Below are 112,497 nucleotides of genomic sequence, written 5' to 3' on the forward strand. Positions count from 1 at the left end.
ACAGGCCGTCCTGAGACCGGCGTTCCCGCGGCGTCCCCTGCGGAGGCAGGTACCGGCAAAGACACCGTCGATGAGGCCCTGAACACCGTGGAACACCAAATCAGTCTCTTTTGGCGGCGGGCCCGGTCGGTGTCCCATCAGCTCTCGCGGCAGGTGCACCCGGACATGGAACCGGCGGCCTACGGCCTGCTTTCGGTCATCCGGCGCGAGGGGCCCATCCGGTTGACAGACCTCGCCCTGAACATCGGCGTGGGCAAGCCGTCCGTCAGCCGCCAGATCGCCTTCCTGGAAAGCATCGGGCTGGTGTTCAAGGAAGCTGACCCCCTGGACGGAAGGGCGCAGTCGATCCGCCTCACCGAAAAGGGCGAGGAAAGGATGCATCAGGTCCAGGATGCGCGCCGCCAGGATTTCCGTGAGCGGCTGGGTGAGTGGCCTGTCGGGGAACTGCAAACCCTCGCCGAATACATGGCAAAGCTCAACTCCATCTTTGAACTCGACGGCTTCGCGAAGGACCCGTCCGCCGGCGACACTGCAAAATAGCCACCACACGCGACAAAGCCTCCGGCCATTGGCCGGAGGCTTTGTCGCACTTCCTGTCTGGCTCCTGCGGACGGCTTACCGTGCGCCGGAAAGCAGGCCCTTGGACAGTTCGTTGTTGAGTTCAGCGTTCAGATCGCGATCAAGGTCGCGGCCGTAGCGCTGTGAGAATTCCTGGGGAACGGTGTCCGGAACGGCAACGCCCTCGGCGACGGCGACACGGTCGCTGACTTCCCTGAGCATGCTGGAAAGCGGCACGTCCAGGGCTGAGCAGATTGAGGAGAGGAGCTCTGATGAAGCTTCCTTCTGGCCGCGCTCTACTTCGCTGAGGTAGCCCAAGGAAACACGGGCACTGTGCGAAACTTCGCGGAGCGTGCGTCCCTGGCGCTGGCGTACATCGCGCAGGACATCACCGATTTCGTGACGAAGTACAACCATCTTGCGCTCCTTCTGTTCGCTCTTGGCCTGATCGGCGAGGCCCACATCCTTCCAGCGGACAACGCCGTTTATGGATACGGGCTGCTTTACCATCTGTATCGCCTTGCTCCCTCATAAGTTCGGTCCGCCGTGGAGCGAACCGTGGTGGTTTATTCATCCTAGGCGCCTCCGCTCTCCGGAAGCGACACAATGTAATAACTAATGGACACCGGGATTTGTTCCCGGCAACTTTACGCCCGGTAGCTTCAGGAAGATAGGGCCGCGATCAGACTTTCGAGTGCAGCGCCACAAGCCTGTCCGCGGATCTCTGCGCGGTTCCCGGTGAAGGCGTATTCGAGATATGACGCACCGTCCGCTGTGGCAACCCCGATAAAGACCGCCCCCACTGCTTTGCCGTCATGTTCCTCCGGGCCGGCTACTCCTGTGGTGGCAACGCCGATGTCAGCATGCAGCGCAGTCCTGGCCCCGGCCGCCATGGCCGCCGCGACAGCACCGTCTACTGATCCGGCGGCGTCCAGCAGCTCTGCCGGAACGCCCAGGACATCCACTTTGACGGAGTGCTGGTAGGCCACCACACCGCCTTGGAGCATGCCTGAGGCACCGTCTGTGTCGGCGAGCACGGCGCTGACCATTCCCGCGGTCAGCGACTCTGCGGTCGCGACGGTGCGGCCCATTTCCAGGGCCTTTTTGACTGTCTGTTCCGCCAGGTGGTGAAGGTTAGTCACGTCGGCTCCCTAGTTGCCAGCTGTAGTTTTTCCGGCCCGTTTGCCCTGGGACCGGATGCGCAGGGCTTCAACGACGTATTCGACGCCGGTCCACACCGTGATCAGTACGGCCGCCATCATGACGGCGAAAGCCACCCAGACAAGCCACGGCGCCAGCGCGCCGAGTGGCAGAAGGTACAGGAAGATCGCGGCTGTCTGAACGACGGTCTTGAGCTTGCCTCCCCGCGAGGCCGGGATGACTCCGTACCGGATGACAAAGAAACGAAGGGCGGTGATGCCCCATTCCCTGACGAGGATGACGATGGTGACCCACCACGGCAGTTCATTCAGGATGGAGAGCATCACCAGGGCTGAGCCGATGAGGAGCTTGTCGGCGATGGGGTCTGCAATTTTGCCGAAATTGGTGACGAGGCCGCGGCTCCTGGCGATGTCGCCGTCGAGCTTGTCTGTGTAGATGGCGACGGCGAAAGCCACTACCGCGGCCCAGCGCCACGGCCCTGACTCGCTGCTCAGCCCGGGGGCATCGGCGAGGAGGAACCAGACGAAGAACGGCACCAGGGCGATGCGCAGCATGGTCAGGATGTTGGGAAGATTCCAGATTCCTGGGCTGCTGGAGCCGGCGGCAGTTGCTTCGGTGCTAGTCACACTCCTAGGCTACCGTCCGGTGAGTGACCACGCGTCTTCGGAGCCGTCCTCGTCGTCGCCGGAGGTGCCGTCGGCGCCGTCGAAGTACTCAACCTTCTGGCTGCGCTGGTCCAGGTCCGCCTGCACAAGGTCCTCCGCATAACCGCCCTGGGCGATGTTCGCGTTGGCGTTGTCGCTGAGCGCCGCCGTCTGCGAGTCAGCAACCGCCGGCACGTCCTGGCCCTTCATGGCTGCCAGCACCGACGCGAGATCGTCCGGCTTCACCAGGACGTCGCGTGCTTTGGACCCTTCGGAGGGGCCAACCACTCCCCTGGACTCGAGGAGGTCCATAAGCCGTCCGGCCTTGGCGAAGCCCACCCGGAGCTTGCGCTGGAGCATCGACGTCGAACCGAACTGTGTGGTGACCACCAGTTCGGTGGCCTGCAGCAGCACTTCGAGGTCGTCCCCGATGTCGTCGTCGATCTGCTTTTTTGGCGCCTCGGGGGCGACATCGTGGCGGTAGTCGACTTTGAGCTGGCCCTTGACGTGTTCCACCACCTTGTGGATTTCAGACTCGGTAACCCAGGCGCCCTGGACACGCATGGCCTTCGAGGCACCCATTGGCAGGAACAGAGCGTCGCCCTGGCCGATGAGTTTTTCGGCCCCGGGCTGGTCAAGGACCACGCGGGAGTCCGTGACGGAGGACGTGGCGAAGGCCATCCGGGAAGGCACGTTGGCCTTGATCAGGCCGGTGACGACGTCCACGGAAGGCCGCTGGGTGGCCAGGACAAGGTGGATGCCGGCGGCACGGGCCAGCTGGGTGATGCGGACGATGGAATCTTCCACGTCGCGCGGGGCCACCATCATCAGGTCGGCGAGCTCGTCAACAATCACCAGCAGGTACGGGTAGGGCCGGATGACGCGCTTGGAGTCCACAGGCGGCTGGACCTTGCCGGCGCGGACTGCCTTGTTGAAGTCATCGATGTGCTTGAACCCGTAGTTGGCGAGGTCGTCGTACCGCGCATCCATCTCGCGGACCACCCATTGCAGGGCCTCAGCAGCCTTCTTCGGGTTGGTGATGATGGGCGTGATGAGGTGCGGGACGCCTTCGTAGGCGGTCAGCTCCACACGCTTGGGGTCCACCATGACCATGCGGACCTCATCCGGGGTTGCCCGCATGAGGATCGAGGTGATCATGGAGTTCACGAACGAGGACTTACCCGCGCCGGTTGCACCTGCGACGAGCAGGTGGGGCATCTTGGCGAGGTTCGCCACGACGTAGCCGCCTTCGACGTCCTTGCCGACGCCCATCACCATGGGGTGGTCAGTCCGGCGGGCGTTCTGGCTGCGGAGGACGTCACCAAGGGAGACGGTCTCACGGTCCGTGTTGGGGATCTCGATACCGATGGCCGACTTACCCGGGATGGGGCTGAGGATCCGGACGTCGCTGGAAGCCACTGCGTAGGAGATGTTCTTGGACAGGGCGGTGACGCGCTCCACCTTGGTGCCCGGCGACAGTTCAATCTCGTAGCGGGTGACGGTGGGCCCGCGGCTGAAGCCGGTCACCTGCGCTTCCACGTTGAACTGGTTGAGGGTCTCGGTCAGGGAAGCCACAATCGCGTCATTGGCCTCCGTGCGCTCCTTGGGGATGGAGCCCGGGGTCAAAACGTCCGACGGCGGCAGGGTGTAGGTGACGTCGCCCGCCAGTGAGAGTTGCTCGGTCCGCTGCGGAATGGGAGCCGGAAGGGGCATGGGCGTGACGGGCTTGGCCGGCACCTGCGCAACGGCGGCGTGTGCAGGGTTGAGTGAGCCGGCGGCCACCATCCCGGGTGTGACCAGCGGGATGGCCTCGGTGGCGTTGTCTTCTGCCGGAGCCCTCCCTGCAGTGCCGAGGCCCTGGGCGGCTTTGATTTTTTCGACGGCGATTTCCGCCTGGGTGGGGCGGCGCACGCCGGGAGCGGGGCGCGGTCCGCGGCCTGACTTTGCGTCGGCCTCGTCGTCGTCAATGACGGCGTGCTCGAAGGCTTCGTCGCCCACGTAGCCTTCCAGCCCGGCGTCGGACTCGTCGTCCTTACCGAAGAAGCGCCGCTTCTTCTTCCGCGGCGCAGCGGCTGCCCGGGTTTCCTCGAGGTAGCTGCGGTCGTGGCTGTCCCCGTCGTCGCCGGGTTCCTGCAGGTCCAGGCCCATCAGGTGCTCATAGGCTGCCCGCAGGCGGCGTGGAATGGCTCCGAACGGGGTTGCCGTAATGATGAGCAGTGAGATGAAGGCCAGCAGGCCGTAGACCACCACGGGCACCGCCGCGTGGATGGCCGCGAGGGGTGATGCCGCCAGGAAGCCGAGCATCCCACCGGCCTGGCGGAGGCCGTCGAAGCCTTCGGCAACAGTGGGCTGCCCGCCCACAACGTGGGCAATGCCGCAGCCCGCAAAGGTCATGATGAGGAAACCAATCCCCACCCGGTTGTTTCCGCGGCCGTCGTCGGGCTGCCGGAATAGCCGGAAGGCACACACAAAAAGCATCAGCGGCAAAAGCAGTGACATCCAGCCGAAGGTGCCGTTGACTACGCCGTAGACGGCGTCGGGGAACCAGCCGGTCATTCCCCACCAGGCGAAGGTGGCGATGAAGACGCCGAGGGCAAGGTTGAACAGGGCCGCGCCGTCGCGGCGTTCCTCTGCCGGCAGGTCGCTGACATCGGAGCCGATCCTGCGGACTCCGCCGCCGACCAGATGGCCCACGCCCAACCAGGCGCCGCCCACAACGCGCAGCAGCCAGGGCTGCCGCTGTTCGACGGCGGGAAGCTGGCGGGTGCGTGCGGTGCCCGCCGATGAGCCAGCCCGGCCGCCGGTGCGGGTGGACGCTGTGGCGCCTGCACCGCGGCCCGCCGAGCTGCCGGATTTGCCGCCAGTGGTGCCTCGGGGCGCGGGAGTAGTACGAGTGGCCATACGTGCCACGGTACCGGAACTGGCGCGGTTTTCCGCGGATTTCCGGCTGTTCCCGGCCTCATGTTGCGGATGCGAAAGGCCCGGTTCCAAAAGAACCGGGCCTTTCAATATCGCTTGTCTTCGGGGCTGTTACGCCTCGAGGACCACCGGGATGATCATGGGCTTGCGGCGCAGCTTGCGGTTGACCCAGGTGCCGACGACGCGGCGGACAACCTGCTGGAGCTGGTGGGTGGTGTGGTCCGTGCGGTTGAGCACCGCTTCTTCCAGGGCGGCGTTGATCTTGGGGATGATCTCGTCGAAGACCGAATCGTCTTCGGCCACGCCGCGGGCGTGGATCTCGGGTCCGGAGACCACCTTGCCGGTGGTGCGGTTGATGACGGTGATGATGGAGATGAAGCCTTCATCGCCGAGCGTCTGGCGGTCCTTGAGGTCTGCTTCGGTGACTTCGCCGACGCTGGAGCCGTCCACGTAGACAAAGCCCACTTCAACCTGGCCCACCACGTCTGCGCGGTGGTCCTTGAGGTCAATGACGGTGCCGTTGTCGGCAAGGATGACGCTGGCGGTGGGGACGCCGGACTCGATGGCGATCTTGCCGTTGGCGATGAGGTGGCGGGTCTCGCCGTGCACCGGCATGGCGTTGAGCGGCTCAAGGATGTTGTAGCAGTAGAGCAGCTCGCCGGCGGCCGCGTGTCCGGAGACGTGCACCTTGGCGTTGCCCTTGTGGATGACGTCCGCGCCGAGCTTGAGCAGGCCGTTGATGATGCGGAAAACGGCGTTCTCGTTGCCCGGGATGAGGCTGGAGGCCAGGATCACGGTGTCGCCGTCGCCCACCACCACGCGGTGGTCACCGGCGGCCATGCGGGAAAGCGCAGCCATCGGTTCCCCCTGGGAACCCGTGGACATCAGCACCACGCGGTTGTCGGGCAGGTTATCGATGTTCTTGATATCCACGAGGAGGCCCTCGGGAACGTCGAGGTAGCCGAGCTTGGCGGCGATGGCCATGTTGCGGACCATGGAGCGGCCCACGAAGGCCACCTTGCGGTTGTGCTTGGCGGCGGCGTCAAGCACCTGCTGGACGCGGTGGACGTGCGAGGAGAACGACGCCACGATGATGCGCTTGGTGGCCTGGCCGAAGAGCCGTTCCAGCGTGGGGCCGATTTCCTTTTCGGCGGTGGTGAAGCCCGGCACGTCAGCGTTGGTGGAGTCGGACATAAAGAGGTCAACGCCCTCTTCACCCAGCTTGGCGAAGTGCCGGAGGTCGGTGATCCGGCCGTCCAGGGGCAGCTGGTCCATCTTGAAGTCGCCCGTGTGCAGGACAGTGCCGCCGGCCGTGCGGATGAACACAGCCAAAGCATCGGGGATCGAGTGGTTGACCGCTACAAACTCGCACTCGAAGGGGCCAAACTTTTCGACCTGGCCCTCTTCAACGGTCATCGTGTACGGACGGATCCGGTGTTCCTGCAGCTTGGCCTCGATGAGCGCCAGCGTGAGCTGTGAGCCCACCAGGGGGATGTCGGCGCGCAGCCGCAGGAGGTAGGGAACGGCGCCGATGTGGTCCTCGTGGCCGTGGGTCAGGACAACGGCCACGATGTCGTCGACACGGCTCTCGATGTAGGAGAAATCGGGCAGGATCAGGTCAACGCCTGGCTGGGTCTCCTCCGGGAAGAGGACACCACAGTCCACGATGAGCAGTTTGCCATCGATTTCGAACACGGCCATGTTCCGGCCGATCTCCCCCAGTCCGCCCAGCGGAACGATCCGAAGGGTGCCTTGCGGCAGGCGTGGAGGCGTGACAAGGCCGGGAAGGGCGGTTTGGGTCATAGTGCACTACTTTCCAGGCGGAAGGGTGCTGGTCTTAGCCCTTAGGGAAAGACCAGCCCCGCTTCCGCCAAATCCTCGCGGATGGATACGATCTCGGCTTCGTCCGGCTCCACGAGGGGCAAACGGACAATCGAGTTGGGCAGGACTCCCTGCCATTTAAGAATTTGTTTGGCTGCAACGGCTCCCTGGACACGGGTCATCGTTGCCCTGATCACGGGCAGCAGCTCGAAGTTGATCTTACGCGCGGTTTCGCGGTCGTTCGCGTTGATGGCGTCGATCAGTTCGCGGAAGCGGCGCGTTGCGACGTGGGTTGTGACACCCACGAGTCCGACGGCGCCCAAGGACATCCACGGAAGGGTCAGTCCGTCGTCGCCGGAGTAGAAGTACAGGTCAGTCTCTGCCATCACGCGGCTGGCTGCCATGAAATCGGCTTTGGCATCCTTGACGGCGACGATGTTCGGGTGCTGCGCCAAGCGGATCATGGTTTCGGGCTCGATCGCGATGGAGGAGCGGCCCGGAATGTCATAGAGCATAACGGGCACATCGGTTGCGGACGCGACAGCTTCGAAGTGTGCGCGGACGCCGGCCTGGCTGGGCTTGTTGTAGTACGGCGTGACGAGCAGCAGGCCGTCGACGCCAAGCGCTGCCGCCTGCTCGGAGAGGTGCACCGAATGTGCGGTGTCGTTCGTCCCGGTGCCCGCGATAATGGCGGCGCGGTCCCCCACTGCCTCTTTGACAGCGCGGAACATGCCAAGGTTCTCTTCATCCGAGAGGGTGGACGTTTCGCCGGTGGTACCGGTGACGACCAAGCCGTCGCAGCCATCGTCCACAAGCTTGGTGGCCAGTTCGGCTGCCTGCTTGTAGTCCACGGCGCCATCCTTGGTGAAGGGCGTGACCATGGCGGTCAGGAGCGTACCAAGGGCAGGAGCGGTGGCGGATTTGTGAGGCATGGAAAAAACGTTACCCTGTCGGCGGCTGGTTAGGACAATGGGGGCGGCGTGATCCGCGTCAACTAGCGGGCTGCGAAGCCCCCCGGGACAGCGGTCAGCACTCTTTGCAGATCGACTCCCGCGGGGTCAGCGGAATTTTCGCAATGCACTCAGCTGCAGGATGGCGGTGACTACTTCAGTGCCGCTTCCGGCCGCCCTTTTCACTTCGAACCCGTCCGGTCCCCAGAACCCGCTGAGGCCGCAGGAGGGGCCCAGCGAGGTGGATCCGCCAAGGTTTGCCAGAATGGCGAACATCCGGTTGTCCATGGCCCTGGCTCCGAGATGCAGGCCAAGCCGCCGTTCTGCCGCCTGCGTGTACAGGGCCGAAACGGCATAGATATCCGCGCCGGCCTGGGCTGCCCCGGTGGAGTGGGCCGGAACAGCGGCATCAAAGCAGATGGCCAGCGCGATCTTCCAGCCATCCAGCTCGATCACGACGGCACCGCCGCCCGCGGCGAAGACCTCCCGCTCCGGGCCGTGGAGGTGGGTTTTGAAGCCGAGTTCGGTGGTGCCGTCGGGGTGGATCACGAGGCTGGCGAGCCGCGGCGTCCCGTCAGGTTCCCGATAGGCAGCACCTGCCACCACGGTGATCCCTGTCCGGCGGCAGATTTCGTGGAGATCGGCCAGACGTGGGTCATCGCGTTGAAGCCACGAGTCGTCAGCGGCCAGGAGCGCCAGGTTGTACCCCGTCAACGACAGCTCAGGGAACACCACCAGCCGGGCACCGTGGGATTCGGCATCCTCGATCAGCCGGACGTGTTCTTGCACGTTCGGGATAATCCCGCCTTCCAGCGCCTGGTACTGCACGGCAGAGACGGTCAGGGCATCAGTCACCCCTTTATCCTAGGGATGCGCGCCTAGCCGAGGGAACTATGCCATCCTGCGGCTTCCCTGGCTGGCAGTACCGGTCCACCGCAGCCTCCCGCTGCCCCTCAGCCCAGGCCGCGAGCCGCTGGGCCGCCCGGACGTAGTGGAACAGTTCCGTGGGCGTCAAGGCATCGAGGTCGGTTTCGTCCAACCTGCGGGCCAGCTCTGCCCCCGCCGGCTGGGCGGTCAATGTGACGCCTTCCTCCTGCCACTGGATGTCCACAGGGAGCCGACCTGCGACGAGCTGGCGGAAGAGGAAGTCCACCACTCCTGGGCTCATCGCTTTCATCAGACCTGCAGGCTGTGCCGAGGCGGCGTCCTGGGCATCCCGGGCGGGGCGCACCGATCCGCCGGCGGGTGGGGATTCCGGAGACGGTCGCGGCTGGGATGGGGTTTGCATGGTGTCCATATTATTCGAACATATATTCCCATAAACTTCGGGGCTAATTTAGGCCCCTGACCTGCGGTTATACGTTCTGGACAGGTGTCTTTGATTGCCTGGAAAAGATCGTTGGGTCTAGTATTTGCGGCGCCGGTAGGGCCGGTGAAAGTGGTCCCACCTAATCGGGTTATTCAGGCCTCCCGAACGGATGAAGCAGGCAGGGTTGGCGGACGTTGCGGTCCAAGGTACATGGTCACCGCTTCCCAGAGGAAGAACGTCGTCCCGGCAGAGTCGAAGCCAGCCTCGGCAAGCTTCTCGAACCAGGCCTCTGCCTGGAAGTCGGCGGCCAGCTGGGTGATGCCGGGGAGGTGCCGGGCGAGGGCGGCGGCGTAGAAGGTGGTCCGTGCGCTTTGTTGATGACGCATGGGGGTCGCCCTCGTACGGATAGCGGTAGATCCTTGGAAAGTAGCCGATGAGGAAATGAGCCGCCATCGTCGGTGTGGTCGCCAGTCCGAAGCCGGCCCGGGAAACATCGGGCATGACCATCATGAGCCGCGATGCTGGTTCATCCGCCCTGGCGCCCAACCGGTGCTGCATGTATCGCGTGTAGAGCGAAGCGAACAGGGTCGCCGACACACGCGCCTGCCGGCTGAAGACGAGCAGCTTAGGCACAGCCCGCAAGTAACCGATTGTCCCCACCGGGACGAGCGCCACCTGGATCACGCGAAATAAGGCAACCGATGCCGTTCCTCGCATTCGCCGCATCTTGCCCCGGTTCCGCGCACGCGCCTGCCACCCATGCTCCTCCGGCGGGCAGTAGCGGTCAACACGCTTCGTGTGCTGCCCCTGACCAACTCAATACCGGCCCGGGGCCGCGACGCAGTTCTGCATGAGAGCTTCCTCGCAACCCGATGACGACCCGGTTTGCACGTATTCGACGCATCGCCGAATAGCGTCAGGGGTTCCTTCAGAAGGACGGATTTGTCATCACCGGCCCGTCAACCCTCGCACGAAGGGTGCCTTCCCCAAAGCGGTCCGTTCAACGCGTTCAACAACGTGTACGTCCACCTGGGTGTCTACTACACCGGCTTCGTTGAGCGCGCCGGCTACGGCAGTCCGAACCCCTTCGGTGGAGGCTCCGAGAGCGAGGCCTGCGAGGAGGACCCGCAGCCCGGACGGCTCCTGGATGACCTGCCACCCCGCACTTCCTGCTTCGTCAAGTACGTGGTGGAACACTATCGGGTGGACGCTGACCGGCCCCTCCGTGCCTGGCAGCTGCAGGACGTCTTCGATCCGCCCTTCGATGTCCTCCAGAAGGGTGAAGGGGCGTCCGCAGGGGCAGCCCCGTCCGCCCAGCCTCACAGTGTCGGACATTTCGTAGCGGATCAGCGGCAGGGTCCGGGAGAACAGCACGGTGACGAGGAGCTTTGACCCGGTTGTCCCGGCCGGGACGGGGTTGCCGGCCTGGTCCACGGGTTCGATGATCAGCAGGTCCTCGTAGACATGGCGGTCCCGGTAGGTGCAAGGGGAGGCGATCCCGGCCGTTTCGGTGGCGGCGTAGACATCGAAGGGGGCGCTTCCCCATGCCGCCTCCAGTTCCGAGGCGGTGTGTGGGCTGAGCACTTCGGAGGCGGACATCACGCCCTGCGGCGAGATGCGCAGGCGTCCGGCCCGCTGCTCCGCCGCGAGGGGTTTGAGTGCTGAGGCGTAGCCCACCAAGATCCTGGGCTGGAACCGGTTCAGCGCGGCGACCGTCTCATCCATGGGTGCGGTGACGTCCAGGCGGAGGGTGGGGACGAGTCCGGAGCGCAGGGATGCTCCGACGACGGCGGACTGGTGTGTGGGGACGCGGGAGCTGACCAAGGCCATTTTCAGCGGCCGGGTCAGCCGGGCGGAGATCCCTGCCCAATCGTTGGCGCGGGCGTAGGAGGCCAGGACGGTCGCCCATTCCGTGCGGTTCCAAATGAAGGTTCCGCGCCGGCCCGTGGTCCCGGCCGTCGCAGCTGCCCACCACCGGCCCTTCCACGCCACTCCCGGGTCTCCACCGCCCTGCGTCAGGGACCGTAGATGGTTCTCCAGATCCGCCAGCCTCAGGTCCGGTGTGGTGACGGCCTCGTCGAAGTGGTCCATCAGGTCCGCTTTCGTCACCGACGGCAGCTGGTCCAGCGGACCGTCGTGCAGTCCGGCGTGATGGCGCCGGTAGAACTCCGAGCCGGCGTAGGTTGCGCGTCGCAGTTCCTGCAGGGCGCGTTCCTGGTGGGCGGTGATCCGCGCGGCGTCCCAGTGGTCCCTTCTCCGCCATGCGGCCCGTAGGAACAACACACGGGAGATGAGGTGGATGTCCATGGCGGGATGGGCCTAACGGTTCCAGGCCGGGGCCAGCGGCCGGGCAGCACGCGCCGTGGTGGCCTCGGGCGTCTCCGGCCGGGGAAGCCGCAACCTCTTGAGCAGCAGGGCGTTGACGGCGACCAGGAAGCTGGAACCGGACATCGACAGGGCCGCTATCTCCGGGCTGAGGACGATCCCGGCGAAGGCGAACACCCCTGCCGCGATGGGCAGCGCTATCGCGTTGTAACCCACGGCCCAGCCCAGGTTCTGCCGCATTTTCCGCAGGGTGCCTTTGCCGATCCTCAGGGCGATCGGCACATCCAGCGGGTCCGAGCGCATGAGCACGACGTCGGCCGTTTCGATGGCCACATCGGTGCCGGCGCCGATCGCGATGCCGAGGTCGGCCTGCGCCAGGGCCGGGGCGTCGTTGACGCCGTCCCCGACCATGGCGACCCTTCCGCGCTTCTGCAGCTCGGCGATCTTCGCTGATTTGTCTCCGGGGAGCACTTCGGCGATGACGGTGTCGATGCCCAGCTGGCCGGCGATCCTCCGGGCGGTGGCTTCGTTGTCCCCGGTGAGCATGACGACTTCGATCCCGGCCTCGTGCAGGGCCGCGACTGCAGCAGCCGCGGTTTCCCTCGCAGCATCCGCCAAAGCGATCACCGCCGCGGCCCGGCCGTCGACGGCGACGAGCACGGCGGTCCGGCCGGTGGCGGCAAGTTCATCGCGCACCGCGGCCAGCGGGCCTAGGTCGATGCCTTCGTTGGCCATGAGTTTGCGGTTGCCGACCAGTACCCTGTGTCCTTCCACGGTCGCGCCGGCCCCGTGGCCTGGAACGTTCAGGAAATCCGAGGCAGCCAGGACGGCCGCGCCGTGTTCGCGGGCGTGCCGGACCACGGCCGCAGCGAGAGGGTGTTCGGATTCCTGCTCCACGGCGGCGACCAGCGCCAGGAGTTCGTTTTGGTCGATTCCTTCAACAACAACGTCGGTCACTTCCGGTTCGCCCTTGGTCAGGGTGCCGGTCTTGTCCATCACGACGGTGTCGATCCGTGCGGAGACCTCCAGGGCGGTGGCGTTCTTGAACAGGACGCCCCGTTTGGCGCCGAGCCCGGTGCCCACCATGATGGCCGTCGGCGTGGCAAGCCCCAACGCGTCGGGGCAGGTGATCACAACAACGGTAATGGCGAACAGCAGGGCCGCCTGGACTCCGGCGCCGAGGGCGAGCCAGGCGGCGAACGTCACGGTTCCGCCGATCAGGGCGACCAGGACCAGCCAGAACGCGGCCCTATCGGCCAGCCTCTGGCCTGGTGCCTTGGAGTTCTGGGCTTCCTGGACGAGGGCCACGATCTGCGCCAGGGCAGTGTCGGCTCCGACCTTGGTGGCCCGGACCCGCAACGTGCCGGTGATGTTGATGGACGCGCCGATCACTTGTGAACCGATGGCCTTGGTCACCGGAAGGCTCTCGCCCGTGACCATGGACTCATCGACCTCCGACTGGCCGTCCTCGACCTCCCCGTCAACGGGAATTTTCGACCCCGGCCGGATCAGCAGCAGGTCCCCGGTCTGGACTTCGGACGTGGGGATCTCAACCGTGTCGCCGTCGCGGATCACGACCGCGACCGGCGGAGCAAGCTTGAGCAGCGTGCGGATGGCCTCGTTCGCTCCGTCCCGTGCGCGCATCTCGAACCAGTGGCCCAGCAGCACGAAGGAGGCAAGGACGGTGGCCGCTTCATAGAACACTTCACCGCCGCCGGTGAAGGTGACCCAGACGCTGTACAGCCACCCGGTGCCCACGGCGATCGCGACCAGGACCATCATGTCCAGCGTGCGGGCCTTCAGCGCCCGGTAGGCGCCGTCGAAGAAGATCCATGCCGAGTAAAAGATGACCGGCAGGGACAGGATCAGGGCCATGACGTCGTCACGGAGCCCGAACGGGGTAGGGGCGGTGAAGCCGAACATGTCCCGGCCCATCGGGGACCACAGCGTCACCCCGATGGACAGGACCGCAGCGACCAAGAACCGGTTGCGCATGTCCTTGACCATGTCATCCATAGACATTCCGGCGTGGTGTCCGCCGTGGCCCATCATGTCCTGAGCGGTCCGGGCCATCTCACCGTGCTGGTCCGGGCCGTGGCCTGCATGGCTCTCGGCCGGCGGATGGGCATGCCCGGTGTGGGGTTCCGAGGTTTCCGGCGCATGACCCGGGTGCATGGCGTGCTGATCACGCTCCACCGGATGCACGTGCTCCATCGGATGGACGGTCCCGGCGGGTTGGACGTGTCCGGACGGCCGGTGACCGGCACCGGCTTTACGCGTGGTGGGGTGCATCAGCCCGGGGGTGCGCACTGTTTCTTCCATCGGGTAGCAGACGTGGTTGGGAACCGATTCGCCCCGGCAGTGGTATCCGCAGTCCCGTACCCACCCGGAGATCTGCTCCACCGAGGTCACTGACGGGTCAAAGCTCACGGTCGCGGTCTGGGCGACCGGGTTCGCGTCGACGGCGGCGACTCCGGGCCGCTGAAGCAGCACGCGTTCCACTACCGCCTTGGAGGTGGCCCAGTGCAGGCCGCGGACCTCCACGACGGTGCGTTTCAGCGGTGTGGTCACTGCTCCTCCTTCAGCCCCGCTGCTGGACCGACGTCCCGGAAAGCAGAAGGCATGCTTGGGCGATTGGCCTGCGCCGGTCGTTGAGCGTGAGCGGGCTTCGGGTCAGCAGGCATGGCGCGTCCTTTTGCAATGAAGGGATTCGGGCGGGGCAGCGGGCTCTATCAACCCCGTTGCCGGACCTTCACTGCGTATGGGCTCTCGCCCGGGACGTCGCTTTCCGGTTACACTGAACATATACCCCCCAGGGGTATACGTCAAGGTCTCGGACCGGATCTGGCGGCGGGTCACGCTCCGCGTCCGCGGCGGAGCACGGCGAGGCGGGCGGTGTACTCGCTCTCGTCGATTTCACCGCGGGCAAACCGTTCCGCGAGCAGATTCTCTGCGACGCCCGCACCGGGTGCGCCGCCCTCGTACCGGCGGCTGCCCGCTCCCATGGAGCGGGCGAAGAGGATAATGGCGGTGATGATGGCGGCCCAGAACAGCACAAAGCTCACCCCCATCAGGATGTACCCCCAGACGCCCATGTTCCCGTCCCAATACATCATCGCTGTCTCCTCCCTGCACGCGGACGCACCAGTGCCGCCCCCTGCGGTTCATTATCGTCCCGCCCGGTGTGCGGCGTCAGAGTCTTTGGTCCCCTTGCCCCCCGGCGGCGGGCGTTCCCCGGGGAGGAACAGGGAGACGCCGATGACAGGTCGTACCCGTAATCAGTGGACATGGTCGTCAGCTCCCCCGGGCCCGGGGCGGGCAGGGCCGCCCGGGGCTTCCTGCTCGCCGTGCCCCTGATGGGTGGAGCCACGGTGTCCGCCGTGGCCCCCATGCCCGAACATACAAAAGCTCATCACCAGCACCACACCCAGATAGGGCAGCGCATCCAGGACATGGAGCCAGTGGTTGGTGACGAGGTAGATCGACGCTGCGGCGATGAGGACTATCAGCAGCGTCTGTGTCCACGGTTGGTATGGGCCGCGGGACGGCCGCGGTGCTTCAGGGAGACGCGGATCAGGAAGACTGCTCATACCCTGAGTGTTGACCCGCAGGGTCCCGTCGGCAAGGGCCTAACGGCCCGCAGTGCAGGGAGGCGGACGAGGCTGCCCGGTGCTGCAACAACCCTTGCGCAACATACCCCTAGGGGGTATTCTTTCAGTGTTGCCAGTGACGTGGTTTGTCCAGGCCCGGGCCGTTACAGCCGTTCAACCGCAACAGCTCTTTCCCGTCCCTCGCTTCGAAGGAAACTGACATGTGCGGAACACCCGAACCACGAACCCGGCTGCCCCTGGCATCCACGGCGCAGCAGGGCTGCAGCTGCTGCTCGCCCGCCGCCGAAAAGCGTGCTGCGGCTCCGGCCGCCGGAAAGCCGGCGGTTCAGGCTTCCGGTGCGCAGTACGCCATGGAAGGGCTGACCTGCGGACACTGCGTCCGGACCGTTGAAAAGGCCGTGTCCGGTGTGTCCGGGGTTGAATCGGCAACAGTGGACCTGGTCCCGGGCGGCACGTCCCGGCTGAGCATCACCGGCACCGCGGACCGGGAGGCGCTGGCTGAGGCCGTAAGCTCCTCCGGCTATGTCCTGGCCGGCGCGAAATAGCCTTCACCCACGCAATCCGCGGGCCCGGGTGAGCACCGGATTCCCGGGCTCCGCGGGTGGTCAGTGGCCGCCGGTGTGATCGGCGGTGTGATCCAGGGTGGGCACCGGGCCAGGGGTCACGTCCCCTCCGGTGCCACTGATGGCCGGGCCGATGACAAACGCGGACAGGGAGAACATGGCGCCGAAGACCAGCAGTCCCAGCGCCGGTGCGACCCAGCTGCCAAACCGCCGGTGGAGGCGGACGAGCATGGGAACGGACGCCAGGAGCCCCAGCGCCCCGAACAGCGCAGTGCCGCCGGATCCTGCCACCAGTGCGGTCCCGGCGAGCAGCCCGATGTGGTGCAGGACGTGCGGCAGGATCCCCATGACCAGGCCCACCGCGCCGACGACCGTGTGCCACAGGCCTTGGAAGCTGCCCCGGAAGGTCCGTCCTGGAACCGTCCCTCTGTGGGGGTCGGCCAGCGGATGAGCGTGGGAGGTGTGGTCACCGGTCACCGTCGCTGCTTTCGCCGTCGGGGTTGCCCCTGCGGGGCTTCAGATAACTCATTCCTCGCCGCCGGTCCGGGACCGGGTACGGACCACGAGCACCGGGCAGGGCGAGTGATGAAGGACCTGTGTGGACACGGAGCCGAGCAGCAATCCGGTGAATCCGCCAAGACCGCGGGAACCTACGACCAGCAGATCGGCATTCTCGGCCGCACGCAGGAGCATATCGGCCGCATTGCCCTGTACAACATCACCGGTCACTGTCACGCCCTCGCTGTCCACGCGCTTCAGGGCCTCGTTCTGGAGACGGCGCGCGGTCTGCGGGAAGACGTCCGGGTCCCGGACCAGGCCTCCATACCGACTGCGACGGGCGGGAACTCCCACGCGGTCACGACGCGGACCTGGCCGTGGCGCAGCCGCGCCTCCGTGACTGCCCATTCCAGCGCGAGGCGCGACGGGACCGAGCCGTCCACCCCGGCCAGGATCCTGAATCCTCCATCGCCGCCCATGAATGCCGCCCTCCGTCAGGTTCTTCACAAGTGTTGCCCTTAGTGTGTTCTCCACCTGATTTTCACCGCAAGGGCCGAAGATCCCGGTCTCGTCACCAGCACCGGCCGGGGGCTGAAACAGAATCCGGCGCAGGCTCGTTGTAGCGGTAAGTGCCCTGCCACAGGGCCGGTAGTCTTTGAACAGAAAGCCCGCAACGGAACGGAGGAGGACCGTCATGACCGCACCGGCACACGCTACCGCGATCGCGTTCCTTCTCCGTGCGGGCCTCTTCGCAGCCGTCCTGGCCCTTATTGCCGGGATTTTCGGCATGCATGTCATGACCACCACCCATGCCATGCACTCACCGGCCACGGCGGCAGCCGCTGTCAGCGCCCATCACAATTCATCCCCTGCCGGCCACACCGGAGAACATGCTCAAGGGCGGTCTTCTGCCCCGGACAAGCCCGGGGTCCAGGACGAGACAAGTGCCCGGACCGTGCAGTGTACGGACTCGGGCAACTGCACCAGCATGCAGGCCATGACCGAGGCTTGTACCCCGTCGGCAAAGACCGGCTCCCTGACAGCACCGCTGTCAGGCACCGGAATCATCGCCCGGAGCACCAACACCGGGGCCCTCACCACGACCAGCGCGCGGTGGCCCTATCTTCCCGGCAGCCCTTCACCGGGCGAGCTCTGCATCAGCCGAACGTAAAACAGGGCTCGCGCTGTGACCTGACCGGCGCCCGTCCCCGTCCGACGCTCCCCTGCGGACCCGTCCGGCGTATCACTGATGCACACACTCCCATGGCGCCCAACGCGCCCCCTGATGTCTTGAAGGACTTGAATACCAATGATGAACAAGAAATTTCTGAGCCTTTCCGCCACCGCCATCGCCGCGGCACTCGCCCTCGCCGGATGCTCAACCGGGACCTCCGGATCCTCCGCCACCTCCAGCTCCGCCTCCACCGGCAGCTCCATGCCGGGCATGGACCACGGCACGGGCATGATGTCCAGCAGCGCACCGGCTGCCGCAGCCGAACACAACGCGCCCGACACCATGTTCGCCCAGGGAATGATTCCGCACCACGAACAGGCCGTGGAAATGAGCGAGATGATGCTCCAGAAGAAGGACATCCCCGCGTCGGTCACTGACCTGGCCACCAGGATCAAGGCGGCCCAGGCACCGGAGATCGAAACGATGACCGGCTGGCTCAAGAGCTGGAACGAACCCGCGACCATGGGCGCCGGCCACACCATGAACGGCATGATGGGTGAGGACGACCTGAAGCAGCTCGAAGCGGCGCAGGGCACCGAAGCGGCCAAGCTCTTCCTGAAGCAGATGATTGCCCACCACGAGGGCGCCGTGACGATGGCCAAGACCGAAACTGCCCAGGGCAAGAACGCCGACGCGATCAACCTCAGCAAAAACATCGTGACCGCGCAGGAAGCTGAAATCAAGGAAATGCAGGACCTCCTGGCCACCCTCTGACCGGTGTCCTCCGGCGCCATCCCTGCCATGCCTCGCCTGAATCCTGGAGCCCCCATGCCCAATCCCTCCCGTCCCCGGACCCGCGCCACGGCTGCCCTGGCAGCTAGCGCCGGCCTCATCTTTGCCCTGACAGCGTGCAGTCCGTCCTCCGTCACCGCCGGAGCATCCCCTGCAGGCAGCACTGGTAGCCTCATGCCTGACGCTCACATTCACGGCCTGAGCGTCAGCAGCAAGACCGGCCAGGTGCTCCTGGCCACCCACGAGGGTCTGTTCGACATGACGAAACAGCCCGCCACCAAAATCGGTGCCACCAACGACCTGATGGGCTTCACCGGCGGCACTGACCACGGCGTCCTGTACGCTTCCGGACACCCCGGAGAAGGCTCCGACCTTCCCAACCCGCTCGGGCTCATCAGATCCACCGACGCCGGGAAAACGTGGAAACAGCTCTCCCGGCAAGGCGAATCCGACTTCCACGCGCTCACCGCCACCAAATCCGGAATCGTCGGCTTCGACGGCAGACTGCGTACCAGCCCGGACGGGAAAACCTGGAACACCGTGCCCACGGATTTCGTCCCGGCCGTCCTGGCCGGGAGCCCGACCAGCGACACCATCCTGGCCACCACCCCGCAAGGGATTCGCCGCTCAACCGACGGCGGGAAAGCATGGAACACGGTGGACACCGGACCCGTGCTCCAGTTCGCCGCCTTCGCCAGCCCCGCCGACGCCGTCGGAGTCGAACCCGACGGGACAGTCCACTCCTCCGCGGACGCCGGCGCGACCTGGACCCGAGAAGGAAAAATCCAAGGCGCAGTCCAGGCTGTGGCCGCGGTGAAGGGCCAGGAGGCAAACCTCTCGATCTGGGCCGCCACGGCCGGCGGGCTGGTCATCTCCACCGACGGCGGAGTCACGTTCCGACCCGCCGCAGACGGCTCCTGACCACCTTCCTCCTCACTGCATCATCCTGAGCATCAGCCGGCCCTCCGTTGGCCGGGTCGGACTCGCCGAACAGTGGTACCCGGGACCCGGGACCTCGGACCCTACCGGTCAGCCGGCGCCGCGCAGAGAATCGGAGTACCAACTCCTGGAAGCGGAAGGCGCCGGTCATGATGTGGGGTTACGGACAAGGCATGGAGTGGATGTGGCTCTGGGGCCCTCTCCTGCTTATCGGGATCGCGCTCCTGGTGCTGCTGGCAGTGAGGGTCGCCGGCGGCGGCATCCGCCGCGGTTACGGGCCCGGAGGCCCGGACGGGCTAGGGGGTCCGCCGCCCATGGGAGGGAGCAGGGCGCGCCAGATCCTCGATGAACGCTTCGCGAAAGGAGAGCTGACCGCGGATCAGTACCGCGACCAGCTCAAGGTTCTCGGTGAGGGCCGGTAGTGCGGCCCATCAGCCGCCGCCAGGCGCTGCTCCTGGGCGGCCTGGGCGCCGCCGGGACGGTCGTCGGCGGGGCCGGGCTGATGTGGACGCTGACCTCCCCACCTGTCCCGGCCAGCGGAGGCGAGCTGACCCAGCCGCCGGAGGAACGAAGCGCTGACGGGCAGTTGGAGGTCCGGCTCGAGGCTGCCCCTGGACAGATACTGCTGGCCGGCCGGCAGGCCGCGGCCCTCGGCTACAACGGCGGCATCCCCGGACCGACGCTTCGCCTACGCGCAGGCGACGTCCTGAAGATCAAGCTTGTCAACAACCTGTCCCAGGCCACCAACCTGCACGTTCACGGCCTCCATGTGTCCCCCGAGGGCAACGGCGACAATGTCTTCGTCTCGGTGGAACCCGGCAGCAGCTTCGACTACGAATACAACCTTCCCCAGGATCATCCCCCGGGCGTGTACTGGTACCACCCCCACCATCACGGCATGGTCGCGGATCAGATCTTCGCAGGCCTCTTCGGAGCGATCATCATCGAAGACCACGAGCCCATCGAGGCGAGCGTGGAGCGAGTGCTGGTCGTGTCGGACACCACCCTGGACGGGCTGGGGAACATCCCTGCGGTCCCGGCGATGGAGCGGATGATGGGCCGGGAGGGTGAACTGCTCCTGGTCAACGGTCAACGCAACCCGCAATTCGGTGCCCGCCCCGGGCAACGGGAAAGGTGGCGCATCGTCAACGCGTGTGTCGCCCGCTACCTCCGGCTGCGGCTCGACGGACAGCAAATGCAGCTCCTCGGCATGGACTCCGGCCGCTTCCAGAAACCGGATAAAGTGGATGACCTGGTGCTCACGCCGGGAAACAGGGCAGACCTCCTGGTGACCACAGCACCCGGCGACTCCGTCCTGCGCGCGTTCTACCGGGACCGGGGAACCATGCCCGGAATGATGGGCCCTGGATTCGGTGCACGGAACCCAGCAGAGGAGCCCGACGGCGCGGCACTGGCCACGCTCCGCGTATCGGGCGCACCGGCCGCACCCCCGACCGCCGTGCCTGGCTACCAGGGGCTGGGAGACCTGCGCTCAGCCGTAGTCGCGGCACGCCGGCAATTGGTCCTGGCCGCTGGCATGGGCATGGGTATGGGCGCGGGCATGATGCGTTTCACCATCAACGGCAGGGAATTCAACGATGCCAGAACAGACACCACGGTCGCGGGCGGGAACGTCGAGGAGTGGACACTGATCAACACCAGCCCCATGGACCACCCATTCCACCTGCACGTCTGGCCGATGCAGATCATCGAGGAATACGGCCAAGGCAAGCAGGCCGCTGTCTGGCAGGACGTAGTGAACGTACCTGCGAACGGGCGGGTAAAGGTCAGAGTGGCTTTCAAGGACTTCCGAGGACGATCCGCCTACCATTGCCACATCCTTGACCACGAGGACCTTGGCATGATGGGCGTCATCGAAGTGCAGTGAGAAGACGTGGGCCGGAAGCCGGCTCGGGCGAAGCTCATATCGGCGAGGTTCCAAGCTCCGGACAGTATGGCAATTGCGGCCACCAAGGAATTCGCTTGCCTGATGAGGGTTGCTTGCCTCTGGACGTCTCGGCCCTCGCCGTCAGGTGACTTTTGGTCCCACGCACTCGACGGCCAGTTTTCGGACCGGTATGGGCTCGGCTAGTGGCATGAGCATGTGCAGATAGCCACCGGTTCCAAGTACTCGTAGTCGGGTTCCAGCTCCCCGTACGCTGATGGGGGCGTGTCCACGTCGTCCAGCATCGCGCCGACCGCTTCCACGTCGATTTTCACCACGTCCGGGATCATAGTGCAGGGCTACGACACCGGCCGGGGCCCTGAATCAACGCGTGCGTGACCCTAGTGCCAGTCAGTTTCCCTTGGCATGGCACCGCGGAGAGCGATCGTTAGGGACGCCCGTTCACGTTGGTGAGGTTTGCAGCGCGGAGTGCTCCGTGGGTTCGGGCCAGTCGTTCGCGCAACCGGGTGTTCTCGTCCGTGAGTTGTCGGATGCGTTGGTGGGCGAGTTGCAGACTTCGGTGGAGGGACGTGTCCGATGCCCGGGTGGAGGACCCAGACGTTGAGGTTCGGGTCGGTGTTTTCTGCTGTTGGAGGAGGTCCAGCAGGTCCGGTTGGGTGTAGAGCCAGGAGCGTGACACTTCTGCGGCCCGGGCAAGCTCGGATGCGGTGGCTGTCCGCCCGCTTTCGTGAATTTGTGTCAGGGCTTGGTGGCGCGTGCGCGTGCTTTTTCAGATCGTTCGCGGGCCGCTGCCAGGAGGTGGTGGGTGTTGTCAGCCTGCATCCGGGGGGTCCTCATCGTCCGTGGGGGTGGTCTGGATGGCGTTGATGATGTTCTCGAGGTTGGTGGCGACTTTGAGGTTCATTTCGACCATGCGTGTCTGGCCTGCTGTTTCGGCTTCTGCGATGAGTTGAGCCCGTTGTCTTGCCCGGGGCTGATGGTTTCGCCTCTGATGTTGATCTTCGTTGCCTTTTCCCAGTGCCGCCGGACGGTTTCGTCCATCAGCCGCGCGTAGCGGGCGGTCATCTCGTGTGATTCATGGTCCAGTAACCGGCGGACCACTTCCTGCGGCGGCGGCGTTGATGAGTCGTGTCGCGCGTAGGTATGGCGGAGTTGGTGGGCGGTGAAGCGGAACGGGTGGCCCTGTTCATCATGGAGCCCGATCGTCGTCTGCCAGACCTGGATGAGGCCGGCGGCGGTTCCGGGGTTCCATGGGCATGGCGGCTCCTTGGAAACAGGCTCATGTTCTGGCTTCCGGTCTAACAGGCCCAATTGACTGAACCGTGAACTCGTGGACAACACTCCAGATAACGCTCCCCCAAGCCGAGCGTGACTGTCGTAGGCCACCCGTAGGCTACGTCAAAGACGTCCAGCCAAGGGCTGAAGGAAACATATATTCGAACACAAGGTCTTCAAGAGCGTGTTTCCGGCTGGCTCTTGACTGCCGCCACAAAGGTTGGTGTGAGAACATCGCCTCATGACGTCCCGTGCCCCGGCAAGACCCTCGCGGGTGCCTCGAACCTCACAGGCCGCGGGCCGACTCCGCGGTATTGACGCAGCAAGGGGGCTGGCGCTCCTTGGCATGATGGCCACGCATCTGCTCCCCACCTTCGAGGCAAACGCCGACCTCACGCCCACATGGATCGGCCTGACCTTCTCCGGCCGCGCGGCAGCCCTGTTTGCCGTGTTGGCGGGCGTGGGCCTGGCGCTGTCCACCGGCAAGCAGCTGCCTCCGGAAGGTACTGCCTTGAACGCAGCCCGCCGCGGCATCGCACTGCGAGCCCTGGTGATTGCCGCCGTCGGGCTCTCACTGGGCGGGCTGGAAGTGAACCTTGCGATCATCCTGGTCCATTACGCGCTGCTGTTCCTGTGCATCCTGCCGTTCCTGGGCCTGAAGGTCAAGGCGCTGTGCGCCTGGGCCGCCGGCTGGACCGTGGTTTCCCCGGCGCTCGCATATCTGCTCCGCCCCTGGCTCATGGCAGCCAATCCGCCCCTGAATCTGGGGCACAACCCGTCCTGGGAAGACCTCTCGACGCCGTTCCCTCTGCTGGGAGACCTGTTCCTGACCGGCTACTACCCGGTGTTCCAGTGGCTGTCATATCTGCTGGTGGGCCTGGTCATTGGCCGGCTGGCCCTCACCAAGGCGATGGTTCCTGTCCTGCTGCTCGCCGGCGGGACTGCGGTGGCCGCACTGGCCAAGGCTTTGGGCACGGCCGCGATGGAGAACTGGGGCGGCCGGGCCGCGCTGGAGGCAGTCCTGAACGCCCCCGGATACCCGCTGGACAGTGTCCTCCAGGTCAACCTCACGGGAATCCCGCAGGAAGGATCCTGGTGGTGGCTGGCGGCCGCGGCGCCGCATTCGGCCACCACGCTGGATCTGCTTCACACCTGCGGTGTGGCAGCAGCCGTCGTGGGCGTGTTCCTCCTGCTCGGCAGGCTCGCTGACTGGCTGGACCTGGACCTGTTGCTGCCGCTGCGCGGTGCGGGAGCCATGACGCTCACGCTCTACTCAGCGCATGTCTGGGTGGTTTCGGCGTTCTACCTGAAACCACTGCCCGCCGGCTGGACCGAGGAGGGGGTGTACTGGGCGCATGCCGCGACGGCCATCACCGTGGGCATCGTGTTTGTCGTCCTGAAATGGCGGGGCCCATTGGAGCTGGTGGGCCATGCGGCCAACCAGCTGGGGCGCGGCGGACGAGCCGGCCTGCGCTAACCTACCGCCGCCGCGACCGGCCGCTGCCGCAGTGACCGGCCGCCGCAGCGCGGACGGCTACGAGCAGGCTCCTACGCCGGAACCTGGCCGCGGAACAGCTTCACGGCGTCGCGCATGGACGCGCGGGCGCGCTTGCGGTCCCCGGCAGCGTCATAGGCGCAGCTGAGCCGGAACCACGAACGCCAGTCACCGGGCGCCGCTTCAGCCTCGGCCTTGTACTTTTCGAATTCCAGATCCGCCGCTGAGCGGACGATCCGGCCGGCGGGTGTGCGCGGCAGTTCGTCGATGGGGAGCCCGCCTTCGGCCTCCAGCACCTTGGCCATCTGTTCCGTGCGCGCACCGAACAGCAGTTCACGGATCATGGCCCAGGCGCCGATGGCCGGGAGGACCAGGTAGGCAGCCCCGATGGCCTTGGCGGCGGGGTTGCTGTCCAGCAGCAGGAGCACGGAGCGCTGGAAGGACACCACCAGGTAGAAGACCAGCAGGAGCGTTACGGCACCCACCCAGATCTTGGTGCGGTTCTTCCGGAACGCAGCCAGGAACTCGCCCACGGCCTAGAGCCCCAAGTCCAGGTAGCCGTCCAGGCCCACCGTCAGTCCCGGATGCGCGGCGACGTTGCGCACGCCAAGCAGCACTCCGGGCATAAATGAAGCACGGTCAAAGGAATCGTGCCGGAAGGTCAGCTGCTCGCCCGGGCCGCCAAGCAGCACCTCCTGGTGGGCCACCAGCCCGCGCAGCCGGACGCTGTGAACGCGGACTCCCTCAACGTCGCAACCCCGCGCGCCGGCGAGTTCGCTGGTGGTCGCGTCAGGACTGGGCGGAATGTCCGCAGCCTTGCGCTCGGCTGCGATGAGCTCGGCGGTGCGGACAGCGGTCCCGGACGGCGCATCAACCTTTTCCGGGTGGTGCAGTTCGATGATTTCCACGGACTCGAAATATTTGGAAGCCTTGGCAGCGAAGGCTGAGGCCAGCACGGAGCCGAGGGCAAAGTTGGGGGCGATCAGCACTCCGGTTTCCGGATGCTCCGCGAGCAGTGCATCCAGGGCGGCGAGCCGGGTGGAATCCCAGCCGGTGGTTCCCACGACGGCGTGCATGCCATGCTCGACGGCGTAGCGCACGTTCGCTTCCGTGCTCTCGGGGACGGTTAGGTCCACCACGATGTGGGCACCCGACTCCGCCAGCTGGTCCAGCGAGTCGCCGCGTCCCAGGGCGGCTACGAGCATCAGGTCGGAGGCAGCTTCAACGGCCTTTACGGCTTCGGCGCCCATGCGCCCGCTGGCGCCCAGGACAGCCACGCGTGTGGGCACGGAGAGTTGTTCGGTCATGCCGTTAACCCTACCGTCGGGCCGGGTGCGGGATTGAACCGGAGGCTGTGCGTTACCTCGCAACCACCGGCAGGCGAAGGGAAGCCAGTGGTGCTCAGCGGCCTGCGCCCACCCACTCCACCGTGCCGTCGGCGAAGAACTGTTCCTTCCAGATGGGAACCTGCTCCTTGATGCGGTCCACCAGTTCGGAACACACGGCAAAAGCCTGCCCGCGGTGCGCCGCGGAGACCGCACAGACCAGCGCCGGATCTCCGATGTCGAGCATGCCGATGCGGTGGGCAGCCCAAATCCGCACGGGCTGGGTGGCGGATCCCTCGCCGGCATGTTCGGCGGCCAGACGGGCGACGACGTCGGCCATCACCTGGTGAGCCGTGGGGTGCGCGCTGTAGCTGAGCCGCTCCACTGCCTTGCCGCCGTCGTGATTCCTCACCACGCCGCTGAAGCTGACCACGGCCCCTGCGGTGTCAGATTCCACGGCAGCGATGGCCTGGTCCACGGAGATGGGTTCTGCGCTCAGCACCGCGTGGACCACTTCGAAAACCGATTCAGTGCCCATGGCCGCCCTCCAGCTGGTCGCACAGGTGCCCGATCAACGGGTCCAGCACCGACAGGCCGTCCATAACTCCCTTGGGTGAGCCGGGCAGATTAACGATGAACGTCTTCCCGGCAGCTCCGGCGTGGCCGCGGCTGAGCGCCGCAAGCGGCGTTTTGGCTGCGCCCTCGCGCCGGATGGCCTCCATGATGCCCGGGATTTCCCGGTCCAGAAGGGGCAGGGTTACGTCTGGTGTGCGGTCGTCCGGGCTGAGCCCGGTGCCGCCGCTCGTGATCACGACGGCGGGATGCTGGGTGAGGAGGGCGCGGATGGCCGCCCCGACGGGCGCGCCGTCCGGCACCACCATGGCGGGATACGCCTCGAAGCCATGCTCGGTGAGCCAGTCGATGATGACGGGCCCGGTTTCGTCCTCATAGATGCCTGCGGCGGCCCGAGTGGACGCAATGACAACCCCGGCCTTCCGGCCCTGCACCTCGCCGTGCGTGTGCGGCTCCGGCAGGTGAGGTTGCGGCGTGTGCGGCTCCGTGTCTGGCTCAGCCGGGTAAGTGCTCTCGGTGCTCATAGTGTCCAGTCCCCGCTCTTGCCGCCGCTTTTCGCCAGCACTTTGATGTCGGTCAGCACGGCGTGCTTGTCGACGGCCTTGATCATGTCGTACACGCTGAGGGCAGCCACGGAGGCCGCCGTCAGCGCTTCCATCTCAACCCCGGTGACCCCGCGGGTCTTGACCGTGGCCAGAATCGCCACGGAATCGGTTCCGAGCTCGAAGTCCACGGTGACTTTCGAGAGCGGCAACGGATGGCAGAGCGGGATGAGTTCGGGGGTCTTTTTTGCCGCCATGATGCCGGCAACCCGCGCCACGGCCAGGGCATCACCCTTGGGCAGGCCGCCGGATCCGAGCAGGCCCAGCACTTCGTCAGTGGTGCGGACGGTGGCAGTGGCGGTGGCTTCCCGCGTGGTTTCGGATTTGCCCGACACGTCCACCATCTGGGCGCTTCCGTCCTGGCGCAGGTGGGTCAGCGCGGACGGGCTATGTTCTGGATTCACAGCATCCATACTTCCACCTCGTCACCCTCGGCGAGCGCCGAGACTCCAACGGGTACGTGCACCAGCGCGTTGGAGCCGGCGAGGGCATGCATAAGGTGGGAGCTTTCGCCCCCTTCCAGGCGGACGGTTCCGTCCCCCTGGAGGGTTCCGCGCCGGACCTGATGCTTGAGTTCCGGCGACGAAAGGCTGTGGCCCAGCCGTGCGCGGACAGGGATCCGTGGTGCCGGCGAGCCAAACAATTCGGTCAGCACAGGCCGCAGGAACATTTCGAAGGAAACCAGGCAGCTAACGGGATTTCCCGGGAATCCGAGGAAGGGCACACCGTCGAACGTCCCGATGCCCTGCGGGCCGCCGGGCTGCATGGCCACATGCAGGAACTCGGTAGCCTGGCCGTCCATGGCCTGGCGGACCACTTCGTAGGCTCCCTTGCTGACCCCGCCCGTAGTAACAATCAGGTCCACCGCACCAACATGGCTGCGCAGGAGTGCCCGGAATTCGTCAGGATGGTCCGAGGCGATGCCCGTGCGCACCACGGCCAGGCCCGCTTGCCGCATGGCGCTTTCGAGGAGGGTTCCGTTGGAATCGTAGATCTTGCCGGCCGGCAGGGGCTGGCCCGGTTCCACTACTTCGTCGCCGGTGGTAGCCAGCAAAACGGTCACCGGCCTGGGCACCGTAACCTCGGCGATCCCCAGGGCCGCCAGCAGCCCCAGCTGCGCCGGTCCGAGGAAGGTTCCCGCGGCCAGCGCCCGCTCCCCCACCGCAATATCACTGCCGGCCGACCGCACGAAGGTGCCTGCCGCCGTCGCCGGCAGCCACACAGTGGTTGTTTCCCCCGGGGCGGGGAACCGGTCGGGAACGGCACGTTCCACGGGCACGACGGCGTCAGCACCGACGGGAATCATGGCCCCCGTCATGATGGGGGCGGCAGTGCCGCGGTCCAGGGCCGCCGGCACGGCACCTGCCGGAACGGGGACAACCACAGGCAGCTCCGCACCGCCGTCGGACACGTCCAGGCTGTTGACGGCAAAACCGTCCATTTGGGAGTTGGCGAACGGCGGGAGGCTCAAGGGGGCCATCACGTCCTGGGCCAGGCCCTTGCCCAGCGCGTCGCGGAGTGCCAGCGTTTCCGTCCGTCCGTGGGCCCGCAGGGGCGCCAGCAGTTCGGTGACGGCGGCGCGGTGCAGGGCCACGGACCGTGCCTGGTGTGGCGTGTGGCTGTGCTGGTGCGGAGAGCTGTGCAAGGTCCTGCCTTCGGTCCGGGCCGTCATGGATTCACGTCAACTCTAATCGTGTGGAAGCCGGTGGCCCCGTCGGGAGCAACCGGCCGGCGATCCTCCACCTGCGGCTCGCCGTTGAGGTCCGTGGCGCGGACCTGGACCTCGTACTGGCCCGGCGTCAGCTCGATGCCAAGCTGCCACTGGTACCAGGTGTCCAGCGAAATCCCGGGTGCGAGGCGGGCCGCCTGCCACGGACCGCGGTTGACGCGGAGTTCCACCTTGCCGATCCCAGTGTGCTGGGCCCAGGCCACGCCGCCAAACATGACCGTTCCGGCGCCCACCCGCCGGCCGGTGCGGGGCACGTCGATCCGTGAGGACGTCTTGATGGGGCCGCGGTCGGACCAGCCGCGCGGAGTCCAATAGCCGACGTCGTCCGCGAACCTGGTGACGCGGAGTTCCGTCAGCCATTTGGTCGCGGAAACGTAGCCGTAGAGGCCCGGCACGATCAACCGGACCGGGAAGCCGTGTTCCAGCGGCAACGGTTCGCCGTTCATCCCCACCGCAAGCAGGGCGTCCCGCTGATCAGTGAGGACCTCCAGCGGGGTGCCCGCCGTCCAGCCGTCGGAGCTTCGGGACAGCACCATGTCGGCGCCGGATTGCGGCCGGGCAAGGGCCAGGAGTTCCCGCACCGGCCAGCCGAGCCAGCGTGCATTGCCGATCAGGTCTCCACCCACTTCGTTGGAGACGCAGGCGATGGTCACGTGCCGTTCGATCAGGGGCTTGGCCAGCAGATCAGCCAGGTTCAGCTCAATCTCCTGTTCCACCATCCCGGTGACGCGGAGGACCCAGGACTCAGGGTCGAGGGAAGGGACGATCAGGGCGGTGTCGATCCGGTAGAAGTCCCGGTTCGGTGTGACCAGCGGCTGCATTCCGTCCAGGCCTACGTCGGCGCCGGCCGGGATGGCGGGCGCTCCAGAGACTGCGGCAGGCAGTTGCAGTTTTTCGCGGGCGGCGCTGATGGCGGATGCCGCTCCTCGCCAGACCGCGGCCACAACCCCACCAACGGCGGTGGCCCCGGCGCTCGCAGCCAAGACCTGCAGGAACGTGCGCCGCCCGGCGGTTGTTACTGTCCTCGCGGGAACTTGCGTGTTTGCGGCACCTGTCCCGGCTGCGCCGGCCGGGAGCCCTTCGTGGAGGCGGCGGATCAGCCATCCCAGCAGGAGCGCACCTGCCAATGCAGCGGCCAGTGGCACTACAGCCGCGGCCGGGGTCATCTGGGCGCGGGTAAGGACCGCGCTAAGGCCTACAAGCCCAAAAACAGCAATCACCGCTGCACCGGCAAACCGCCTGCGCTGTTCCAGAATTCCGGCCAACGCCCCGACTGCTGCGATAACCAGGAGCATCCCGGCCACGAACACCGCTTTATCGGCGGTGCCGAAAAGGGAGATGGCCCAGTCCTTCACACCCGGCGGAACAGCATCGATCATGGCCCCGCCTACTGCCGTCAGGGGCGAGAGGGACGGACTGAACAGACCTGCCAGCAGCTCCCCTATTACGACGGCGGCGCCCGCGGCCACGGCTCCCGACACAGCGGCCCAGCGGCGGCTGCCTTGAGCGGCACCGTCGGTTCCCGAACGCCCTGAAGAGGTGGCGCCGTCGTCGGCCGTTTCCTGCAGGGGCTGGGAGCTGTTCACCTCTCCAGCATAGGTTCGCCGCGCCACGGCAGCGCCGGACTTCGCCACCGTTCGGATGGATTTCGGGCGATGGACCGGATCCCGGGCGTCATGGGCGTGATCCAAGGGTAAAGGTGGCGTAGCCTGAATTCATGACTGTTCAGCTAGGCATGCCGCAACCCCGGGAAGGTGCAGGGCCGGGCCTGCCGCTTGCCCGGCCGGCCGGCACGCCGCAGGGGCTGCTGGACCAGTACGGCCGCCGGGCCACGGACATGAGGCTGTCGCTGACGGACAAATGCAACCTGCGCTGCACCTACTGCATGCCTGCAGAGGGGCTTGAATGGCTGTCGAAGCAGGCCGTGATGTCCGCCGAGGAGATCGTGCGGATTGTCCGGATTGGTGTGGACCTGCTCGGTGTCCGCGAACTGCGCCTGACCGGCGGGGAGCCTCTGGTCCGGGCGGACCTGATTGACATCCTCGCGGCCCTGCGAAGCAATCATCCGGAGCTGCCGATCTCCATGACCACCAACGGCGTGGGCCTGGACAAAAAGGCTGCCGCGCTTAAGGCCGCGGGCCTGACCCGCATCAATGTCTCGCTGGATTCGCTGCACGAAGAAACTTTCACCAAGCTGACCCGGCGCCCCTTCCTGGACCGCGTGCTTGCGGGCGTCGACGCCGCCTGGGCGGCCGGGCTGGGCCCCGTCAAACTCAACGCCGTGCTGATGCGGGGCATCAACGATACCGAGTCGCCGTCCCTCCTGGCCTGGGCGCTGGACCGCGGCTACGAACTGCGCTTCATCGAGCAGATGCCCCTTGATGCGGATCACGGCTGGACGCGGCGGAACATGATCACGGCGGCCGAGATCCGCTCCCTGCTCTCGCACGACTTTGTGTTGAGTCCCGATCCCCGCGCCCGCGATGGAGCCCCCGCAGAACGCTTTGAAGTACGACGCCGGACGGCCGGGACCGCGGGGCCGGATGGTCCGGCGCTGGGTACCGAGGGACTTGTGCCTGCCGCTGGCGGGCCTCGGCCGGAAGGCGTGGAGGCGGCGCCGGAAGCCCCCGGGCCGGCGCTCGGCACCGTGGGCATCATCGCGTCCGTCACGGAGCCGTTCTGCTCCGACTGCCGTCGCACACGGATCACAGCCGAGGGCAAGATCATGAGCTGCCTGTTCTCCCGTGAGGAGTTTGATCTCTTGGGTCTGCTGCGGGACGGTGCCAGTGATCAGGCCCTGGCCGAACGCTGGCAGGACGCCATGTGGGTCAAGCCAAAGGCCCACGGCATGGACCACACAGGTCTCGGCGCAGCGGACTTTGTCCAGCCGGACCGCAGCATGAGCGCCATCGGAGGCTGAATTCTTGAACGTTCGTTACTTCGCTGCCGCACGCGCTGCCGCTGGAGTCGAAGAGGAGTTCTTTGATCTCGCGTCGGGGACCACAGTGGCCGGCCTGCTGCAGGCAGTCCTGGCTGTGGACCGCGCCGAGCCCCCTGCCGGCACTCCTCCTCTGCAACGCATCCTGTCCCGGAGCAGTTTCCTGCTCAACGAGGTGGCCGTCAGGGACCGCACGACTGTGTTAAATCCGGGCGATGTGGTTGACGTGCTGCCTCCGTTCGCTGGCGGGTAGGGCACCCTTCAGACCGTGCGAATGGATCCTTGAGGCCCAGGACCTTGGCGCGACGGACAGTAGAGGCCCCCGATCCCAGGGCCGTAAGTGTCCCTTCCCGCCGAAGCTGCCGGATCCATAGTCCTGATCACCTTCACAGAGGCTCGCGTGGCTTCTGAGTTATGCACATAGGCATTCGTCTACGCGGTTTTTGTCAGACCCACCTGTGACGCTTGAGGTATGGATCGCAGAGCAGCTGTGGAGGCGTTAGAGGCCATCGAGGCTTCCGTCGCTCGGCTTGCTGTTGTCATCCGTGAAGCTGCCGAATCCTCAGGTTCCCGGGACTCTGATCCGCTGCGCCGGAGGGCGAATAATGCCCTGATGACCTTGGCTGAAGTCGCTTGCGCGGAGGCAAAGATGGCGGGCCTCAAAGTCCAGGCAGTCGACGACTATGACGACGCTGCCCAAGCCCTGGCGGGTCCGGCCACGTCACCTGAGGACAACACCGGGCAAGAGATGGCCGTGGTCGCGGAGGTGGCATGCGTGCTAACGGTGAGCGAACGGTCCGCTGGGGCGCTATTGGCCGAGGCCCACCAACTCACCACCAGGCTGCCCCTGACCCTATCCGCGCTGCAGGCAGGGCAGATTTCGTGGCAGCACGCGAGGGTCATGGTCGACGAAACCACCAACCTTGACCGGCTGGCGGCTGCGGCGTTGGAGGCGCATTTCCTGGACCCCGACGCGGTTAACCCAGCGCGGGGGTGTCCGGCCGGTGGGCTCGTCCCCGGGCGGTTCCGGCACAAAGCCCGCACCTGGCGGGAACGGCATCACCCGGTTAGCATCGAAAAGCGCCACATAAGGAGTGCCGCCGACCGGCGGGTGGAGTACGCCCCGGACCGTGACGGCATGGCCTGGCTCTCCGCCTACCTTCCCGCCGATCAGGCCGCGGGGATCTGGGACCGCACCACCGCCGCAGGCAGAGCGCTCCAAGGACCTCATGAGGACCGGACCATCGGCCAGATCCGCGCAGACATCGCAGCCACGTGGCTCCTCGGCGGAACCGGTGATGAGGGTGGGGAAATGAGCAGCCGTCGTGCCGATGGTGTTCCGTCGCCGCAGGCGCAGGTGCTGGTCACGGTCCCGGTGATGTCGCTGCTGGGCTTCACTCAGGCGCCCGCCATGTTGGACGGCTACGGCCCGATCCCGCCGTCCATGGCCCGCAAGCTCATTGCCGACGGCGCCGAGTCCTTCCACCGAGTCCTGACCGACCCACGCGACGGCGCACCGCTGGAAATCGGTAGAACCAGCTACCGACTCACGAAAGCCCAACGCCAATGGCTACGGCTGCGGGACGGGAAGTGCCCGTTCCCCGGCTGCAGCAACCAGTCCTTGGACAACGAAGCAGACGATATTCTCGCCTGGGCCCACGGCGGCAGCACCGGAATCAGTATCCTCGGCCAGCCCTGCCCCAAACACCACAGACTAAGACACACCACAGCCTGGACACCCACAACAGCCACCAAGAACGAACCACCCGGCTGGATATCACCCACCGGACGCCACTACGCCAGCGAACACCCCGACTGGGAACCACCAGACTGGCCATCAAACATCCCCATGACCAACACCGGCATCGACACCGGTGCGGTCTTGGACGCGGACCTGGAACTCGACCTGGACCTGGACCTGGACCTGGACACAAGCCTGCCACCGGCACAGAGGTGAAGGCGGGTTCGGTTACTCGGCCGTTCCCATCGCCAGGGCCAACAACGTCGCACGGCTATGGACGCCGCATGTCTCGAAAATCTGCTTGAACTGATCCTGGACGGTATAGGCCCCGATCCCCAAGGCGTCAGCCATGGCGTTGGTGTCGGCGCCGCAGGCGGCAAGCTCCAACAATTCCCGCTGCCGCGTTGTCAGCCCGAAGCTCCGGGCGAACATATCAAGCCTCGCCGCCGGAGGGCAGGCCTGGATGGTGACGGCCAATGGCGGAATGGCCGCCGTGCCGGTGGAGTCCATCCGGCTGGCCTGGAGCAGAGCCCACTGGCCCGACCCTATGTGCACACGGGCGGACGCAGGATGACGATCCACGCCCGCCTCACGCGCCAGCAACTGGGCAGCCACGTTGAGAACCTCGGCCGGTACACGTTGAAAGGGATGCGGGCCAGCCTGAAGCAGTCCCAGCCACTCCTCCACAGAAGCAGTTCCACCCACCACCGCCATATCCGCATCCAGAGTCAGCACTGCCTGCTGAGGCAAGTCCGGCCCAGGACGTTCGCCGATGGCTGACGCCCCCACACGGACCACCTCGTGTCCTGCGGGGTCGCGTCCGTCAGGCACCACCAGGAGAAATTGCCCGGCTATCGAACGACGAAGGGCGGGCATGACCCTCACGCGTCACGGCAGCGATGTATCCCACTTCGTCGGCAGTAAAAGGATCGTCCTGCGCCGTTCGCCAGAGGTCAATCCAACCCCAGCAGCCGTGCTTGTCCGCCAGCACTGCGAACAGGACATCGGTCACTCCGTAGCGCTTCATAAGTCCCTCCCACACCAGGCTCCGTGATGGATTGCCGGCAGTTTCGCGCAGCAGCGTCGTCACTGGCGACGGGCTGATCGCCAACTGCGTCCACCGACCTGCCAGCGTCAGATACTTGAGCCTGATCAGCAACGGCAGTTCGTCCGGGCACGGAATTCTGGCAATGGGCGACATGCCCGTCGCCGTCAGCGGATCTGAGAGCGGCCACACGAAAGCACTGAACGGAAGCACCCGGCCCAACTCAGCGAGCACGGCAGTGCGTAACGAGTGGTGATCCGGGGCGGAGTCGCCGATGAGCCGGATCCGTTCAAGGCTCCTGTTCCAGGGCCTGCCGGGGGTCATTCCCCCAGTATGCACTCTGTAGGCAGCGCCGGGGTTTTCTACCAAGACCCTAGATTTCTGGGATACCGGCCACATCGGCCGGCGGTTAACGTGACAGTACGCGACGCAGCGGAACCGTGCGGCTGTCCCAGGACAGGAGCCATGGGTTGGACAGCACGGAGGCAAATAAGTGCGATCAACTAATACGATCAGCTAAGGAGAAGCAGCAATGTACACACTGCAAATCGAACATGGCATAAAGGACTTTGGCATGTGGAAAGAAGCCTTCGACCGGGATCCGGTGGACCGCGCGGCCTCCGGAGTCGTCAGCCACCGGATTTCCCAGCCTGTGGATGATTCCCACTACGTGGTGGTGGAACTCGATTTCAACGAACGCGGCCAGGCTGAGCAAATGCTGGCGAACCTGAAAAGTAGGGTGTGGAATTCCTCCTCCGCGGCGCCAGCCTTGAACGGCGCTCCGCGGACAAGGATTCTGGAATCAGCCGGCTGACGGTCGGAATTCTGCAGGGGCCCCAAGTGTCCGTTCGCGCAGAAGCAGGGGTCTTAACTGGCCTCTCGCGCCAACCTGCGGGCCTGCCAACCAGCAGGGGCTCAAGTGTCCGTTCGCGCGGGGGCGGGATGGGGTCAGACGCGGCGGCACTCGGAGGTCATGAACGGGACAAAGTCCTGGCCCTCGCCGAGGCGCAACTCGGCGGTGTGGATCAGCACGTCGTTGTCCACGCGGAAAGTATTGCGGGCAGTCCCCCGGTCACTGTGGCGTTCCACGCGCAGCACACCGTCCACCCAAGTGCAGCGGGCCGGAGCTCCCGGCGGCAGGCCCATGCTGTCCACGTGGTACCAGAGGATGTCGTTGTGGTCGCGGTCGACAGTAAAAACGCCGTGGCCTTCAAAGTGCGTGCCATCAGCTTCGGTGTGTCTGTAACTTTGCACGACGGCGTAGCCCCCGGCTGCCCTGGTGTAACTGATTTCCGCCGAGGCCGTGCGCTTGGGCCCCCAGGCCGACGCGTCCAGCCGGGTGGTGCCGCGCCAATGGCCCAGGAAGTTCTCCAGGACGGCGTGCACCGTGCCCGGCTGCGGAAGGTTCATAGGTTCATTATGGCGGGCGCAAGCCTGCCGGTCAGAGACCGAAGGTTTCGGACTCTGCGAATGGACCCACCACGGTGACAGTCCGCGGGGCGGCTGCCAGTTCCCTGGCAAGCTCCTGGACCTCCCGCGCGGTGACCGCCTTGATCTGGCGCAGGGTCTCGTCGATGTCCTGGTATTCACCGGACACCAGTTCAGCGCGGCCGAGTCGGGACATGCGGGAACCCGTGTCCTCAAGTGCCAGGACAATGCCACCGCACAGCTGGCCCACGGCCTTGCGCAGTTCGTCGTCGGAGATTCCGCCTTCGGCAAGCTTGTCCAGCTCCAGCCCCAGCAGGTCCAGCACCTGGCGGACCTTGGACGGAGTGCACCCTGCGTACATCCCGAAGTAGCCAGCGTCGGCGTAGGAGGAGGCAAAGGAGTACGTGGAGTACACCAGGCCACGCTTTTCGCGGATTTCCTGGAACAGCCGCGAGGACATCCCGCCGCCCAAGACGGCGTTGAGGACGCTCATGACGTAGCGACGTTCATCGGTGGCCACAATCGTGGGGCAGCCCATGATGATATTCGCCTGCTCCACCGCACGCTTGACCACATGCAGTCCTGCAGTGCCGGTGATGTCCGCCCGCTCGGTGGAGCGGCGATCCACCGGGGCGGCGTCCGGCTCAAGTGACCACCCGGCAGTGTGGAGGGCGTCCACCACAAGGCTGCAGACGACGTCGTGCTCCAGGCCCCCGGCGGCGGTGATGACCAGCTCATCCGGGCGGTAGTAACGGCGGTAGTGCTCCCAGACGGAGTCACGGGCGACGGCGCGGATCGCGGCGGGCGTGCCGCCGATGGGGCGGCCCAGCGGGTGGGTGCCCAGGACGGCAGCCACAAAGTTTTCATGCGCCACGTCCGTGGGGTCATCGCTGTCCATGGCAATTTCCTCCAGGATGACGTCGCGCTCCTGCTCCATCTCGGCCGGATCCAGGACGGCGCCGGTGATCATGTCGGCAATGACGTCGATGGCCATGGGCAGGTCCGTGTCCAGCACCCGCGCGAAATAGCACGTGCTCTCCTTGGCCGTGGCTGCGTTGGACTCCCCGCCCACCTCGTCAAAGGCCGAGGCGATCTCCAGGGCTGTGCGGCGCTTGGTCCCCTTGAACAGCAGGTGCTCCAGGAAATGCGTGGAGCCGTGCTGGCCCGGGGCTTCATCGCGTGACCCGACGCCCACCCAGAAACCGATGGTCGCCGAACGCTGGCCCGGCATCGCTTCGGTGAGCACCCGCACGCCGCCCGGCAGCACCGAACGCCGGACAACAGAACCGCCGTCGGAGCCGTGGACCAGGGTGTCGCCGGGCTGGTTCTGCTCAAGCGGCAGGGGTACAACAGTCATTGAAGCCTTTCAGGAGCGGCAGCCGGATCTGGCTGCCATCGTAACAGCGGCGGGGCCGGTGGATCATCCACCGGCCCCGCCGATTCATGCTGTATGGAGGAGGATGCTACTCCGCGTCAGTGGACTACTCCGCTTCGGCAGCGCCCTCTGCGGCGGAAGCGTCAACGCTCTCGGCGCCTTCTTCTTCAGCCACTACGGGGGACAGCGACAGCTTTCCGCGGTCATCGATCTTGGTGATTTCCACCTGGATCTTCTGGCCGACGGAAACCACGTCATCAACGTTGTCCACGCGCTTGCCGTTGGCCAGCTTGCGCAGCTCGGAGATGTGCAGCAGGCCGTCCTTGCCCGGAGTCAGGGAAATGAAGGCACCGAAGGTGGTGGTCTTCACGACCGTACCCAGGTAACGCTCGCCGATTTCCGGGATCTGCGGGTTGGCAATGGCGTTGATGGCGGAGCGTGCTGCGTCAGCAGACGGACCGTTGGTGGCGCCAATGTAGACCGTGCCGTCGTCCTCGATGGAGATGTCGGCGCCGGTGTCTTCCTGGATCTGGTTGATCATTTTGCCCTTGGGCCCAATGACCTCGCCGATCTTGTCAACCGGGATCTTGACCGCGATGACGCGCGGCGCGAACTCGGAGAGCTCATCCGGGGTGTCGATCGCGGAGTTCAGGACGTCAAGGATGTGCAGGCGGGCTTCGCGGGCCTGCTTCAGCGCTGCTGCCAGCACGGACGCGGGGATGCCGTCGAGCTTCGTGTCCAGCTGGATGGCCGTAACGAATTCGGCGGTGCCGGCAACCTTGAAGTCCATGTCGCCGAAGGCATCTTCGGCGCCGAGGATATCGGTCAGGGCTGCGTAACGGGTCTGGCCGTCAACCTGGTCGGAGACCAGGCCCATGGCGATACCTGCAACAGCTGCCTTCAGCGGCACGCCTGCATTGAGCAGGGACAGCGTCGAAGCGCAGACCGAACCCATCGACGTCGAACCGTTGGAGCTGAGAGCCTCAGACACCTGGCGGATCGCGTAGGGGAATTCCTCGCGGGACGGCAGCACCGGCATGATGGCGCGCTCTGCGAGGGCGCCATGGCCGATTTCGCGGCGCTTGGGCGAACCCACGCGGCCGGTCTCGCCAGTGGAGTACGGCGGGAAGTTGTAGTTGTGCATGTAGCGCTTGCGCGTGACGGGCGACAGCGAATCGATCTGCTGTTCCATCTTGAGCATGTTCAGCGTGGTGACACCCATGATCTGGGTTTCGCCGCGCTCGAAGATTGCCGAGCCGTGCACGCGGGGCAGAACCTCAACCTCGGCGGTGAGCTGGCGGATGTCCGTCAGGCCTCGGCCGTCGATGCGGATCTGGTCCTTGAGGATGCGCTGGCGCACAACCTGCTTGGTGACCGAGCGGAATGCTGCGGACAGCTCCTTGTCGCGGCCTTCGAACTGGCCGGCCAGGGAAGCAGTGACTTCGTCCTTGAGCGAATCCGTTGCAACATCGCGTTCCTGCTTGTCGGCGATCTGGAAGACAGCGGCCAGCTTCTCAGCGGCAGCCGACTCAACAGCGGCGTAGACGTCATCCTGGTAGTCCAGGAAGACCGGGAACTCAACGGTGGGCTTGGCAGCGCGTGCAGCCAGGTCAGCCTGGGCGTCGCAGAGTGCTTTGATGAACGGCTTGGCAGCCTCGAGGCCCTCGGAGACAACCTCTTCGGTGGGAGCGGTGGCGCCCTGTTCCTTGATGAGGTTCCAGGAGTTGTCGGTTGCCTCGGCTTCGACCATCATGATGGCGACGTCGTCACCGGCAACACGGCCGGCTACAACCATGTTGAACACGGAGTTCTCGAGCTGGGAGTGCTTGGGGAAAGCAACCCACTGTGAACCGTGCTCGTCAGCGACGAGGGCAACGCGGACGCCGCCGATCGGGCCGGAGAACGGCAGACCGGACAACTGGGTGGACATGGAGGAGGCGTTGATGGCCACCACGTCGTAGAGCTCGTCGGGGTTGATGGCCAGGACGGTCACCACGATCTGGACCTCGTTGCGCAGGCCCTTGACGAAGGCCGGACGCAGCGGGCGGTCCATAAGGCGGCAGGCCAGGATGGCCTCGGTGGACGGGCGGCCTTCGCGGCGGAAGAACGAGCCCGGGATACGGCCGGCGGCGTACATACGCTCTTCAACGTCAACCGTCAGCGGGAAGAAGTCGAAGCCTTCGCGCGGGTGCTTGCCTGCGGTGGTGGCGGACAGCAGCGCGGTGTCTTCGTCGATGTACACCATGGCTGCGCCGGCTGCCTGCTTGGCAAGACGGCCGGTTTCAAAGCGGATTACACGCTTGCCAAAGCGGCCATTGTCAATGACTGCTTCTGAGAACTGGATTTCGGGACCCTCCAAGAGAGTCACCTCCGTTTCTTGTTTCACGGAGTCCAGCCGCATCAACCCAGTCCAGCATCTGTCTACTGGCCTGCACTGCACCCGGTCATCGATCGAGACCCACGGGCCGAGGGCTTCATTCTTCGAAGCCGTTCCCGGGGATCACTACCGAGGACCGCGAATGCGTGATGCGGTTGATCCTCCTGTTTAATTTTCTTCTGAAGAAGGCGGCCCTTTCCGTCACGGAAGGGGCCGCCCCTTAAAGCTGACTAGCGGCGCAGGCCGAGACGTTCGATGAGCGCACGGTAGCGGGTGATGTCAGTGTTCTTGAGGTAGGTGAGCATACGCTTGCGACGACCAACCATGGCCAGCAGACCGCGCTGGGTGTGGTAATCGTGCTTGTGCACCTTCATGTGCTCAGTCAGATCCTTGATCCGCTGAGTCAGGACTGCAACCTGGACCTCCGGCGAACCGGTGTCGCCCTCGGACGTTGCGAAATCCTGGATGATGGACTGCTTTACAGCGGCGTCAAGTGCCACAATAACTCCTAGAGATGTGCCGTGAGGCCCGATTCAGTACTTCACTGCCGGGACTACCCGCGCGGGAATCCCCCGGAAACCAGGGAATTTCCACACATGGCAGGAACCAGCCGCCACGGACTGCAGCCGGATCCATCTGTTAGTTTACCGGCCCCGCCGCAATCTTGTCGAAACAGCCGCGGCCGTCACCAAAAGGCAGTCCCCGAAAAGGCGGCCGCTCAGCGACGCAGCTGATCCCGGATGGCGGCCATCCCCCGGAACAGCTCCGCGAAGCTGGTACTCAAGGGCGACAACCCGACGCGGATCCCATGTGGTGCGCGGAAGTCCGGGATGACGTCCTGTTCCCACAGCGCCGCCGTCACGTTCCGGAACGCCGGATGATCCAGGGTGATGTGGCTCCCGCGAAGCTCCGGGTCCCGCGGCGACGCCAGCTCCACGCCCGCCGGTTCCAGCCACGCCTCAAACAGCTGAACGGCGTAGGCCGTGAGTTTCAGGGACTTCTCCCGGATGGCAGCCATGCCGGCCTCTTCGATGAGGTCCAGGGTCCCCCGCATTGCCAGCATCCCGAAGATGGCCGGAGTGCCGCTGAGGAAACTCCGGATCCCGGGCGCCGGCTCGTAGCCTGCGGCCATCTCGAACGCGTCCTTGCGTCCCATCCAGCCCCAGATCGGCTGCTTCAGTCCGGGCAGGTGCCTGCGATTGACGTAGGCGAACGCCGGCGAGCCCGGTCCCCCGTTGAGGTACTTGTAGGTGCAGCCCGCGGCAAAATCCACGTTTGCCCCGTCCAGGTCCAGCTCCACGGATCCGGCGGAGTGGCACAGGTCCCAGACCACCAGCGCCCCCGCGCCGTGTGCAACTTCCGTGATGCCCGGAAGGTCCGCCAGGAAGCCTGAGCGGTAGGCCACGTGGCTCAAAAGTACGACGGCGGTGGCCGGGCCGGTGGCGTCCCGCACCTGTTCGACGGTGACGCCGGACGCAGGATCGGCTTCGATCCACCGCAGGGTGAGTCCTTCCTCGCGGGCGATGCCCTCGACCAGGTAGCGGTCCGTGGGGAAGTTGTCCGTGTCCAGGACGATTTCGGTGCGGGCGGGGTCAGCCACGGTGGCCAGCGCAGCGCGGATCAGTTTGTAGAGCACCACTGTGGTTGAGTCGGCGATGACGGTCTGGCCCGGGGCTGCGCCGAGGACAGCGCGGCCCAGCTGATCGCCGATGGTCTGGGGCAGGTCCAGCCATTCCTCATCCCAGCCACGGATGAGCCGGCCGCCCCAACCTTCCTCGATAAAGGTGCTGATGTCCCGTTGTGTCCGCTTCAGCGGGCGGCCCAGGGAATTGCCGTCGAGGTAGGAAAGGTCCGTGTCCGTCCCGATGAAGAGGCCGCGGTAGCGCGCCAACGGGTCGCCTGCATCCAGTTGCGCGGCCTGCTCAAGGAGGTCGGCGGCGGCGTGGTTCTCCATGTTCGCGTTCATTGCGCTGCTCACTGGCCGATCTCCGTCCGTACCGCGAACAGTTCCGGGAAGAAGGTGAGCTCAAGGGCCTTTTGCAGGAAGGCAGCGCCGCTGGATCCCCCGGTTCCCGATTTCATCCCGATGGTCCGCTGGACGGTGCGCAGGTGCCGGAACCGCCAGAGCTGGAAATTGTCTTCAAGGTCCACCAGTTCCTCGCAGGCCTCGTACGCGCCCCAGTTGGCGGCGGCGTTTTCGTAGATGTGCTTGAACAGCGGAACCAACTCCGGGCAGAACTCGTGGGCGCGGGTGACGTCCCGTTCGAGCACGGACTGTGGCACGTCGAAGCCCTGCCGGGCCAGGTAGGCCAGGAACTCGTCATAGATGCTGGGCGCCTTAAGCACGTCCTCCAGCATGGCGTGCGCTTCCGGGTCCGATTCGAAGACCGGCAGCATTTTTCGGTTCTTGTTGCCGAGGATAAACTCCACGGCCCGGTATTGACTGGACTGGAATCCGGAGGAGTTGCCCAGGAACCCGCGGAACTGGGAGTACTCCGTGGGCGTCAGCGTGGCCAGGACAGACCATTGCTCCGTCAGGGTCTTTTGGATGTGTTTGACCCGGGCGATGCCTTTGAGGGCGGAGCCGAGATCGTCTGCGCGCAGCCAGGCCGCGGCGCTCCGGAGCTCGTGCAGCACCAGCTTCAGCCACAGCTCGGTGGTCTGGTGCTGGATGATGAACAGCAGTTCGTCGTGGTGTTCGGGCGTGCTGACAGGTTGCTGTGCGCTGAGCAGGGTGGGCAGCTGGAGGTAGGACGCGTAGCTCATCCGGGAACTGAAATCGCGGACTATGCCTTTGTCCAGTTTGCGGGTGTTCTTCTCGACGGCCATTGTGCTGCCTCTCTGGGTGTTCGTTGCGGGCGGGACCCGGTCAGCGCCGCACCAGGAGATCGTGGGCCTGAATAACGTCCAGGCGCATCTGGTCAACAAGCGCCTCCGGCCCACGGTAGGCCACCATGCCGCGGAGCCGAGCCACGAATTCGACCACTACTGTCTGGCCGTACAGATCGAAATCCTCCACGGCCTCATGCGGACGGTCGATCACATGGGCTTCGACCTGGCGGCTGACGCCGTCGAACGTGGGATTGGACCCCACCGAGATGGCGGCCGGCCAGCGTGTGCCGGCCTGGTCCACCAGCCAGCCGGCGTAGATGCCGTCCGCGGGGATGAACCCGGTGGCCTCGTGGGCAAGGTTAGCGGTGGGGAACCCGAGTACGCGGCCGCGGGCAGCACCGTGTACAACCTCGCCGCGCATACGGTGTGGTCGTCCCAGCACCGCGGCGGCGGTGGCGACGTCGCCCTCCTGCAATGCTTCACGCACCCAGGTGGAGGAACAGCGGCGGTCCGTGCCGCCGTCGTTATGCAACGGGTAGCCTTCCGAACCGAACTCGCTGATGACCTGGACGTCGAAGTTGAACTTTTCGCCGAGCTGCTTCATGGTGTCAAGGTCACCGGAGTTGCCGCGGCCGAATCGGGAATCGTGACCAATCACCACGTGGCTGGCGTGCAGGCTGTCCACCAGGACCTGGCCCACAAATTCCTCAGGGGTGAGGCTGGCCAGGTTCAGCGAGTACTTCATCACCAAAATGGCATCCAGGCCCAGCTCCCCTAATGCCACCAGTTTGTCCTGCAGGCCCATGATCATTTCGGGCGCGGACTCCGGGCGGTGGATCAGGGCCGGGTGCGGGTCAAAGGTGACGGCAACGGCCTTGGTCTTGTTGAGGCGGGCCGAGCGGATGAGCTCGGAAAGCACTTGCTGGTGCCCGCGATGGACGCCGTCGAAGTTGCCAAAAGTGACAACGGACGGACCAAAGTCCGCCGGGACCTCGGACGGATCGTTCCAGATGTAGACCATCACCCTCGCCTTCTACTGCCTAAAACTGACATCTCTCCGAACGCACCGGCGCCGGAACTCTCTAAGATTACCCGCATTCAGTACTGCTGCCGGACGGCGCCGGGCCAACTGGATGGCACGCGCGGACATGTCCGGTAGCCTTCCTGGTACCCGCTTGCCGGTACTCGCCGGTCCGCCGAAGAAGTGAGGCTAAGCCTCGGCCCCGGCCGGTCGCTGATGAGGCTTACTGCTGGTTCGGCCGCCGCCGGTACAGCCACACCAGACCCAGAACAGGCAGCAGCAGCGGAATGAACGCATACCCCCGGCCAAAAAGGGACCAGACGGTCTCATGCGGGAACGCCACAGAATCAAACACGCTCAACGCCCCCACCACCAGCACTCCGACAAGCTCCACCAGGACAGCGGCCAGCGAGATCTTGAACCAGGTGCGGCCGGGCTTGGCCAGGGACACCGTTGCCACCACGTAGACCAGCGCCGCGAACGCGGAAAGCAGGTAGGCGAGCGGGGCTTCGGAGAACTTGGTCAGGATCTGGTAACCGGCGCGTGCGGTGGCCGAAATGGCAAACACTGCATAGACGGCAATGAGCAGGCGTCCGGGGCCGGTGTTCCGAGTGTCCTTGACGCCGGCCTTGGCATCGGCCTTGGCACGGGCTGCTTCGGAACGAGGTGCTTTCACGTTGCGTACTTCTTCCATTTCAGTACCAGATCTGGTTCATGCGGGCGGCCATCACCAAGGCCGTGACCCCGACGGCGGCGAGGACAAAGTTGCTCCAGCGTGTCCGTTCCAGGATGGACCAGTACACGGCTGCCGGCGGCAGGAGCATCGCCGTGGCCAGGTATCCCCAGAATTCCCAGGCTTCCCCGGCAATCGGTTCGCCCGCGATCACCCGCACGATCGAACCCACCAGGTAAACCAGCAGTGCCAGCTCGACGGCGGCAACGGACAGGATGGTGAGATCGTTGGGGGCTTTTTTCAGGATGCCGGCACCGAGGCAGATTCCGCTGGAGAGCAGGCCGACCACCAGGATGATGTAGAAATAGGCGTCCATGCCTAGGCGTCCCCGCCCGCAGCATCTTCGGGCACAACATTCTCGGGCGCAGCATTCTGGGGCGCAGTTTTTTCGGACGCACCGTTGCCCGGCGCGAATACCAGGACAGGCTTGGCAAAGTTTCCGGAGTCCGCCAGGAGCGCCACGAGGCTGCCGTTGGGCGCGAACGCTGCCGCAGGGTGTTCCGTGGTGGCAGCCGCGGGATCGCCTGCTTCCGCTCCCGCTGCGATCCGGCGTCCGAAGGAAATCTCGGTGGTCTCCTCCGCCGTGAGTTCGCGGTTGGGCATCAGCGCCCGGGCAGCCTGGGACATTTCCAGGACGTTCAGCTCCTCGGCCAGCTGTTCCAGCGTCCGAGCCTGATCCAGCGAGTACGGGCCAACGTGGGTCCGGCGGAGTGCGGTCAGGTGGCCGCCCACTCCCAGCCCGTCGCCGAGGTCGCGGGCGAGGGCCCGGATGTATGTACCCGAGGAGCACTCAACGGTGACATCAATGTCCACAACGTCGCCGCCGGTTTCCCGGTTGATGGCGTGAACTTCGAAACGGTGGATGGTGACCGGGCGCGCCGCGAGCTTAACCTCTTCACCGGAGCGGACCCGGGCGTAGGCGCGCTCGCCGTTGACCTTAATGGCGCTGACGCTGCTTGGCCCCTGCTGGATTTCACCGGTGAGGGCGGCGACGCCGTCGTGAATTGCTTCGTCGGCGACGGCGGCGGCACTGGCGGCGGCAATCACGTCACCTTCGGCGTCGTCCGTGATGGTGGACTGGCCCAGCCGGATGGTTGCCGTGTACGTCTTGGACGTGCCCACGATGTAGGTCAGGAGCCGGGTGGCCTTGTTGATGCCGACCACCAGGACGCCGGTAGCCATGGGATCGAGGGTGCCGGCGTGCCCCACTTTCCGGGTCCCGGCGAGACGCCGCATCCGACCAACCACATCATGGCTGGTCCATCCCTGCGGTTTGTCCACTATCACCAGTCCAGAAAGCACGCTTCCCAGTATATCGGCGCTGGCCGCGGCCCTTGCCCACAAGCCCTGTCCCTAGCCCCCGCCCCGGTGCGGCCGCTCCGGTGTGGCCGCTCCGGTGTGGCCACTCCGGGGCTGGATTCCGGTGGCGGCTAGGATGGCATCCATGCCTGAGCTTGCGGCGCACGCGCGCGACGTCCCCGTCAACCAGATCCGCGAAATCACCGAGGCCGCCTGGCATACCCCCGGGGCCATCGTCCTGAGCATCGGCGAGCCGGGCTTCGCGCTCCCCCGCCACATCCTGGAAGCCGGCATGGCGTGCCTTGACCGGGACGAGACGAATTACACGCCCAACGCCGGCCTCCCGGCCCTACGTGAAGCGTTCGCCGCCAGGTTCCGTGAACGCGCCGGACTCAACAACGGCCTTGGTGCCGAGCGCGTCTACGTGGTGGACGGCGCGCAGCAGGGCCTGCACTTCGCCATGAGCCTCCTGCTCTCCCCCGGTGACGAGATCCTGATCCCCAACCCCGGCTACCCCACATTCGCCATGACCAGCCGGCTCCTGAATGCCGTGCCGGTGGGCTACCCGCTGTATCCCGAGCATGACTTCCAGCCGCGGATCCAGGACATCGAGGCCCTCATCACTGACCGGACCCGGGTGCTCATCCTGAACTCCCCGTCCAACCCGCTGGGCGCCGTCCTCGACGAGGACCTGACCCGGCAACTTGTGGACCTGGCCCGCAAGCGCGATCTCTGGATCATTTCCGACGAATGCTACGAAGCCTTCACATACGATGTCCCCCACGTCAGCCCGGCCCGGTTCGACAGCGACGTGCCCGGCGAGGCGCGCGTGTTCACGTCGCTGACTCTCTCGAAGACGTATGGCCTCACCGGCCTGAGGATCGGCGCCCTGGTCTGTCCGCCGGGGCTGGAGCAGAAGATGAACAACGTGATGGAAGCGATTGTCTCCTGCGTAGCTTCCCCCTCGCAGTATGCCGCGCTCGCGGCTCTGACCGGGCCGCAGGAGTACGTACGGGACGCCCATGCCCATTACCGGGCGAACCGCGATGCGGCCTCGGCCGTGCTCGAAGCCAAGGGCATCCCGTACTTGAGTGCGCAGGGAGCCTTCTACCTTTGGGCCGACGTCTCCCATGTCAGCGACGGGGACGTCCGTAGCTGGACCCGCCGGTTCCTCGCCGATTCCGGCGTCGCGCTCGCGCCAGGGACCGCCTTTGGCTCGATTGGCGAAGGCTGGGTGCGGATCGCACTGTGCGGTACCCGCGACGATTTGGTGGAGGGCGTCGGCAGGCTGCCTGAACGCAAAGATTCCTGACCCGGCACCTGGTCAGTATTCCGAACGTTCCGCGTTGCGGCGCCACGCGTCAAACGGAGCGTCCGACGTCGGAATGGCCGCTTGGGCGACCGGCAGCAGTTCCGGACGGGTTCCGTTGAAGTAGTCATAAAAAACGGCGTCGTCAAAGCCGGCCGCGGCTGCACCGTGGCGGTCGGCCGCAAAATAGACCCGGTCAACTCGGGCCCAGAGCGCGGCGGCAAGGCAGAGCGGGCACGGCTCGCAGCTGGCATACAGCACTGCCCCGCTCAAGTCGAACGTGGCGCCTGAGGCTGCCGCCGAACGGATGGCAACCACTTCTGCATGGGCTGTGGGGTCGTTGTCGCGGGTAACGCGGTTAGTGCCTTCATAAACCTGCCCGTCTCGGGTCACCACCAGCGCACCAAACGGGCCGCCACCGTCGGCGACGTTGCGGACGGCCAGATCAACGGCCTGCTCCAGGAAGGGCGTGGCATCGTGTGGGTCACTCGCGTGGGTCATAGATCGATCCTAGCCACGACGGCCTTGATTGCGGCGTCAGACAGGGGGCACATTAGGGGGAAATAACGTCGACGTCGTCCCTTTCGCGGGACTAACCTAGCGCCGGGGGTTCATTCAGCACAGCGCTGACCATGGTCTCATTGCCCGGCCCCGCCATGGGGTGCACTTCAATCCCGGAGACGGACATGAACAAAAAGATACCCATCATCGCCTGCCTCGCAGCGATGCTGGCTATTCCCATTACACCCGCGTCGGCAGGCGGTTCTTCGTCCCCGCTTGACGATCCCTTGGCTGACGGACTGGGGCTGCCGCTGAGTCTCGCTGTCGGCACAAACAAGTCCGTACTGGTTACCCATACCGTCTTCGGTGAGCCTCCCGTCGGCAAGCTCAGCAGAGTGGACCGCGATGGCTCCATCACAGACGTGTACGAGCGACCAGGCTGGGATGTTGCCGGTGTAGAGACCCGCGGCACAACCACCTTCTTCCTCGAAAGTACTGGTGCCGGCGGCGATCCGGCGGCGCTGGAGGGCTATCTGAAGGCCATCAACGTTCGGGGCGAGGTCCGGACGATCGCCGAACTGGCATCGTTTGAGCGGGACAACAACCCGGACGGCAAGCAGCACTATGGCTTTGGTCCGGAGGTCTCCGACGAATGCCTTGCTGGCTTCCCTGAATTCCCACCGACCCGATACACCGGCATCGTGGATTCCCATCCCTATGCCGCCGCGGTGCAGGGCAACACGGTTTTCGTGGCGGATGCCGGGATGAATGCGATCCTCAAGGTCAACGCTGCCACGGGTGCTGTCTCCACACTCGCTGTGTTGCCGCCCCGGCCAGCCGTAGTACCAGCCGGGCTGGAGTTACCCATCGACATGATGGGTAACTCCTTTACGGTGCCTGAGTGCGTGGTGGGACACGAATACGCCTTTGAGCCCGTGCCGACGGACGTGGAGCTCGGCCCCGACGGCTGGCTGTACGTATCATCGCTTCCGGGCGGTCCGGAAGATGAGTCGCTGGGCGCACGCGGAGCCATCTTCCGTGTCAATCCCTGGACCGGAGCTACCCACCTCTGGGTCGAGGACATCCTCAGCCCCACCGGATTGGCCGTTTCCAACACGGGAGACGTCTACGTGGCGTCGATGTTCGGTAACGAGATCCTCAAGATCAGCTGCTGGAGCGGTGAGAGGTCACAGTTCCTGGCGGCCACAACGCCGGCGGCTGTTGAAATCCACGGCCGGACCCTCTATGCCACGGTGGATGCCCTGCCTGACTTCACGGCCCCGCCTCCCCCCGCATCAGCGGGCAAGGTCATCAAGGCTGACATCAGATAAGGCCGCTATCAAATAAGACCTGCGGGGAAACAAAACCCGGCAGACGAAGGAAGGCCCGGACTGCAGCTGCAGTCCGGGCCTTCCTGTGAGCCACATGTGGTGGTCAGACGGTTACTTGTTGGCGTCTTCGTCGAGGTCTTCGTCGTCGGTGAGGTCAATATCCTCTTCGTCGAAGTCGTCCTCGTCGATCTCCACATCGGCGGGAATGTCGCTCTTGTACGGATCGGCGTCGCCGGCGTGCTTGGCGTTCTCTGCCAGCGCAGCCACCTCGGCGTCGCGCTTCTTGGCGGCCCGGAGCAGGTCCTCCAGGTTCGAGGCAACGACGGGGATCTGGTCCGCCACAAATTCCAGCGTCGGCGTCAGGCGGACAGTCACGTTGCGCCCCACCTCCTGGCGGAGCACACCCTTGGCCTTCTCCAGGCCCTTGGCAGCATCAGCCTGCACAGCCTGGTCGCCGAAAACGGTGTAGTAGATCGTGGCATGCTGCAGATCATTGGTCACCCTGGCATCGGTAACAGTAATGCCCTCCAGCCGAGGATCCTTAACCTTCCGGCCCAAAGCCTCGGCAACAACAACCTTAATCCGCTGCGCCAACTTGGCAGCCCGTGCGGGATCAGCCATTTCCACTCCTAAAAATTTGGGATGTACGACGGCGCCGGAACGGTGCCCGCACAACTGTTGGGTTTTGATGCCACGCACCTAAGGCGAGTCTACGACGGACCCGCGTTGGATTTTTTCCGGCGGCCAGGGAGTGGCATCGGGCCTGCCGAAGCTGGGCGGCAAGGGATCGCAGATCCCATGCCGCCCAGCGTAGGGGCGGGGCCGCCGGAAAAATCCGACGCCCCCGACCCGTCAAGCAACGAACCTTAGACGCGCGGCTTTTCGCGCATCTCGAAGGTCTCGATGATGTCGCCCTCGGTGATGTCGTTGAACGAACCAAGACCGATACCACACTCGAAGTCCGTGCGGACCTCAGTGGCGTCGTCCTTGAAGCGCTTGAGCGTCTCAACGGTGAGGTTGTCACCGATGGTCTTGCCGTCGCGGCTGATGCGGGCCTTCGTGTTGCGTCGGATGATGCCCGAGCGAACGATGGAACCGGCGATGTTTCCGAACTTGGAAGAGCGGAAGACTTCGCGGACCTCGGCGGTGCCCAGCTGGACCTCTTCGTACTCCGGCTTGAGCATGCCCTTGAGGGCCATCTCGATGTCATCAATTGCTGCGTAGATGACGGAGTAGAAGCGCATGTCCACGCCTTCGCGGTCTGCCAGTTCGGCAACCCGCTCGGCAGGCTTGACGTTGAAGCCGATGATAACGGCGCTGTCGACCGTTGCCAGGTTGACGTCATTCTGCGTGATGGCACCAACGCCGCGGTGGATGACGCGCAGCTGCACGCCTTCACCGACGTCGATCTTGAGCAGTGCGTCTTCGAGGGCTTCCACGGCACCGGACACGTCACCCTTAAGGATGAGGTTGAGGGTGTCGATCTTGCCGTCGGCCACGGCCTGGTCGAAGTCTTCCAGGCTGATGCGCTTGCGGCGCTTGGCGAGGGCGGCGTTGCGGTCGGCTGCTTCACGCTTCTCGGCGATCTGGCGGGCGGTGCGCTCGTCAGCGGTCACAAAGAAGGTGTCGCCGGCGCGCGGCACGTTGGACAGACCCAGAACCTGCACGGGGCGGGACGGGCCGGCCTCGGTCAGTGCGCTGCCGTCGTCGTCGAACATGGCGCGGACGCGGCCGTGGGCCGTACCGGCCACAATCGTGTCACCGACACGCAGTGAACCGGACTGCACCAGGACGGTGGCCACGGAACCGCGGCCCTTGTCCAGGTTGGCTTCGATCGCGATACCGCGAGCGTCCTTGTTCGGGTTGGCGCGCATGTCCAGGGCGGCGTCTGCGGTGAGCAGGACAGCCTCGAGCAGCTCGTCGATGTTGAGGTTCTGGCGGGCAGAGACCTCCACGAACATGGTGTCGCCACCGTATTCCTCGGGAACCAGGCCGTACTCGGTCAGCTGGCCGCGGACCTTCTCCGGGTTGGCGCCTTCCTTGTCGATCTTGTTCACGGCCACCACGATCGGCACATTTGCTGCCTGCGCGTGGTTGAGGGCCTCAACGGTCTGCGGCATAACGCCGTCGTCCGCTGCGACCACCAGGATGGCAATGTCGGTGACCTTCGCACCACGGGCACGCATGGCGGTGAACGCCTCGTGGCCCGGTGTATCGATGAAGGTGATCTTGCGGTCTTCGCCTTCATGGGTGTGCGTGACCTGGTAAGCACCGATGTGCTGCGTGATGCCGCCGTGCTCGCCCGCCATAACGTCGGACTTGCGGATGGCATCGAGCAGGCGGGTTTTACCGTGGTCAACGTGGCCCATGACGGTGACAACCGGAGGACGTGCCTCGAGGTCTTCGTCGCCTTCAGCTTCGAGCTCTGCTTCGAAGTCGATGTCGAACGTGGAGAGCAGCTCGCGCTCCTCATCCTCCGGCGACACAACCTGAAGCTTGTAGCCAAGCTCCTCGCCGAGCAGTGCGAAGGTTTCCTCATCCAGCGACTGCGTGGCCGTGGCCATTTCGCCGAGGTGGAAGAGGACCGTCACCAGTGCTGCGGGGTTTGCCTCGATCTTGTCGGCGAAGTCCGTTATGGACGAGCCACGGCGAAGCCGGACTACGGTGTTGCCGTCGCCGCGGGGTACGCTCACGCCACCCAGCGACGGAGCACTCATCTGCTCGAGTTCCTGGCGCTTGGCACGCTTCGACTTGCGCTGCTTGCCACGGCCTGCGCCGCCCTTACCGAAGGCACCCTGGGTGCCACCGCGACCGCGGCCACCCTTGCCGAAGCCGCCGCCGGCCGGAGCGCCGCCACCGGCACCCGGTGCACCACCGGTGCCTGGAGCGCCACCCGGACGTCCGGGACCACGTGCACCGCCGCCGGGACGGCCTGCACCAGCCGGTGCGGGACGTTCGGTGCGGTTAGGCATCATGCCGGGAGTAGGACGGTTTCCACCGACACCTGCCGGGCGGGGACCACCGGCGCCTGCTGCGGGACGCGGACCACCGGGGCGAGGACCACCGGCACCGGCTGCGGGACGCGGACCACCGGGACGGGGGCCACCGGCACCGGCCGCGGGACGCGGACCACCCGGACGGTCGCCGTCGGGACGGCTTCCACCCGCGCGGGGCATGCCCTGCGAAGGAGCAAACGGGTTGTTACCCGGACGGGGAGCTCGCTCTCCGTCGCCACCGCGGCCGCGGGGCATGCCCTGGGACGTGGCGAACGGGTTGTTACCCGGACGGGGACCGCCGGGACGCGGTGCGGAGCCGCCCTGCGAACCGCCCTGTGTTGATCCGCCGGAGCGGGTCGGTGCGGCCGGGGCTTCAGCCTTCGGTGCCGGACGGGCACCGGGCTTGGCGCCGGTGGACGGTGCTGCGGCCGGGGCTGACGCAACCGGCGCTGCGGCAGGTACAGCAGGAGCTGCGGAAACGGCAGTGGGTGCAGCCGGAGCCGCAGCAGCTGGTGCCGCCGGGGCTGAGGGAGCTGCGGGGCCCGGAGCAGGTGCTGCGGGTCGTGTTTCGGCCGACGGGGCAGGCGCCATGGGCGCGGCTGCCGGAGCTGCGGTCTTGGCAGCTGCGTCGGGGTAGGCGTTGCGGAGTTTTCGCACCACCGGGGCCTCAATGGTTGAAGAGGCGGAGCGAACGAATTCGCCCAGTTCCTGCAGTTTGGTTACTGCATCTTTGGAAGTAATACCGAGCTCTTTAGCAAGCTCGTGTACGCGGACCTTGGCCACATTTCTCCTGTCTCGGTCCGCACCGAGCCAGGCACGAACCGTCTACTTCTTACTGCGGGCCCCAGCCGCGGTTGCAACTACAGGGCCCATTGCAGAGCGCAACAAAGTTGTCATCGTTGCGCACTCATCGCTGGGAACTCATCGGGTTTCCATCAGTTTTCTGACCCGCTTTCAGGTTGGACGGTTTTTGCTGCAGCTACCAGGGATACCTGCAACGGGCCGGCGTCCTGCTTGCCTGCCATGATCCGGCGTTCGACGGCGGTGGACCCGGTTGCGCCGTTGAGGGCCCTTCCGAATGCTCGCCGCTTGACCGCCAGGGCCAGGCACGCTTCGCTGGGGTGCAGCCATGCACCCCTGCCAGCCATCCGGCGTCGTTCGTCTACCAGCACTGCGGTGGAACCGCTGCCTTCGGCGACGAGCCGGAGTAACTCAGACCGCGGTGCCTTTTTCCGGCATCCGATGCAGGTACGCTGCGGTTGATCCTCGGTGTGAAGCACTTCTGCCACGGTGAGTATCTTCCTGACGTTCATAACTGCCGGCCCTGAGGCCCCAACCGCATCGGCGGAACGGGAATACTCAGGGCACACGAATACCGGCCGTTAGGCGCGGTCATGTCTATTCTAGCCCCTCGGGGCAGTTCTGCCCGAAACCGGGGCTTCGAGCGAAAGTATCGGCAGTCGGCCGCCGCCCCGGAACCGGATCAGCTTTCGCGCGCCGGGGCAGCGTCCGAGACGATATCGATCCGCCAGCCCGTCAGCTTGGCCGCCAGCCGGGCGTTCTGGCCCTCTTTGCCGATGGCCAGCGAGAGCTGGTAGTCCGGGACCACCACACGCGCGGAGCGGGTGGCCTCGTCCACGATGGTGACCGAATTCACACGCGATGGGGAAAGTGCACTGGCAATAAACGTTGCCGGATCCTCGCTGAAGTCGACGATGTCGATTTTTTCGTCGTTCAGTTCCGTCATAACGGCGCGAACGCGGGAACCCATTTCGCCGATGCAGGCGCCCTTGGCGTTGATGCCCTGGGTGTGGGCCTTGACCGCGATCTTGGTACGGTGGCCGGCCTCGCGGGCCAGTGCCACGATCTCCACAGAGCGGTCCGCGATCTCCGGGACCTCCAGTTCGAAGAGCTTCCGGACGAGGCCCGGGTGTGAACGGGACAGGGTGACGGACGGGCCCTTGGTGCCGCGGTGGACATCGATAACGATGGCGCGGAGCCGGTTGCCGTGGATGTACTTCTCCCCCGGCACCTGTTCGGGCGGCGGCAGCAGGGCCTCCACCGAACCCAGGTTGACCTGGATCATGTGCGGGTTGTTGCCCTGCTGGATCAGGCCGGCCACAAGTTCACCCTCGCGGCCCTTGAACTCACCCAGGATGGCGTCGTCCTCGACGTCGCGCAGGCGCTGCAGGATGATCTGGCGTGCGGTGCTCGCCGCGATACGGCCGAAGCCGGCAGGCGTGTCCTCGAACTCGCCGATGGGGGCGCCGTCGTCGTCGATCTCCACTGCCCAGATGGTTACGTGGCCGCTCTTGCGGTCCAGCTCGGCCCGGGCCTTCTCGAAGGCGCCGGGCGATTTGTGGTACGCCACCAAGAGCGCCTGCTCGATGGTGGGGATCAGGAGGTCCAGCGGAATTTCGCGCTCACGCTCCAGTAGTCTCAGCGCGCTCATGTCAATATCCATCAGGCCTCCTCAGAAGGTCCATTGTGCTCAGGTTCCAGACCAGCTTCTTCGAGGTGGCTGAATTCGATCTCGACTTTTCCGTTGCGGATCCTGTCGAAAGGAAGAATCTGGGGCTCGCCCTGCTTGGGCTTCATGCCCTTCTTGACGGCGATCTCCGGGATGATGGTAACGGCGGAATCGTCCACGGACTGGACCCTGCCGGTGACGTTTTCGCCCTGGATGACGTTGACCTTGACCATCCGGCCCCGGGCGCGGTGCCAGTGCCGGACTTCGGTTAGGGGACGCGCGACGCCCGGGGAGGAAACCTCAAGGTCGTAGGGGCGCCCGTCGTCTGCGGGATCATTGTCCAAGACGTCGGAGAGGACCCTGGAGATGTCCGCGATGACATCGAGGTTTACGCCGCCGGTTTCCTCCTGCGGCAGGTCAACCACCACGTGGACCACGCGGTGTGAACCGGCCAGGATGGATACGTCCTCGAGGTACAGGCGGTTGGCCTGGACCGCCGGTTCTAACAGCGCCCGGAGCCTGACGGCTTCGGGATTGTTGGCGGGCGCAGCTTCAGCCGTACCCGTTCCGGTAGCGTCTGATGAAGTCGTGGCTTCTGCATTACTCACGATGCCGGCCGCCTTCCAATAGATGATGTTGTGACTACTAGCCTAACGATTTTCCGGCCACAGTGGTGCACGAAGATTCGCATCAGGCGTGAGAACATGGTCTGTTGTGAAAGACGACACGCAGGAATCCGGCCGCCGCAGGCGTTATTTCCAGTACGCCGTTTTTGCGCTGGCCGCCCTTCTGGTGGTGAGCCTGGGATTGGTGCTCATCCCCCGCGAACCGTCCCTGCCTGCGGCGCCGCCGTTTTCCGAGCAGGCAAGGGCATCCGCGTTCGCGGATTCCCTGACCCTCAGGGCCGCTGGCCTGGACCTCGAAGGCACTGCCGGCGCCACTGCGCCGGCCCCACAAGCGGCCGCCCTGACCCGGATTGTGACTTTGCTGACTGTCCAGGCCCGGGCGTTGATGCTGCCGGCTGATGCGGCCGGCGATCCTGCCCTGGACCGTACGGCTACTGCCCCCGTCCCTGCCCCGTCCACGGCGCTGGCCACCGTCACGCCTCCGTCGACCACCGCGGACTTCGCCGCTGCCCTCCAGGCAAGCGGGGCACAGCGGCTCCACGATGCCGAAACGGCCGACGGCGGCATGGCCCGCCTTCTCGCCGGCGCCGGCACTGCCCAGCTTCTGGCCGCCGAGGACCTGGCCTCGGCGACCGGGATCTCGTTGGCACCGCTTCCAGGCGCTGACTCCTCCCCCACCGCATCGCCGGCACCCACCCCGCCTGTTACGGCTTCAGCCGCCGCCAGCTGTGCCAGCGAAGCGGCGGTCGCCAACGCAAGCACTGGCGCGGACCTCGGCTCGGCCTTTGCCTCAGCCGTTGCCGCCGAGCTGGAACTGGTCTATGCGTACCAGGCCGCACTGACCAGGCTCAACTCCGGGTCAGCTGCTCCGGCGTCGAACTTCCTGGCCCAGCATGGCATCCTCCGAAACGAAGCGGAGGCCATGGGCAGGTCCCACTGCGCCGCGGTACCCCAGAGGCAACCAGGTTATGCCCTGAGCCAGGTGTTCCTGGCTGATCCTGCAGCCGGGCTGGGAACACTGGAGGCGGGGACACTTCCGGCGCTCGGCGACCTGGTGGCCCTCAGCGAGGGGCGCGACCGCGTATGGGCACTCTCGGCACTTCAGTCGGCGGCCCGGCGGACCGTCCATTGGCGTGCGTCGCCAGGCCCGGTCCCCGGCATGGTCCTGGACGAAGCACTCCTGCCGCCACTGCCGGAGCCTGTATCAACTCCGCAGACTTCCACAACCAGCACTCCCGGCAATTCGTAGCCAAGGCACGGCACACTGGCCAGGCGCAGGCACTAATGCTTTGCTGGAGGCATGGACAGTGCCGGCGCCCCCGCCCTTCATGAGAATGAGCCCCACCAAAACGACGTCGCCCAGCGCCTGAACTGGCTGCGAGCCGGCGTGCTGGGTGCGAATGACGGCATCGTCTCGGTCGCCGCAATCGTGGTGGGCGTCGCCGGTGTCACCACGCAGTCCGGACCGATCCTCGTCGCCGGCACGGCCGGCCTGGTAGGTGGAGCGGTATCCATGGCCTTGGGCGAGTACGTGTCCGTCAGCAGCCAGAAGGACAGCCAGCGGGCCCTGATCGAAAAGGAGCGCCTGGAACTGCAGGAACAGCCGGAGGAAGAGCTGGAGGAACTCGCGGCGATCTACCAGGGCAAGGGGCTGAGCCTGGACACAGCAAGGAAAGTAGCGCGGGAGCTGACGGCCCACGATGCCCTGGGCGCGCACCTCTCCGCCGAACTGAACATCGACGAAACAGACATTGTGAGCCCCTGGAATGCAGCCTTTGCTTCGGCGATTGCGTTCGTCACCGGCGCCATCCTGCCGATGGCCGCCATCCTGCTGCCGCCGGAGAACATCCGGGTCCCCCTGACGTTCGCGGCCGTGCTGGCGGCACTCGCTGCCACCGGGGCGCTGGGCGCCTGGATCGGCGGCGGTTCGAAGCTGCGGGCCGCCGCCAGGGTGGTGGCGGGCGGGGCTTTGGCCTTGGCTGCCACGTTCTCCATCGGCAACCTGCTTAGCGCAAGCGGCGTCCTGTGAGTGTCCAGATTGGCGTGCCGATCCCGCCAGCCCTCAGCGGGCGTTTCAGCCACAGCAGCGCGGGACGGGCCTGGCTTTCCTCCCTCCCGGGACTGGTGCAGGGTCGGCTGGAGCATTGGGAACTGGCTGTTGACCTGGAAGCTGGCGCCCTCCCGTGGCATGGCCACGGCGGCGTGGTGGTTCCAGTCCGCCGGACGGACGGGACACCGGCGGCGCTCAAGATAGCGTTTCCCCACGATGAGGCACGGATGGAACGCCATGCGCTGGCACTCTGGGGCGGCTCCGGCGCCGTCCGGCTGTTGGAATCCGACGCCGGAACGTGCGCCATGCTGCTGGAGCGGCTTAATCCGGACTCCTCGCTACAGACCCTTCCGCTGGATCAAGCGGCGGTGGCGTGGGGCGGCACCATGCGGCAGTTGGGCCTGGTGCCGGACGGCCGGCCGCAGTGGCAGGAGTTCGATCACATCGCCGGGCGGGCCGAACAATGGAGCGATGACCTGCCCGCCGACTGGGAACAACAGGGCCGCCCGTTCCCGCGCTGGCTACTGGAGGCGGCCCTGGAAGTCTGCCAGACCCGCGGCGCCGTTGGCCGCCGCTCGGGTCGCGATGTCCTGGTCCACACAGACCTGCACTTCCTGAACATCCTGGCCCGGCCCCACACAAACAGCGGAGGGCTCCCCGGGGAAGCCTTCGTCGCCATCGACCCGCAGCCCATGATCGGCGAGCCGGAGTTCGCGGTGGCACCGCTGCTGTGGAACCGTCTCGGCGACCTGCCCCGGAGCGATCCGGCCGGAGGGTTGAGGCGGCGGTGCCAGGACTTCAGCGCCGCGGCCGGCCTCGACGCCGAAGCTGCGCGCCAGTGGGCCGTGGCACGCGAAGTGGAGAACGCCCTCTGCTACGCGTCCTTGCCGCGCCACCAAGGAGATCTTGCCCGGTCACTCTGGGTGGCCAGCACCCTTGCCGGGCGGACCCTCGCTGGTCTCCCCTCGGCGCACGCCCTGCCTGAGCCGGGGCACGGCGACAGCTGAGCGATGGGTGCCTCCCGGGCTGGATGGTGCTTCGCAGGCGGGACTGTGCCTCCCGGGCGATCAGCCCGCTGCCCGCACAGCCGCCAAAGCGGAGCTGACCGCCTCGACGGCAGTGCCGACGTCTTCCGCGTCAGTGCTCCAGTTGCTGACCGAGACGCGCAGGACATCCCTGCCCTGCCAGCGTGAACCGGACATCCGACCTTGCCGTCCTCGATCACCCGGGCTGTCACGGCGCGCGTGGTGGCGTCGTCCCCGAAGGCGAGCGAAACCTGGGTGTAGTCCACCGTGTTGAGCACCTCGACACCGTCCACCTCGGCCAGGCGGCTGCCGATCGTCGAAGCGGCGTCGGCGAGCCCGCGGACCTGGGCTGCCACGCCGTCCCGGCCCAGGGAGCGGAGGGCGGCCCACACCGGCACGCCGCGGCCGCGGCGGGACAGCTCCGGCGCTTTTTCGAACGGGTCACCCGGGCCTTCGACGTCGTGGATCAGGTAGCTGGTGTGCTGCAGTCCCATGGCGCTGCGTAGCGCTGCTGAATCCCTGACGATGGCAATACCGCAGTCATACGGGACATTGAGGGTCTTGTGGGCGTCGGTCCCCACGAATCGGCCAGGGCCATGCCGCGCGTAAGGTCCGCGAACTCGGGCACTGCCGCGGCCCACAGCCCGAACGCGCCGTCCACGTGCACCCAGGCACCATGCCGCCGGGCAACCTCGATGGCGGCGTCGAAGGGGTCGAAAGCTCCGGAGTGGAGGTTGCCGGCCTGGAGACAGACCAGCGCGGGCCCGGACCCTTCCGACAGCAGGCGGATCGGCCAGCAACCGCCACCGGGCAGCAGCCAGCCCGGTGAAGTTGGCCATGGTGGCACCCGTAGTGAAGCCGACGTCGGATTCCGCCGGCAGGCCGAGAAGGTCCAGCAGCCAGTGGCCGGCCCCCTCCTCGATGGCTGCTATCGCGGGGGTGGCATAGCGCAGGCCGGAGTTCTGGTCCCAGGCGCTGACCAGCCAGTCCGCGGCCAGGGCGGCAGGCAACGTCCCGCCGATCACCCAACCGAAAAAGCGCCCCGAGGGCATCGCCATCAGCCCCGGTTCGGCCTTGTCCGCCAGGTACTCAACCACAGCTGCGGCGGGCATGCCCTGCTGCGGAAGGGGCCCGCCGAAGTCAGCCGCGAGATCGTGGGCGCTTTGGGCGGGCCCTACGTGCCTGTCCGGCAGGCTCGCCAGCCACTCGGCGGCGCGACGGGCCGCGGCTGACAATGCTTCCGAATAGGGTTCCCCGCCTGCGGACATACCTGCATGGTACGCCCGGCCGGGGGCTGCGGGCGATACCGGCTGCGAGGGTTTCGGCTACCTGTCAGGCTAGGTTTTCCTGCCAGACGTCGACGCCGAGTTTGATGATCAGGGCGCCCACCACCAGCAGGAATACAATGCGGATGAAGCGGCTTCCCTGCTTCACGGCGGTCCGCGCGCCCAGGTAGCCGCCGGCCATGTTGGCCAGGCCCAGCAGCAGCCCGACCCCCCAGAGGATTGATCCATGGGGCAGGAAGAACAGCAGGGCGCCGGCGTTGGTGGCCATGTTCACGATCTTGGCTTTGGCGCTTGCCTCCAGGAAGGCATAGCCCATCGCCGAGACGAGCGCGATGATGAGGAAGGAGCCGGTGCCCGGACCAATCAGGCCGTCATAGAAGCCAATCACGGCCCCGATCATGCATGCCACCACGTAGTGCGTGCGGCCATCGTGCCGCAGCACGGTGATGTCACCGACGTTGGGTTTCAGCGCCGTAAAAAGCGCGACGACGACCAGCGCCACCACGATGATCGGCTTGAAGACACTCGCCGGCAGGGTGGCGGCCAGCACCGCCCCGGCGAAGCTCCCGGCAAGGGCGATCACCGCCATGGGCACGGCCGTCCGAAGGTCCGGTTTCACCCGCCCGTAGTACGTCACCGCACTCGTGGTGGTGCCGAAAATTGACCCCATCTTGTTGGTGGCCAAGGCCTGGACCGGCGTGATCCCGGGTACCAGCAGCATGGCCGGCAGCTGGAGCAGACCGCCGCCGCCCACCACGGCGTCCACCCAGCCGGCAGCAAATCCAGCCACCACAATCAGGATGATTGTGGTGAGCTGGATCGACTCGAACCCGGAAATCACCGCCGCGGGTCAGCTGCGGACGGCGGTGACCACATAGTCAACGGCCTTGTCCACGGCCACGTTCTCCGCTTCGCCGCTGCGGCGGTCCTTGATCTCGACAACGCCGTCCACCAGGCCGCGGCCGACGGCCAGGATGGTGGGGACGCCGACGAGTTCCGCGTCGCCGAACTTTACGCCCGGGGAGACCTTCGGCCGGTCATCGTAGATGACGTCCAGGCCGGCGGCCTCGAGTTCCAGGGCCAGCTGCTCGGCGGTGGCAAAGATTTCCTCGCCGCGGCCGACAGCCACGACATGGACATCGGCGGGGGCGACGGCGCGGGGCCAGACTAGGCCCTTGTCATCGTGGTTGGATTCGGCCAGTGCGGCGACGGCGCGGGTGACACCAACACCGTAGGAGCCCATGGTAACCACCACCTGCTTGCCGTTCTGGTCCAGCACCTTCAGCTCGAGGGCCTCAGCGTATTTGCGGCCCAGCTGGAAGATGTGGCCCATCTCGATGCCGCGGGCGGTCTCCAGAGGACCGGAGCCGTCCGGGGCGGGGTCGCCCTCGCGGACGTCGGTGCACTCGATGACACCGTCCCAGGTGAAGTCGCGGCCTGCGACCAGGCCGAACACGTGCTTTCCTGCTTCGTTGGCCCCGGTGATCCAGGCCGTGCCGCTGACAACGCGGGGATCCACGAGGTAGAGGAGCTTGGTTGAGCTTTCGCTGCCCAGCAGGGGTTTGTCCAGCGTCAGGCCGGGTCCAAGGTAGCCCTTGACGATGAGGGGCTGCTTCTTGAGGTCGTCGTCGTTGGCTGCTTCGAGCGTGATCTCGCCGCCGATGGGTAGGAAGGAACCGATGTTGGCTTCCACGCGCTTCAAGTCAACGCCGCGGTCACCCGGCAGGCCGATGACCACAAGCTGGCGCTCACCGGTGGGCAGGGTGACGGCAAGAACCACGTTCTTGAGGGTGTCGGCGCCAGTCCAGGCGCCGCCGTCGGCCTCGCTCCGGGGAGCCAGGTCGTTGGATGCGGCCACCAGCGTGTCGATGGTGGGCGTGTTCGGGGTATCGAGGACCTCGGCGGCAGGGGCGTTGCTGAAGTCGATGTCGGCCGGAACAACGGTGGTGACGGCCTCAACGTTGGCTGCATAGCCGCCGGCTGAGCGCACGAAAGTGTCTTCGCCGATCTCGGTGGGGTGCAGGAACTCTTCGCTCTTGGACCCGCCCATGGCGCCGGCGGTGGCCGCAACGGGAATGACTTCCAGGCCAAGGCGCGCAAAGATCTTCAGGTAGGCGCCACGGTGGGCGGCGTAGCTGGCGTCCAGGCCGGCGTCGTCCACGTCGAAGGAGTAGGAATCCTTCATGATGAACTCGCGGCCGCGCAGCAGGCCCGCGCGGGGGCGTGCTTCGTCGCGGTATTTGTTCTGGATCTGATACAGACTCAGGGGCAGGTCCTTGTAGGACGAGTACAGGTCCTTGACCAGAAGCGTGAACATTTCCTCGTGCGTGGGGGCCAGCAGGTAGTCGGCACCCTTACGGTCCTGGAGCCGGAACAGACCCTCGCCGTATTCGGTCCAGCGGTTGGTGACCTCGTAGGGCTCTCGCGGCAGCAGCGCCGGGAAGTGGACTTCCTGGGCACCGATGGCGTCCATTTCCTCGCGGACGACGGCCTCGACCTTGCGCAGCACACTCAGCCCCAGCGGAAGCCAGGTGTAGATGCCGGGCGCCGCGCGGCGGATGTAGCCGGCCCGGACCAGGAGCCGGTGGCTGGCGACCTCAGCGTCGACGGGATCTTCACGCAAGGTGCGTAGGAAAAGCTTGGACATTCTTGTGACCACGGGTGGGTTATCCGTTTCTGGGGAGTAGCTGCTGGAAAGCAGAGCCGGGCAATTCTTCTGGGTACTAATCTACCGGCTATCCACGGCACGCCAGGCGGCGGAACCTGAGCTGGCCAGAGACCGCGGGGGCGAGACGCAATAGAGCCACGCCCGGCATGCAAAGCCCCTGGCCGTAAACGGCTGGTCATTACATGCGGACGTGGCTCCATGGCCGTTGACGCCTAGGTACTGGTGAGGACTGGTGAGACCGCCCACCCACTCCAGCGCAGCTAGATCGAACATATGTGATAGCCGACACATCCACAAGGGTTTTTCCATTCGAAGTAATTGACGGCCGCCTTTAGCAGGTCTAGTTTTAATTCATCACCTGGTGAATTCAAACGCGGACTCCCAGCATTCGGAGGCAATAATGTCCCATTCAGCAGCTTCCGTCCCGGCAGTCACGGAAGCCAGCATCGCTGTGGCCGCCACCACCCTGCACGTCACACGGGGAAAGGTTCCCGTCCTGCGCGGCTTGGACTTTGCCATCCAGGCAGGCGAGATCACCGGGCTGCTGGGCCCGTCCGGCAGCGGCAAGACTACGCTCATGCGGGCCATCATGGGCGTCCAGGTGCTCACGTCCGGCTCGGTCCAAGTGCTTGGGCTGCCCGCCGGGCACCCTGACCTGCGACACCGGGTGGGTTACGTGACCCAGTCCCCCAGCGTGTACCCGGACCTCACGGTCGAAGCCAATGTCCGCTACTTCGGCGCCATGCACCGCAAGGGCCGCGCCGAGGCCGCAGAGGCGATCGCCGCCGTCGGGCTTGAACCGCAGGCCAGGCAGAAAACCGGTGACCTCTCCGGCGGACAGCTGAGCCGGGTGTCGTTGGCCTGTGCCCTGGTGGCTCGCCCCAGCCTGCTGGTCCTGGATGAGCCAACCGTGGGCCTTGATCCGGTGCTCCGGGCTGACCTGTGGGACCGTTTCCGGTCCATGGCCGAGTCCGGGACCACCCTGCTGGTTTCCAGCCATGTGATGGAGGAAGCCAGCCATTGCGGATCACTCCTCCTGCTGCGGGAAGGAAAGCTCCTGGCGCAGCTGACGCCGGCGGAATTGAGTCAACGCGGGCACAGTGCCGATCTGGAGAAGGCTTTCCTGCACATCATCCAGGACACCGCCGAAGTGCCCAGCGGTTCCCCCGAAAGGACGGTACAGTCATGAACCTGTTGATGCTGTTGGCCACCACCCGGCGCGTCCTGGACCAGCTCCGGCACGACCACCGCAGCATCGCACTGATCCTGGTGGTCCCTGCGCTGCTGCTCACCGCCGTGTACTTTCTCTATGAGAATGAGACGCTGCCGCCGGGCGTGCCCAGGACTTTTGACCGCGTTGGCCTGATGATGCTGGCGATCTTCCCGTTTGTGGTTATGTTCCTGGTTACGTCCATCACGATGCTGCGGGAACGCACCTCGGGGACCCTGGAACGGCTGCTGACCACTCCTATCCACAAGGCGGACCTGCTGTTCGGCTACGGGCTGGCATTTTCCATCATGGCTGCCCTGCAGTCGCTGGTGGCTACCGCGGTTGCCTACTGGATCTTCGGGCTCGACATCCAAGGCAGCCCTGGACTGGTGGTCATGATTGCCGTGATCAATGCGGTTCTTGGCGTCGCGCTGGGGCTGCTCTGTTCGGCCTTCGCCCGGACGGAATTCCAGGCCGTGCAGTTTATGCCGGTGGTGGTGGTCCCGCAGATCCTGCTCTGTGGCCTCTTTGTGGCCCGCGAACGGATGAACGAGGCCCTGGAGGCTGTGTCGAATGTCCTTCCATTGACTTTTTCGGTGGATGCACTCCAGGAGATCGCCACCAACACCGAGCCCACAGACCAGCTGTGGATGGATGCCGGAGTCATCGTGGCCATTGTCCTGGCGGTCCTGGTGCTCGCATCGTTGACCCTGCGGCGGCGGACCGCGTGAACGGACAGCATGATCCCACGGGCGCCGCGGGTCTTGCAGGTAGCGCGGCTGGTCCGGGCCGGCGGGGCCGGCGCGGCGGGGCAACCGAGACGAGGGACCAGATCCTGGACACAGCCCGGCGGCTCTTCGCCGAACACGGTTTCGAAGGGACCAGCCTGCGCCAGATCGCCCGGGAAACCGGAGTGGACCCCGCCATGGTCCACCACTTCTTCAAGGGCAAGGACGAGCTTTTTGCGCTGAGCGTGGCACTGCCGGCCGACCCGGAGAAGGTCCTGGCGGGCGTCGACGGCTACTCGCCGGAGGACCGGGCAGAGGCGATCGTGCGGGCCGTGCTGCGCTTGTGGGAGAGCTCGGCCCAGCACAGCCTGGTGGCCTTCCTCAGGGGAACCATCGGCTCCAAGGCCAAGACGTTGCTGCTGCGGGAACTGGTACAGCGCACCATCCTCAGCCGGATCATGGCCGGAGTTCCTGGACCGCCCGCGGAAGTGGCCATGCGCGGAAATCTCGTGGCTACGCAGATGGTGGGCGTGATGCTGGTCCGGTATGTTGTGCGTCTGGAACCGCTCGCGTCCGCCTCCCCCGACGACGTTGTCCGGCTCGTGGCTCCGAACGTCCAGCACTACCTGACGGGCGACCTGAAGGCTGACCGGTGAACCGGCGGCGGGCGGCCTGAAAGGCGGCGACGCTGAGGCCAGGGACCTGGCGGCTAGAAGAGAACCGTAGCGAAGGTGCCAACCTGGCGGAAGCCCACGCGCTCGTACGTGGACCGTGCCCGGAGGTTGAATCCGTTGACATAGAGGCTGGTGACGGGGGCAAGCGTGCGCGCCTTCTCCACTACGGCAGCCATGTAGCCGGCGCTCAGACCCTGTCCTCGGTAACCGGGGTTCATCCATACACCCTGGATCTGCGTGACGTCGGTTGTCACAGCACCCAGCTCGGCCTTGAACACAACGTCGCCGGATTCGTTGACGTGCGCCAATGAATGGCCTTGCCGGATGAGGCCTTCCACGCGGCGGCTGTAGAACTCCTTGCCCCCGAGGAACGGCGAGTAGCCCACTTCCTCTTCGAACATGGCGGCGCAGGCCGGAAGTATCCGGTCAAAATCGGCCAGCCGGCCAAGCCCCAGATCCGCGTTCGGCTCCACCGACGGCGGACCGCACAGTGTCATCAGCGGCTGCTCATCCCGCACCTCGTGGGCCGCATGCCCCAGTTCGGCAAGCTCAGCATGGAGAGCCAGGACGGCATCTGCGGGGCCAAAGGCGGAGGCGAATCGGCGGCCGGACGCGCTTGCTGCAGCAGCGACAAGCCCGGAAAATTCGGGGTCAAGCTGGACCGGTACCAGGTTGGCCCCTGCCCAGCACGCGCCTACCAGGATGCCGTCGTCGAAAACTCCCAAGACGCCGGCGCCACCAGCGGTGGGCGCGGCTGAGCCGGCCGCCCGAAGGTGCGCCAGGATAAAGACATTGGCCACCGGATCCTGCGACGCTAGGCGACGCAGGGCAGCGGTGTCAGCGCCGGCGAGGGTCCGGACGGATGTTCCCGCCGGGGCGGCGTCCTCTTTATGAGACGCTAACCACGGGGCTACCCTTGACAGCATCTTCGCCATCGGCCTCCCCCATCTCTTCAGCTATGCGCATGGCCTCTTCGATCAGTGTCTCAACAATCTCGCTCTCAGGCACAGTCTTGATGACTTGGCCCTTCACAAAGATCTGGCCCTTGCCATTGCCGGACGCCACACCGAGATCGGCTTCGCGGGCCTCGCCCGGCCCGTTGACAACACAGCCCATCACTGCCACGCGGAGCGGAATTTCCATGCCTTCCAGCCCTGCGGTGACCTGCTCGGCAAGCGTGTACACGTCCACCTGGGCGCGGCCGCATGACGGGCAGGAGACGATCTCCAGTTTGCGCGGGCGCAGGTTCAGGGACTGGAGGATCTGGTTGCCCACTTTGATTTCCTCCACCGGAGGCGCCGACAGGGAAACCCTGATGGTGTCGCCGATCCCCTTGGCCAGGAGCGCCCCGAAGGCCGTGGCGGATTTGATGGTGCCCTGGAAGGCGGGCCCAGCTTCGGTGACGCCCAGGTGCAGGGGCCAGTCGCCCTGCTCGGCCAGCATCTCGTAGGCAGCAACCATAATGACCGGGTCGTTGTGCTTGACCGAGATCTTGAAGTCGTTGAAACCGTGCTCTTCGAACAGCGACGCTTCCCAGACGGCGGATTCCACAAGTGCCTCGGGGGTGGCCTTGCCATACTTCTTCAGGATGCCAGGCTCCAGCGATCCGGCGTTGATGCCGATCCGGATGGAGGTCCCGTGGTCCTTCGCCGCGCGGGCGATTTCCTTGACCTGGTCATCGAACTTGCGGATATTGCCCGGGTTTACCCGCACTGCCGCGCAGCCGGCCTCAATCGCTGCGAAGACGTACTTCGGCTGGAAGTGGATGTCCGCAATGACAGGGATCTGGGACTTGCGAGCGATGATTGGCAGGGCCTCTGCATCATCGGCCGACGGGCAGGCGACGCGCACGATGTCGCAACCGGAGGCGGTGAGTTCCGCGATCTGCTGCAAGGTGGCGTTGATGTCCGTGGTGGGCGTGGTGGTCATGGACTGCACACTGATGGGCGAGTCCGAACCGACCCCGACGGAACCCACCTTGATCTGCCGCGTCTTGCGGCGGGGGGCGAGAACGGGCGGCGGTGCTGACGGCATTCCCAGGCTGACCGAGGTCACGTGGACTCCTTGGGTAGGTGTTTCGGTAGTGAAAAAGGTCCAGGAATCAGGATGCGTGCGCGGCCAGGAGGCCGATCACGGGAGTCCACTCGGTTGTCCGGATCCCGGCAATGGTGCCGGCGACGGCGAACGGGTCCTGCTTGAGGAGTTCGTTCAGCTGCGTTTCGTCCTGGACCTTGAAGATCAGCAGGGCGCCTGCCCCGTCACCGTAGGGTCCGCTGGTCAGCAGCTGGCGCTCGTCCGCCAGACCCGCCAGCCAGGCGCGGTGCGCGGGGCGGTGATCATCACGGACGGCGGAGGAATCGGCGGCGTACACATACTCAACGGCAAAAACAGTCATAAAGACACCCTATCCCCAGGGGTGGGCTGTCGCCGATCCGGGCAGTCAGCAAGACTCACTGCAGGAACACCACCTTGATCACTGCCGCCGTTCCAGCAGCCCACAGCATGGACGTGAGCGTTCCGATGATGAACCGCTCGGCAGCCACGGGGGTCTCCTTCAATTCGGCGAACCTGCCCAGGCCTTTGATGGCCACAATGTAGGCAATGGCCACCGGCTGTCCGGTCAGGATGGCCACGCAGACGCCCAGGCGCTCCAGCACTCCGATGATTGCCCCACCCCGCAGGATCCGCTGGGCCGGCAGCGCGGGCGCCACCTGAGGAACGTCCGACGGCGGCTGGCCGCCACCCGCGGTCAGCTCGCCGTCGACGGTTTGCCCGCCCTTGTGATGATCCGTACCGGCCCGCGGGGCTCCCGAAACAGTGTCTACCGTGACATCGGCTGACGGGTCCTGGGCCGCTGCGTCCTGGTCCGATTTACTGGCCGCGTCCGCTTTATCGTCAATGGTCCGGGCGAGCCGGAACACCAGCGCGGTCACAGGCCACCCTGCGAATCCGGCCACCAAGAGGGCAACTGTAATCCAGAGTGCGTTCACCGGTCTCCTTCAATCTGGGAATGGGCGTAGTCAAGGAGCATGGCCGCGGCAGGTCTGGCGGCCCATTCCTCCTGCCAGCCGGATCGGAGCACCGCACGGCTCACCGACTGCTCCGTGATTCCCAATTCCTGGGCCACGTGTTTCTGGCTGCCGTGCTTTCCATCGCCGCCCTGGAGCGCGCGCAACCGGTCCACCACCCGCCACTGGGCTGGTGTGCGTTGCTGCACCACCCGTCCGATCAGGCGAAGCACCGCCTGGGCATTTGCACTGGTCATGGCTCCTTTCTTGGCGTGGGGAGGCATCTCCCGTCCACGGCCAATACTGCCGGACACCACCGACAATGGCACCTGACCAGCCGAGCCCTTGGCGAGTTCCACGGCCTTTCGCGCTGCCACAAAGCCGCTCCCGGAACCTTCCCGGGGGCTTCCGCCCGGGGTGAGCTGTACGGCCCCGATCCCGATCCCGACGTACCAGTGCCCGCTCCGGAGTGCGTACAAGGCGATCTCCACTACGTCCTCGGCATGTTCCACCACACCCTGGAGTTCATCACCCACGGACCGTTCGAAGGGCGCCGGTGTGAGGCTGCGCAGTGCGGCGATCAGATCGGGAACACGGTCGACGTCGGCAGTGCTGCCTCGCTGGTCGATGGTCAGTACATACATGCCTTAACCGTACGCAGGTGATCACTCATAATCAATCAAAAATAGCTGATTATTGAATATCAGCCAATAAAGACTGATTTATGAGAATCACCCGATCCGGTCAGGCGGTGCCCGTTGCCTGCCGGGCTCCGCTCCAGGCGATCCACCCACCGGCGCCTGCCATCAGTACGGCCGCGGCGGCCTGGGACGGCAGGCTGCTTCCCGTAGTTGCCTGCCCCAGGACAACGCCCAGGACGAAGAACGCCACAGCGCCGGCCGCCCAGAGGGCCCCGGCCCAGCGCGGCAGCACGTGGGAACGCCATACCGCGATCCCCAGCAGCACCGTGCCAACGAATGCGAGCAGCAGGCCCAGCAGGAACGCCCCGGTCATGGACGCCGGGAATTCCAGCTGCATCACGTCCTGGTTTCCGCCCAGGTATGCCTTTCCGGTGGCGGGGTGGCAAACGTGGAAATCACGGCCGGCACGAGCAGCAAAGCCGTGCCGGCAACAGCTGTGACCATCGAGGCCAGCGCCAGGCGCCCCGTCCTGATGTTGGCCATGGAACAGCCCAAAGCAAAGAGACCGAACTCGGCCAGGATGGTGCCTGCGGTACTGCCGAAAAGATGGCTGAACTGGTACGAGTCGGAGCTGACGAAACGAGCCCAGGCCTCCGGGGCCTTCGCATGGTCCGGCTGCGGCTCCAGCGTGGACCAGGCGGTGACAAGCCACGAGACAGGCAGCGCCCACAACCCTGCCCGGATCCAGCGGCTGGTGTTCTGCGGTTGGACGGCGAACGTGCCCATGTTTCATGGTAGATCCGGGGCATCCGTCCAGGCAGACGTCCGCAGGAGTCAGCCGAACAGGTTCACCGGCTTCACGATATCGGCGTAGATCAGCAGCGCGCTCATGCCCATCAGCAACGCGGCCACCACGTACGTCACGGGAAGCAGTTTGGCGATGTCGAAGGCGCCGGGATCCGGTTTGCCGAACAGCTTGGCCACCCGTCGGCGCGCCCCCTCGTACAGCGCTCCGGCCACGTGGCCGCCGTCGAGCGGAAGCAGCGGGATCAGGTTGAAGACCGCGAGCGCAAAGTTCAGGCCGGCGAGCAGCCCTACCAGGGCGCCAATCCTGGACTGGAGCGGCACTTCCTCCATGGCTGCCACTTCACCGGCCACACGCCCCACGCCCACCACGCTGATGGGGCCGTTGGGGTCGCGCTCTTCCTCGCTGAAGGCCGCCTTGGCAACGCCCACCACCCGGGCGGGCAGATTGAAGACGACGCCGGCCACTTGCTTGATGTTTTCGCCCGCCATGGGCAGGACGGACGACGCCGGCTGGGGAACCAGTTCGGTCTGCGCACCGATGCCCAGGAAGCCGACGTCCTGGTACAGGAGAGTGCCTGCGTCGTCCTTTGCCTGGCGTCCGTCCACGCCGACGACGGGGCGGGCGGACAGCACCGGCGTCACCGTGGTGGTGACGGGCGCGCCGTCGCGCTCCACTGTGATGCTGACTTCCCTGCCCGCGGAGGCCCGGATCCATTCGGTCAGCTCGTCCCAGCCAGTCACAGCTTTCCCGTCAAAAGAAGTGACCACGTCGTTGGGCAGGAGCCCGGCAGCGGCCGCGGGGGTCAGCTGGCAGTCCGGGGAATCGGGATCCACCGTTTGACCGGCCGCCACCTGGCACTTGGAGACGTCGGCGATGGTGGTGGTGGCCGTGGCCATGCCGAAGCCCATCAGCAGAACGGCGGTCAGGACCACTCCGATCAGCAGGTTCATGGCCGGCCCGCCCAGCATTACGATGATTTTCTTCCACACCGGCAGCCGGTAGAACACGCGGTTGGCGTCCTCCGGGCCCACTTCCTCGTGTGCCATGGACCGGGCTTCCGTGGCCAGGGTCTGGAACATGCCGGTGCTGGACGGGCGGACGGTTCCGTCGTCCTTGTTGGGCGGATACATGCCGATCATGGACACGTAGCCACCCAGCGGGATCGCTTTCACCCCGTATTCAGTTTCGCCCTTCCGCTTGGACCACAGGGTGGGGCCGAAGCCGATCATGTACTTGGTGACGCGCACCTTGAACAGCTTGGCGGGCACCAGGTGCCCCACTTCGTGCAGCGCAATGGACGCGGCAATGCCGATCGCCACAAAGACGACGCCGAGGATAAAGAGGAGGACGGGGCTCATGCGTGGATCTGCTGCTTCCTAGAGACTGCTGACTGCTAAACGTTCGTGGGCGCGCGTACGTGCCCAGTCTTCAGCATCCAGTACCGACTCCAGCGTCAGCCCGGAGGATCCTGAATGTTCGCTGAGGACAGCATCGATGGTGTCCACGATTTCGGTGAAGCGGATGCGTCCCGAGTGGAACGCCATGACTGCTTCCTCGTTTGCCGCGTTAAAGACGGCGGGAAAAGTACTCCCCTGCTCGGCGGCGTCGTTGGCCAGGTCCACGGCCGGGAAAGCGACGGTGTCCAGCGGTTCGAACGTCCAGCTGGTGGCTTTGGTCCAGTCACATGGGGAGGCCGCTTTGGGGACTCTGTCCGGCCAGCCCAGCCCTAAGGCAATGGGGAGCCGCATGTCCGGTGGGGACGCCTGGGCGATGACGGACCCGTCGATGAACTGGACCATGGAATGGACCACCGACTGCGGGTGGACCACAACGTCGATCCGGTCCAGCGGCACGTCGAACAGCAGATGGGCCTCTATGAGCTCAAGGCCCTTGTTGACGAGCGTGGCCGAGTTGGTGGTGACCATCAGCCCCATGTCCCACGTGGGGTGCGCCAGGGCCTCTTTCGGCGTCACGTCGTGGAGCTGTTCCCTTGTCCGGCCGCGGAACGGACCTCCGGACGCCGTCAGGATGAGCTTCTCAACCTCGGCCGCGGAGCCTGAGCGCAGGCACTGCGCTATCGCTGAGTGCTCGGAATCCACCGGCACGATCTGCCCCTCACGGGCGGCGGCCTTGACGAGCGCTCCGCCCACGATCAGCGATTCCTTGTTGGCCAGCGCCAGCGTTGCACCTGACTTCAGGGCGGCGAGGGTCGGCGCGAGCCCGATGGACCCGGTAATGCCGTTGAGAACCACGTCCGCCTCTACTGCGGCGATGCGGGCCGAGGCGTCGGGGCCGGCGATGATTTCGGGGCGATAGTCCTGCCGTCCGGCGTGGCGGGCAGCCTCGGAGATCAGGTCCCGCAGCTGCCGCCGATCCCCCCCGGCGATGCCCACGACGGCGGCACCCGTGTGGACGGCCTGGCGGGCCAGCAGCTCGAGGTTTCCGCCGCCGGCACTGAGCGCCACCACCTCAAAAAGGTGGGGGGCGCCGTCGACGACGTTAATCGCCTGGGTGCCGATGGAACCGGTGGATCCGAGGATGACGATTCTGCGAGGCTGCATTGGTTAAGTATCCCGCACCTTGCCCGCCAACCGGTCAGCCCGTCGCCAGCTCGATGAAACCCTTGGCCAGCGTGGATACGGCTCCGATGTAGGCGATGGCCACAACGATCCGCCGCACGGCAGCCGGTTTGACCTTGCCGGACAGCAGATCGCCCGCGATGATTCCCGCCACCATGGCGGCAAGGATGCTGAACCATTGCCAGCCGTCCAGGCCGGGAACATGTCCACCGGATAGTACGTACTTGATCACCAGGGAAGACAGTCCGGTGGTCACGAAATAGGGCTGGAGGGTGGCGCCGAAACTCTTCTGCTCCCACCGGGTGGCAATGGCGTACGCGGTGATGGCCGGCCCGCCGACGCCCGCTGCCGCGTTCATCAGTCCGCTGGTGAAGCCGAGGGAGACCATGGGAACGGGGCCACCGGCACGCCATGAGCTGTGGGTCAGCCGCTGCGAAGCCAGCAGGGCGATGATGAGGAGGATGCCGATGCAGATCTCCAGCGGCGCCTCGGCCACGTTGCTGGCCAACCAGGCACCCGGCAGTACCCCTGCCAGGGCGGCGAGCGCCAGCCCGAAGTAGCGCTTCCACTCCACATGCCGCCAGACCCGGGAAAGGATCAGGAGGGATGACGCTGCGCCGCACAGGTTGATGATCATGACGCCGTCGAAGGGTCCGAGCAGCACCACCAGTACGGGAGAGACGAGAAGGCCGAATCCGAGGCCGGCCAGCCGCTGGGCCAGTGCCCCTGCAACAACGGCAATGAGCACCAATGCAAACACCATCCGATCCTAGTGGGCGGACGGCGACGCCGGGCGTAACGTGGATTGCGTGGACTGGGTTTCCTGGTTCGATGCGCCGGAGTACGGATTCGCCCGGCAGGTGCTGCAGCGAGGTGTGGCGGCACTGTTCTTTGTTGCGTTCCTGTCCTCCCTGAACCAGTTCCCTGCGCTGCTGGGCGAACGTGGCCTGTTGCCGGTTCCGGACTATCTGGATGGGTTCAGCGCGCGCCGGCGGCCCACGCTGTTCCGCTGGCGCTATTCGGACCGGCTGCTGCGTGGTGTCTGCGCCACCGGGCTGGCAGTTTCCGCCCTCCTGGTGGCCGGCATCCCCCAGCTCGGGCCGCCGTGGGTTCCACTGATCGAATTTCTGGCCCTGTGGCTGCTTTACATGTCGATCGTCAACGTGGGGCAGACGTTTTATAGCTTCGGCTGGGAAATGCTGCTGCTGGAGGCCGGGTTCACGGTGGCGTTCCTTGGCTCGGACCAGACGGAGCCGCCCCGCATCATCCTGATCCTTCTGGCCTGGCTCGTCTTCCGGCTGGAGTTCGGTGCCGGGATGATCAAGATCCGCGGCGGCCGGGAGTGGCGTGACCTGACGGCCCTCTACTACCACCATGAAACCCAGCCCATGCCGGGGCCCTTGAGCCGCCAGGCACACCTCCTGCCCAAACCCTTCCACCGGCTGGAAGTCCTGGGGAACCATTTCGCCCAGCTGGTGGTGCCGTTCTTTCTCTTCGCACCACAGCCACTGGCAAGCGGGGCCGCCGGGATCATCATTTTCACCCAGCTGTGGCTGGTGGCCAGCGGCAACTTCGCATGGCTGAACTGGATGGCCATTGTGCTGGCCTTCGCCGCGGTCAGCGACCCCGTGGCCCACGCCGTATTGCCGTTCCTGCCGCTGGATTGGAATCCCCCGGAAGACAGCCGCGGCAATCCCCCGTACTGGCTTGCCATCACCCTGATGGCCACGCTGTTGCTGGTGGTCCTCAGCTACTGGCCGCTGCGCAACCTGCTTTCCAAAGGGCAGCTGATGAATGCCAGCTTCAACCGCTGGCAGCTGGTCAACACGTACGGCGCGTTTGGCACCGTGACCAAGCACCGCGTCGAGATCCTGGTGGAGGGCACCCTGGACGAAGAACCTGAGGACTCAGCAGACTGGCGCGAATATGGGTTTAAGGGCAAACCCGGAGATCTCCGCCGGCTGCCCCGCCAGTGGGCGCCCTACCACCTGCGGCTGGACTGGCTGATGTGGTTCCTGCCGTTGCGCACCATCCACGAGGAGTGGTTTTACGCGTTCCTCACGAAACTGCTGGAGGCGGACCAGCGGACGCTGCGGCTACTCCACGCCGACCCGTTCGACGGCGATCCGCCGCGTTGGGTGCGCGTCAACAGCTACCTGTACCGTTTCGCCACCAGGGCAGAGTTCCGGGAGACGGGCGAGCGCTGGGTCCGGATGCCGCTCTATGAGGCCATCCCGCCACTGTCCCTTGGCGGTTCCCGCGGGCGGCGGCGGTGATTCCCGCCCTGGCGATTCGGGGCGCAGTGATTCTGGACCGGGAGATTCCAGCCCCTGGCGATTCGGCGCTCCTGTGATTGCTGCCCTGGTGGCCCTACGAGCGGATGCCTGCCCGGCGGACGGTGGCTTCGGCGTGCTTGAGGATGGGGCCATCGATCATTTTGCCGCCGTGCTGGAACACGCCGGATCCGGCAACAGCCGCGACCTGCAGCAGTTCTGTGGCGGCGGCGACGTCGGCCTCGGACGGGGCATAGGCGCCCCGTACAACGGCCGCCTGCGTGGGATGGATGCAGGCTTTGGAGCCGAATCCTGACGCTGCTGCATCAGCGGCCTCCAGAGCCAGCCCGTCAAGGTCCGGGATGTTGACGTACACGGCGTCCACGGCTTCTTTCCCGAAAGCCCGGGCGGCGAGCAGCACCGCGGACCGGGCATGCAGCGCCACGGCGCGGTAGCCGCCGTCGTCCGTTCTGCTGGACGTACCGCTAAGGGAAGCCAGCAGGTCCTCGGCGCCCCACATCAGTGCCACCACGTTGGGGGCCGCCGCGATGGCGGGCGCGTTGAGGACTCCGACGGCGGTCTCGCACAGGGCGATGACGTGGTAGTCCGCCAGGGCTTCGAGTTGGGCCGCGCTCTCGGCCTTGGCCAGCATCACGGTGCGGTACGGCGTGTGGGCCAGGCAGTGCAGGTCCTTCTCGAACTCGTCGGTGCCCGCCGGGTTGATCCTGATGATGGTGCGGCTGGGGTCAAGTTCGGGCCCCTCCCCGGCAGCGCCCAGCTGGGCCAGGATGGCGCCGCGCGCCCGCTGTTTGTCCGCGGGTGCCACGGCGTCCTCGAGGTCCACGATGACAGCGTCGGCGCGTTGGGCGGCCTTGGGGAAGCGCTCCGGGCGGTCGGCAGGGCAGAAGAGCAGGGCGGGGCCCATCACAAATGTCATACGGTCATTGTCCTCTTTTGGGGCCCGGCACGCTCCCCTTTTCAGCTCCCGCAGGCTGCACGTATTGTCCAGAAGACTGCGCCACATGGGCGTCCCGGGTCCACATCAGGCAGCTCCGAGTGGCCAGCGCCACCACGGTGCCGTCCTGGTTCCGCCCGGTGTGCTGCATGGTCACAATCCCCTGGCCGGGTCGCGATCCCGAGAGGCGTTTCTGCGTAATAACCGTCTCGGTGTAGAGCGTGTCGCCGTGGTACAGCGGGTGCGGGAAGGAGACGTCGGTCAGGCCCAGCTGGGCGATGATGGTGCCCTGGGTGAGCTGGGAGACGGACTGCCCCACCAGGGTGGACAGCGTGAACATGGAGTTGACCAGCCGCTGGCCGAACGGCTGCCCTGCGCTCCAGGCGGCATCCAGGTGCAGGGCCTGGGTGTTCATGGTGAGCGTGGTGAACAGGACGTTGTCCGCCTCGGTCACGGTGCGGCCGGGCCGGTGCGCGTAGACAACGCCTTCTTCGAGTTCGTCAAAGTACAGGCCGCGTTGTTCGATGATCCGGGGGGCGTCGGTGGTTGCGCCCGGGTCGTCGGGGGTTGAGCCTGCCGAAGCCGCGCTCATACGGTGAGCTCCTGGTCCTCTTCGAACAGTTCGGCGCCGGTGGCCGCCGCCACGTCCTCCACGGAGACGTTGGGAGCCAGCTCGCGGAGAACCAACCGGGACCGCCCGACTTCGGTGACGACGTCGATCACGGCGAGGTCGGTGATGATCCGGTCCACGCAGGCCTTGCCGGTCAGCGGCAGCGAGCAGTGCTCCACGATCTTGGGCTTGCCGTTGCGGTCCATGTGCTCCATCATCACGATCACCTTCTTGGCGCCGAAGACCAGGTCCATGGCCCCGCCCATGCCTTTGACCATCTTGCCCGGAATCATCCAGTTGGCCAGGTCGCCGTTCTGCGCCACCTCCATGGCGCCGAGCACGGCCACATCCACATGCCCGCCGCGGATCATGCCGAACGACGAAGCGGAATCGAAGAATGCGGCCCCCTTGTTAACCGTGACGGTTTCCTTGCCGGCGTTGATGAGGTCCGGATCCACTGCGTCCTCGGTGGGGTACGGTCCCACGCCCAGGATCCCGTTCTCCGAGTGGAGCACCACCTCGACGCCTGCCGGGATGTAGTTGGGAATGAGGGTGGGCATGCCGATGCCGAGGTTGACGTACTGCCCGTTGCTGAGTTCCCGGGCCACCCGGGCGGCCAGTTCGTTGCGCGTCCACCCTTTGGCGTCCGGATTGGTGCCTTCCGGATGGCCGACGGCGGCACGCCGGTATTCGGGCCGGACGGCTTCGGGGCGGGGAGGCGCTCCCTGCGTGCTGTTGGACTCCATGGCTACGCTCCTGCCTGTTCGGTGGCGCTTTCGGTTCCAGTGGCCTGGGCAAGGGCGACGGTCCGCTTTTCGATCCTCTTCTCACCGGAGGGCACAACCACCACCCGCTGGACAAAGATGCCGGGCGTGTGGACGTGTTCGGGGTCCAGATCGCCCGGTTCCACCAGCTCCTCCACCTCGGCGATGGTGATTTTTCCTGCCATGGCGCAGAGCGGGTTGAAGTTCATGGCGGTGGCGTGGAAAACCAGGTTGCCGTGGCGGTCACCCTTCCAGGCGTGGACCAAGCCGAAATCGGGTGTCAGGGATTCCTCCAGGACGTAGTCCACATCGTTGAAAGTCCGGACTTCCTTGGCGGCGGAGGCAATCGCGATGCCGCCGTCGGCGTCGTACTTCTGCGGCAGGCCGCCGTCGGACACCTGCGTGCCGACCCCCGCCTTGGTGTAGAAAGCGGGGATCCCGGCGCCGCCGGCCCGGAGCTTTTCCGCGAGCGTTCCCTGCGGGGTGAGGACCACCTCAAGCTCACCGGACAGGTACTGGCGCGCGAACTCCTTGTTCTCGCCGACGTAGGAACTGACGGTCCGCCGGATCCTGCCGTCACGGAGCAGGACGCCCAGCCCCCAGTCGTCCACGCCGCAGTTGTTGCTGACAGTTTCGAGGTCCTTGGTGCCGTGCCGGTGCAGGGCATCGATCAGTGCTACCGGGATTCCGCAGAGGCCGAACCCTCCCACCGCGAGCGACGCGCCGTCGGGAATGTCCGCAATGGCTTCCTCGGCGCTGGCAACAACCTTGTTGATCATCGTTGGTCCTTTCAAGGGTCTCGACAGGCTCGGCCACCGCGTAGCAGGCTCGACCACTGCGTGGCATTCCCGACCAGCGGGCTGGTTACAGTCCGAGTTCGCGGGCGATCAGCATCAGCTGGACTTCCGTGGTGCCCTCACCGACTTCAAGGATCTTGGAGTCGCGGTAGTGGCGTGCCACGGTGAATTCGTTGATGAAGCCATAGCCGCCGAATACCTGGGTGGCATCCCGCGCGTTGTCCATGGCCGCCTCGCCTGCGACCATCTTAGCGATGGCCGCCTGCGTCTTGAACGGCTTCCCCGCCAGCATCCTCGACGCGGCGTCGTAGTACGCCAGGCGGGCCGTATGAGCCCGTGCCTGCATGCGGGCGATCTTGAAGGAGATGGCCTGATACTTGCCGATGTGATGGCCAAACGCGCTGCGTTCCTTGGCGTACTTCACCGACAAATCAACACAGCCCTGGGCCGCCCCCGTCGCCAAAGCCGCGATGGCAATCCGGCCCTCGTCCAGGATGGAAAGGAAATTCGCGTAACCCCGCCCCTCCTCACCGAGCAGGTTCGCCTCCGGCACCCGGACGTCCTTGAGCGTCAGCGGGTGCGTGTCCGAGGCGTTCCAGCCCACTTTGTTGTAGGCCTTCTCCGCCCTGAAACCCGGCGTGGTGGTGGGCACCAGGATGGTGGAAATCTCCTTCTTGAGGCTGCCATCCTTGCGTTCCTTCTGACCCGTCACCGCGGTGACCGTGACCAGACGCGTGATGTCGGTCCCGGAGTTGGTGATGAATTCCTTGTTGCCGTTGATCACCCAGTCACCGTTCTCACGATGGGCGTGGGTTTTGGTCCCGCCGGCGTCAGAGCCTGCTTCCGGCTCCGTGAGTCCGAACCCGGCGAGCGCCTTGCCCGATGCCAGCAGCGGGAGCCACTCCTCCTTCTGAGCCTCGGTGCCGAACCGGTACACCGGCATTGCGCCGAGGGAGACGCCTGCTTCCAGCGTGATGGCCACGGACTGGTCCACCCGGCCCAGCTGTTCGAGGGCGAGCGCCAAAGCGAAGTAGTCCCCGCCCATCCCACCGTGCTCTTCCGGGAACGGCAGCCCGAACAGGCCCATGTCCGCCATCTGGGACACCACCTCGTACGGGAAGCTGTGCTCCTCATCATGCTTGGCCGAGACCGGCGCCACCACGTTGTCCGCGAAATCCCGGACGGTGTCGCTGAGGTCCTGGTATTCCTCGCTGAGCTCAAAATCTGCCATGGCTAGGCTCCCTTGCCTGTGTTGTTGGAGTCCTTGTTGGAATCCTTGTTCGACTCCGTGTTGGAATCCTGAAGTGAATCTGCATCTGAATCGGTGGTTGAAGGGTGGATGGTGGCCAGCACCTGGTCCGCTTTGACCGGCTGACCGGCCTTGACGCTGATGTGGACCGTGCCGGCCACCTCTGCCACCAGCTGGTGTTCCATCTTCATGGCTTCCACGGAGAGGAGAACCTGGCCGGCTTCCACGGTGTCGCCGTTGCTGACGGCAACGGACACCACCGTTCCGGGCATAGGCGAGCGCACCTCCGGGTCCGCGGTACCTGCCTCGCGCTCGACGGCGGCAAGAACCCGGACAAGCCGTGACTCCCTCGTCAGCACCTCCAGCCGGCAGGACCAGCCTCCGTTGCCGAGGAACAGTTCCGCGGGAACTCCTGAGGGCAGGTTGTCCGGGGTGAAGTTGACCGGGCCCGCGTCCGCCGGCGCCAGCGAGTAGTCCGTGGTTTCGCCGTCCAGGGTAAGGACCAGGCTCCCGCGGCCCGGCAGTCGCAGCGAGGCCGTCCGCCATGGCCCGTCACCGACACAGACCTGGACCGGGCCGGCGGCCACACCGCCTGTGACACTCACTGTTGCGATGCCGCCGTCGGGCGTTCCCAGGCTGATCCGCCGGGGCGCCGGCGCGCCGATCCGCCAGCCGTCGCTGGCCTGCCAGGGACCGGAGGGCGTCACCGTGCTGTCCTGTTCCCCGCTCACAACGGCGTACAAGGCGGCCGCGACCACTTCGGCGTCGTCAATCCGCCGGAAGGCGAAGTCCGGCATCTTGCGCTCGATCAGGCCGGTGTCGAGATGCCCGGCGCGGACGTCGTCGTCGTTGATCAGCAGCCTCAGGTACTCAACATTCGTGTCGATGCCAAGGGCTGTGTAGCCGGCGAGTGCCGCGTCCAGGGTATCCAGGGCAACGGAGCGGTCCGGGCCCCACGCGATGACTTTGGAGATCATCGGATCGTAGCTGGAGGAGATCTCCAGGCCCTCAAGCAGGGCCGAATCCACCCGGATCATGCCGGCTCCGTGATCGGGCATTTCGTCCAGCAGGAGCACGGTCCCTGTGGACGGCATGAAGTTCCGCTCCGGGATTTCCGCGTAGACGCGGGCTTCGACGGCGTGCCCGTTAAGTTCGACGTCGGCCTGGCGGACGGTCAGTTCCTCACCGGAGGCGATGCGAACCTGCCATTCGACCAGGTCCACGCCGGTGACCATTTCGGTCACCGGGTGCTCCACCTGGAGACGGGTATTCATCTCCATAAAGAAGAACTCGTCAGGGGCCTCGTCGGAGACCAAGAACTCCACAGTTCCCGCGCCGCTGTAGTGGACGCTGCGGGCCGCCTGGCAGGCGGCCTCGCCGATCCGAGCCCGGGTGGCCCCGTCGTCGTGCAATGACTCCAGCAGCGGCGACGGCGCTTCCTCAATCACCTTCTGGTGGCGGCGCTGCAGCGAGCACTCCCGCTCCCCCAGATGGATCACGTTGCCGTGGTTGTCCGCCAGGACCTGGACCTCGATGTGCCGCGGCGTGCGGACCAGCCGTTCAAGGAAAAGGGTGTCATCGCCGAAGGCGCTCGCGGCGACGCGGCGGGCGGCGGCCAGCGTGGCTTCGAGGTCCTCGTGGCGCTCCACGATGTGCATGCCCTTGCCGCCGCCGCCCGCTGACGGTTTGATGAGCAGCGGGAACCCGACGGCGGGCGCGGCCTCCATGAGTTGCGCGTCAGTCATGCCCGGTTCGGCGATGCCCGGCACTACGGGGACTCCGTAGCCGGCCACGTGGTTCTTGGACCGGATCTTGTCTCCCATGACGTTCAGGGACTCAACGCCGGGGCCGATGAAGGTGATGCCGGCGGCTTCGAGGGCGCGGGCAAAATCGACGTTCTCGCTGAGGAAGCCGTAGCCGGGGTGGACTGCCTCGGCGCCGGTATCACGGCAGGCCTGGAGGATCGCCTCGATCTTCAGGTAGCTTTCTCCTGCGGCGGCAGGGCCGATCCGCACGGCGGTGTCAGCCTCGCGAACGTGGCGGGCCCCGGCGTCGGCGTCGCTGTAGACGGCTACGGATCGGATGCCCAGGGCACGCAGTGTGCGGATGACGCGGCAGGCGATCTCCCCGCGGTTGGCGACGAGTACGGTGCTGAACAGCGGCTTCTGCCGGATTGCGGAAGGAACGGCGGGCATGGAAACGGTCATGGCTGGCTCACATCCGGAAAAGGCCGAAGGAGGTCTCCGGCAGGGGGGTGCGGGAGACGACGTCGAGCGCCAGTCCCAGGACGGTGCGGGTATCCGCGGGGTCGATCACGCCGTCGTCCCAGAGGCGGGCGGTGGAATAGTACGGGCTGCCCTGGTCCTCGTATTGCTGTTTGATCGGGGCCTTGAAGGCTTCCTCGTCCTCGGCGGACCATTCTTCGCCACGGGCCTCGTACTGGTCACGCTTGACGGTTGCGAGAACGCCGGAGGCTTGGTTCCCTCCCATCACCGAGATGCGGCTTGCCGGCCACATCCACAGGAAGCGCGGCGAGTACGCCCGCCCGCACATGGAGTAGTTGCCGGCGCCGAAGGACCCGCCGATGACGACGGTCAGCTTGGGCACCCGGGCGGTGGCGACGGCGGTGACCATCTTGGCGCCGTTTTTGGCAATGCCACCCTGCTCGGAATCCCTGCCCACCATGAACCCGGAGATGTTCTGCAGGAAAATAAGCGGAATGCCGCGCTGGTCGCAGAGTTCGATGAAGTGCGCGCCCTTGAGCGAGGACTCGCTGAAGAGCACACCGTTGTTGGCCACGATCCCCACCGGGTGCCCGTGCAGTCTGGCAAAACCTGTGACCAGGGTGGTGCCGTACTCCTTCTTGAACTCGTGGAACCTGCTGCCGTCCACCAGCCGGGCAATGACCTCGTGGACGTCGTACTGCGCGTTGACGTCCGTGGGGACGGCGCCGTACAACTCCGCCGGATCCGCGAGGGGCTCGACGACGGTGGCCACATCCCAGGCAGGGGCAGACGGCCTCGGCAGGGTGGAGACGATGTCCCGGACGATCTGCAGGGCATGCTCATCGTTCTCCGCCAGGTGGTCGGTGACGCCGGAGATCTTCGAGTGCACGTCACCGCCGCCCAGTTCCTCCGCCGTGACGATCTCCCCGATGGCAGCCTTCACCAGCGGCGGACCGCCCAGGAAGATAGTGCCCTGGTTCCGCACGATCACCGTCTCATCGCTCATCGCCGGAACGTAAGCGCCGCCTGCCGTGCAGGAGCCCATCACCGAGGCGATCTGCGGGATCTTCGCGGCAGACATCTTCGCCTGGTTGAAGAAGATTCGGCCGAAGTGCTCCTTGTCCGGGAAGACTTCGTCCTGCTTCGGGAGGAACGCCCCGCCCGAATCCACCAGATAGATGCACGGTAGCCGGTTCTCCAGCGCTATATCCTGGGCGCGGAGGTGCTTCTTCACCGTCATCGGGTAGTAGGTGCCGCCCTTGACGGTGGCGTCGTTGGAGATCACGAGCACCTGGCGGCCGTAGACCAGGCCGATGCCGGCAATAACCCCGGCTCCCGGCGACTCGTTGTTGTACATGCCGTTGGCTGCCAGCGGCGCGATCTCCAGGAACGGGCTGCCATCATCCAGCAGCCGGTCAATGCGCTCCCGGGGCAGCAGCTTCCCGCGCGCCACATGGCGCTCCCGCGACCTCTCCGGCCCGCCCGACGCGGCCTCAGCCAGCTTGGTCCGGAGCTCGGCGGCCAGCGCGAGCTGGGCAGCGTTGTTTGCAGCAAACGCTTCACTTGCGGCATCAAGCCGGCTGGCGAGAGTCTCCATCGACTGCATCCGTTCGTCATCTATTGAAAGCCACCAAGGCTCCGGCGAGAGCCTTAGAAGCCAGCTCGGTTAATGCTTTATAACTGGAATTCAGGTTAGTCTTTATTAACTGTGATGTCCAACACAACAGGACATTGCTAGAATCTGCTGTTCCTAGGAGGAAAAGCGTGCCCACCACCCGACCGGTCAAGCCGTCCGCACCGGCCCAGTCTGAGCAACCGAACTCGGCAACACGATCCGTTTCGGCAGCGCAGGCCGCTTCGGCGACGCCGGCAGCTCCAGGAACACCCGCGGCCGCGGCAGCCCACGCAGCTCCCGGAACGCCCCGCAGCCAGGCGAAGGAGAACCGCCGCCAGGCGCTGCTTGCCGCCGCCGCGGGGCTCTTCGCCCTGCACGGATTCAACCGGGTATCGCTGGAAGACCTGGGCGCGGCAGCCGGTGTCAGCGGCCCGGCCGTCTATCGCCACTTCCAGGGCAAGCAGGCGGTGTTGGGAGACCTGCTGCTTACCGTCAGCCGCGAGCTGCTCGACGGCGGCCGGCGCGTCATTGCCGAGACTACAGACCCCCTCGCAGCGCTCCGTAGGCTGGTGGGGTTCCAAGTGGAGTTTGCCCTTGGCAAGCCCGACGTGATCCGGGTGCAGGACCGGGATTTCAGCAATCTCTCCCAGAAGGACCAGTCCGAGGTACGGGCACTCCAGCGGAACTACGTGGAGATTTGGGTGGAGGTCCTGGCGCTGCTGCATCCGGGCACAGACGCCGTCGAACTGCGAATGCGGGCCCACGCCACGTTCGGCCTGATCAACTCCACGCCACACTCGGTGCGAAACCACGGACGGAAAATCGCTCCCAAAACGGCCCGGCCACTTCTCGAGAGCATGGCGCTTGCGGCGCTCACGGTGAACGTTCCCCAAGCCTCCTGACCAGGACACGATTTCAAGAGCGGGCCCTGCAGGTTTCTGGTCACAGGAGCGGCCCTGGCCCGCATAAGCGGTGCTGGGCAGCACCGGTTATGCGGGCCAAGGCCGCTCCTACCGGTCACGACATGACGCAGGACGTTGCGCAGGCCCAGACCCACGAGTTTTTGTCCAGATAAACCGAGTTAGACCGCCCAAAACCCGGATTATCTGGACAAAAACTCGTGGGTTAGACCATCGTGAGCACCATGCCGGGTTCGGCCAGGATGGCGCCAATATCGGCGAGGAACCGCGAGCCCTGCTCCCCGTCCACCAGGCGATGGTCAAAGGACAGGCTCAGCGTCATGACCTGGCGCAGGGCCACCTCATCCTGGAATTCCCACGGCATTTTCCGCACGGCCCCCATGGCCAGGATGGCAGCCTCGCCGGGGTTCAGGATGGGAGTGCCCGCGTCGATGCCGAAGACCCCGATATTCGTGATGGAGATAGTGCCGCCCGACAGGTCTGCCGGCGCGGTCTTGCCGGCCCGTGCCGTCTCGGTCAGCCCGGTCAGGGCTTCGGAGAGTTCCAGCAGCGACAGGGTATCCGCGTCCTTGATATTCGGCACGGTGAGCCCGCGCGGAGTTGCGGCGGCGATGCCCAGGTTCACGTAGTTGAACTGCACGATCTCCTGGCTGGCTTCCTCCCATCGCGAGTTCAGCGACGGGTTCCGCCGCAGCGCAATAAGCACAGCCTTCGCCACCAACGTCAGCGGCGTGAGCTTGTAGCCGGAAAAGGCCCGGCTCGTCTTCAGCTTGGCCAGCAGGTCCATGGTGGGCGTGACATCCACCGTGAGGAATTCCGTCGCGTGGGGAGCCGTGAACGCACTTGCCACCATCGCGGCGGCCGTAAACTTGCGGACACCCTTGATGGGAGTCCTGACTTCCCGCCCACCCTGTGGCGCCAGTCCCGCGGGGGAAACCGAATCGGATACGGCGGAAAGATGGCGTACCGGTGCCGACAATTCGCCGCCGCCAACAAAATTCTGGACATCCTCCCGCGTGATCAGGCCGCCGGCTCCGGTGCCCGCGACCGCGGCCAACTCGACGCCGAGGTCCTTGGCCAGTTTCCGGACCGGCGGGGTGGAGCGTGGGCGCTCCGCGGTGTCGGTTTCGACAGGCTCAACCACAGGGTTTTCGAGTCTGACTGGCTCGGTTTCGACAGGCTCAACCACCGGGGTTTCCGTCTTATCAGGCTCAACCGCCGGGGTTGTGAAGGTGCGGGCCCGGCGGGCGGGACGGCCTGAGCTTTCGACGACGGCGCCGTACCCAACCAGGTTCGGCTCGCGTTTCGCGGTCCCCGCCGCAGCAGTGGCCGCCCCGGCGGGCGCAGCCCCTGAAGGTGAGGCGCCGCCGTCGTCCGCTACTTCGAAGGAGACGATCGGCTTGCCCACCTCCACGATTGTTCCCGGCTCTTCATGGAGCGCAGTGATCACGCCCGCGAAAGGTGACGGCAGCTCCACTACGGCCTTTGCAGTTTCCACCTCGGCGATGACCTGGTTCAGCGTCACCGTGTCCCCCACTGCCACCTTCCAACTGAGGATTTCTGATTCCGTGAGGCCTTCGCCGAGGTCCGGGAGCCTGAATTCCTTGATCATGGTGGCGCTCATCCTTCCAACCCGCTGAGGGAGTTCGGGCGTCCGAGTGCGCGGTCCACGCCGTCGAGGATCCGGTCCAGGCCGGGCAGATGGTGCATTTCGAGCTTGGAGTACGGGTAGGGAATATCGAACCCGGTGATACGGACGGGGGCCGTTTCGAGGTGGTAGAAGCACCGCTCGGTAATGCTGGCCGCAACTTCGGCGCCCAGGCCACCGGATTGGCCGGCTTCATGGGTGACCACCAGCCTGCCTGTTTTCCGGACGGATGCTTCAACGGTGGCGTAGTCCACGGGTGCCAGCGAGCGCAGGTCGATGACCTCGATGGAGATGCCTTCGTCGGCGGCCGCGGTTGCTGCGTCCTTGGCCGTCTTCACCAACGGTCCGTAGGCCACGAGCGTCACGTCCGCGCCCTCGGTGACAACGCGGGCGGAGTCCATGGGCAGCGCGGTGCGCGGATCGATGCCCTCATCCACTTCACCCTTGTCGTGGTAGCGGCGCTTGGGTTCGAAGTACAGTACCGGGTCATCGGACAGGATGGCCTGCTGGATCACGGTGTGGGCATCCTGCGGGTTGGAGACGCTGACCACGCGAAGCCCCGAGGTATGCGTGAAGTACGCCTCGGGCGACTCGGAGTGGTGCTCAGGTGAGCCGATGCCGCCTCCGAACGGGACGCGGATGGTGATGGGCATCCTCACGGCCCCCTGGGTGCGGTAGTGCAGCTTTGCCACCTGGCTCACGATCTGGTCGAAGGCAGGGTAGATAAAGCCGTCGAACTGGATCTCCACCACCGGGCGGTAACCGCGGTAGGCGAGGCCGACGGCGGTGCCCATGATGGCCGACTCGGCCAGCGGGGTGTCCACCACACGGTGGGTGCCGAAATCCTTCTGGAGGCCGTCGGTTACCCGGAAAACACCGCCGAGGGTACCGATGTCCTCGCCCATGAGGATGACTTTTGGATCGTTTTCGAGGGATTTGCGCAGGCCGGAATTGATGGCGCGGGCAAAGGTCATCTGGGTCATCAGCGTGCACCTTCTTCTGAGGTGGCTCCCGCGGGATCGCCGAAGGAAGCCAGGTAACGGGCGTAGTGGTCCTGCTGCCGGTCCAGCCACGAGTTGGGCTCGCTGTACACGTGCTTGAAGATATCCATCGGCTCCGGATCCGGCATGCTGATGCAGCCCGAACGGATTTCGCGGGCGACCGCCTCTGCCTTGTCGTGAACGTGCTGTTGGACCTGATCGGTGAGGAGTCCTTTGCGTTCCAGCAGGGCCTTGACCCGCAGGATGGGGTCCTTCGCAGCCCAGTCCTCCAGTTCGTTGGCGTCACGGTAGCGGGTGGGATCGTCAGCGGTGGTGTGCGGTCCCATGCGGTATGTGACCGCTTCGATAAAGGTGGGTCCGCCACCGTGCCGGGCACGGTCCAATGCCACGCGCGTGGCTGCCATAACGGCCAGCACATCATTGCCGTCCACCCGGAGGCTCGGAATGCCGAATCCGGTGGCCCGGTCCGCGATCTGAATATGGGACTGCAACCGCACGGGCTCCGAAATTGCCCAGTGGTTGTTCGAGCAGAAGAAGACCACGGGTGCCTGGAAGCTGGCGGCAAAGACCATGGCCTCGTTGACGTCGCCTTCGCTGGTGGCACCGTCGCCGAAGTATGTCACCGCCACCGAGTCCGCGCCGTCGTTCTGGATGCCCATGGCGTAACCGGTGGCATGCAGGGTCTGCGCGCCAATGATGATCTGCGGGGTGGCCATATTCACGGAGTACGGATCCCACCCGGAGGAGGCCGTGCCACGCCACACCCGCGTAATGTCCGTCAGGTCCACGCCGCGGCAGTACGCCACACCGTTTTCCCGGTAGCTGGAGAAGACAAAATCGTCCTCGCGCAGGGCCCTGCCGGAACCGACTTGCGCCGCCTCCTGCCCCAGCAACGGGGGCCAAAGACCGAGCTCGCCCTGACGCTGGAGGGCGGTGGCCTCAACATCGATCCGCCGGATGACCGTCAGGTCCTCGTAAAGGGAACACAACTGCTCATCCCCGATGTCCTTCACCCAGGGATCGAACTCCGGGTGGCTGATCCGCTCCCCTGCCGGGGTAACCAACTGGATCAGGTTCCTGTCTGTAGACACGATGGCACGCAACCTTCTCACGTCGTTTGACCGGAGCCTGGGGACTTGTGGTCCCGCCCGCCGCCGGCCGCCCGGGCGCCGTTGCCCCGGATATTTGTGACCCTACTCACAATGCTCAATGGGTACAACCACCGCGGCGGATATTGCGCATAATGCCCTGTTTGCACTGCCCTCACCGTGCTAACGTTGCGCAGTATGCAAGCTTTGGATGGCACAGACACGCGGCTGCTCTCGGCCCTGGCCCGCGACCCCCGGCGGACCGTGGTGGCGTTGGCCCAGAAGCTGGGGCTGTCCCGGAACACCGTTCAGGCGCGCATGGCCCAGCTGGAGAAGAAGCACGTCTTCCTGTCCTTCGAACGGCGGATCAACCCGGCATCCCTGGGCTATCCGCTCATGGCGTTCATTTCCGTCCATGTCCAGCAGCAGAAACTGGGACAGCTGGCCCATGACCTCGCCGGCATTCCGGAAATCCTGGAAGGCTACGGCCTCACCGGCTCCGCTGACCTCCTGCTCCGGGTAGTGGCCCTGGACGCCGAGGACCTCTTCCGGATCAACGGGAAAATCCTGGCGTGCGATGGAGTGGACAGGACGGACACCGCACTGGCCATGGGCGAACTCATCCCGTTCCGCATCCAGCCGCTGCTCGAGCGGGGATCCGGAGACGCTTAGGGCCAGCAGCCCTTATTACCGCCCCGATACCCAGCCCCGGCGGGCTGGGTTATAGGCTGTTCCAAGGTGAATCCATGGGTGCCGTTCAGCGGGTCCCAACAATAAGGCAGTGCCAGTGCGTTGCCGGAAAGGCTCCATCGTGAGCAATCCTCAGGGACCGTACCAGCCGGTCCAGCCGGCGGCCTGGCCCGCGCAACCAACGGGGCAGCCCGGCGAGCATGGTGCGCCACCGCTGCCCGGCAACCCGCCACAGCACGGTGCACCGGGGCAATACGGTGCACCGTCGCAGTTCGGCCCGCCCGCGCAGTACGGTGCACCCGGGCAATACTCGTCAGAGGGGCCATTCGGCCTGCCCGGACAAGAGCCCCCGGCGCAAAGCCGCCGGAAGCTGTGGACCATCCTCGGCGTTGTGGGCGGTGTCCTGCTGCTGGCGGTCGTCGGCGTCCTCATCCTGGTCAACATTGTCAACGGAGCCACGAACCATGCCCGGGGCCTGGCTGACAGCTTCACCAAGCTGGTGATTGCCGGCGACAGTTCCAAGGCCTACGACGACTATCTTGACCCCGCCCTCCATGAGCAGCTGACCAAGGAGGACTTCATCGCCGGTATCAAGACCCTGGAGATGGATAGCACCTGCAAGACTGCCTACAACGAGGTGAAGGCCAGCACCGAGAACGGCACCAAGGCGGCCGACGTAGCCGGCCTCATCACCTGCGACGGCGACAAGAAAATCGACCTCGTCTACCGCTTCGAAGGCACCGACGAGCTGAAAATGATCAACATCAAGCTCAAGCCCCAGGCGTAGCGCCACACAACCCAAGCCCGCACCCCATCCGCCCGGGGACATGGTCCGAATTGCTTCTACGAGGATCCCATCCGGGATCCCGCAGTCTGGCCGGGACATAACGCCCCCCGCCTTACCGGAAGGATTCGGGCCATGCGCACTTCTCCGAACCGCCTTGTCGCCACCGTCTTCGGTGCCGTTTATCTTCTTGTCGGCCTCCTGGGTTTCGTGGTGACCTCCGGCATCGGCTTCTTCGCCACGGAGGGCGCCAACCTCATCATTTTTGAAGTGAATCCGCTGCACAACGTCATCCACCTCGCGATCGGCGGCGCGCTTCTGTACGCGGGCCTGAAAAGCACGGCCATGGCCCGTACGGTCAACACCGGCGTGGGTGCCGTCTATCTCCTGGTCGGTGTGCTTGGGCTGTTCCTGCTGACCTCGCCACTGAACATCATCGCGCTCAACGGTGCCGACAACGTACTCCACTTGGCCAGCGCAGTCCTGCTGCTGGGCGTGGGTCTGTCCATGGACAAGTCCGCAACAGCCGTCCGGGCGTAGCCGGCCATGGCTGCCGAGCCAGGAGAGGGATGGGCTGTCCCGGCCGTCCGGCTCTTCGGCGGCTTCGCAGGATTCGGGGCCGGTTCAGTGAACCTCGCCGTTTCCTCAAGCCTCCTCGCGGAGCCGGGAGTGTCCGGCTCCGTCTGGCAGCCAGCCCTCGCGGTCGTCTCCGGCGGCTGGGGAGTGGCCCTGATCCTCTGGACGGTCCTGGCTTTGCACCGCGGACGGATTGTCGGGTCCGGGCGGACCGTGGCGTTCCTGCTGATGGCATCCGGGGCGCACGTGGCGGCCCTTGCCTTCAGCAGCGACACGTCCAGCCTTCACCTCAGCCACCTCGTGGCGCTCCTGCTGACGCTCATGATTGTCGCGTCGGGCGCCTGGCTGAAGAGGCGCCGGCTCCGGGGAAAGGACGACGACGGCATGGCGCCCGCCGCTGCCCGCCCGGGCATCCTGCTGCTCACCGCTTTCGCCGGTGCCGTGCTGGTGGCCGGAATCGCGACGCCGGGACTCGCCGCCTCCACAGCGGGCCAGTTTGCGGTGCCGCATGGTCAGCACGGCGGTCCGGCCGTGCCGACGGGCCACCATCAGCGCTGACGCAACCGCAAGCTGAGCGTCGCCGCCTTTTGAACGTCGCCCCCAGCTGGAGCTGGAACGTCAGAGAGCCCCTATGCCTTGCGGCACAGGGGCTCTCTGACTATCAGCCTGTTCCGGAGTCCCAGGTTGCTCCGGACTGTCGGCTTGTTCCGTACTCAGTCATCGATCAGTGGTCCACGGCTTTCTCCGCGCCCACACCGGTCAGGGAGCGGACTTCCATTTCGGCTTGCTTGGCAGGGTCCTCGCGCTTCTTGTCCAGCACCGTGCCGAGCCAGCCGAGCAGGAATGCCAGCGGGATGGACACAATGCCAGGGTTGCTCAAGGGGAAGAAGGCGAAGTTGGCGTCCTTGATCATGGAGGTCGCCCCGCCGGATACGACCGGCGAGAAGATGATCAGAAGGATGGCCGAGCCCAGTCCGCCGTACATGCTCCAAACCGCACCCTGCGTGGTGAACCTACGCCAGAACAGGGAGTAGACAATGGTGGGCAGGTTAGCGGATGCAGCGACGGCGAAGGCGAGCGCCACGAGGAAGGCCACGTTCTGGCCGTTGGCGAAGATGCCGCCCAGGATTGCCAGCACGCCGATAACGATTACGGTGCGCCGGGCCACCTTGACCTCGGTGTCGGCGTCGGCCTTGCCCTTGGCGATGACACTGGCGTAGATGTCGTGGGCGAAGGACGCTGCTGCGGTGATTGTCAGCCCGGCCACCACAGCGAGAATGGTGGCGAAGGCGACCGCGGAGATGAAGCCCAGCAGCAACGGCCCGCCCAGGAAGAAGGCCAGCAGCGGTGCGGCCGAGTTGACCCCGCCCGGTGCGGACTTGATGGTGTCGGCACCCACCAGTGCGGCGGCGCCGTAGCCCAGCACCAGGGTGAACAGGTAGAAGAGCCCGATCAGCCAGATCGACCAGACTACGGACTTCCGGGCTTCCTTGGCCGTGGGCACGGTGTAGAACCGCATCAGCACGTGGGGAAGGGCAGCGGTGCCCAGTACCAGGGCGAGTCCGAGGGACATGAAGTCGATCTTGGAGGTGTCAGACTTGCCGTACTGCAGGCCCGGGTTCAGGACAGCCGGGTTGCCGGCGGTTTCAACAGCCGCACCGAGGAGGCTGGAGAGGTTGAAGCCGTAGATGGCGAGGACCCAGAGTGTCATCACGGCAGCGCCGGCGATCAGCAGGACCGCCTTGATGATCTGGACCCAGGTGGTGCCCTTCATCCCGCCGATCAGGACGTACATGATCATCAGGGCGCCGACGACGATGATTACCAAGGCCTGTCCGCCCCAGTCGCTGATGCCCAGCAGCAGGGAAACCAGGCTGCCTGCTCCGGCCATCTGGGCGAGCAGGTAGAAGAAGCAGACGACCAACGTGGAGATGGCGGCCGCGATGCGGACCGGGCGCTGCTTGAGGCGGAAGGAGAGGACATCGGCCATGGTGAACTTTCCGGTGTTCCGGAGCAGTTCGGCCACGAGCAGGAGCGCCACGAGCCAGGCCACCAGGAACCCGATGGAGTACATAAAGCCGTCATAGCCGTTGATGGCGATGGCGCCGGTGATGCCCAGGAACGAGGCAGCGGACAGGTAGTCGCCGGCAATGGCGGTTCCGTTCTGGGATCCGGTGAAGGACCGGCCGGCGGCGTAGTAGTCCGCCGCGGTTTTGTTGTTCCGGCTGGCCCGCAGCACAATCACCATGGTGACGGCGACAAACAGGCCGAAGATGCCCATGTTGAGCAGCGTGGTCTCTTTCAGGTCGGCAACGTCAACGGCCGTGGCAATTCCGATCATTTGGTCACTCCGCTCACGATGTTGCCGTCCTTATCAAACTCATGGCCTTCGATTTCGTTGCGGATCTCGGCCGCGATGGGGTCCAGCTTCCGGTTGGAGTAGCTGACGTACCAGCCGGTGATGGCGAACGTGGAGACGAACTGCAGCAAGCCCAGGATCAGGCCGACGTTGATGTTGCCCCACAGTTTGGTGGACATAAACTCGACGGCGTAGTCAGCCAGCAGGACATACGCGAAGTACCACAGCAGGAATGCCACGGCCATGGGGAACACAAAGCTGCGGTGACGTTTGCGCAGTTCCTGGAACCGCTCTGTCGACTGGACCTGTTCGAAGTCCACGGACGCCGCTGCGTCCGGAGTGTGGGCATCGTTACCCATCGTTCCTCCTCATTGAGACTTGCTTGGTTCACACGGGCCAGCCTGCAGGCAGGATGCGGACAATGTGACTGCAATCACTCTGCGGTGCGGCAGGTGTCAATTCCAGAGCCATGGCCGAAACGGTCGCTCAACGGCTACGATGCTGCGACTAACGGCACCCGGCGCTACGCTGGGCACCATGCCGGACTCCCCGCTCCTGACTGCCGCCGCCGTTGCGGTGATCACCTTGGCGATCGCCGTCGTCGGCGGCGTTGGCATCAAGCTGCTCCGGTCCTTCCGTGAGCTGGGCACCGACGCCGAGCGCGCCACGTACAACACGCTCCACGCTGCATCGAGTGCCGGCCAGCACCTGCGTACGGGCCTCAATCCTGCGGGCGCCGCCAAGGCGAGCCGGCAGCTAAGGAACCTGCTGGGCTGCGATGCGCTGGCAATCACCGATACGGCCGGGGTGCTCGCCTGGGACGGTGCCGCCGAGGAACTGAAGCCCCGGTTGATGGACCTGGCCGCCGACGTCCTGCTCGGCGGGCGGACGGCGGTGCTCCAGGCGCGGGACCTGGGGGCGGGCCTTGCCTCCGGAAGCTTCGCCGCCGTCATCGCGCCGGTTCGTGCGGGCTCACGGGTGGTGGGCGTCGTGGCTGCGTTTGCCCCGGCGGCGGGCGCAGGCCTGGTCCGTGCCACCAGCGAAGTGGCGGACTGGGTGGCCGTCCAGGTGGAGCTGGCTGAGCTGGATGCGTCCCGGACGCTGCTGATGGAAGCCGAAGTGCGGGCGCTGCGTGCCCAGATCAGTCCGCATTTCATCTACAACTCGCTGAACGCCATCGCGTCGTTCATCAACACGGATCCGGAGCGGGCGCGCGAGCTGGTGGTGGAGTTCGCTGATTTTACGAGGTACTCGTTCCGGCGCCACGGCGACTTCACCACGCTGGCGGAGGAACTGCGCTGCATTGACCGGTACCTGCTGCTGGAACGTGCCCGTTTCGGTGACCGCGTCCAGGTCAGCCTGCGGATCGCGCCGGAAGTCCTGAGCACCGTCATCCCGTTCCTGAGCCTGCAGCCGCTGGTGGAGAACGCCGTCCGGCACGGCCTGGAGGCCAAGGAAGGGACGGGCCACATCACCATCACGGCCAATGATTCGGGCGCCTATGCGGAAGTGACCATAGAGGACGACGGCGTGGGGATGGACCCTGCCGAGCTCCAGTCGATGCTGGCCGGGCACCACGACGGCGACCACGTGGGGCTGCGCAACGTGGACGCCCGGCTACGGCAGGTTTACGGGGACCAGCACGGCCTGGTGATCGAGACGGCGCCGGGCGAGGGAACGTTGATCACCATGCGCGTGCCCAAGTCCCAGCCCGGCCACGACGCCTGAACCTGGCGGCCTGATCCCAGCCGCCTCCTGCGGCTAATGTAGGACCATGATTAATGTCCTCGTCGCCGACGACGAGCTACCCGCCGTGGAGGAACTGGCCTACCTGCTGGGCAAGGATGACCGGATCGGGGTCATCCACCGGGCGACTTCCGGCGCTGAGGCATTGCGGGCCCTGAACACCGAAACGATTGACGCCGTCTTCCTGGATATTCACATGCCCGCCGTGTCCGGCCTGGATGTTGCACGCGCCATCACGCGCAGCAGCAAACCGCCGGCCGTGGTGTTTGTGACCGCAGACGAGGACTGCGCCCTGGAAGCCTTCGAACTGGCCGCCGTGGACTACCTGCTCAAGCCCGTCCGGGCCGAGCGGCTCTCCCGGTCGGTGGGCCGAATCAGCGAGCTGCTGCGCGACGGCGGCGGCGCCGCCCCTGAGATGATCACCGTTGACCAGGGCGGCACCACCAGGATGATCAGGCGCGACGACGTCACGTACGTCCAGGCGCAGGGAGACTACGCCCGGCTGCACACCGCCGATGCCAGCTACCTCATCCGCGTGCCGCTGGCAGACCTTGAGCAGCAGTGGGCGGAAGCCGGGTTTATTCGGACGCACCGGTCCTACCTCGTGGCCCTGAAGCATGTGCAGTCCATGAAGCTGGCGGCGGATAAGCCCAGCGTCTCGGTGGCCGGCGCCGGCCTGCCCATCAGCCGCCGCCACCTTCCCCTGGTCAGGGAAAAGCTGGAAGCCACCCGCATCCGGCCGCAGGCATGACCCGGGTCCGCGTCACCGCCCCGCGCTCTGCGCCCCGGCCCTCCGGGGAGTCCCGCGAGGCGGCGGAGGAATCAGATGTGGGACAGGTCTTCGTCCGCTCCCTGATCCGTTCCCAGTTGCGGCTGGCCCTGGTGGTGGCCATCGGCTTTATGCTGATCCTGTGCGCGTTCCCGTTGCTGCTGGCAGCCCTACCGGGCCTCGCCGAGACCCGGATCGCGGGTATCCCGTTCGACTGGATCCTGCTCGGTGCAGGCATCTATCCCGTCATAGGCCTCAGCGCCTGGCTTTATATCCGGACCGCCGCACGGAACGAGGCCCGCTACCGCGACCTGGCCGGGGACAAGTGACCACCTCATGAATCCCGCAGTGGGTGTGATCGCTCTCGTGTTGGTTTCGCTGGCAACAGCCGCCATCGGGTTCTACGGTCTGCGGATTTCCCGGACCACCGGCGATTTCTACGTGGCTTCCCGGACCGTCAAGCCATGGTGGAACGCCTCGGCCATCGGCGGGGAGTACCTCTCTGCGGCGAGTTTCCTGGGCGTGGCCGGACTGATCCTGCTGTCCGGTACCGACGCGCTGTGGTTTCCCGTGGGCTACACCGCCGGCTACCTGATGCTGCTGCTTTTTGTGGCCGCACCGCTGCGCCGCTCCGGCGCGTACACGATCCCGGACTTCACCGAGGCGAGGCTGGATTCGCGCGCAGTCCGCCGTGTGACCAGCGTGGTGGTGGTTGTAGTGGGCTGGCTGTACATTGTGCCTCAGCTCCACGGCGCGGCCTTGACCATCCGGATCACCACGGGGCTGCCGGCCTGGGTGGGCTCCGTGGCCGTGGTGGTTGTGGTGTGCCTGACAGTTGTGGCCGGCGGCATGCGCTCCATTACCTTTGTGCAGGCCTTTCAGTTCTGGCTGAAGCTCACGGCCCTTGCCGTGCCCGTCCTGTTCATCGTGTTCACGCTCGCCGGTGACGGGAGTGCCCCCGCGGCCCCCGCCGTCGTGAATCCCACCGGGCTGGCCCCCGCCGGGCCGTACCAGAACATCTCGCTGCTGGTGGCGCTGCTATTCGGCACGCTGGGACTCCCACATGTCCTGGTCCGCTTCTACACGAATCCGGACGGGCACTCGGCACGGCGGACCACCCTGATCGTGCTCGGGCTGCTCTCCGTTTTTTACCTGTTTCCCACTGCCTACGGGCTGGTGGGGCGGATGTTCGCGCCCGAACTCGCCCGGTCAGGGCAGGCCGACGCGGTGGTTCTCCTGCTGCCGGGGCAGCTGATCGGTGGAACCGCGGGCGACCTGCTCTCAGCGTTGGTGGTGGCCGGGGCCTTCGCCGCGTTCCTGTCCACCACCTCGGGCCTGGTGGTCTCCCTGGCTGGCGTGATCAGCCAGGACGTCCTGGGCGGCGGCGTGCGGGGATTCCGGCTCGCCGCCGTCGTCTCCGCTGTGGTTCCGCTGGGATTTGCCGTGATGACTGATTCCCTGGCTCTGGCCGGCAGTGTGGGCCTGGTGTTCGCGTTTACCGCCTCCAGTGTGTGCCCGGTACTCCTGCTGGGCATCTGGTGGCGGGGACTCACCGACGCCGGCGCCATTGCCGGAATGGTGACCGGCGGCGTCCTCTGCGGCGGCGCCATGGTGTGGGGAACGGTCCTGGGCGCTGCCGGTACGCCCTTCTGGCTGGCCCAGCCGGCGGCGTGGACAGTTCCCGCCGCCTTCGCCGTGACAGTGCTTGTCTCCCGGGGGACAAAACACCGGATTCCGCTGACCATGAGCCGCGTCATGACCCGGCTGCACACTCCCGAACGGCCGTTGATGACCGAACGCTGAGTCCCCTGCCGCGCCAGCGGTCGGGGGGCTCTCGCGCCGGGCGGCTGGAGGGAGGACAACTGCGGCATGTCCACGCAGGACGGGAGCACCCCCAACGAGGCGGACGGCGTCCCGTTGTCGGTCCGGGCGCAGTTGCTCGCCACCGAGCATTGGAGCCTGCTTGCATCCCGCAGCACCACTCAAGGGGAAGTGCTGACCCGCATCAGCATGTTCCTGATGTTCACGTCGGCCAGCCTGGTGAGCCTTGCGTTGGTGGGCCAGGCCACCAGGTTCTCGGACACCTTTGTGATGCTGGCGATGATCGTTCTGGCCACCGACCTGCTGATCGGTCTCCTGACGCAGGTCCGCGTCATGAATGTTGGCATGGAGGACCTGATGTACGTGTTGGCCATGAACCGGCTGAGGGCCGCGTATGTGGACCTGGATCCCGGCATTGCGAAGTACATGCTGGCCGGCCGGCACGACGACGAGGCCGGCATGGACCAGACGTATTATTTCCTCGGGGGCAGGAGCACGTGGAGCCACGTGGCAGGGAGCAGCATGGTGTTTATCACCATGGCCAACGCCGCCCTGACAGCAATCCTGCTGGGCACATTCATGACGCTGCTGGGCTGGCCGACAGCTGCGGCGGTCCTGGTGGGTTCCGTCTGCGGGCTCGCATTTGCTGGAGCCTCATCGTTCCACGGCAACCGGCAGTACCGTGACGTTTGGCAGCGCTTCGCACCGCTCTCCCCCACACCACCGGGCGGGGACTGAAGCCGATCAGTCTACGGAGTCAGTCCCAGCAGCCAGTCAGCGACGTCAGTCGATGGCCGCCATGAGTTCAACCACGCGGTCCAGGAAGGCATCAACCTGGGTCTCTTCGTAACCGTCCTTGCCCACGGCGGGACGGAAGACCACCCGGCGGACATTGTCCACGCTGAGCGGCTTGTCCTCTTCGAGGTAGCCGATCAGGTCGTAGCAAAGATTGTCCACGTCCAGGATGTTGTAACTGCGGGCCTTCTTTTTTGACGGGCGCCGGAAGCGCTCACCGTCAGGCCGGTGGAGGCGGCCCCGGAGGATCCCGGAGAGGCTGCCGATCTCCCGCAGCCAGGCATCCTCGCCCTTGGCGGCGATCAGTTCGTCCCGTTCGCGGCGGGCAAAGGCATCTTCGAGCCGGTCCAGCGCTGCGTCGACGACGGCGGCAGCGTAACCTCCCTTGACCGGGTCAAAAGAGACGCTCCGGACATCGGCGCTGGTGACGGCGTGGATGGCGGCCTTCGGCGTCTCGAGTGCCACCCTGGCCCGCTGGAGGAACTGGTCCACCTGTTTGGCGTTGTACCCGAATTCGTTGCCCCGCACGCGCTCAAACGACGCGGGGATTTTCCGTTGAAAGTCCAATGCCACTGTTGTTCCTTTGTTGCTTCAGCTGGGTCAGGTTACGCACCAGTCTATTGGCGCTGCCGGCGGTCCGGCGGAGATGGTCCGAGAGGGTCGCGTCAGACGCCCGCAACCAGTGCGAACAGCACAAAGGCCACGGGACAGGCGAAGACGATGGAGTCCAGGCGGTCCATGACGCCCCCATGTCCGGGCAGGATGCTGCTCATGTCCTTGATCCCGAGTTCACGCTTGACCATCGACTCGGCCAGGTCTCCTGCGGTGGACGCTGCAACGACGCCCACGGCGAGGATCACACCAACCCACCAGGGTTTGTCCAGCAGGAAAATGCTGGCAAGGATGCCGATCAGCATGGCCCCGGCAATGGAGCCGGCGAAGCCTTCCCATGATTTCTTGGGGCTGATCTTCGGGGCCATAGGGTGTTTGCCCAGCGATGCGCCCACGAGGTAGCCGAACGTGTCGTTCGAGACCACCAGCAGCAGCATCACGGCCACCTGCCAGGCCCCGGGCGGCACGGTTCCGCCAGGCCAGAGACCCACCGGAGTGGCGACGCCGACGGCGTGCAGCGGCAACGTCGCGAAACTGATGAAGAACGGGACCCAGCCCAGCGTGAACACGCCGGCAAAGATGCTGTTCGCTGATCCGGCGGGGCTCTCCACTGAACGCCAGAGGAGGACTGCCACGCAGCTCAGGAGCATGGCGAAAAGCAGGCTCTCAAGACCGCCGAGATAGGCGGCGAACGGCATGGCGACTGTACCCACCATGACCGGGACGATGGGCATCCTGGTCCCGTTCGCCTCCAGGGCACGGAAGATCTCCCAGACTCCGAAGACCGCGAACCCGGTGGTGACAGCCACGAATCCGAGCGGGAGGAAAACCAGCCCGCCCAGCACGCCGATCAGCATGGCCAGGCCCACCACAATGGCTGCCGGAAGATTCCGGCCAGCCTTGGGCGTCGGATTGCTCCGCAACTGTTTCCCCCTGGTGCGCGCCCTTTGTGTGGGGGCCTGCTCTGCCTGGCTCATCAGACTTCGAGCAGCTCTGCTTCCTTGCGCTTGAGCAGCTCGTCGATGCCGTCCACGTGCGATTTGGTCAGGCCATCCAGTTCCTTTTCGGCGCGGCTGCCTTCGTCCTCGCCGGCTTCGCCGTCCTTGACGAGCTTGTCCAGCGTTTCCTTGGCCTTTCGCCGGATGTTTCGGATGGAGATCTTCGCGTCCTCGCCCTTGGTCTTGACGATCTTGACGTATTCCTTGCGGCGTTCCTGGGTCAGGTCCGGGATGGTGATCCTGATGACGTTGCCGTCGTTGGAGGGGTTGGCGCCCACCTCGGAATCACTCAGGGCCCGCTCGATGTCGCGCAGTGCGGTCTTATCGAACGGCGTGATGAGGATGGTGCGCGCGTCCGGAATGGCGAAGGAGGCAAGCTGCTGCAGCGGGGTGGGCGAACCGTAGTAGTCCACCAGGACCTTGTTGTAAAGGCCCGGGTTTGCCCGTCCTGTGCGGATCGAGGCGAAGTCTTCCTTGGCTACCTCTACCGCCTTGTCCATCTTCTCTTCGGCTTCGAGCAAGGTTTCTTCGATCACGGTCTCTCCTCAGAAATCAGTGCAGTCCGGGTACCGGTTCCCTGCACAATCTTGGTTCAGTGTTCCTGGTTCCATTGTTGCCCGGTTGCGGGCGTGGAACCGTGCTCAGATCATCCTAGCTGCAGCTACGGGGTCACCAGGGTACCGAGCTTTTCGCCCAGGATGGCGCGGGTGACGTTCCCTTCGCCTTCCATCCCGAAAACCACCATGGACAGGTTGTTGTCCTTGCACATGGTCATTGCGGTTTGGTCCATGACCCTGATGTCGCGGCGCAGGGCGTCGTCGTAGCTCAGGGTGTCCAGCTTCTCGGCAGTGGGGTCCTTCTTGGGATCCGCGGTGTAGACGGCGTCCACGCCGCTCTTGGCCATCAGGACGACGTCCGCGTGGACCTCCAGAGCGCGCTGGGCGGCCACTGTGTCCGTGGAGAAGTACGGCAGGCCGGCTCCGGCTCCGAAGATGACCACACGGCCCTTTTCCATGTGGCGGATGGCCCGGCGGGGAATGTACGCCTCGGCCACCTGCCCCATGGTGATGGCGCTCTGGACGCGGGTTTCAACGCCGGCCTGCTCCAGGAAGTCCTGCAGTGCCAGGCAGTTCATGACGGTGCCGAGCATGCCCATGTAGTCGGCGCGCGAGCGGTCCATGCCGCTCTGGGACAGTTCCGCGCCGCGGAAAAAGTTACCGCCGCCGACGACGATGGCAACTTCCACTTCGGGGACCGCTGCGGCGATCTGCTTGGCGACGCCGCGCACGGTGTCGGGATCAACGCCCAGCTTGCCGCCGCCGAAGACCTCGCCCGACAACTTCAGGAGGACGCGGCGCCTGCTTTTCTCTGGCTGGCTTGAAGAATTGACGGCTTCCATGGGTGCCTTCCCGTTGGTGAACTCTGAAAAAGGTTATCGTGCGGGGTGGCCAAAGGTCTCATCGGACGTTTAGCCGGTGCATGCAAAAGGGGCGGCCACCGAAGTGGCCACCCCTTTGCGGATTCGACTAGGAGCCGACGCGGAAACGTGCGAAGGACGTGCCCTTGACGCCGGCCTCTTCGAGGACCTGCGCCACAGACTTCTTGGCGTCCTTGGCGAAAGCCTGGTCAACCAAGACCTCACCCTTGTAGAAGCCTGTAACGCGGCCTTCCACAATCTTGGACATTGCAGCCTCGGGCTTGCCTTCAGCCTTGGCGGTCTCTTCGGCAATGCGACGCTCGGACTCGACCAGGTCGGACGGAACGTCTTCGCGGGTCAGGTAGTTCGGGGACATCGCTGCGATGTGCACTGCAACGTCGTGTGCGGCGGTGGCAGCGGCTTCGCCTTCACCGTCAACAGCGAACAGGACGCCGACCTGGGCCGGGAGATCCTTGGACGTCTTGTGCAGGTAAGCGTCAACAGTGCCGCCCTCAATGCGGGACAGCTTGCGGACAACTACCTTTTCGCCAAGGATTGCGCCCTCTTCGACGACAACCTCGGACAGCGGCTTGCCGTCAACTTCGATGGCCAGGAGGGTGTCGAGGTCGGCAGCGCCGGACTCCACAGCCACGGCCAGGACCTTGTCGGCCAGCTGGATGAACTTGTCAGCCTTGGCAACAAAGTCGGTCTCGCAGTTGACCTCGATCATCACGCCGACGCCGTTGCTGACCTTTGCGGCCACCAGGCCTTCAGCGGTGGAGCGGCCTTCGCGCTTGGTAGCGCCCTTGAGGCCCTTGATGCGGATGATCTCGATGGCCTTTTCGGCGTCACCGTTGGCTTCGTCAAGAGCCTTCTTGACATCCATCATGCCGGCGCCGGTGCGCTCGCGCAGAGCCTTGATATCAGCGGCAGTGTAGTTCGCCATGTGAACCCCTCTGTCTAGAAAATGTATGTGGTGTACGGACCGACAGGACAGCGGCTCACCGGGTGAGCCGCCATCCTGTCAGGTGCGCCGGCGCTGCAGGCAGCGCCGGAGAATCCGGATTTACTAGTGTTACTTGTCAGCGTCGGCGGCGGGAGCCTCGGCAGCAGCCGGAGCTTCCTCGGCAACCGGAGCAGCTTCTTCGGCTGCCGGAGCGGCAGCTTCTTCAGCAGCCGGAGCAGCCTCAGCGGTAGGTGCTTCTTCAGTCTTGCTGCCTTCGAGGAGTTCGCGCTCCCACTCAGCCAGCGGCTCTTCCGGAGCTTCCGTGGTGCCCGTGGCGCGGTTGTGGCGGGCGATGAGGCCCTCAGCAACGGCGTCGGCGACAACGCGGGTCAGCAGGTTCACCGAGCGGATGGCGTCGTCGTTGCCCGGGATGGGGAAGTCGACTTCGTCAGGATCGCAGTTGGTGTCCAAGATGGCCACAACCGGGATGTTCAGCTTCTTGGCTTCGTCAACGGCCAGGTGTTCCTTCTTGGTGTCCACGATCCAGAGCACGGAAGGTGCCTTGGTCAGGTTGCGGATACCGCCGAGGTTGGTTTCCAGCTTGGTGAGTTCACGGCGAAGGAGCAGCAGTTCCTTCTTGGTGTACGCGGAACCGGCGACGTCGTCGAAGTCGATCTCTTCCAGTTCCTTCATGCGCTGGATGCGCTTGGAAACGGTCTGGAAGTTGGTCAGCATACCGCCGAGCCAGCGCTGGTTCACGTAAGGCTGTCCAACACGGGTAGCCTGCTCAGCGATGGATTCCTGGGCCTGCTTCTTGGTGCCGACGAAGAGTACGGTGCCGCCGTGTGCAACGGTGGCCTTTACGAACTCGTAAGCACGGTCGATGTAGGACAGCGACTGCTGAAGGTCAATGATGTAGATGCCGTTGCGCTCCGTGAAGATGAATCGCTTCATCTTCGGGTTCCAACGGCGGGTCTGGTGTCCAAAGTGGACGCCGCTGTCAAGCAGCTGGCGCATAGTTACGACGGGCATGCCGGCGCTCCTTCCGGCAGGTCATTCATGAGAGAGCCTTTCAGGCTCTCTTACCCTGCCAATAGTTGACGGTTATTTAGCGTGGCCCAAGGCGGGCCGTGCTCCTGGCATCCATTGCGACTCTCATCAGGACCGCGAGGCCCTGACCGCAAGAGACACAATCCTCCTCATATAAAGCCGGGGCTTCAGATTTGGAGGGCTGGATACGCGTAGTCAGTTGCTGCTCCCCCGCATTCCTGAATGAGGCGTGCCGACGCAAGCGTTGAGGGCACAGCAAACTGCTCCATCAAGTGTACAACAGGAGCCAATAGCCGAAGGACAACCCGAGGGCCTTCGACGGGCGTTTTCCACATGGCCAAAGTGCGCACTCCCGCTGAGAGATCCGGCACGCAAAGCTGGGTTTATGAAAGCAATAGTTGCCCTCGCGGCAGTGCTCTTACTGCCGGCCGCGGCGGCTCCAGCGGATACAGCGCCGCGCGCTTCCTGGGAGTGGCCGCTCTCCCCCAGGCCCGCTGTGCTGCGCGCCTTTGACCCGCCGGACAAGCCGTGGATGAGCGGGCACCGCGGCGTGGACCTTGAGGCAACGCACGACGGCGTCCCGGTCACCTCGCCAGAGTCCGGCACCGTCAGTTTCGTGGGAGTAGTGGTGGACCGCCCCGTGATTACCATCGATCACGGGGGCGGTCTCCGCAGCAGTTTTGAGCCAGTCGAAAGCTCGCTCACGGCCGGGGCCGCGGTGGCGAAGGGCGAGATCATCGGAACGCTGCAACCCGGGCACTGCAGCGCTCTTGCCTGCGTCCATTGGGGCGTGAGGCAGGGGGACGCCTACGTCAATCCGCTGGAATTCGTCACCGACCTCCGCCCGTCCATTCTGCTGCCCCTGGGGCTGGACACTGGCTGACCGCCGAGCGCTGACGGCTGACGGCTGACGGCTGACGGCTGACGGCTCTAGACGATCGCCGAGATCCCGGTGATGGCGCGGCCGGTCACGAGGGTGTTGATCTCGTGGGTTCCCTCATACGAGTAGATGGCTTCCGCGTCAGCGAAGATCTTGGCCATCTCGAAGTCGGTCACGATGCCGTTGCCGCCCAGGAGGCTGCGGCCGATCGCGACGCTCTCGCGCATCCGTGCGGTGGTAAATGCCTTGGCAAGGGCGGACTGTTCATCCTTGGCCTGGCCGGCATCCTCCAGCTGGGAAAGCCGGACCATCATGCCCATGGAGCTGACGGCGTTCCCGAGGATCTGCACCAGCTGGCTTTGGACGAGCTGGAATGATGCCAGCGGGCGGCCGAACTGGTGGCGTTCCACAGCGTAGCGGCGGGCCACGTCGAAGGCGGCCAATTGCTGGCCGACTGCCTGCCAGCCGACGGACAGCCGCGTGACTTTCAGGACCTTGTTGGTGTCGCGGAAGCTGTTGGCGCCCGCCAGCTTGAAGAAGTCCGGAACCACCACGTCCTCCAGGACGATGTCTGCGTTCTGGACTGTCCGGAGGGAGATCTTGTTTTCAATCTTGGTGGCGATGAAGCCGGGCAGCGCCGTATCCACAAGGAAACCCTTGACCTGGTTGTCGGCGAGGTCGCGGGCGTAGATGACCACCCAATCCGAGAATGTAGCGTTGCCGATCCAGCGCTTGGCGCCATTGAGGATCCAGGTGTCGCCGTCGCGCTGTGCCGTGGTGCGCGTGCCGCCGGCTACGTCGGAACCTCCCAGCGGCTCCGTAAGACCGAACGCGCCGATCTTCTTCAGCGAATAAATATCCGGGAGCCAGGCGTCCTGCTGTTCTTGGGAGGCAAGGGCCTCGATGGAGCCGGTGAACAGTCCGTCGTGCACACCCATGAAGGTAGCGATGGAGGTATCGGCGCGCGTTGCCTCGGCGTGGACCAGGCCGGCGAACAGGTTGGAGTAGCCCTGGCGCCGCACGGGGCTCACCAGGTCGATTTCGGCCAGCTTGGGAATGAGCTCCATGGGGAACTCGCCGCGGTTCCAGCAGTCCACGGCAATCGGCCGGACTTCGCGGGCGAGGAAACCCCGGATCTCGGCGAGCCGGTCCTGCTCCTTGGCGGTGAGAAGCTGCTCGAAGGCGAAGAAGTCGCCGTCGGCGTACGGAAGGTTGTTGATGTCAACAGAGGCTTTGGACATTGGTTCCCTCGCAAAGATCAGCAGCGCGGACAGGCCAGCCATGGCAGGACAGGCCGGGACTCAGCGGCAGCGGTAAGTTACTGGTCAGTAACATACCGCAGATTGCGGGAAAACGAAAGAAACCGCGGCCGACGATCTCTCGTCAGCCGCGGTTCCACGATGGTTTGGTTCCTGCGGTGTCGTGCTTGGGTAGGGCTACTCGGACTTGAACCGAGGACCTTAGGATTATGAGTCCCGCGCTCTAACCAGCTGAGCTATAGCCCCCTGCCCTTGCCGGCGTGGTCCGCGGAGGACTTCGGCTTCAGCAGGGCAAAAACACTCTAGCAAACACTGGCGGGCATCAGGACCACGCAGTCAGGATGCCAAGGCCCGCCCCAGACTGGGGCGGGCCACTGCAAGACCGCTGTCAGACCGCCTTGTCGTCGTAGCTCGCACCCCGGTAGAGGTCCTCGAAGGTCTGCAGCGTCCCCTCGATGCTGTGCGGCTCCACCATCCGCCGGCTGGCCTGACCCATTGCCGCCCGTTCCTCGGCTGGCAGCTGCAGGATCCGCGTGATCTTGGCTGCGAGGTCGTCGCTGTCGTTGGGTGTGAACAGGTAGCCGTTCTCGCCGTCGCGCACCAGGTGCGGCAGTGCCATGGCATCCGCCAACAGGACGGGCGTGGAGGCAGACATGGCCTCAAGGGTCACCAGTGACTGAAGCTCCGCGGTCCCCGGCATGCAGAACAGGTCCGCCTTGATGTAGGCCTCCCGGAGGTCCTCATCGCTGGCCAGTCCCAGGAATTTCACCCGCTCCCCCAGTCCGAGCCGTTCCGCCTGCGCTTCAAGAGCGGCGCGGACTTCGCCGCCGCCCACAATTTCCAGGTGGACGTTGAGCTCCGCGGGGGTCTTGGACACGGCATTGATGAGCACGTCCACGTGCTTTTCCTCGGCCAGGCGCCCCACAAACACCACTGTTGGATGGGCGTGCGGTTCGATCACTTCGCCGGGCTGCAGCTCATAGGCTGCGGAGTCAATGCCGTTGGAGAGTGGGAGCACCTTGTGCAGGAAAGCGTGCTGGTGCATGGCCTTGGCCGCCAATGGTGTGGGCGTGGTGACGACGTCGGCCTGGCCCATGACCTTGCCCATGTCCTTCCAGGAGATCTTGCCGATGATGTCCTTGAACCACTGCGGGAACGGCAGGAACGGGTTCAGGTTTTCAGGCATGAAGTGGTTGGTGGCCACGATCCTGATGCCCCGCTTCGCCGCTTCGTAGAGGACGTGCTCGCCGATCATGTAGTGGCTCTGGATGTGCACAACATCGGGCTTGATCCGATCGAAAAGGAGGCCGATCTCCTTCTTGATTTCCCAGGGGAAGCAGATGCGGAAGTATTCGTGCGTGAAGACCCCGTGGGAACGGAGCCGATGCACGGTGGCCTCGGAGCGGAACTCGGTGAAGCTCGCGCCGTCGTCCGCCCGGCAAGCCAGCACATGCACGTTGTGGCCGCGTCCGCTCATACCGTTGGCCAGACGGTAGCTGAACTGCGCGGCCCCGTTGATGTGGGGCGGATACGTATCCGCGGCGATCAGGATGGTCAGGGGAGGCTGGTCAGAGGGCGTTGTCACGTGAAGAGCTCCTGAAGGTCACGGCACGGGCAGCTGTCGCTGGCCGCACCGGTTGGCCGCCGGCACGGTAGCACGGGGCCTTTTGGAATCGGCTGGTAATGAAAGTGCACGAGTTGGGTAAACAAGCTAGTGGGACGCCCTGCCCGCCGCCTTCCGCGCATCTTTCCTGCGCTTGGTGACCTCGGGATGGTGCCTGGAAAGGGCGATCACCCCCACGATAGCAAGCGAAGCAGCCGTAGCCATGGCAATCGCCATCACGGCGTGGACGTCCGGGCGGAGCTCGCCCAGGATCACGATGCCGATGGCGATGCCCACGATCGGGTCGATGACTGTCAGCCCGGCGATGACAAGGTCCGGCGGGCCGCCCGAGTAGGCGCTCTGCACAAACCAGGAACCCAGGCCGCCGGCCGCCGCAATGGCCACCACCGAATACCACTGGACATTGAGCAGCGCCAGCCCGTTGGGGTCCAGCAGGTGCTTGCCGATGATGCGCGTCAGTACCGCGACAAAGCCGAACAAAACGCCGGCGCCGAGGATGTAGACAAACGCGCTCGTCCGGTGCCGGAACATGACTGCCAGGGTGCCGAACACGCCGACGGCCAGTGCCAGCAGCAGCACAATGGTGAGCTCGTCCTCCTGGCTCACATGGTGGTTCTCCTGCGTCACGTTGACGGCGAGCAGGACAAAGAGTGCGGAACCGGTCACGCAGGCCGCGATGGACACCATGGTGGCCCGGTTGATGGTGATGTCCTGGTCGCGGGCGTTCACCACGGTGGTAATGACCAGCGCAATGGCGCCGATCGGCTGCACCACCGTCAGCGGCGCGGAGACCAGGGCCACCGCGTTCATTCCCATCCCGAGGCACAGCAGGAGAAGTCCCAGCACCCACCGCGGATTGCGGAGTAGGCGGAGGAAGCCGTTTGAACTCAGCGCCAGCCCGCCGGTGTCGGCTTTGACGGCGCTCCCCTGCTTCTGCGCACCCAGGGCAAGGCAGAATGCCCCAAGCACCGCCAGCAGGACCGCCACCCACACCATCAGGCGGTGCCGCCGTCGTGATGGGACTGCTGACGGCCCTTCCGCAGAATGGCCCAGAAATAGTTGTACGCGGCAATCCAGTGGCCGGTGAGCCCAAGTCCCAGCACGATCCAGGCTGCAATGTACAGCGGCCCGGCAAACGGGGTGTCCAATCGCGACAGGACCAGCAGGGGCGTGCCCAGGAGCAGGAGTCCGGTGCGGACTTTGCCCACACGGCTCACTGGCAGGTCCGGATGGCCCCGGAAGTACGAGAGCGTCAGCACCAGGAGCACGGCGTCAGGCACCAGGAGTGCGGCCAGGTACAGCCAATGGACGACGCCGGCAATCACCAGGGTGACCGCCACCGCGATCAGGGCAAGCCGGTCAGCCAGCGGATCCATGACGCGGCCGAGCTTGGACGCCTGGTCGAAGCGGCGGGCCACGTAGCCATCAATCCAGTCGGTTCCCGCCATGACCACCAGGACCACAACGGCGGTCCCATATTCCTTCTGGGCCAGGACCAGCCAGACAAAAAGTGGTACGCCCATAAAGCGCAGCACTGTCAGGGCGTTGGGGATGGTGAAGACGCGGTCGTGGTCAATCTGGGGGCGGCCGGGCCGCGCACCAGCGCCGATGAACCTCAATCCGTCCCCCTTCCTTAGAGCCCAGTGTGACTTCAGAGCCCAGTGTGACGTGTTGTGTTGTTAGGGGTTCCGCAGCAGCCTGCGCAGGAGCACCACAAAGATCGTTGCGGAGGCTGCAAGTGCGGCAAGTGGCTTCCAGCGGAGGCCGGCGCCGTCCGGGGATCCGGAGAAGGCAGCGAACTTTTGGCTGGCCTTGGCGGCTCCATGTTCAAGGGCGGCCTTGCCCTCCCCCAGTTTTTCCTTGGCAGCGCCCATCAGGAATATGGCCTGCGGCTTGATGTCGAGCTCGGTATCCAGTTCGTCGCGGACCTGGGCCAGGTGGCGCCGGCGCTGCTCGAGGCGGTGGTGAAGCTCGGGCTCGGACGCCTGCGGGAACTCTTTTTTGTGCGCCTCGGCCTTGGCTTCCTTCTCGGCCTTGGCCTTCGCGGCAGCTTCGTCCTTGGCAGCCTTGGCGGCCTTGGCCTCCGGGCTGGCCGGATCGAGCAGCGTGGCGTTGAAGTCGGAGCCTTCCTTGACGATGCCGAGATCGTGTTTGATTCCGCGGATGGTCTCGGCCGGGACCAGGGGCATGGCCTGCTTGAATTTGCGGACGCCGATTAGGCCGCCGATGAGGGCGATGACCAGAAACAGGGCGCAGACGAGCAGCGCGGCGAGCCACGCCGGCATGATGGTGGCCAGGCCCATAATGGCGGCCACGATCAGGCCAACCACCAGGAACGCCACAAAAATAAGCGCAACGGCGACGAAGGCGGCGGCGACGCCGACCTGGATGCCCTTGCGCTTGAGCTCGATCTTGGCGAAGGCGATTTCGTCGTTGAGTTGGCGCGGGGCCAGACGGAAAAGAAGTTTCAGCGTCCTGGGCAGCGCGGTGATCCGCAATCCCTGGCTGGTGCGCCCGGTGTGACGTCCGCTCATCGGTTCCCGCCTAACTTGTTGCGTAGTCTGCTGCCTGGTCGGTTCGGCATCCGTGTGCTGTGGGAGCCCGCGGCAGCACGGTCCCGCCCCCAAAACTATCATTCAGGTTCAGGGCAAACTTCCGGGTTGGCCGCACGGCGCGCCTGCAACCCCGGAAAGATGGAACTTCCGGGCCTAGGATTGATGTCCGTGACCACTCCCTCGAATCCAGGCGATTCGCTGACCCGCCGCCGGAAACTGTTGTACATCCTCCTCCTCGGCGCCCTCACCGCGTTGGGTCCGTTCACGATCGACCTGTACCTGCCTGCGTTCCCGGCACTGGAAGCAAGCCTGGGGGTCACCGAGGCCCAGGTCCAGCTGACCCTGGCCGGCACCACCGTGGGCTTTGCCCTCGGCCAGCTGGTGGTGGGCCCCTTCAGCGACAAGTTCGGCCGGCGGCTCCCGCTGATCCTGGCCACCGCCGTGCACATCGCCTCCTCCGTGGGAGCAGCCCTGTCCACCGACATCTCCACGCTGGGCCTCTTCCGCGTCCTCATGGGCGTGGGTGCTGCGGGCGGCGGCGTGGTGGCAATGGCAATGGTGCGGGACCTGTTCTCCGGCTATGCCATGGTCCGGATGTTCTCGCGCATGGCCCTGGTGAACGGGCTGGCACCGATCCTGGCCCCGGTGATCGGATCGCAGCTGCTCCTGGTGATGCCCTGGCCTGGAATCTTCGTGTTCCTGGCCGGCTACGGCACCCTGGTGATCATCGCCGCGCTCGTCTTGGTCCGCGAAACACTGCCACCGGAGAAGCGCGGCCTGACCGGTATGACCACCGGCCAACGCTACAAGGTTCTTTTTACGGACCGGATCTTCGTGGGCCTGCTGGTAGTGGGCGGCATGAACTTCGCCGGCCTCTTCACCTACCTGTCCGCGTCGCCGTTCCTGTTCCAGGATATTTTCGGGTTCTCGCCGCAGGAGTACGGCCTGCTGTTCGGCATCAATTCCCTGGGCATTGTGGCCGGCGTCCAGATCAGCTCCAGGCTCATCCGAACTGTCCCGCCGCAATGGATCCTTGCCTGTTCCACGGCCTGGATGTTTCTCATGGCCGTGCTGATCGTGGTCTTTGACCAGGCCGGCCTGGGGCTCTGGGGCGTAATGGTTCCACTCTGGTTCTACATCATGGGCGCAGGCTTCACGTTCCCCTGTGTCCAGGTGCTGGCTTTGAGCAGCCACGGCGCACAGGCCGGGACGGCTGCCTCGCTCCTGGGTGCCGCGACTTTCCTGATGGCCGGCCTGGTTTCACCGGTGGCGGGCTGGCTGGGCATCACCAGCTCCACCCCCATGGGTGCCGTGCAGGCCGTGTGCATCCTGTTGGCGATGGCGGGCCTCTGGCTGGTCGTCAGGCCGCGCACCGTGCCCTCGATCCACTGAACCCCGTCGATCCAATGATGAAACCCATGAAACGCAAACCGCACCGGAACCCCCGGGGACTGTTCCTCGGGGCGGTGCTGGGCGCCGTCGCCGGTTACTTCCTTGGGCGCGTGTTCGGCAGTGGCGCCATCGGCATCATCCTCGGCGCGCTGGCAGGTGCTGCCCTGCTGTACCGGGTCAACCCGGGCCCCTGGAACCGTCCGTAGCTGTTGGGACCTGGCGCCAAATCCCGGTCCACCGAGGCCCACCCCTGCCGCCCGGGAGCTTTCCCACGATAAAATAATTCCGTGCCCAGCTGGCAGTTCCACTCGCCGCCCCCGGCCACATGGCAACGTTGCGACTCAGGCATTTTGCCCATGTGGTGGGACCGGCTGTGCGCCCAAACCGGCCAGCAGTCCGCCGCCCTCTATGCCGCCGGACTCTTCACGGACGACCGGCGGCGGCCCATCGCGCAGTGGTTCAACGCCGCCTTCAACTCCGCCCTCCTGGTGGCCCCGGAGACCTCGCCTGAGTGGCCCGTGCAGCGCTTCGGCATCTTCTACGCACCCCCGGCCTCCGGCTTCGTCCGGGTGTACTCAGCACCCCATGAGTGGCATCCGCGGGAGCCCCGCAAGTTCCCCACCGAGCAGGACGCCTTCCACGCGGCCATCGCCGAGGCTGAGCGGTTCCTGCAGGTGGAAATGGACTTTGTGTGAATGCAAAAGATCCCCGCCCTCACAGAGAGGCCGGGGATCTTTTGTTTGTTTGCTCCTCCTGCTGGACTTGAACCAGCAACCCTTCGATTAACAGTCGAATGCTCTGCCAATTGAGCTAAGGAGGAATGAAGCAGGTATGACATTAGCAAAGGTTTCCCGGGAATGGGAAATCGGCGGCGGTGCACTACGAAATACCCTCCCCGGGTATAAAAAAATCCCCGTTCCGGATACCCGGAACGGGGATTGTGCGCTCCTCCTGCTGGACTTGAACCAGCAACCCTTCGATTAACAGTCGAATGCTCTGCCAATTGAGCTAAGGAGGAATGAAGCGGGTACCAGCCTAGCAAAGACACCGGCTGGAAGCGAAATCAGGAGTGAAATCGGCGCGTTTCAGGCGTCCGANGGAAGCGAAATCAGGAGTGAAATCGGCGCGTTTCAGGCGTCCGAGCGCAGTGCCCGGCGCTCCATTTCGAGCATCATCAGTTCCCTGTTGAGCCGCTGGAAATCCTCCGGGTTCGCTGCCGGATCCAGCCGTTGCAGCTGGCCCATCTTGTCCGCCTTGACCCGCGTGATCTGGAGCTCGAACAGCCGGGACAGAATGTCCTTGCAGTACTTCTGGACGGCTTCAGCGGTGCTCGCGGGAAGCGGCACCACGGCAAGCTCGGACACCAGCGGCCGGAGGGGTTCCGGGACTTCGTGCATCACCTGTTCCACCCAGCGCAGCGGCTCACCGATAAGTCCGGGACCCGAGGCGCGCATGGCGTCGTGCACGGCCTGGAACGCCGGCGTGACGAACCGTGCGGCCGCGAAGCGCTCCCAGATGCCGCCGCCCAGAAGGGCGGACTCCTGCAGCGCCACTTCCAGCGCCTGCCGCTCCATGGAGGCCACGGGGTCGCGGGGGTCGGGCCGCTGGTAGGAAGGGACAGCGCCCGACGTCGGCCCGGCAGCCACGCCGGGTCCGCCCGCCTGGGCGGAACCCGCCGCGGCGGACGGCATCTGACCCGGGGCGCCGGCTGTGGAAGGCGTTCCCGGTGCAGCCGGCCCGCCCGGGGCGGCACGCTTCATGGCAACGCCCACAGCCCGGCTGACGTCTTCAACCGAGATGCCGAGCCAGCCGGCCAGTTCCCGGGCATACTCGGGCCTGATGGCTGCGTCGCGGATCTGGGCCACCACCGGAGCGGATTCCCGCAGCGCGGCCACCCGGCCCTCCACGGTGTCCAGGTTGTGGCGCCTGAGCGTGGCCTTGATGGCAAACTCGAACAGCGGCCGGCGCGTGGCGATCAGGTCCCGCACGGCGGCGTCCCCTCTGCTTTGGCGGAGGTCGCAGGGGTCGGCGCCGGTGGGCTCCACCGCCACATAGGTCTGGGCGGTAAAGCGCTGGTCTTCCTCGAAGGCGCGCAGTGCCGCCTTCTGCCCGGCGGCGTCACCGTCGAAGGTGAAGATGACCTCTCCCCCGGTGCCGTCGTCGGACAGCAGGCGGCGGGCGATCTTAATGTGCTCGGTGCCGAATGCCGTGCCGCAGGTGGCCACCGCCGTCGGAATTCCCGCCAGGTGGCAAGCCATCACGTCGGTGTATCCCTCCACCACTACGAGCTGGCGGTCTTTGGCGATACTGCGCTTGGCGAGGTCGATCCCGTAGAGCACCTGGGACTTCTTGTACAGCGTGGTTTCGGGGGTGTTGAGGTACTTGGGCCCCTGGTCATCCTCGTAGAGTTTGCGCGCGCCGAAGCCGATGGTGTCGCCGGCGATGTCACGGATGGGCCAGATGAGCCTGCCACGGAACCGGTCATAGATGCCCCGGTTGCCTTCGGAGAACATGCCCGTCAGCTTCAGCTCCTGGTCCGTGAAGCCACGGCCGCGGAGGTGTTTCAGCAGCGCGTCCCAGCCCTGCGGTGCGTAGCCCACGCCGAACTGCTCCGACGCGGCGCGGTCGAAGCCGCGGCCGAACAGGAAGTTCCGGCCTTCGGCGGCCCCGGGCGTCAGCAGCTGGGCGCGGAAGAACTCATCGGCGATTTTGTGGGCATCCAGGAGGCGCTGGCGCTTGCCGACTTCCTCACGGTTGGGGCCGGTGCCGCCGTCCTCGTAGCGTAGTTCGTACCCGATGCGGGCCGCCAGCTTTTCCACGGCCTCATGGAATGAGGTGTGGTCCTGTTTCTGCACAAAGGCGATGACGTCTCCGTCTTCGCCGCACCCGAAGCAGTGGTACCTGCCCACCTGGGGACGCACGGTGAACGACGGCGACCGCTCGTCGTGGAACGGGCACAGCCCCTTGTAGGTTCCCAGCCCGGCACCCTTGAGCGTGACGTAGCCGTCAACCACTTCCTTGATGTCCGTGCGCTGGCGTACTTCGTCGATATCTTCACGTTTGATCAGGCCAGCCACAAAGCCATCCTAGTCCGGGGGCACGACAAGCCGATCCGCCGTGAGGCGTTCGTCACCACAGCGAGGGAAGGCTCCCCACGAGCCGTTCGTACATTGCCAGCGCCGAGCCGTCTGTCAGCGACGCCACCTGGTCGATGACCACCCTGAGCCGTGCGCCGTCGTCGGGCGCGTCCCGCCAGTCAGCCGCGAACATCGGCTCCAGGTGGCGGTCCCCCGTGGCGTTCAGGGCGGTGACCAGGGCGTGCAGCACCTCGCGCTGGCGCTCGTAGATGGGCTGGCGGTGTTCGGTGGTCATCACAAACGTGGTGGCCAGGCCCTTCATGACCGCGATCTCCATAACCGTCTCGTCCGGGACCATCAGCTCAGCGCTGTACCGCGTGAGGTTTTCCGGGCCGTAGACAGCACGCGTGGCCTCCAGGGCGCTCTGGCAGAACCGGCCGATCAGCTGGCTGGTCATGTTCTTCAGGGCGGCCATAGACTTGCGGCTGCCGTCGGCCTCGCGGACCCACACGTCGGTGGCTTCCAACCGGGCCAGGGCGGCATCGATCGCGGCGGGGTCGTTGTGCGGGAGGTACCACTGCTTGGCGTAGCCCACCACACGGGCCCGGTGGTCCGGGTTGTCCATCCAGCGCAGCTGGAAGTGCCCGGCCACGATCGCGTCCTCGACGTCGTGCACGGAATAGGAAATGTCGTCGGCCAGGTCCATAACCTGCGCCTCCAGGCACGAGCGGCGTTCCGGCGCACCCTCCCTGATCCAGTTGAAGATGGGCAGATCGTCCTCGTAGGCGCCGAACTTGCTGGTGCGCTGGCCGTGGATCACCGGCGCGTTCAGCGCGGACCAAGGGTATTTCGCCGCCGCATCCAGGCTGGCCCTCGTGAGGTTCAGGCCGGCCGGGCGCCCGTCGGTGGCCAGGACCTTGGGCTCCAGCCGGGTGAGGAGCCGGAGGGTCTGGGCGTTGCCTTCGAAGCCGCCGATGGCATGGGCCACCTCGTTCAGGGCGGACTCGCCGTTGTGCCCGAAGGGCGGGTGCCCCAGGTCATGGCTCAGGCAGGCGGTGTCCACCACGTCCGGGTCGCAGCCCAGGGCGCGGCCCAGTTCCCGTCCCACCTGGGCAACCTCGAGGCTGTGGGTCA

116 protein-coding genes, 3 tRNA genes and 1 pseudogene (2 of these 120 cut by a window edge) are annotated in these 112,497 nt (G+C 65.6%); 35 read left to right on the plus strand and 85 right to left on the minus strand.

Going from position 1 to position 112,497, the window contains the following annotated elements; all coding sequences use genetic code 11:
• On the plus strand, positions 1-540 hold the 3' portion of the coding sequence (locus NG701_RS03990; RefSeq protein WP_256472086.1) for a MarR family winged helix-turn-helix transcriptional regulator. Its footprint begins 30 nt before the window's first position; 540 of the gene's 570 nt are visible here — the last part of the coding sequence; the start codon falls outside the window, past its left edge; its stop codon occupies positions 538-540.
• A 75-nt stretch (positions 541-615) separates the two neighbouring features.
• Here the strand turns inward: NG701_RS03990 and NG701_RS03995 are convergent, their stop codons facing one another.
• From NG701_RS03995 to NG701_RS04055, 13 genes are all read right to left on the minus strand, one after another.
• A complete protein-coding gene (locus NG701_RS03995) occupies positions 616-1,068 on the minus strand; it encodes a helix-turn-helix domain-containing protein (protein WP_056342905.1) in 453 nt (150 codons plus the stop codon).
• Positions 1,069-1,220: 152 nt separating this feature from the next.
• Positions 1,221-1,700, minus strand: a complete 480-nt coding sequence (locus tag NG701_RS04000; protein WP_252564743.1) for a CinA family protein — start codon at positions 1,698-1,700, stop codon at positions 1,221-1,223.
• Positions 1,701-1,709: 9 nt separating this feature from the next.
• On the minus strand, positions 1,710-2,345 hold the full coding sequence (gene pgsA, locus NG701_RS04005; protein ID WP_252564745.1) for a CDP-diacylglycerol--glycerol-3-phosphate 3-phosphatidyltransferase: 636 nt from the start codon (positions 2,343-2,345) through the stop codon (positions 1,710-1,712).
• A 9-nt stretch (positions 2,346-2,354) separates the two neighbouring features.
• Entirely contained in the window at positions 2,355-5,264 is a 2,910-nt protein-coding gene (locus tag NG701_RS04010) for an FtsK/SpoIIIE family DNA translocase (protein ID WP_252564746.1), read from the minus strand.
• A 129-nt stretch (positions 5,265-5,393) separates the two neighbouring features.
• Positions 5,394-7,085 (minus strand): ribonuclease J, encoded by a 1,692-nt coding sequence (locus NG701_RS04015; protein ID WP_252564748.1) that lies wholly within the window; start codon positions 7,083-7,085, stop codon positions 5,394-5,396.
• Positions 7,086-7,126: 41 nt separating this feature from the next.
• Complete coding sequence (gene dapA / locus NG701_RS04020; protein ID WP_252564750.1) at positions 7,127-8,035, minus strand: 4-hydroxy-tetrahydrodipicolinate synthase; 909 nt, start codon at positions 8,033-8,035, stop codon at positions 7,127-7,129.
• A gap of 126 nt (positions 8,036-8,161) precedes the next feature.
• The gene (locus tag NG701_RS04025) at positions 8,162-8,908 is read right to left on the minus strand and encodes a carbon-nitrogen hydrolase family protein (protein WP_252564752.1); all 747 of its coding nucleotides are present in this window, start codon (positions 8,906-8,908) and stop codon (positions 8,162-8,164) included.
• 4 nt (positions 8,909-8,912) lie between these two features.
• Positions 8,913-9,341: a hypothetical protein gene (locus NG701_RS04030; RefSeq protein WP_252564754.1), complete on the minus strand. Its 429-nt coding sequence runs from the start codon at positions 9,339-9,341 to the stop codon at positions 8,913-8,915.
• Positions 9,342-9,514: 173 nt separating this feature from the next.
• On the minus strand, positions 9,515-9,748 hold the full coding sequence (locus NG701_RS04035) for a class I SAM-dependent methyltransferase (RefSeq protein ID WP_252564756.1): 234 nt from the start codon (positions 9,746-9,748) through the stop codon (positions 9,515-9,517).
• A gap of 562 nt (positions 9,749-10,310) precedes the next feature.
• Positions 10,311-11,669, minus strand: a complete 1,359-nt coding sequence (locus NG701_RS04040; RefSeq protein WP_252564758.1) for a phenylacetate--CoA ligase family protein — start codon at positions 11,667-11,669, stop codon at positions 10,311-10,313.
• 12 nt (positions 11,670-11,681) lie between these two features.
• Positions 11,682-14,258, minus strand: coding sequence for a heavy metal translocating P-type ATPase (locus NG701_RS04045; RefSeq protein ID WP_252564760.1), 2,577 nt, complete (start codon positions 14,256-14,258; stop codon positions 11,682-11,684).
• Between the two features lie 284 nt (positions 14,259-14,542).
• Positions 14,543-14,803, minus strand: a complete 261-nt coding sequence (locus NG701_RS04050; RefSeq protein WP_252564762.1) for an SHOCT domain-containing protein — start codon at positions 14,801-14,803, stop codon at positions 14,543-14,545.
• Positions 14,804-14,965: 162 nt separating this feature from the next.
• Entirely contained in the window at positions 14,966-15,277 is a 312-nt protein-coding gene (locus NG701_RS04055) for a DUF2933 domain-containing protein (RefSeq protein ID WP_252564764.1), read from the minus strand.
• 221 nt (positions 15,278-15,498) lie between these two features.
• Here NG701_RS04055 and NG701_RS04060 point away from each other — a divergent pair, with 221 nt between their 5' ends.
• On the plus strand, positions 15,499-15,843 hold the full coding sequence (locus NG701_RS04060) for a heavy-metal-associated domain-containing protein (protein WP_252564766.1): 345 nt from the start codon (positions 15,499-15,501) through the stop codon (positions 15,841-15,843).
• A gap of 60 nt (positions 15,844-15,903) precedes the next feature.
• On the opposite strand, the gene NG701_RS04065 is transcribed toward NG701_RS04060, so the two are convergent.
• Genes NG701_RS04065 through NG701_RS04075 form a run of 3 tightly spaced genes read right to left on the minus strand, consistent with a single transcriptional unit; the run spans position 15,904 to position 16,838 of the window.
• Positions 15,904-16,338 (minus strand): CPP1-like family protein, encoded by a 435-nt coding sequence (locus NG701_RS04065; protein ID WP_252564768.1) that lies wholly within the window; start codon positions 16,336-16,338, stop codon positions 15,904-15,906.
• A 48-nt stretch (positions 16,339-16,386) separates the two neighbouring features.
• Complete coding sequence (locus NG701_RS04070) at positions 16,387-16,713, minus strand: universal stress protein (protein ID WP_252564769.1); 327 nt, start codon at positions 16,711-16,713, stop codon at positions 16,387-16,389.
• Positions 16,617-16,838: a universal stress protein gene (locus tag NG701_RS04075; RefSeq protein WP_252564771.1), complete on the minus strand. Its 222-nt coding sequence runs from the start codon at positions 16,836-16,838 to the stop codon at positions 16,617-16,619. The genes NG701_RS04070 and NG701_RS04075 overlap by 97 nt, the downstream gene beginning before the upstream one ends.
• 215 nt (positions 16,839-17,053) lie before the next feature.
• On the opposite strand from NG701_RS04075, the gene NG701_RS04080 reads away from it, so the two are divergent.
• The 5 genes from NG701_RS04080 to NG701_RS04100 all read left to right on the plus strand — a co-directional run bounded on the left by NG701_RS04080 (position 17,054) and on the right by NG701_RS04100 (position 21,152).
• Positions 17,054-17,530, plus strand: a complete 477-nt coding sequence (locus NG701_RS04080; protein WP_252564773.1) for a hypothetical protein — start codon at positions 17,054-17,056, stop codon at positions 17,528-17,530.
• 138 nt (positions 17,531-17,668) lie between these two features.
• Positions 17,669-18,307: a DUF305 domain-containing protein gene (locus tag NG701_RS04085; RefSeq protein ID WP_252564775.1), complete on the plus strand. Its 639-nt coding sequence runs from the start codon at positions 17,669-17,671 to the stop codon at positions 18,305-18,307.
• A gap of 54 nt (positions 18,308-18,361) precedes the next feature.
• A complete protein-coding gene (locus NG701_RS04090; RefSeq protein WP_252564777.1) occupies positions 18,362-19,246 on the plus strand; it encodes a F510_1955 family glycosylhydrolase in 885 nt (294 codons plus the stop codon).
• 167 nt (positions 19,247-19,413) lie between these two features.
• Complete coding sequence (locus NG701_RS04095) at positions 19,414-19,686, plus strand: SHOCT domain-containing protein (protein WP_252564779.1); 273 nt, start codon at positions 19,414-19,416, stop codon at positions 19,684-19,686.
• The gene (locus NG701_RS04100) at positions 19,686-21,152 is read left to right on the plus strand and encodes a multicopper oxidase family protein (RefSeq protein ID WP_252564780.1); all 1,467 of its coding nucleotides are present in this window, start codon (positions 19,686-19,688) and stop codon (positions 21,150-21,152) included. Before NG701_RS04095 ends, NG701_RS04100 begins: the two co-directional genes overlap by 1 nt.
• A 200-nt stretch (positions 21,153-21,352) precedes the next feature.
• Here NG701_RS04100 and NG701_RS04105 read toward each other — a convergent pair whose 3' ends face one another.
• From NG701_RS04105 to NG701_RS04110, 3 genes are all read right to left on the minus strand, one after another.
• The gene (locus NG701_RS04105; protein ID WP_252564782.1) at positions 21,353-21,499 is read right to left on the minus strand and encodes a hypothetical protein; all 147 of its coding nucleotides are present in this window, start codon (positions 21,497-21,499) and stop codon (positions 21,353-21,355) included.
• 98 nt (positions 21,500-21,597) lie between these two features.
• The gene (locus NG701_RS21320) at positions 21,598-21,912 is read right to left on the minus strand and encodes a DUF6262 family protein (protein ID WP_374208651.1); all 315 of its coding nucleotides are present in this window, start codon (positions 21,910-21,912) and stop codon (positions 21,598-21,600) included.
• Between the two features lie 158 nt (positions 21,913-22,070).
• The gene (locus NG701_RS04110) at positions 22,071-22,556 is read right to left on the minus strand and encodes a tyrosine-type recombinase/integrase (protein WP_252564784.1); all 486 of its coding nucleotides are present in this window, start codon (positions 22,554-22,556) and stop codon (positions 22,071-22,073) included.
• Between the two features lie 130 nt (positions 22,557-22,686).
• On the opposite strand from NG701_RS04110, the gene NG701_RS04115 reads away from it, so the two are divergent.
• Positions 22,687-23,922, plus strand: a complete 1,236-nt coding sequence (locus NG701_RS04115) for a heparan-alpha-glucosaminide N-acetyltransferase domain-containing protein (protein ID WP_252564786.1) — start codon at positions 22,687-22,689, stop codon at positions 23,920-23,922.
• Between the two features lie 71 nt (positions 23,923-23,993).
• On the opposite strand, the gene NG701_RS04120 is transcribed toward NG701_RS04115, so the two are convergent.
• From NG701_RS04120 to NG701_RS04150, 7 genes are all read right to left on the minus strand, one after another.
• Positions 23,994-24,473, minus strand: coding sequence for a hypothetical protein (locus tag NG701_RS04120; RefSeq protein ID WP_252564788.1), 480 nt, complete (start codon positions 24,471-24,473; stop codon positions 23,994-23,996).
• A gap of 3 nt (positions 24,474-24,476) precedes the next feature.
• Positions 24,477-25,247: a 4-hydroxy-tetrahydrodipicolinate reductase gene (dapB, locus tag NG701_RS04125; protein WP_252564790.1), complete on the minus strand. Its 771-nt coding sequence runs from the start codon at positions 25,245-25,247 to the stop codon at positions 24,477-24,479.
• 94 nt (positions 25,248-25,341) lie between these two features.
• A complete protein-coding gene (locus NG701_RS04130; RefSeq protein ID WP_252564792.1) occupies positions 25,342-25,803 on the minus strand; it encodes a molybdenum cofactor biosynthesis protein MoaE in 462 nt (153 codons plus the stop codon).
• Positions 25,793-26,362, minus strand: a complete 570-nt coding sequence (locus NG701_RS04135) for a MogA/MoaB family molybdenum cofactor biosynthesis protein (RefSeq protein WP_252564793.1) — start codon at positions 26,360-26,362, stop codon at positions 25,793-25,795. Before NG701_RS04135 ends, NG701_RS04130 begins: the two co-directional genes overlap by 11 nt.
• Positions 26,359-26,853, minus strand: coding sequence for a cyclic pyranopterin monophosphate synthase MoaC (gene moaC / locus NG701_RS04140; protein ID WP_252564795.1), 495 nt, complete (start codon positions 26,851-26,853; stop codon positions 26,359-26,361). Before moaC ends, NG701_RS04135 begins: the two co-directional genes overlap by 4 nt.
• On the minus strand, positions 26,841-28,112 hold the full coding sequence (locus NG701_RS04145; protein WP_252564797.1) for a molybdopterin molybdotransferase MoeA: 1,272 nt from the start codon (positions 28,110-28,112) through the stop codon (positions 26,841-26,843). Before NG701_RS04145 ends, moaC begins: the two co-directional genes overlap by 13 nt.
• Entirely contained in the window at positions 28,109-29,755 is a 1,647-nt protein-coding gene (locus NG701_RS04150; protein WP_308291961.1) for a molybdopterin-dependent oxidoreductase, read from the minus strand. Before NG701_RS04150 ends, NG701_RS04145 begins: the two co-directional genes overlap by 4 nt.
• A gap of 131 nt (positions 29,756-29,886) precedes the next feature.
• Between NG701_RS04150 and moaA the strand changes: the two genes are divergently transcribed.
• The 3 genes from moaA (at position 29,887) to NG701_RS04165 (ending at position 33,064) form a co-directional block, all read left to right on the plus strand.
• On the plus strand, positions 29,887-31,089 hold the full coding sequence (gene moaA, locus NG701_RS04155; protein WP_252564799.1) for a GTP 3',8-cyclase MoaA: 1,203 nt from the start codon (positions 29,887-29,889) through the stop codon (positions 31,087-31,089).
• Between the two features lie 4 nt (positions 31,090-31,093).
• On the plus strand, positions 31,094-31,360 hold the full coding sequence (locus NG701_RS04160; protein ID WP_252564801.1) for a MoaD/ThiS family protein: 267 nt from the start codon (positions 31,094-31,096) through the stop codon (positions 31,358-31,360).
• A gap of 219 nt (positions 31,361-31,579) precedes the next feature.
• Positions 31,580-33,064: an HNH endonuclease signature motif containing protein gene (locus NG701_RS04165; protein WP_252564803.1), complete on the plus strand. Its 1,485-nt coding sequence runs from the start codon at positions 31,580-31,582 to the stop codon at positions 33,062-33,064.
• A gap of 12 nt (positions 33,065-33,076) precedes the next feature.
• Here the strand turns inward: NG701_RS04165 and NG701_RS21125 are convergent, their stop codons facing one another.
• The gene (locus NG701_RS21125; RefSeq protein WP_252564805.1) at positions 33,077-33,682 is read right to left on the minus strand and encodes a helix-turn-helix transcriptional regulator; all 606 of its coding nucleotides are present in this window, start codon (positions 33,680-33,682) and stop codon (positions 33,077-33,079) included.
• Positions 33,672-34,217, minus strand: a complete 546-nt coding sequence (locus tag NG701_RS04175; protein WP_252564806.1) for a hypothetical protein — start codon at positions 34,215-34,217, stop codon at positions 33,672-33,674. Before NG701_RS04175 ends, NG701_RS21125 begins: the two co-directional genes overlap by 11 nt.
• A 208-nt stretch (positions 34,218-34,425) precedes the next feature.
• Here NG701_RS04175 and NG701_RS04180 point away from each other — a divergent pair, with 208 nt between their 5' ends.
• A complete protein-coding gene (locus NG701_RS04180) occupies positions 34,426-34,707 on the plus strand; it encodes a hypothetical protein (RefSeq protein ID WP_252564808.1) in 282 nt (93 codons plus the stop codon).
• Between the two features lie 134 nt (positions 34,708-34,841).
• Here the strand turns inward: NG701_RS04180 and NG701_RS04185 are convergent, their stop codons facing one another.
• From NG701_RS04185 to truB, 10 genes are all read right to left on the minus strand, one after another.
• Positions 34,842-35,303: a DUF1579 family protein gene (locus tag NG701_RS04185; RefSeq protein WP_252564809.1), complete on the minus strand. Its 462-nt coding sequence runs from the start codon at positions 35,301-35,303 to the stop codon at positions 34,842-34,844.
• 31 nt (positions 35,304-35,334) lie between these two features.
• Entirely contained in the window at positions 35,335-36,678 is a 1,344-nt protein-coding gene (locus NG701_RS04190) for a M16 family metallopeptidase (protein WP_252564811.1), read from the minus strand.
• A gap of 124 nt (positions 36,679-36,802) precedes the next feature.
• On the minus strand, positions 36,803-39,055 hold the full coding sequence (locus NG701_RS04195) for a polyribonucleotide nucleotidyltransferase (protein ID WP_252564973.1): 2,253 nt from the start codon (positions 39,053-39,055) through the stop codon (positions 36,803-36,805).
• A gap of 248 nt (positions 39,056-39,303) precedes the next feature.
• Positions 39,304-39,573, minus strand: coding sequence for a 30S ribosomal protein S15 (gene rpsO, locus NG701_RS04200; RefSeq protein ID WP_056348417.1), 270 nt, complete (start codon positions 39,571-39,573; stop codon positions 39,304-39,306).
• 218 nt (positions 39,574-39,791) lie between these two features.
• Entirely contained in the window at positions 39,792-41,039 is a 1,248-nt protein-coding gene (kynU, locus tag NG701_RS04205; protein WP_252564975.1) for a kynureninase, read from the minus strand.
• A gap of 8 nt (positions 41,040-41,047) precedes the next feature.
• Positions 41,048-41,902 carry a tryptophan 2,3-dioxygenase gene (kynA, locus tag NG701_RS04210; RefSeq protein WP_248761777.1) on the minus strand — a complete coding sequence of 285 codons (855 nt, stop codon included), beginning with the start codon at positions 41,900-41,902 and terminating at the stop codon, positions 41,048-41,050.
• 40 nt (positions 41,903-41,942) lie between these two features.
• Positions 41,943-42,926, minus strand: a complete 984-nt coding sequence (locus NG701_RS04215; protein ID WP_252564813.1) for a bifunctional riboflavin kinase/FAD synthetase — start codon at positions 42,924-42,926, stop codon at positions 41,943-41,945.
• Between the two features lie 223 nt (positions 42,927-43,149).
• The gene (locus NG701_RS04220; RefSeq protein WP_248761779.1) at positions 43,150-43,620 is read right to left on the minus strand and encodes a hypothetical protein; all 471 of its coding nucleotides are present in this window, start codon (positions 43,618-43,620) and stop codon (positions 43,150-43,152) included.
• Position 43,621: 1 nt separating this feature from the next.
• Entirely contained in the window at positions 43,622-43,975 is a 354-nt protein-coding gene (locus tag NG701_RS04225) for a hypothetical protein (protein ID WP_248761780.1), read from the minus strand.
• Positions 43,976-43,977: 2 nt separating this feature from the next.
• Entirely contained in the window at positions 43,978-44,961 is a 984-nt protein-coding gene (gene truB, locus NG701_RS04230; protein WP_252564815.1) for a tRNA pseudouridine(55) synthase TruB, read from the minus strand.
• A gap of 142 nt (positions 44,962-45,103) precedes the next feature.
• On the opposite strand from truB, the gene NG701_RS04235 reads away from it, so the two are divergent.
• The gene (locus NG701_RS04235) at positions 45,104-46,270 is read left to right on the plus strand and encodes a pyridoxal phosphate-dependent aminotransferase (protein WP_252564817.1); all 1,167 of its coding nucleotides are present in this window, start codon (positions 45,104-45,106) and stop codon (positions 46,268-46,270) included.
• A gap of 12 nt (positions 46,271-46,282) precedes the next feature.
• Here the strand turns inward: NG701_RS04235 and NG701_RS04240 are convergent, their stop codons facing one another.
• Positions 46,283-46,768, minus strand: a complete 486-nt coding sequence (locus NG701_RS04240) for a nucleoside deaminase (RefSeq protein ID WP_252564818.1) — start codon at positions 46,766-46,768, stop codon at positions 46,283-46,285.
• Positions 46,769-46,953: 185 nt separating this feature from the next.
• Here NG701_RS04240 and NG701_RS04245 point away from each other — a divergent pair, with 185 nt between their 5' ends.
• Positions 46,954-48,099: a ScyD/ScyE family protein gene (locus tag NG701_RS04245; protein ID WP_252564819.1), complete on the plus strand. Its 1,146-nt coding sequence runs from the start codon at positions 46,954-46,956 to the stop codon at positions 48,097-48,099.
• Positions 48,100-48,210: 111 nt separating this feature from the next.
• Here the strand turns inward: NG701_RS04245 and rbfA are convergent, their stop codons facing one another.
• The 5 genes from rbfA to rimP form a co-directional block, all read right to left on the minus strand.
• Positions 48,211-48,720: a 30S ribosome-binding factor RbfA gene (gene rbfA / locus NG701_RS04250; protein ID WP_058929497.1), complete on the minus strand. Its 510-nt coding sequence runs from the start codon at positions 48,718-48,720 to the stop codon at positions 48,211-48,213.
• A 245-nt stretch (positions 48,721-48,965) separates the two neighbouring features.
• Complete coding sequence (infB, locus tag NG701_RS04255; protein ID WP_252564821.1) at positions 48,966-51,878, minus strand: translation initiation factor IF-2; 2,913 nt, start codon at positions 51,876-51,878, stop codon at positions 48,966-48,968.
• A gap of 152 nt (positions 51,879-52,030) precedes the next feature.
• On the minus strand, positions 52,031-52,408 hold the full coding sequence (locus tag NG701_RS04260; protein ID WP_252564823.1) for a YlxR family protein: 378 nt from the start codon (positions 52,406-52,408) through the stop codon (positions 52,031-52,033).
• Positions 52,409-52,578: 170 nt separating this feature from the next.
• A complete protein-coding gene (gene nusA, locus NG701_RS04265; RefSeq protein WP_058929500.1) occupies positions 52,579-53,559 on the minus strand; it encodes a transcription termination factor NusA in 981 nt (326 codons plus the stop codon).
• On the minus strand, positions 53,559-54,173 hold the full coding sequence (rimP, locus tag NG701_RS04270) for a ribosome maturation factor RimP (protein ID WP_252564825.1): 615 nt from the start codon (positions 54,171-54,173) through the stop codon (positions 53,559-53,561). The genes nusA and rimP overlap by 1 nt, the downstream gene beginning before the upstream one ends.
• Before the next feature lie 106 nt (positions 54,174-54,279).
• Here rimP and NG701_RS04275 point away from each other — a divergent pair, with 106 nt between their 5' ends.
• From NG701_RS04275 to NG701_RS04285, 3 genes are read left to right on the plus strand one after another with little or no spacing between them, the layout of a single operon-like run.
• A complete protein-coding gene (locus tag NG701_RS04275; RefSeq protein ID WP_252564827.1) occupies positions 54,280-55,440 on the plus strand; it encodes a DUF4439 domain-containing protein in 1,161 nt (386 codons plus the stop codon).
• 51 nt (positions 55,441-55,491) lie between these two features.
• On the plus strand, positions 55,492-56,220 hold the full coding sequence (locus NG701_RS04280) for a VIT1/CCC1 transporter family protein (RefSeq protein ID WP_252564829.1): 729 nt from the start codon (positions 55,492-55,494) through the stop codon (positions 56,218-56,220).
• Entirely contained in the window at positions 56,217-57,248 is a 1,032-nt protein-coding gene (locus tag NG701_RS04285; protein WP_252564831.1) for an aminoglycoside phosphotransferase family protein, read from the plus strand. The genes NG701_RS04280 and NG701_RS04285 overlap by 4 nt, the downstream gene beginning before the upstream one ends.
• Positions 57,249-57,308: 60 nt before the next feature.
• Here the strand turns inward: NG701_RS04285 and NG701_RS04290 are convergent.
• From NG701_RS04290 to NG701_RS04300, 3 genes and pseudogenes are all read right to left on the minus strand, one after another.
• Positions 57,309-58,534, minus strand: a pseudogene (locus tag NG701_RS04290) (pyridoxal phosphate-dependent decarboxylase family protein).
• Between the two features lie 64 nt (positions 58,535-58,598).
• Positions 58,599-59,393 carry a sulfite exporter TauE/SafE family protein gene (locus tag NG701_RS04295; protein WP_252564833.1) on the minus strand — a complete coding sequence of 265 codons (795 nt, stop codon included), beginning with the start codon at positions 59,391-59,393 and terminating at the stop codon, positions 58,599-58,601.
• Positions 59,394-59,402: 9 nt separating this feature from the next.
• On the minus strand, positions 59,403-61,211 hold the full coding sequence (locus NG701_RS04300) for a proline--tRNA ligase (protein WP_252564835.1): 1,809 nt from the start codon (positions 61,209-61,211) through the stop codon (positions 59,403-59,405).
• A gap of 409 nt (positions 61,212-61,620) precedes the next feature.
• Between NG701_RS04300 and NG701_RS04305 the strand changes: the two genes are divergently transcribed.
• The 3 genes from NG701_RS04305 to NG701_RS04315 are packed head-to-tail and all read left to right on the plus strand — an operon-like array spanning position 61,621 to position 63,814.
• Positions 61,621-62,409 (plus strand): ABC transporter ATP-binding protein, encoded by a 789-nt coding sequence (locus NG701_RS04305; RefSeq protein WP_252564836.1) that lies wholly within the window; start codon positions 61,621-61,623, stop codon positions 62,407-62,409.
• 8 nt (positions 62,410-62,417) lie between these two features.
• Entirely contained in the window at positions 62,418-63,161 is a 744-nt protein-coding gene (locus NG701_RS04310; RefSeq protein WP_252564977.1) for an ABC transporter permease, read from the plus strand.
• Entirely contained in the window at positions 63,158-63,814 is a 657-nt protein-coding gene (locus NG701_RS04315) for a TetR/AcrR family transcriptional regulator (RefSeq protein ID WP_374208649.1), read from the plus strand. Before NG701_RS04310 ends, NG701_RS04315 begins: the two co-directional genes overlap by 4 nt.
• A 53-nt stretch (positions 63,815-63,867) precedes the next feature.
• On the opposite strand, the gene NG701_RS04320 is transcribed toward NG701_RS04315, so the two are convergent.
• The 10 genes from NG701_RS04320 to NG701_RS04365 form a co-directional block, all read right to left on the minus strand.
• Positions 63,868-64,758, minus strand: a complete 891-nt coding sequence (locus tag NG701_RS04320) for a GNAT family N-acetyltransferase (protein ID WP_252564979.1) — start codon at positions 64,756-64,758, stop codon at positions 63,868-63,870.
• A complete protein-coding gene (gene ispG, locus NG701_RS04325) occupies positions 64,721-65,887 on the minus strand; it encodes a flavodoxin-dependent (E)-4-hydroxy-3-methylbut-2-enyl-diphosphate synthase (protein ID WP_104063099.1) in 1,167 nt (388 codons plus the stop codon). Before ispG ends, NG701_RS04320 begins: the two co-directional genes overlap by 38 nt.
• A gap of 46 nt (positions 65,888-65,933) precedes the next feature.
• Positions 65,934-66,227: a YciI family protein gene (locus NG701_RS04330; RefSeq protein WP_252564838.1), complete on the minus strand. Its 294-nt coding sequence runs from the start codon at positions 66,225-66,227 to the stop codon at positions 65,934-65,936.
• Positions 66,228-66,282: 55 nt separating this feature from the next.
• Entirely contained in the window at positions 66,283-66,822 is a 540-nt protein-coding gene (locus NG701_RS04335; RefSeq protein WP_252564840.1) for a hypothetical protein, read from the minus strand.
• The gene (locus tag NG701_RS04340) at positions 66,819-67,484 is read right to left on the minus strand and encodes a MarR family transcriptional regulator (RefSeq protein WP_252564842.1); all 666 of its coding nucleotides are present in this window, start codon (positions 67,482-67,484) and stop codon (positions 66,819-66,821) included. Before NG701_RS04340 ends, NG701_RS04335 begins: the two co-directional genes overlap by 4 nt.
• Before the next feature lie 100 nt (positions 67,485-67,584).
• Entirely contained in the window at positions 67,585-67,881 is a 297-nt protein-coding gene (locus NG701_RS04345) for a hypothetical protein (RefSeq protein ID WP_252564844.1), read from the minus strand.
• On the minus strand, positions 67,878-68,267 hold the full coding sequence (locus NG701_RS04350) for a hypothetical protein (RefSeq protein ID WP_252564846.1): 390 nt from the start codon (positions 68,265-68,267) through the stop codon (positions 67,878-67,880). Before NG701_RS04350 ends, NG701_RS04345 begins: the two co-directional genes overlap by 4 nt.
• A gap of 48 nt (positions 68,268-68,315) precedes the next feature.
• A complete protein-coding gene (locus NG701_RS04355) occupies positions 68,316-69,647 on the minus strand; it encodes a M50 family metallopeptidase (protein ID WP_252564848.1) in 1,332 nt (443 codons plus the stop codon).
• A gap of 18 nt (positions 69,648-69,665) precedes the next feature.
• Positions 69,666-70,850 (minus strand): 1-deoxy-D-xylulose-5-phosphate reductoisomerase, encoded by a 1,185-nt coding sequence (gene dxr / locus NG701_RS04360; protein WP_252564850.1) that lies wholly within the window; start codon positions 70,848-70,850, stop codon positions 69,666-69,668.
• A 34-nt stretch (positions 70,851-70,884) separates the two neighbouring features.
• Positions 70,885-71,631, minus strand: a complete 747-nt coding sequence (locus tag NG701_RS04365; RefSeq protein ID WP_252564852.1) for a TSUP family transporter — start codon at positions 71,629-71,631, stop codon at positions 70,885-70,887.
• Positions 71,632-71,677: 46 nt separating this feature from the next.
• Between NG701_RS04365 and NG701_RS04370 the strand changes: the two genes are divergently transcribed.
• Complete coding sequence (locus tag NG701_RS04370; RefSeq protein WP_252564854.1) at positions 71,678-73,144, plus strand: lipase maturation factor family protein; 1,467 nt, start codon at positions 71,678-71,680, stop codon at positions 73,142-73,144.
• A gap of 94 nt (positions 73,145-73,238) precedes the next feature.
• On the opposite strand, the gene NG701_RS04375 is transcribed toward NG701_RS04370, so the two are convergent.
• From NG701_RS04375 to NG701_RS04405, 7 genes are all read right to left on the minus strand, one after another.
• The gene (locus NG701_RS04375; protein WP_252564857.1) at positions 73,239-74,078 is read right to left on the minus strand and encodes an HpcH/HpaI aldolase/citrate lyase family protein; all 840 of its coding nucleotides are present in this window, start codon (positions 74,076-74,078) and stop codon (positions 73,239-73,241) included.
• Positions 74,079-74,082: 4 nt separating this feature from the next.
• A complete protein-coding gene (locus tag NG701_RS04380; RefSeq protein WP_252564859.1) occupies positions 74,083-74,688 on the minus strand; it encodes a MaoC family dehydratase in 606 nt (201 codons plus the stop codon).
• A complete protein-coding gene (locus tag NG701_RS04385) occupies positions 74,685-75,452 on the minus strand; it encodes a CoA transferase subunit B (RefSeq protein WP_252564861.1) in 768 nt (255 codons plus the stop codon). Before NG701_RS04385 ends, NG701_RS04380 begins: the two co-directional genes overlap by 4 nt.
• A gap of 2 nt (positions 75,453-75,454) precedes the next feature.
• A complete protein-coding gene (locus tag NG701_RS04390; RefSeq protein WP_252564862.1) occupies positions 75,455-76,249 on the minus strand; it encodes a CoA transferase subunit A in 795 nt (264 codons plus the stop codon).
• Positions 76,250-76,334: 85 nt separating this feature from the next.
• The gene (locus NG701_RS04395; RefSeq protein WP_252564864.1) at positions 76,335-77,498 is read right to left on the minus strand and encodes an acyl-CoA dehydrogenase family protein; all 1,164 of its coding nucleotides are present in this window, start codon (positions 77,496-77,498) and stop codon (positions 76,335-76,337) included.
• Positions 77,499-77,500: 2 nt separating this feature from the next.
• The gene (locus tag NG701_RS04400; RefSeq protein ID WP_252564866.1) at positions 77,501-79,723 is read right to left on the minus strand and encodes an acetyl/propionyl/methylcrotonyl-CoA carboxylase subunit alpha; all 2,223 of its coding nucleotides are present in this window, start codon (positions 79,721-79,723) and stop codon (positions 77,501-77,503) included.
• Positions 79,724-79,730: 7 nt separating this feature from the next.
• The gene (locus NG701_RS04405; RefSeq protein ID WP_252564868.1) at positions 79,731-81,338 is read right to left on the minus strand and encodes a carboxyl transferase domain-containing protein; all 1,608 of its coding nucleotides are present in this window, start codon (positions 81,336-81,338) and stop codon (positions 79,731-79,733) included.
• Between the two features lie 167 nt (positions 81,339-81,505).
• Here NG701_RS04405 and NG701_RS04410 point away from each other — a divergent pair, with 167 nt between their 5' ends.
• Positions 81,506-82,258, plus strand: coding sequence for an SACE_7040 family transcriptional regulator (locus NG701_RS04410; protein WP_308291960.1), 753 nt, complete (start codon positions 81,506-81,508; stop codon positions 82,256-82,258).
• 223 nt (positions 82,259-82,481) lie between these two features.
• Here NG701_RS04410 and NG701_RS04415 read toward each other — a convergent pair whose 3' ends face one another.
• From NG701_RS04415 to pdhA, 3 genes are read right to left on the minus strand one after another with little or no spacing between them, the layout of a single operon-like run.
• Positions 82,482-83,888 carry a dihydrolipoamide acetyltransferase family protein gene (locus NG701_RS04415; RefSeq protein ID WP_252564870.1) on the minus strand — a complete coding sequence of 469 codons (1,407 nt, stop codon included), beginning with the start codon at positions 83,886-83,888 and terminating at the stop codon, positions 82,482-82,484.
• Positions 83,889-83,896: 8 nt separating this feature from the next.
• The gene (locus NG701_RS04420; protein WP_252564872.1) at positions 83,897-84,907 is read right to left on the minus strand and encodes an alpha-ketoacid dehydrogenase subunit beta; all 1,011 of its coding nucleotides are present in this window, start codon (positions 84,905-84,907) and stop codon (positions 83,897-83,899) included.
• Positions 84,907-86,016 carry a pyruvate dehydrogenase (acetyl-transferring) E1 component subunit alpha gene (gene pdhA, locus NG701_RS04425; RefSeq protein WP_252564874.1) on the minus strand — a complete coding sequence of 370 codons (1,110 nt, stop codon included), beginning with the start codon at positions 86,014-86,016 and terminating at the stop codon, positions 84,907-84,909. The genes NG701_RS04420 and pdhA overlap by 1 nt, the downstream gene beginning before the upstream one ends.
• 195 nt (positions 86,017-86,211) lie before the next feature.
• On the opposite strand from pdhA, the gene NG701_RS04430 reads away from it, so the two are divergent.
• From NG701_RS04430 to NG701_RS04445, 4 genes are all read left to right on the plus strand, one after another.
• On the plus strand, positions 86,212-86,685 hold the full coding sequence (locus NG701_RS04430) for an Lrp/AsnC family transcriptional regulator (RefSeq protein ID WP_111906416.1): 474 nt from the start codon (positions 86,212-86,214) through the stop codon (positions 86,683-86,685).
• 139 nt (positions 86,686-86,824) lie between these two features.
• Positions 86,825-87,490, plus strand: a complete 666-nt coding sequence (locus NG701_RS04435; protein WP_252564876.1) for a hypothetical protein — start codon at positions 86,825-86,827, stop codon at positions 87,488-87,490.
• A 132-nt stretch (positions 87,491-87,622) separates the two neighbouring features.
• Positions 87,623-88,027, plus strand: a complete 405-nt coding sequence (locus NG701_RS04440) for a DUF4383 domain-containing protein (RefSeq protein ID WP_252564878.1) — start codon at positions 87,623-87,625, stop codon at positions 88,025-88,027.
• A 6-nt stretch (positions 88,028-88,033) separates the two neighbouring features.
• On the plus strand, positions 88,034-88,621 hold the full coding sequence (locus NG701_RS04445; RefSeq protein ID WP_252564880.1) for a hypothetical protein: 588 nt from the start codon (positions 88,034-88,036) through the stop codon (positions 88,619-88,621).
• 166 nt (positions 88,622-88,787) lie between these two features.
• Here NG701_RS04445 and NG701_RS04450 read toward each other — a convergent pair whose 3' ends face one another.
• The gene (locus tag NG701_RS04450; RefSeq protein ID WP_252564881.1) at positions 88,788-90,404 is read right to left on the minus strand and encodes a monocarboxylic acid transporter; all 1,617 of its coding nucleotides are present in this window, start codon (positions 90,402-90,404) and stop codon (positions 88,788-88,790) included.
• On the minus strand, positions 90,401-90,781 hold the full coding sequence (locus tag NG701_RS04455; protein WP_252564883.1) for a DUF485 domain-containing protein: 381 nt from the start codon (positions 90,779-90,781) through the stop codon (positions 90,401-90,403). The genes NG701_RS04450 and NG701_RS04455 overlap by 4 nt, the downstream gene beginning before the upstream one ends.
• Positions 90,782-90,959: 178 nt before the next feature.
• Between NG701_RS04455 and NG701_RS04460 the strand changes: the two genes are divergently transcribed.
• From NG701_RS04460 to NG701_RS04480, 5 genes are all read left to right on the plus strand, one after another.
• Positions 90,960-92,150: a sensor histidine kinase gene (locus tag NG701_RS04460; RefSeq protein WP_252564885.1), complete on the plus strand. Its 1,191-nt coding sequence runs from the start codon at positions 90,960-90,962 to the stop codon at positions 92,148-92,150.
• Positions 92,151-92,196: 46 nt separating this feature from the next.
• The gene (locus NG701_RS04465) at positions 92,197-92,919 is read left to right on the plus strand and encodes a LytR/AlgR family response regulator transcription factor (protein WP_252564887.1); all 723 of its coding nucleotides are present in this window, start codon (positions 92,197-92,199) and stop codon (positions 92,917-92,919) included.
• Positions 92,916-93,266 carry a hypothetical protein gene (locus NG701_RS04470; RefSeq protein ID WP_252564889.1) on the plus strand — a complete coding sequence of 117 codons (351 nt, stop codon included), beginning with the start codon at positions 92,916-92,918 and terminating at the stop codon, positions 93,264-93,266. The genes NG701_RS04465 and NG701_RS04470 overlap by 4 nt, the downstream gene beginning before the upstream one ends.
• A 7-nt stretch (positions 93,267-93,273) precedes the next feature.
• Positions 93,274-94,740, plus strand: a complete 1,467-nt coding sequence (locus tag NG701_RS04475) for a sodium/solute symporter (protein WP_252564891.1) — start codon at positions 93,274-93,276, stop codon at positions 94,738-94,740.
• 66 nt (positions 94,741-94,806) lie between these two features.
• The gene (locus tag NG701_RS04480; protein ID WP_252564892.1) at positions 94,807-95,496 is read left to right on the plus strand and encodes a hypothetical protein; all 690 of its coding nucleotides are present in this window, start codon (positions 94,807-94,809) and stop codon (positions 95,494-95,496) included.
• 45 nt (positions 95,497-95,541) lie between these two features.
• Here the strand turns inward: NG701_RS04480 and NG701_RS04485 are convergent, their stop codons facing one another.
• From NG701_RS04485 to rpsB, 6 genes are all read right to left on the minus strand, one after another.
• Positions 95,542-96,126 (minus strand): DivIVA domain-containing protein, encoded by a 585-nt coding sequence (locus tag NG701_RS04485; protein WP_056348278.1) that lies wholly within the window; start codon positions 96,124-96,126, stop codon positions 95,542-95,544.
• 92 nt (positions 96,127-96,218) lie between these two features.
• Positions 96,219-97,142: a phosphatidate cytidylyltransferase gene (locus NG701_RS04490; protein WP_252564894.1), complete on the minus strand. Its 924-nt coding sequence runs from the start codon at positions 97,140-97,142 to the stop codon at positions 96,219-96,221.
• Positions 97,142-97,699 carry a ribosome recycling factor gene (frr, locus tag NG701_RS04495; RefSeq protein ID WP_056348274.1) on the minus strand — a complete coding sequence of 186 codons (558 nt, stop codon included), beginning with the start codon at positions 97,697-97,699 and terminating at the stop codon, positions 97,142-97,144. Before frr ends, NG701_RS04490 begins: the two co-directional genes overlap by 1 nt.
• 125 nt (positions 97,700-97,824) lie before the next feature.
• Positions 97,825-98,562 (minus strand): UMP kinase, encoded by a 738-nt coding sequence (gene pyrH, locus NG701_RS04500; protein ID WP_252564896.1) that lies wholly within the window; start codon positions 98,560-98,562, stop codon positions 97,825-97,827.
• Between the two features lie 127 nt (positions 98,563-98,689).
• Entirely contained in the window at positions 98,690-99,526 is an 837-nt protein-coding gene (gene tsf, locus NG701_RS04505; protein ID WP_058929534.1) for a translation elongation factor Ts, read from the minus strand.
• A 129-nt stretch (positions 99,527-99,655) separates the two neighbouring features.
• A complete protein-coding gene (gene rpsB, locus NG701_RS04510; protein WP_252564898.1) occupies positions 99,656-100,558 on the minus strand; it encodes a 30S ribosomal protein S2 in 903 nt (300 codons plus the stop codon).
• Positions 100,559-100,961: 403 nt separating this feature from the next.
• On the opposite strand from rpsB, the gene NG701_RS04515 reads away from it, so the two are divergent.
• Positions 100,962-101,459: a M23 family metallopeptidase gene (locus NG701_RS04515; protein WP_252564900.1), complete on the plus strand. Its 498-nt coding sequence runs from the start codon at positions 100,962-100,964 to the stop codon at positions 101,457-101,459.
• Between the two features lie 47 nt (positions 101,460-101,506).
• Here NG701_RS04515 and NG701_RS04520 read toward each other — a convergent pair whose 3' ends face one another.
• The 6 genes from NG701_RS04520 to NG701_RS04545 all read right to left on the minus strand — a co-directional run bounded on the left by NG701_RS04520 (position 101,507) and on the right by NG701_RS04545 (position 106,873).
• A complete protein-coding gene (locus tag NG701_RS04520; RefSeq protein WP_252564902.1) occupies positions 101,507-102,697 on the minus strand; it encodes an acyl-CoA dehydrogenase family protein in 1,191 nt (396 codons plus the stop codon).
• A 190-nt stretch (positions 102,698-102,887) separates the two neighbouring features.
• A tRNA-Ile gene (locus tag NG701_RS04525) sits at positions 102,888-102,961 on the minus strand.
• Between the two features lie 142 nt (positions 102,962-103,103).
• Positions 103,104-104,300, minus strand: coding sequence for a glycosyltransferase (locus NG701_RS04530; protein WP_252564904.1), 1,197 nt, complete (start codon positions 104,298-104,300; stop codon positions 103,104-103,106).
• 126 nt (positions 104,301-104,426) lie between these two features.
• The gene (locus NG701_RS04535; protein WP_252564905.1) at positions 104,427-105,335 is read right to left on the minus strand and encodes a DMT family transporter; all 909 of its coding nucleotides are present in this window, start codon (positions 105,333-105,335) and stop codon (positions 104,427-104,429) included.
• Positions 105,335-105,958: a CDP-alcohol phosphatidyltransferase family protein gene (locus NG701_RS04540; protein WP_252564907.1), complete on the minus strand. Its 624-nt coding sequence runs from the start codon at positions 105,956-105,958 to the stop codon at positions 105,335-105,337. The genes NG701_RS04535 and NG701_RS04540 overlap by 1 nt, the downstream gene beginning before the upstream one ends.
• A 60-nt stretch (positions 105,959-106,018) precedes the next feature.
• Complete coding sequence (locus NG701_RS04545) at positions 106,019-106,873, minus strand: phage holin family protein (RefSeq protein WP_252564909.1); 855 nt, start codon at positions 106,871-106,873, stop codon at positions 106,019-106,021.
• A 183-nt stretch (positions 106,874-107,056) separates the two neighbouring features.
• Here NG701_RS04545 and NG701_RS04550 point away from each other — a divergent pair, with 183 nt between their 5' ends.
• From NG701_RS04550 to NG701_RS04560, 3 genes are all read left to right on the plus strand, one after another.
• Entirely contained in the window at positions 107,057-108,286 is a 1,230-nt protein-coding gene (locus tag NG701_RS04550) for a multidrug effflux MFS transporter (protein ID WP_252564911.1), read from the plus strand.
• Between the two features lie 26 nt (positions 108,287-108,312).
• Entirely contained in the window at positions 108,313-108,492 is a 180-nt protein-coding gene (locus NG701_RS04555; protein ID WP_099093422.1) for a hypothetical protein, read from the plus strand.
• A gap of 81 nt (positions 108,493-108,573) precedes the next feature.
• Positions 108,574-108,981: a hypothetical protein gene (locus NG701_RS04560; RefSeq protein ID WP_252564913.1), complete on the plus strand. Its 408-nt coding sequence runs from the start codon at positions 108,574-108,576 to the stop codon at positions 108,979-108,981.
• A 52-nt stretch (positions 108,982-109,033) separates the two neighbouring features.
• Here the strand turns inward: NG701_RS04560 and NG701_RS04565 are convergent.
• The 4 genes from NG701_RS04565 to NG701_RS04580 all read right to left on the minus strand — a co-directional run.
• A tRNA-Asn gene (locus NG701_RS04565) sits at positions 109,034-109,106 on the minus strand.
• A 125-nt stretch (positions 109,107-109,231) separates the two neighbouring features.
• Positions 109,232-109,304 (minus strand) — tRNA-Asn (locus NG701_RS04570).
• A 112-nt stretch (positions 109,305-109,416) separates the two neighbouring features.
• Positions 109,417-111,363: a DNA primase gene (gene dnaG, locus NG701_RS04575; protein WP_252564915.1), complete on the minus strand. Its 1,947-nt coding sequence runs from the start codon at positions 111,361-111,363 to the stop codon at positions 109,417-109,419.
• Positions 111,364-111,415: 52 nt separating this feature from the next.
• On the minus strand, positions 111,416-112,497 hold the 3' portion of the coding sequence (locus NG701_RS04580; protein WP_252599980.1) for a deoxyguanosinetriphosphate triphosphohydrolase. Its footprint extends 217 nt past the window's final position; 1,082 of the gene's 1,299 nt are visible here — the last part of the coding sequence; its start codon lies beyond the right edge, outside the window; it ends in the stop codon at positions 111,416-111,418.

The organism is Pseudarthrobacter cellobiosi (genome assembly GCF_023913815.1).
Taxonomy (GTDB): Bacteria; Actinomycetota; Actinomycetes; order Actinomycetales; family Micrococcaceae; genus Arthrobacter; species Arthrobacter cellobiosi.

Bases quoted from the DNA above. Each gene is read 5' to 3' on its own strand.
- NG701_RS04040 (WP_252564758.1), bottom strand. From the start codon at position 11,669: ATGGACATCCACCTCATCTCCCGTGTGTTGTTCCTACGGGCCGCATGG.
- NG701_RS04555 (WP_099093422.1), top strand. From the start codon at position 108,313: ATGAAACGCAAACCGCACCGGAACCCCCGGGGACTGTTCCTCGGGGCG.
- NG701_RS04320 (WP_252564979.1), bottom strand. From the start codon at position 64,758: ATGCTGTCAAGGGTAGCCCCGTGGTTAGCGTCTCATAAAGAGGACGCC.
- NG701_RS04225 (WP_248761780.1), bottom strand. From the start codon at position 43,975: ATGGACGCCTATTTCTACATCATCCTGGTGGTCGGCCTGCTCTCCAGC.
- kynA (WP_248761777.1), bottom strand. From the start codon at position 41,902: ATGGCCGTCGAGAAGAACACCCGCAAACTGGACAAAGGCATAGTCCGC.
- NG701_RS04545 (WP_252564909.1), bottom strand. From the start codon at position 106,873: ATGAGCGGACGTCACACCGGGCGCACCAGCCAGGGATTGCGGATCACC.
- NG701_RS04075 (WP_252564771.1), bottom strand. From the start codon at position 16,838: ATGGGCGGCGATGGAGGATTCAGGATCCTGGCCGGGGTGGACGGCTCG.
- NG701_RS04455 (WP_252564883.1), bottom strand. From the start codon at position 90,781: ATGGGTAACGATGCCCACACTCCGGACGCAGCGGCGTCCGTGGACTTC.
- NG701_RS04030 (WP_252564754.1), bottom strand. From the start codon at position 9,341: ATGCAAACCCCATCCCAGCCGCGACCGTCTCCGGAATCCCCACCCGCC.
- NG701_RS04165 (WP_252564803.1), top strand. From the start codon at position 31,580: ATGGATCGCAGAGCAGCTGTGGAGGCGTTAGAGGCCATCGAGGCTTCC.
- NG701_RS04405 (WP_252564868.1), bottom strand. From the start codon at position 81,338: ATGGAGACTCTCGCCAGCCGGCTTGATGCCGCAAGTGAAGCGTTTGCT.
- NG701_RS04385 (WP_252564861.1), bottom strand. From the start codon at position 75,452: ATGGAGTCCAACAGCACGCAGGGAGCGCCTCCCCGCCCCGAAGCCGTC.
- moaA (WP_252564799.1), top strand. From the start codon at position 29,887: ATGACTGTTCAGCTAGGCATGCCGCAACCCCGGGAAGGTGCAGGGCCG.
- NG701_RS04010 (WP_252564746.1), bottom strand. From the start codon at position 5,264: ATGGCCACTCGTACTACTCCCGCGCCCCGAGGCACCACTGGCGGCAAA.
- NG701_RS04085 (WP_252564775.1), top strand. From the start codon at position 17,669: ATGATGAACAAGAAATTTCTGAGCCTTTCCGCCACCGCCATCGCCGCG.
- NG701_RS04515 (WP_252564900.1), top strand. From the start codon at position 100,962: ATGAAAGCAATAGTTGCCCTCGCGGCAGTGCTCTTACTGCCGGCCGCG.
- NG701_RS04180 (WP_252564808.1), top strand. From the start codon at position 34,426: ATGTACACACTGCAAATCGAACATGGCATAAAGGACTTTGGCATGTGG.
- NG701_RS04145 (WP_252564797.1), bottom strand. From the start codon at position 28,112: ATGACGGCCCGGACCGAAGGCAGGACCTTGCACAGCTCTCCGCACCAG.
- NG701_RS04055 (WP_252564764.1), bottom strand. From the start codon at position 15,277: ATGAGCAGTCTTCCTGATCCGCGTCTCCCTGAAGCACCGCGGCCGTCC.
- NG701_RS04520 (WP_252564902.1), bottom strand. From the start codon at position 102,697: ATGTCCAAAGCCTCTGTTGACATCAACAACCTTCCGTACGCCGACGGC.
- NG701_RS04015 (WP_252564748.1), bottom strand. From the start codon at position 7,085: ATGACCCAAACCGCCCTTCCCGGCCTTGTCACGCCTCCACGCCTGCCG.
- NG701_RS04375 (WP_252564857.1), bottom strand. From the start codon at position 74,078: ATGACATTTGTGATGGGCCCCGCCCTGCTCTTCTGCCCTGCCGACCGC.
- dxr (WP_252564850.1), bottom strand. From the start codon at position 70,850: ATGCAGCCTCGCAGAATCGTCATCCTCGGATCCACCGGTTCCATCGGC.
- NG701_RS04185 (WP_252564809.1), bottom strand. From the start codon at position 35,303: ATGAACCTTCCGCAGCCGGGCACGGTGCACGCCGTCCTGGAGAACTTC.
- NG701_RS04430 (WP_111906416.1), top strand. From the start codon at position 86,212: ATGCAAGCTTTGGATGGCACAGACACGCGGCTGCTCTCGGCCCTGGCC.
- NG701_RS04310 (WP_252564977.1), top strand. From the start codon at position 62,418: ATGCTGTTGGCCACCACCCGGCGCGTCCTGGACCAGCTCCGGCACGAC.
- rbfA (WP_058929497.1), bottom strand. From the start codon at position 48,720: ATGGCTGATCCCGCACGGGCTGCCAAGTTGGCGCAGCGGATTAAGGTT.
- moaC (WP_252564795.1), bottom strand. From the start codon at position 26,853: ATGGATGCTGTGAATCCAGAACATAGCCCGTCCGCGCTGACCCACCTG.
- rpsB (WP_252564898.1), bottom strand. From the start codon at position 100,558: ATGCCCGTCGTAACTATGCGCCAGCTGCTTGACAGCGGCGTCCACTTT.
- NG701_RS04175 (WP_252564806.1), bottom strand. From the start codon at position 34,217: ATGACCCCCGGCAGGCCCTGGAACAGGAGCCTTGAACGGATCCGGCTC.
- NG701_RS04395 (WP_252564864.1), bottom strand. From the start codon at position 77,498: ATGGCAGATTTTGAGCTCAGCGAGGAATACCAGGACCTCAGCGACACC.
- NG701_RS04460 (WP_252564885.1), top strand. From the start codon at position 90,960: ATGCCGGACTCCCCGCTCCTGACTGCCGCCGCCGTTGCGGTGATCACC.
- NG701_RS04035 (WP_252564756.1), bottom strand. From the start codon at position 9,748: ATGCGTCATCAACAAAGCGCACGGACCACCTTCTACGCCGCCGCCCTC.
- NG701_RS04475 (WP_252564891.1), top strand. From the start codon at position 93,274: ATGAATCCCGCAGTGGGTGTGATCGCTCTCGTGTTGGTTTCGCTGGCA.
- NG701_RS04235 (WP_252564817.1), top strand. From the start codon at position 45,104: ATGCCTGAGCTTGCGGCGCACGCGCGCGACGTCCCCGTCAACCAGATC.
- kynU (WP_252564975.1), bottom strand. From the start codon at position 41,039: ATGAACGCGAACATGGAGAACCACGCCGCCGCCGACCTCCTTGAGCAG.
- NG701_RS04060 (WP_252564766.1), top strand. From the start codon at position 15,499: ATGTGCGGAACACCCGAACCACGAACCCGGCTGCCCCTGGCATCCACG.
- NG701_RS04390 (WP_252564862.1), bottom strand. From the start codon at position 76,249: ATGATCAACAAGGTTGTTGCCAGCGCCGAGGAAGCCATTGCGGACATT.
- NG701_RS03995 (WP_056342905.1), bottom strand. From the start codon at position 1,068: ATGGTAAAGCAGCCCGTATCCATAAACGGCGTTGTCCGCTGGAAGGAT.
- dapB (WP_252564790.1), bottom strand. From the start codon at position 25,247: ATGACCGAACAACTCTCCGTGCCCACACGCGTGGCTGTCCTGGGCGCC.
- NG701_RS04240 (WP_252564818.1), bottom strand. From the start codon at position 46,768: ATGACCCACGCGAGTGACCCACACGATGCCACGCCCTTCCTGGAGCAG.
- NG701_RS04305 (WP_252564836.1), top strand. From the start codon at position 61,621: ATGTCCCATTCAGCAGCTTCCGTCCCGGCAGTCACGGAAGCCAGCATC.
- NG701_RS04245 (WP_252564819.1), top strand. From the start codon at position 46,954: ATGAACAAAAAGATACCCATCATCGCCTGCCTCGCAGCGATGCTGGCT.
- NG701_RS04365 (WP_252564852.1), bottom strand. From the start codon at position 71,631: ATGGTGTTTGCATTGGTGCTCATTGCCGTTGTTGCAGGGGCACTGGCC.
- NG701_RS04090 (WP_252564777.1), top strand. From the start codon at position 18,362: ATGCCCAATCCCTCCCGTCCCCGGACCCGCGCCACGGCTGCCCTGGCA.
- NG701_RS04400 (WP_252564866.1), bottom strand. From the start codon at position 79,723: ATGACCGTTTCCATGCCCGCCGTTCCTTCCGCAATCCGGCAGAAGCCG.
- tsf (WP_058929534.1), bottom strand. From the start codon at position 99,526: ATGGCGAACTACACTGCCGCTGATATCAAGGCTCTGCGCGAGCGCACC.
- NG701_RS04105 (WP_252564782.1), bottom strand. From the start codon at position 21,499: ATGATCCCGGACGTGGTGAAAATCGACGTGGAAGCGGTCGGCGCGATG.
- NG701_RS04130 (WP_252564792.1), bottom strand. From the start codon at position 25,803: ATGGGCACTGAATCGGTTTTCGAAGTGGTCCACGCGGTGCTGAGCGCA.
- NG701_RS04480 (WP_252564892.1), top strand. From the start codon at position 94,807: ATGTCCACGCAGGACGGGAGCACCCCCAACGAGGCGGACGGCGTCCCG.
- NG701_RS04220 (WP_248761779.1), bottom strand. From the start codon at position 43,620: ATGGAAGAAGTACGCAACGTGAAAGCACCTCGTTCCGAAGCAGCCCGT.
- NG701_RS04135 (WP_252564793.1), bottom strand. From the start codon at position 26,362: ATGAGCACCGAGAGCACTTACCCGGCTGAGCCAGACACGGAGCCGCAC.
- NG701_RS04050 (WP_252564762.1), bottom strand. From the start codon at position 14,803: ATGATGTATTGGGACGGGAACATGGGCGTCTGGGGGTACATCCTGATG.
- NG701_RS04215 (WP_252564813.1), bottom strand. From the start codon at position 42,926: ATGGTCTACATCTGGAACGATCCGTCCGAGGTCCCGGCGGACTTTGGT.
- NG701_RS04190 (WP_252564811.1), bottom strand. From the start codon at position 36,678: ATGACTGTTGTACCCCTGCCGCTTGAGCAGAACCAGCCCGGCGACACC.
- NG701_RS04450 (WP_252564881.1), bottom strand. From the start codon at position 90,404: ATGATCGGAATTGCCACGGCCGTTGACGTTGCCGACCTGAAAGAGACC.
- NG701_RS04465 (WP_252564887.1), top strand. From the start codon at position 92,197: ATGATTAATGTCCTCGTCGCCGACGACGAGCTACCCGCCGTGGAGGAA.
- pyrH (WP_252564896.1), bottom strand. From the start codon at position 98,562: ATGGAAGCCGTCAATTCTTCAAGCCAGCCAGAGAAAAGCAGGCGCCGC.
- dapA (WP_252564750.1), bottom strand. From the start codon at position 8,035: ATGCCTCACAAATCCGCCACCGCTCCTGCCCTTGGTACGCTCCTGACC.
- NG701_RS04350 (WP_252564846.1), bottom strand. From the start codon at position 68,267: ATGGGCACGTTCGCCGTCCAACCGCAGAACACCAGCCGCTGGATCCGG.
- NG701_RS04535 (WP_252564905.1), bottom strand. From the start codon at position 105,335: ATGGTGTGGGTGGCGGTCCTGCTGGCGGTGCTTGGGGCATTCTGCCTT.
- NG701_RS04490 (WP_252564894.1), bottom strand. From the start codon at position 97,142: ATGAGCCAGGCAGAGCAGGCCCCCACACAAAGGGCGCGCACCAGGGGG.
- NG701_RS04445 (WP_252564880.1), top strand. From the start codon at position 88,034: ATGGCTGCCGAGCCAGGAGAGGGATGGGCTGTCCCGGCCGTCCGGCTC.
- NG701_RS04420 (WP_252564872.1), bottom strand. From the start codon at position 84,907: ATGACCCAGATGACCTTTGCCCGCGCCATCAATTCCGGCCTGCGCAAA.
- NG701_RS04415 (WP_252564870.1), bottom strand. From the start codon at position 83,888: ATGATCAAGGAATTCAGGCTCCCGGACCTCGGCGAAGGCCTCACGGAA.
- NG701_RS04095 (WP_252564779.1), top strand. From the start codon at position 19,414: ATGATGTGGGGTTACGGACAAGGCATGGAGTGGATGTGGCTCTGGGGC.
- NG701_RS04355 (WP_252564848.1), bottom strand. From the start codon at position 69,647: ATGAGCCCCGTCCTCCTCTTTATCCTCGGCGTCGTCTTTGTGGCGATC.
- NG701_RS04340 (WP_252564842.1), bottom strand. From the start codon at position 67,484: ATGTATGTACTGACCATCGACCAGCGAGGCAGCACTGCCGACGTCGAC.
- NG701_RS04115 (WP_252564786.1), top strand. From the start codon at position 22,687: ATGACGTCCCGTGCCCCGGCAAGACCCTCGCGGGTGCCTCGAACCTCA.
- NG701_RS04260 (WP_252564823.1), bottom strand. From the start codon at position 52,408: ATGAACGTCAGGAAGATACTCACCGTGGCAGAAGTGCTTCACACCGAG.
- NG701_RS04550 (WP_252564911.1), top strand. From the start codon at position 107,057: ATGTCCGTGACCACTCCCTCGAATCCAGGCGATTCGCTGACCCGCCGC.
- NG701_RS04440 (WP_252564878.1), top strand. From the start codon at position 87,623: ATGCGCACTTCTCCGAACCGCCTTGTCGCCACCGTCTTCGGTGCCGTT.
- NG701_RS04380 (WP_252564859.1), bottom strand. From the start codon at position 74,688: ATGAGCGCGGCTTCGGCAGGCTCAACCCCCGACGACCCGGGCGCAACC.
- nusA (WP_058929500.1), bottom strand. From the start codon at position 53,559: ATGGATATTGACATGAGCGCGCTGAGACTACTGGAGCGTGAGCGCGAA.
- NG701_RS04280 (WP_252564829.1), top strand. From the start codon at position 55,492: ATGGACAGTGCCGGCGCCCCCGCCCTTCATGAGAATGAGCCCCACCAA.
- NG701_RS04330 (WP_252564838.1), bottom strand. From the start codon at position 66,227: ATGACTGTTTTTGCCGTTGAGTATGTGTACGCCGCCGATTCCTCCGCC.
- NG701_RS04470 (WP_252564889.1), top strand. From the start codon at position 92,916: ATGACCCGGGTCCGCGTCACCGCCCCGCGCTCTGCGCCCCGGCCCTCC.
- NG701_RS04080 (WP_252564773.1), top strand. From the start codon at position 17,054: ATGACCGCACCGGCACACGCTACCGCGATCGCGTTCCTTCTCCGTGCG.